104 protein-coding genes and 2 tRNA genes (2 of these 106 only partly in view) are annotated in these 114861 nt (G+C 63.2%); 43 read left to right on the forward strand and 63 right to left on the reverse strand.

The window, feature by feature from the left end:
* Positions 1–54, reverse strand: the 5' portion of a protein-coding gene (locus AC07P1_RS00835; RefSeq protein ID WP_494694065.1) for an MdtA/MuxA family multidrug efflux RND transporter periplasmic adaptor subunit. The gene continues 1314 nt to the left of window position 1, outside the view; the window shows 54 of its 1368 coding nt (coding positions 1–54); the start codon lies at positions 52–54; its stop codon lies beyond the left edge, outside the window.
* Between the two features lie 287 nt (positions 55–341).
* Here AC07P1_RS00835 and AC07P1_RS00840 point away from each other — a divergent pair, with 287 nt between their 5' ends.
* Together AC07P1_RS00840 and AC07P1_RS00845 are read left to right on the forward strand one after the other, a co-directional pair.
* Positions 342–1076: a response regulator gene (locus tag AC07P1_RS00840; RefSeq protein ID WP_494694066.1), complete on the forward strand. Its 735-nt coding sequence runs from the start codon at positions 342–344 to the stop codon at positions 1074–1076.
* On the forward strand, positions 1076–2356 hold the full coding sequence (locus AC07P1_RS00845; RefSeq protein ID WP_494694067.1) for an ATP-binding protein: 1281 nt from the start codon (positions 1076–1078) through the stop codon (positions 2354–2356). Before AC07P1_RS00840 ends, AC07P1_RS00845 begins: the two co-directional genes overlap by 1 nt.
* Here the strand turns inward: AC07P1_RS00845 and AC07P1_RS00850 are convergent.
* From AC07P1_RS00850 to AC07P1_RS00865, 4 genes are all read right to left on the reverse strand, one after another.
* Positions 2322–2861, reverse strand: coding sequence for a GNAT family N-acetyltransferase (locus tag AC07P1_RS00850; protein ID WP_494694068.1), 540 nt, complete (start codon positions 2859–2861; stop codon positions 2322–2324). The two genes, AC07P1_RS00845 and AC07P1_RS00850, sit on opposite strands and share 35 nt — an antisense overlap.
* A 228-nt stretch (positions 2862–3089) precedes the next feature.
* Positions 3090–4964 (reverse strand): signal peptide peptidase SppA, encoded by a 1875-nt coding sequence (sppA, locus tag AC07P1_RS00855; RefSeq protein WP_494694069.1) that lies wholly within the window; start codon positions 4962–4964, stop codon positions 3090–3092.
* 32 nt (positions 4965–4996) lie between these two features.
* Complete coding sequence (locus tag AC07P1_RS00860; protein ID WP_494694070.1) at positions 4997–6460, reverse strand: sodium:solute symporter; 1464 nt, start codon at positions 6458–6460, stop codon at positions 4997–4999.
* A 203-nt stretch (positions 6461–6663) separates the two neighbouring features.
* Positions 6664–7446 (reverse strand): DeoR/GlpR family DNA-binding transcription regulator, encoded by a 783-nt coding sequence (locus tag AC07P1_RS00865; RefSeq protein WP_494694071.1) that lies wholly within the window; start codon positions 7444–7446, stop codon positions 6664–6666.
* Positions 7447–7606: 160 nt separating this feature from the next.
* Here AC07P1_RS00865 and AC07P1_RS00870 point away from each other — a divergent pair, with 160 nt between their 5' ends.
* Complete coding sequence (locus AC07P1_RS00870) at positions 7607–8161, forward strand: sugar O-acetyltransferase (protein ID WP_494694072.1); 555 nt, start codon at positions 7607–7609, stop codon at positions 8159–8161.
* 13 nt (positions 8162–8174) lie between these two features.
* On the opposite strand, the gene AC07P1_RS00875 is transcribed toward AC07P1_RS00870, so the two are convergent.
* On the reverse strand, positions 8175–9809 hold the full coding sequence (locus AC07P1_RS00875) for an ATP-binding domain-containing protein (RefSeq protein ID WP_494694073.1): 1635 nt from the start codon (positions 9807–9809) through the stop codon (positions 8175–8177).
* A 183-nt stretch (positions 9810–9992) separates the two neighbouring features.
* On the opposite strand from AC07P1_RS00875, the gene AC07P1_RS00880 reads away from it, so the two are divergent.
* From AC07P1_RS00880 to AC07P1_RS00890, 3 genes are all read left to right on the forward strand, one after another.
* Positions 9993–10202 (forward strand): DUF3820 family protein, encoded by a 210-nt coding sequence (locus AC07P1_RS00880; protein WP_315214762.1) that lies wholly within the window; start codon positions 9993–9995, stop codon positions 10200–10202.
* Between the two features lie 88 nt (positions 10203–10290).
* On the forward strand, positions 10291–11319 hold the full coding sequence (locus tag AC07P1_RS00885; protein ID WP_494694074.1) for a M4 family metallopeptidase: 1029 nt from the start codon (positions 10291–10293) through the stop codon (positions 11317–11319).
* Between the two features lie 11 nt (positions 11320–11330).
* Positions 11331–11636, forward strand: coding sequence for a protealysin inhibitor emfourin (locus AC07P1_RS00890; RefSeq protein ID WP_494694075.1), 306 nt, complete (start codon positions 11331–11333; stop codon positions 11634–11636).
* On the opposite strand, the gene AC07P1_RS00895 is transcribed toward AC07P1_RS00890, so the two are convergent.
* The 6 genes from AC07P1_RS00895 to AC07P1_RS00920 all read right to left on the reverse strand — a co-directional run bounded on the left by AC07P1_RS00895 (position 11633) and on the right by AC07P1_RS00920 (position 17592).
* Positions 11633–12034, reverse strand: coding sequence for a PPC domain-containing DNA-binding protein (locus AC07P1_RS00895; RefSeq protein ID WP_494694076.1), 402 nt, complete (start codon positions 12032–12034; stop codon positions 11633–11635). The two genes, AC07P1_RS00890 and AC07P1_RS00895, sit on opposite strands and share 4 nt — an antisense overlap.
* A complete protein-coding gene (locus tag AC07P1_RS00900; RefSeq protein WP_494694077.1) occupies positions 12034–12399 on the reverse strand; it encodes a glutaredoxin in 366 nt (121 codons plus the stop codon). The genes AC07P1_RS00895 and AC07P1_RS00900 overlap by 1 nt, the downstream gene beginning before the upstream one ends.
* A gap of 282 nt (positions 12400–12681) precedes the next feature.
* Entirely contained in the window at positions 12682–13260 is a 579-nt protein-coding gene (locus AC07P1_RS00905) for a BPSL1445 family SYLF domain-containing lipoprotein (protein ID WP_494694078.1), read from the reverse strand.
* Positions 13261–13380: 120 nt separating this feature from the next.
* Positions 13381–15552 carry a putative bifunctional diguanylate cyclase/phosphodiesterase gene (locus AC07P1_RS00910; protein WP_494694079.1) on the reverse strand — a complete coding sequence of 724 codons (2172 nt, stop codon included), beginning with the start codon at positions 15550–15552 and terminating at the stop codon, positions 13381–13383.
* Entirely contained in the window at positions 15545–16546 is a 1002-nt protein-coding gene (locus AC07P1_RS00915; RefSeq protein ID WP_494694080.1) for an EAL and HDOD domain-containing protein, read from the reverse strand. The genes AC07P1_RS00910 and AC07P1_RS00915 overlap by 8 nt, the downstream gene beginning before the upstream one ends.
* Before the next feature lie 113 nt (positions 16547–16659).
* The gene (locus AC07P1_RS00920; RefSeq protein ID WP_494694081.1) at positions 16660–17592 is read right to left on the reverse strand and encodes a LysR family transcriptional regulator; all 933 of its coding nucleotides are present in this window, start codon (positions 17590–17592) and stop codon (positions 16660–16662) included.
* 161 nt (positions 17593–17753) lie between these two features.
* Here AC07P1_RS00920 and AC07P1_RS00925 point away from each other — a divergent pair, with 161 nt between their 5' ends.
* The 4 genes from AC07P1_RS00925 (at position 17754) to AC07P1_RS00940 (ending at position 21914) form a co-directional block, all read left to right on the forward strand.
* Positions 17754–18455 (forward strand): pirin family protein, encoded by a 702-nt coding sequence (locus tag AC07P1_RS00925; protein ID WP_494694082.1) that lies wholly within the window; start codon positions 17754–17756, stop codon positions 18453–18455.
* A 136-nt stretch (positions 18456–18591) separates the two neighbouring features.
* On the forward strand, positions 18592–19245 hold the full coding sequence (gene ribA / locus AC07P1_RS00930) for a GTP cyclohydrolase II (protein WP_315214733.1): 654 nt from the start codon (positions 18592–18594) through the stop codon (positions 19243–19245).
* Positions 19246–19275: 30 nt separating this feature from the next.
* Positions 19276–20919 carry a trypsin-like peptidase domain-containing protein gene (locus AC07P1_RS00935; RefSeq protein WP_494694083.1) on the forward strand — a complete coding sequence of 548 codons (1644 nt, stop codon included), beginning with the start codon at positions 19276–19278 and terminating at the stop codon, positions 20917–20919.
* Positions 20916–21914, forward strand: coding sequence for an FHA domain-containing protein (locus AC07P1_RS00940; RefSeq protein WP_494694084.1), 999 nt, complete (start codon positions 20916–20918; stop codon positions 21912–21914). Before AC07P1_RS00935 ends, AC07P1_RS00940 begins: the two co-directional genes overlap by 4 nt.
* A 161-nt stretch (positions 21915–22075) precedes the next feature.
* Here AC07P1_RS00940 and AC07P1_RS00945 read toward each other — a convergent pair whose 3' ends face one another.
* Entirely contained in the window at positions 22076–22684 is a 609-nt protein-coding gene (locus AC07P1_RS00945; RefSeq protein WP_494694085.1) for a TetR/AcrR family transcriptional regulator, read from the reverse strand.
* Positions 22685–22788: 104 nt separating this feature from the next.
* On the opposite strand from AC07P1_RS00945, the gene AC07P1_RS00950 reads away from it, so the two are divergent.
* Positions 22789–24036 (forward strand): MFS transporter, encoded by a 1248-nt coding sequence (locus tag AC07P1_RS00950; protein WP_494694086.1) that lies wholly within the window; start codon positions 22789–22791, stop codon positions 24034–24036.
* A 141-nt stretch (positions 24037–24177) separates the two neighbouring features.
* Here the strand turns inward: AC07P1_RS00950 and AC07P1_RS00955 are convergent, their stop codons facing one another.
* Entirely contained in the window at positions 24178–24480 is a 303-nt protein-coding gene (locus AC07P1_RS00955; RefSeq protein ID WP_494694087.1) for a hypothetical protein, read from the reverse strand.
* Positions 24481–24666: 186 nt separating this feature from the next.
* Here AC07P1_RS00955 and AC07P1_RS00960 point away from each other — a divergent pair, with 186 nt between their 5' ends.
* Genes AC07P1_RS00960 through AC07P1_RS00980 form a run of 5 tightly spaced genes read left to right on the forward strand, consistent with a single transcriptional unit; the run spans position 24667 to position 26350 of the window.
* A complete protein-coding gene (locus AC07P1_RS00960) occupies positions 24667–24846 on the forward strand; it encodes a BrnT family toxin (RefSeq protein WP_494694088.1) in 180 nt (59 codons plus the stop codon).
* 21 nt (positions 24847–24867) lie between these two features.
* Positions 24868–25368 carry a DUF433 domain-containing protein gene (locus AC07P1_RS00965; protein ID WP_494694089.1) on the forward strand — a complete coding sequence of 167 codons (501 nt, stop codon included), beginning with the start codon at positions 24868–24870 and terminating at the stop codon, positions 25366–25368.
* Between the two features lie 36 nt (positions 25369–25404).
* Positions 25405–25620 (forward strand): DUF433 domain-containing protein, encoded by a 216-nt coding sequence (locus AC07P1_RS00970; protein WP_494694090.1) that lies wholly within the window; start codon positions 25405–25407, stop codon positions 25618–25620.
* Between the two features lie 3 nt (positions 25621–25623).
* Positions 25624–25917, forward strand: coding sequence for a BrnT family toxin (locus tag AC07P1_RS00975; RefSeq protein WP_494694091.1), 294 nt, complete (start codon positions 25624–25626; stop codon positions 25915–25917).
* Positions 25850–26350, forward strand: coding sequence for a DUF433 domain-containing protein (locus AC07P1_RS00980; protein WP_494694092.1), 501 nt, complete (start codon positions 25850–25852; stop codon positions 26348–26350). Before AC07P1_RS00975 ends, AC07P1_RS00980 begins: the two co-directional genes overlap by 68 nt.
* Here the strand turns inward: AC07P1_RS00980 and ispF are convergent.
* From ispF to AC07P1_RS01135, 31 genes are all read right to left on the reverse strand, one after another.
* The gene (gene ispF / locus AC07P1_RS00985; protein WP_494694093.1) at positions 26290–26778 is read right to left on the reverse strand and encodes a 2-C-methyl-D-erythritol 2,4-cyclodiphosphate synthase; all 489 of its coding nucleotides are present in this window, start codon (positions 26776–26778) and stop codon (positions 26290–26292) included. The genes AC07P1_RS00980 and ispF overlap by 61 nt on opposite strands.
* Positions 26779–26791: 13 nt before the next feature.
* A complete protein-coding gene (gene ispD / locus AC07P1_RS00990; protein WP_494694094.1) occupies positions 26792–27496 on the reverse strand; it encodes a 2-C-methyl-D-erythritol 4-phosphate cytidylyltransferase in 705 nt (234 codons plus the stop codon).
* Positions 27497–27501: 5 nt separating this feature from the next.
* On the reverse strand, positions 27502–28203 hold the full coding sequence (locus AC07P1_RS00995) for a hypothetical protein (protein WP_494694095.1): 702 nt from the start codon (positions 28201–28203) through the stop codon (positions 27502–27504).
* A 4-nt stretch (positions 28204–28207) separates the two neighbouring features.
* On the reverse strand, positions 28208–28762 hold the full coding sequence (locus tag AC07P1_RS01000) for an NUDIX domain-containing protein (RefSeq protein ID WP_494694096.1): 555 nt from the start codon (positions 28760–28762) through the stop codon (positions 28208–28210).
* Positions 28763–28792: 30 nt separating this feature from the next.
* Positions 28793–29098, reverse strand: coding sequence for a DUF2818 family protein (locus AC07P1_RS01005; protein ID WP_494694097.1), 306 nt, complete (start codon positions 29096–29098; stop codon positions 28793–28795).
* Entirely contained in the window at positions 29098–30603 is a 1506-nt protein-coding gene (gene nuoN, locus AC07P1_RS01010; RefSeq protein ID WP_315214699.1) for an NADH-quinone oxidoreductase subunit NuoN, read from the reverse strand. The genes AC07P1_RS01005 and nuoN overlap by 1 nt, the downstream gene beginning before the upstream one ends.
* Positions 30604–30622: 19 nt before the next feature.
* Positions 30623–32122, reverse strand: a complete 1500-nt coding sequence (locus AC07P1_RS01015) for an NADH-quinone oxidoreductase subunit M (RefSeq protein ID WP_494694098.1) — start codon at positions 32120–32122, stop codon at positions 30623–30625.
* Between the two features lie 31 nt (positions 32123–32153).
* The gene (nuoL, locus tag AC07P1_RS01020) at positions 32154–34259 is read right to left on the reverse strand and encodes an NADH-quinone oxidoreductase subunit L (protein WP_494694099.1); all 2106 of its coding nucleotides are present in this window, start codon (positions 34257–34259) and stop codon (positions 32154–32156) included.
* Positions 34260–34307: 48 nt separating this feature from the next.
* Positions 34308–34616 carry an NADH-quinone oxidoreductase subunit NuoK gene (nuoK, locus tag AC07P1_RS01025; RefSeq protein ID WP_363504186.1) on the reverse strand — a complete coding sequence of 103 codons (309 nt, stop codon included), beginning with the start codon at positions 34614–34616 and terminating at the stop codon, positions 34308–34310.
* Positions 34613–35257, reverse strand: coding sequence for an NADH-quinone oxidoreductase subunit J (locus tag AC07P1_RS01030; protein WP_494694100.1), 645 nt, complete (start codon positions 35255–35257; stop codon positions 34613–34615). Before AC07P1_RS01030 ends, nuoK begins: the two co-directional genes overlap by 4 nt.
* An 82-nt stretch (positions 35258–35339) precedes the next feature.
* Complete coding sequence (gene nuoI / locus AC07P1_RS01035) at positions 35340–35828, reverse strand: NADH-quinone oxidoreductase subunit NuoI (RefSeq protein WP_090314443.1); 489 nt, start codon at positions 35826–35828, stop codon at positions 35340–35342.
* Between the two features lie 12 nt (positions 35829–35840).
* Positions 35841–36926 (reverse strand): NADH-quinone oxidoreductase subunit NuoH, encoded by a 1086-nt coding sequence (gene nuoH / locus AC07P1_RS01040; RefSeq protein ID WP_315214686.1) that lies wholly within the window; start codon positions 36924–36926, stop codon positions 35841–35843.
* On the reverse strand, positions 36926–39253 hold the full coding sequence (gene nuoG, locus AC07P1_RS01045; protein WP_494694101.1) for an NADH-quinone oxidoreductase subunit NuoG: 2328 nt from the start codon (positions 39251–39253) through the stop codon (positions 36926–36928). Before nuoG ends, nuoH begins: the two co-directional genes overlap by 1 nt.
* Positions 39254–39275: 22 nt before the next feature.
* Positions 39276–40571, reverse strand: coding sequence for an NADH-quinone oxidoreductase subunit NuoF (gene nuoF / locus AC07P1_RS01050; protein WP_008450345.1), 1296 nt, complete (start codon positions 40569–40571; stop codon positions 39276–39278).
* On the reverse strand, positions 40568–41059 hold the full coding sequence (nuoE, locus tag AC07P1_RS01055) for an NADH-quinone oxidoreductase subunit NuoE (protein WP_363504195.1): 492 nt from the start codon (positions 41057–41059) through the stop codon (positions 40568–40570). The genes nuoF and nuoE overlap by 4 nt, the downstream gene beginning before the upstream one ends.
* A gap of 11 nt (positions 41060–41070) precedes the next feature.
* Positions 41071–42324, reverse strand: a complete 1254-nt coding sequence (locus tag AC07P1_RS01060) for an NADH-quinone oxidoreductase subunit D (protein ID WP_315214675.1) — start codon at positions 42322–42324, stop codon at positions 41071–41073.
* Between the two features lie 3 nt (positions 42325–42327).
* A complete protein-coding gene (locus tag AC07P1_RS01065; RefSeq protein ID WP_090314447.1) occupies positions 42328–42918 on the reverse strand; it encodes an NADH-quinone oxidoreductase subunit C in 591 nt (196 codons plus the stop codon).
* Positions 42919–42936: 18 nt separating this feature from the next.
* A complete protein-coding gene (locus AC07P1_RS01070; RefSeq protein ID WP_008450353.1) occupies positions 42937–43413 on the reverse strand; it encodes a NuoB/complex I 20 kDa subunit family protein in 477 nt (158 codons plus the stop codon).
* A gap of 3 nt (positions 43414–43416) precedes the next feature.
* A complete protein-coding gene (locus tag AC07P1_RS01075) occupies positions 43417–43776 on the reverse strand; it encodes an NADH-quinone oxidoreductase subunit A (RefSeq protein WP_090314448.1) in 360 nt (119 codons plus the stop codon).
* Positions 43777–43951: 175 nt separating this feature from the next.
* Positions 43952–44036 (reverse strand) — tRNA-Leu (locus tag AC07P1_RS01080).
* 216 nt (positions 44037–44252) lie between these two features.
* Entirely contained in the window at positions 44253–44669 is a 417-nt protein-coding gene (secG, locus tag AC07P1_RS01085) for a preprotein translocase subunit SecG (protein ID WP_363504202.1), read from the reverse strand.
* A gap of 139 nt (positions 44670–44808) precedes the next feature.
* A complete protein-coding gene (gene tpiA, locus AC07P1_RS01090; protein WP_494694102.1) occupies positions 44809–45564 on the reverse strand; it encodes a triose-phosphate isomerase in 756 nt (251 codons plus the stop codon).
* A gap of 108 nt (positions 45565–45672) precedes the next feature.
* Positions 45673–46653 carry an NAD(P)H-quinone oxidoreductase gene (locus AC07P1_RS01095; RefSeq protein WP_494694103.1) on the reverse strand — a complete coding sequence of 327 codons (981 nt, stop codon included), beginning with the start codon at positions 46651–46653 and terminating at the stop codon, positions 45673–45675.
* A 71-nt stretch (positions 46654–46724) separates the two neighbouring features.
* Positions 46725–47333, reverse strand: coding sequence for a tetratricopeptide repeat protein (locus tag AC07P1_RS01100; RefSeq protein WP_494694104.1), 609 nt, complete (start codon positions 47331–47333; stop codon positions 46725–46727).
* A 31-nt stretch (positions 47334–47364) separates the two neighbouring features.
* On the reverse strand, positions 47365–48132 hold the full coding sequence (locus AC07P1_RS01105) for a GIN domain-containing protein (protein WP_494694105.1): 768 nt from the start codon (positions 48130–48132) through the stop codon (positions 47365–47367).
* A gap of 201 nt (positions 48133–48333) precedes the next feature.
* Positions 48334–49797, reverse strand: a complete 1464-nt coding sequence (locus tag AC07P1_RS01110; protein WP_494694106.1) for an ATP-binding protein — start codon at positions 49795–49797, stop codon at positions 48334–48336.
* Positions 49790–50500 (reverse strand): response regulator, encoded by a 711-nt coding sequence (locus AC07P1_RS01115; protein ID WP_494694785.1) that lies wholly within the window; start codon positions 50498–50500, stop codon positions 49790–49792. Before AC07P1_RS01115 ends, AC07P1_RS01110 begins: the two co-directional genes overlap by 8 nt.
* Entirely contained in the window at positions 50475–51854 is a 1380-nt protein-coding gene (locus AC07P1_RS01120) for an ABC transporter substrate-binding protein (protein WP_494694107.1), read from the reverse strand. The genes AC07P1_RS01115 and AC07P1_RS01120 overlap by 26 nt, the downstream gene beginning before the upstream one ends.
* An 89-nt stretch (positions 51855–51943) precedes the next feature.
* Positions 51944–54547: a family 20 glycosylhydrolase gene (locus AC07P1_RS01125; protein WP_494694108.1), complete on the reverse strand. Its 2604-nt coding sequence runs from the start codon at positions 54545–54547 to the stop codon at positions 51944–51946.
* A 27-nt stretch (positions 54548–54574) separates the two neighbouring features.
* Positions 54575–57211 carry a TonB-dependent receptor gene (locus AC07P1_RS01130; protein ID WP_494694109.1) on the reverse strand — a complete coding sequence of 879 codons (2637 nt, stop codon included), beginning with the start codon at positions 57209–57211 and terminating at the stop codon, positions 54575–54577.
* A gap of 37 nt (positions 57212–57248) precedes the next feature.
* Positions 57249–58586 (reverse strand): sugar MFS transporter, encoded by a 1338-nt coding sequence (locus AC07P1_RS01135; RefSeq protein ID WP_494694110.1) that lies wholly within the window; start codon positions 58584–58586, stop codon positions 57249–57251.
* Positions 58587–59051: 465 nt separating this feature from the next.
* Between AC07P1_RS01135 and AC07P1_RS01140 the strand changes: the two genes are divergently transcribed.
* A complete protein-coding gene (locus AC07P1_RS01140; protein WP_494694111.1) occupies positions 59052–61718 on the forward strand; it encodes a TonB-dependent receptor in 2667 nt (888 codons plus the stop codon).
* Between the two features lie 61 nt (positions 61719–61779).
* Here AC07P1_RS01140 and axe2C read toward each other — a convergent pair whose 3' ends face one another.
* Genes axe2C through AC07P1_RS01175 form a run of 7 tightly spaced genes read right to left on the reverse strand, consistent with a single transcriptional unit; the run spans position 61780 to position 73316 of the window.
* Complete coding sequence (axe2C, locus tag AC07P1_RS01145) at positions 61780–62844, reverse strand: bifunctional acetylxylan esterase/glucomannan deacetylase AxeC2 (protein ID WP_494694112.1); 1065 nt, start codon at positions 62842–62844, stop codon at positions 61780–61782.
* Positions 62844–63590 carry a GDSL-type esterase/lipase family protein gene (locus AC07P1_RS01150; protein ID WP_494694113.1) on the reverse strand — a complete coding sequence of 249 codons (747 nt, stop codon included), beginning with the start codon at positions 63588–63590 and terminating at the stop codon, positions 62844–62846. Before AC07P1_RS01150 ends, axe2C begins: the two co-directional genes overlap by 1 nt.
* 11 nt (positions 63591–63601) lie before the next feature.
* Positions 63602–67114 carry a glycosyl hydrolase 2 galactose-binding domain-containing protein gene (locus AC07P1_RS01155; RefSeq protein ID WP_494694114.1) on the reverse strand — a complete coding sequence of 1171 codons (3513 nt, stop codon included), beginning with the start codon at positions 67112–67114 and terminating at the stop codon, positions 63602–63604.
* Position 67115: 1 nt separating this feature from the next.
* Entirely contained in the window at positions 67116–68330 is a 1215-nt protein-coding gene (locus AC07P1_RS01160; RefSeq protein ID WP_494694115.1) for a glycoside hydrolase family 27 protein, read from the reverse strand.
* Positions 68331–68340: 10 nt separating this feature from the next.
* Positions 68341–69672 carry a glycoside hydrolase 5 family protein gene (locus AC07P1_RS01165; RefSeq protein WP_494694116.1) on the reverse strand — a complete coding sequence of 444 codons (1332 nt, stop codon included), beginning with the start codon at positions 69670–69672 and terminating at the stop codon, positions 68341–68343.
* A gap of 26 nt (positions 69673–69698) precedes the next feature.
* Complete coding sequence (locus AC07P1_RS01170) at positions 69699–71993, reverse strand: glycoside hydrolase family 3 C-terminal domain-containing protein (protein WP_494694117.1); 2295 nt, start codon at positions 71991–71993, stop codon at positions 69699–69701.
* A gap of 60 nt (positions 71994–72053) precedes the next feature.
* Complete coding sequence (locus AC07P1_RS01175; RefSeq protein ID WP_494694118.1) at positions 72054–73316, reverse strand: sugar MFS transporter; 1263 nt, start codon at positions 73314–73316, stop codon at positions 72054–72056.
* Positions 73317–73627: 311 nt separating this feature from the next.
* Here AC07P1_RS01175 and AC07P1_RS01180 point away from each other — a divergent pair, with 311 nt between their 5' ends.
* From AC07P1_RS01180 to AC07P1_RS01250, 15 genes are all read left to right on the forward strand, one after another.
* Complete coding sequence (locus AC07P1_RS01180; RefSeq protein WP_494694119.1) at positions 73628–74692, forward strand: LacI family DNA-binding transcriptional regulator; 1065 nt, start codon at positions 73628–73630, stop codon at positions 74690–74692.
* Between the two features lie 73 nt (positions 74693–74765).
* Positions 74766–75980 carry an AGE family epimerase/isomerase gene (locus AC07P1_RS01185; protein ID WP_494694120.1) on the forward strand — a complete coding sequence of 405 codons (1215 nt, stop codon included), beginning with the start codon at positions 74766–74768 and terminating at the stop codon, positions 75978–75980.
* Between the two features lies 1 nt (position 75981).
* Entirely contained in the window at positions 75982–76890 is a 909-nt protein-coding gene (locus AC07P1_RS01190; RefSeq protein ID WP_494694121.1) for a carbohydrate kinase family protein, read from the forward strand.
* 261 nt (positions 76891–77151) lie between these two features.
* Positions 77152–78438: a pectate lyase family protein gene (locus tag AC07P1_RS01195; RefSeq protein WP_494694122.1), complete on the forward strand. Its 1287-nt coding sequence runs from the start codon at positions 77152–77154 to the stop codon at positions 78436–78438.
* A gap of 112 nt (positions 78439–78550) precedes the next feature.
* Positions 78551–80659 (forward strand): TonB-dependent siderophore receptor, encoded by a 2109-nt coding sequence (locus tag AC07P1_RS01200; protein ID WP_494694123.1) that lies wholly within the window; start codon positions 78551–78553, stop codon positions 80657–80659.
* 2 nt (positions 80660–80661) lie between these two features.
* On the forward strand, positions 80662–82197 hold the full coding sequence (locus AC07P1_RS01205) for a histidine-type phosphatase (RefSeq protein WP_494694124.1): 1536 nt from the start codon (positions 80662–80664) through the stop codon (positions 82195–82197).
* Positions 82198–82350: 153 nt separating this feature from the next.
* Entirely contained in the window at positions 82351–85422 is a 3072-nt protein-coding gene (gene fdnG / locus AC07P1_RS01210) for a formate dehydrogenase-N subunit alpha (RefSeq protein ID WP_494694125.1), read from the forward strand.
* A 20-nt stretch (positions 85423–85442) separates the two neighbouring features.
* The gene (gene fdxH / locus AC07P1_RS01215; protein WP_494694126.1) at positions 85443–86366 is read left to right on the forward strand and encodes a formate dehydrogenase subunit beta; all 924 of its coding nucleotides are present in this window, start codon (positions 85443–85445) and stop codon (positions 86364–86366) included.
* Positions 86353–87027 carry a formate dehydrogenase subunit gamma gene (locus tag AC07P1_RS01220; RefSeq protein ID WP_494694127.1) on the forward strand — a complete coding sequence of 225 codons (675 nt, stop codon included), beginning with the start codon at positions 86353–86355 and terminating at the stop codon, positions 87025–87027. Before fdxH ends, AC07P1_RS01220 begins: the two co-directional genes overlap by 14 nt.
* A 78-nt stretch (positions 87028–87105) precedes the next feature.
* Positions 87106–88119, forward strand: a complete 1014-nt coding sequence (gene fdhE / locus AC07P1_RS01225) for a formate dehydrogenase accessory protein FdhE (protein WP_494694128.1) — start codon at positions 87106–87108, stop codon at positions 88117–88119.
* Positions 88116–89573, forward strand: a complete 1458-nt coding sequence (selA, locus tag AC07P1_RS01230) for an L-seryl-tRNA(Sec) selenium transferase (protein ID WP_494694129.1) — start codon at positions 88116–88118, stop codon at positions 89571–89573. The genes fdhE and selA overlap by 4 nt, the downstream gene beginning before the upstream one ends.
* Positions 89570–91489 (forward strand): selenocysteine-specific translation elongation factor, encoded by a 1920-nt coding sequence (gene selB / locus AC07P1_RS01235; protein ID WP_494694130.1) that lies wholly within the window; start codon positions 89570–89572, stop codon positions 91487–91489. The genes selA and selB overlap by 4 nt, the downstream gene beginning before the upstream one ends.
* A 17-nt stretch (positions 91490–91506) precedes the next feature.
* Positions 91507–91602, forward strand: a tRNA-Sec gene (locus AC07P1_RS01240).
* A 165-nt stretch (positions 91603–91767) separates the two neighbouring features.
* On the forward strand, positions 91768–93357 hold the full coding sequence (locus tag AC07P1_RS01245) for a methyl-accepting chemotaxis protein (protein WP_494694131.1): 1590 nt from the start codon (positions 91768–91770) through the stop codon (positions 93355–93357).
* 70 nt (positions 93358–93427) lie between these two features.
* Positions 93428–94852 carry a c-type cytochrome gene (locus AC07P1_RS01250; RefSeq protein ID WP_494694132.1) on the forward strand — a complete coding sequence of 475 codons (1425 nt, stop codon included), beginning with the start codon at positions 93428–93430 and terminating at the stop codon, positions 94850–94852.
* 1 nt (position 94853) lies between these two features.
* On the opposite strand, the gene AC07P1_RS01255 is transcribed toward AC07P1_RS01250, so the two are convergent.
* The 3 genes from AC07P1_RS01255 to rpsO form a co-directional block, all read right to left on the reverse strand.
* Complete coding sequence (locus AC07P1_RS01255) at positions 94854–95366, reverse strand: DUF29 domain-containing protein (RefSeq protein ID WP_494694133.1); 513 nt, start codon at positions 95364–95366, stop codon at positions 94854–94856.
* Positions 95367–95485: 119 nt separating this feature from the next.
* Entirely contained in the window at positions 95486–97612 is a 2127-nt protein-coding gene (gene pnp, locus AC07P1_RS01260; protein WP_494694134.1) for a polyribonucleotide nucleotidyltransferase, read from the reverse strand.
* Between the two features lie 308 nt (positions 97613–97920).
* The gene (rpsO, locus tag AC07P1_RS01265) at positions 97921–98190 is read right to left on the reverse strand and encodes a 30S ribosomal protein S15 (RefSeq protein WP_008450438.1); all 270 of its coding nucleotides are present in this window, start codon (positions 98188–98190) and stop codon (positions 97921–97923) included.
* Between the two features lie 167 nt (positions 98191–98357).
* Between rpsO and bamE the strand changes: the two genes are divergently transcribed.
* The gene (gene bamE, locus AC07P1_RS01270) at positions 98358–98846 is read left to right on the forward strand and encodes an outer membrane protein assembly factor BamE domain-containing protein (protein ID WP_494694135.1); all 489 of its coding nucleotides are present in this window, start codon (positions 98358–98360) and stop codon (positions 98844–98846) included.
* Between the two features lie 112 nt (positions 98847–98958).
* Positions 98959–99771 (forward strand): porin family protein, encoded by an 813-nt coding sequence (locus AC07P1_RS01275; protein WP_494694136.1) that lies wholly within the window; start codon positions 98959–98961, stop codon positions 99769–99771.
* Between the two features lie 191 nt (positions 99772–99962).
* On the opposite strand, the gene AC07P1_RS01280 is transcribed toward AC07P1_RS01275, so the two are convergent.
* The 5 genes from AC07P1_RS01280 to AC07P1_RS01300 form a co-directional block, all read right to left on the reverse strand.
* Positions 99963–100898, reverse strand: a complete 936-nt coding sequence (locus tag AC07P1_RS01280) for a sugar kinase (protein WP_494694137.1) — start codon at positions 100896–100898, stop codon at positions 99963–99965.
* 8 nt (positions 100899–100906) lie between these two features.
* On the reverse strand, positions 100907–102454 hold the full coding sequence (locus tag AC07P1_RS01285; protein WP_494694138.1) for a 2-isopropylmalate synthase: 1548 nt from the start codon (positions 102452–102454) through the stop codon (positions 100907–100909).
* A 72-nt stretch (positions 102455–102526) separates the two neighbouring features.
* Complete coding sequence (gene pssA / locus AC07P1_RS01290; RefSeq protein WP_494694139.1) at positions 102527–103399, reverse strand: CDP-diacylglycerol--serine O-phosphatidyltransferase; 873 nt, start codon at positions 103397–103399, stop codon at positions 102527–102529.
* Positions 103400–103503: 104 nt separating this feature from the next.
* Positions 103504–104274: an SIMPL domain-containing protein gene (locus AC07P1_RS01295; RefSeq protein WP_494694140.1), complete on the reverse strand. Its 771-nt coding sequence runs from the start codon at positions 104272–104274 to the stop codon at positions 103504–103506.
* Between the two features lie 67 nt (positions 104275–104341).
* Positions 104342–105103, reverse strand: a complete 762-nt coding sequence (locus AC07P1_RS01300) for an SIMPL domain-containing protein (protein ID WP_494694141.1) — start codon at positions 105101–105103, stop codon at positions 104342–104344.
* Positions 105104–105364: 261 nt separating this feature from the next.
* On the opposite strand from AC07P1_RS01300, the gene AC07P1_RS01305 reads away from it, so the two are divergent.
* From AC07P1_RS01305 to AC07P1_RS01320, 4 genes are read left to right on the forward strand one after another with little or no spacing between them, the layout of a single operon-like run.
* Positions 105365–105763 (forward strand): CPBP family glutamic-type intramembrane protease, encoded by a 399-nt coding sequence (locus tag AC07P1_RS01305; RefSeq protein WP_494694142.1) that lies wholly within the window; start codon positions 105365–105367, stop codon positions 105761–105763.
* Between the two features lie 40 nt (positions 105764–105803).
* A complete protein-coding gene (locus AC07P1_RS01310; protein ID WP_494694143.1) occupies positions 105804–106670 on the forward strand; it encodes a prolipoprotein diacylglyceryl transferase in 867 nt (288 codons plus the stop codon).
* Between the two features lie 16 nt (positions 106671–106686).
* Complete coding sequence (locus tag AC07P1_RS01315) at positions 106687–107202, forward strand: YcxB family protein (RefSeq protein WP_494694144.1); 516 nt, start codon at positions 106687–106689, stop codon at positions 107200–107202.
* Between the two features lie 2 nt (positions 107203–107204).
* A complete protein-coding gene (locus AC07P1_RS01320) occupies positions 107205–107462 on the forward strand; it encodes a hypothetical protein (protein ID WP_494694145.1) in 258 nt (85 codons plus the stop codon).
* Between the two features lie 56 nt (positions 107463–107518).
* On the opposite strand, the gene ilvC is transcribed toward AC07P1_RS01320, so the two are convergent.
* The 3 genes from ilvC to AC07P1_RS01335 all read right to left on the reverse strand — a co-directional run bounded on the left by ilvC (position 107519) and on the right by AC07P1_RS01335 (position 110841).
* Positions 107519–108535 (reverse strand): ketol-acid reductoisomerase, encoded by a 1017-nt coding sequence (gene ilvC, locus AC07P1_RS01325; protein WP_090314506.1) that lies wholly within the window; start codon positions 108533–108535, stop codon positions 107519–107521.
* A 61-nt stretch (positions 108536–108596) separates the two neighbouring features.
* Positions 108597–109088 carry an acetolactate synthase small subunit gene (ilvN, locus tag AC07P1_RS01330; RefSeq protein WP_090314507.1) on the reverse strand — a complete coding sequence of 164 codons (492 nt, stop codon included), beginning with the start codon at positions 109086–109088 and terminating at the stop codon, positions 108597–108599.
* Between the two features lies 1 nt (position 109089).
* Positions 109090–110841 (reverse strand): acetolactate synthase 3 catalytic subunit, encoded by a 1752-nt coding sequence (locus tag AC07P1_RS01335; protein ID WP_494694146.1) that lies wholly within the window; start codon positions 110839–110841, stop codon positions 109090–109092.
* 549 nt (positions 110842–111390) lie between these two features.
* On the opposite strand from AC07P1_RS01335, the gene AC07P1_RS01340 reads away from it, so the two are divergent.
* The 5 genes in view from AC07P1_RS01340 to AC07P1_RS01360 are tightly spaced (at most 49 nt apart) and all read left to right on the forward strand, a layout consistent with a single transcriptional unit that may run on beyond the window.
* Positions 111391–111960, forward strand: a complete 570-nt coding sequence (locus AC07P1_RS01340; protein WP_090314509.1) for an RNA polymerase sigma factor — start codon at positions 111391–111393, stop codon at positions 111958–111960.
* Complete coding sequence (locus AC07P1_RS01345; protein ID WP_494694147.1) at positions 111957–112364, forward strand: DUF3619 family protein; 408 nt, start codon at positions 111957–111959, stop codon at positions 112362–112364. The genes AC07P1_RS01340 and AC07P1_RS01345 overlap by 4 nt, the downstream gene beginning before the upstream one ends.
* Positions 112365–112366: 2 nt before the next feature.
* Positions 112367–113143, forward strand: a complete 777-nt coding sequence (locus tag AC07P1_RS01350) for a DUF3106 domain-containing protein (RefSeq protein ID WP_494694148.1) — start codon at positions 112367–112369, stop codon at positions 113141–113143.
* Complete coding sequence (locus AC07P1_RS01355) at positions 113133–113675, forward strand: RDD family protein (protein WP_494694149.1); 543 nt, start codon at positions 113133–113135, stop codon at positions 113673–113675. The genes AC07P1_RS01350 and AC07P1_RS01355 overlap by 11 nt, the downstream gene beginning before the upstream one ends.
* Before the next feature lie 49 nt (positions 113676–113724).
* Positions 113725–114861 carry the 5' portion of a prolyl oligopeptidase family serine peptidase gene (locus AC07P1_RS01360; RefSeq protein WP_494694150.1) on the forward strand. 1014 nt of this gene lie beyond the right edge of the window, so only the first 1137 of its 2151 coding nucleotides appear in the window; the start codon lies at positions 113725–113727; its stop codon lies beyond the right edge, outside the window.

Below are 114861 nucleotides of genomic sequence, written 5' to 3' on the forward strand. Positions count from 1 at the left end.
GCGGCTGCGCTTCGGTGGGTTGATGTTCGGTGTCGGCTTGGCTTGCGAATCCATTGTTATCCTTTTATAGGCTTGCGTGTCCATGGCAAAAACACCATGGCGTTTGATGCGAGGACTCTAGCATATGCACCCTGCCCTGTCAGTCGCCTGAAACCCCGGGTTACAAACTCGCTACAAAACACCGCGTTTCCCCACGGGGCATCAATCCGGCTTTACATTTCTTTACGGATTTGACATTCCGGCGACATGCGCCAACGTCAGACTGCCCCCTTTAAGCCCCGGAGCCGGGCGGCGGCCGCACGACCTTGTGAAGCCGCGCGCCTGTCCGTAGAATGAACCGCATGAATACGACAAACGACCGCATATTGCTGGTGGAGGACGATCCCCGCCTGGCCGAGATGCTCACCGAGTACCTGACCCAATCCGGCTTTCGCGTCACGCACGCGCCCAATGGCCGCACGGCCGTCGGCCACATCGCCGCCGGAGGGGTCGACGCCGTGGTGCTCGACCTGATGCTGCCCGACATGGACGGCCTGGAAGTCTGCCGCCAGGCGCGCGCCGTCTCGGACGTGCCGGTGCTGATGCTGACCGCGCGCGGCGACGCCATCGACCGCATCGTCGGCCTGGAAATGGGGGCCGACGACTACCTGCCCAAGCCTTTCGAACCACGCGAGCTGCTGGCGCGCCTGCGCGCCATCCTGCGCCGCCGCGTCGACCTGGGTCATCTCGACAGCGCCCGGCGGGGCGCGGGAGCGCTGGTGCGCGGCGAATTCCTGCGCTTCGGCCGGCTGGAGATCGATCCGGATTCGCATTCCGCCAGGATCGACGGCGTGCCCTGCGAACTGACCGCCTACCAGTTCGACCTGCTGCTGGTACTGGCGCGCCACGCCGGGCGCGTGCTCTCGCGCGACAGCCTGATGGAACTGCTCAAGGGAGAGCCGATCGAAGCGTTCGACCGCTCCATCGACGTCCACATGTCGCGCATCCGCGCCGCCGTCGAGGACGACCCCAAAAAGCCGCGCCGCATCATCACCGTGCGCGGCGCCGGCTACCTGTTCGCCAAGGTGCAGGATTGATGAAGCGCCCGAATTTCGGCACAGGTATTGGCCTGCCGCGCCTGTATTTCCGCTTTTACGCCGCGATACTGGTCATCCTGCTGCTGTTTTCGCTGGCCGTGATGCAGGTGTGGAGCCGCAGCGGCGGTCCGCTGGAACGCTCCAACGTGACGCTGTCGCGCGTGATGCAGAACGTGCTGGCGCCGCCGGACGCGCCGCGCGAGGAGCAACAGGCGGCGCTGGAGAACGTGGCCCGGGGCCTGAACGCGCACATGACGCTCTATACCCGCGACTGGAAAACGCTGGCGGTGGTCGGCGACCAGATCCCGTCGCGCCACTGGCGCCAGCGCGGCATCACCGGCCCGCCGCCGGAATCGTTCGTGCGCCTGCCCGACGGCCGCAAGCTGCTGTCGAGCGAGCCGCTGGGCTTCGCCCGGCCCAAGGCGATGTTGAACAACGCACTGATGCTGCTGGCGGTGGGATTGGGCATCGCCGCCTTTCCGCTGGTGCGCGGCTTGACCAAACGGCTCGAACGCCTGCAGCACGGCGTCGACTTGCTGGGCGCGGGCGACCTGAAGGCGCGCGTGCAGGTCGAAGGCAAGGACGAGGTGGCGCGGCTGGCGCTCAGCTTCAACCGCGCCGCCGACCAGATCGAGCAACTGGTCGGCGCGCACAAGACGCTGCTGGCCAACGCCTCGCACGAATTGCGCACGCCGCTGGCGCGCATCCGCCTGGCGCTGGAGTTGATCAAGGATGGCGTCGACGCCAAGCGCCGCGCCGGCCTGGAACAGGATATCGCCGAACTCAATGAGCTGCTGGACGAGATCCTGCTGGCGAGCCGGCTGGGGGCCGTGGTCGACGACACCACCCTGGAGGAAATCGACCTGCTGGCACTGGCGGCGGAGGAATGCGCGCGCTACGACGAAGCGGTGCTCGATGGCGAATCGGCCGTCATGCAGGGCGATCCGCGCCTGCTGCGGCGCTTATTGCGCAATCTGCTGGAGAACGCGCACCGGCACGGCAAGCCGCCGGCGAACGTGAGCATCGCCAATGACGGCGGCACGGCCAGATTGACGGTGTGGGATGACGGGCCGGGCGTCCCGGAAGCGGAATTCGAGCGCGTGTTTGAGCCGTTTTACCGCCGCCGCAATACGCGGGACAACAGTGGCGCGGGGTTGGGATTGGCGCTGGTAAGGCAGATCGCGCGTCGCCATGGCGGCGAGGCGCGGTGCGTGTTGATGGCCGATGGGCGCAGCGGCTTCGAGATTACGCTGCCGCTGGCAACTCCAACGCCAAAATAATATCGTCGTAATCGGTGTCGCCGACGCGGAAAGTACGTTGGCCGATCTGTAGGAAGCCGCAGCGCCGATAGAACGCCAGCGCATCGTGATTACCCGCGTACACGCCCAGCAGAACGCGTCCGGCGCCGCGAGCGCGCGCATCGTCAAGCGCTGCGGCCATCAGGCTCTTGCCGACTCCCAACCCGTGGAAGCGGTGCAGAAGATAGATGCGTTTGATTTCCAGATCGTCGGCGCGCGGTTCGGCAATCGGCAGCTTGGCCGGCGCCAGAACCAGATAACCGACCGGCGCCCCGCCGGGACTGACTTTCGCCAGCCATAGGCGCATCGCATCATCGGCCAGCCAGTCGCGATAGACGGCGGCGGCGTGCTGGCTTTCGCAATGGGCGATGATGTCGGCGCCGTCCAGAACCCCTGCGAACGCCTCGAGAAAGCTGGCCTTGCCGACCGCCGACAACGCCTGCTCGTCGCCGGCGGCGCCGGCGCGGATACTGATATCAAAGCCCATTGGCAAATCGCCTTTCGAGGATGTGTGTTGAAACACGGACGACGGATTGGCGCAGCGTAAACGCCCATGCGGAGGCTGTCGGCGGCTCACACATGGCGGATTACGGCGTTCCGCCTAATCCGCCCTACGTGTCTCCGAGGCGGATCAGCGGCTGTCGCATCACGAGGAAACACGTAGGGCGGATTAGCGCAGCGTAATCCGCCAGGAGCCGCCGACAGCGTCAATACATTACGGCGACTCGCACAGGCAATGCGTGATCGCGGTGAACGGCTTGCGCGACGCCGTCAGCTCCGACAACCAACCCAGATCCTTGGCGATGCCGTTCGCCGCGCTTGGCGGCAAGCCGGTGCTGGCCGTCACGCCCAGATTCACCTGCTGGCTGATGGCCTTGGCCACCGCCCGCGCGGCCGAACCGCCCAGCATATCGATCACGCGATCGAACTTGCTGGTTTCACGCTCGATGTACACCACGCGGAAGTCCCCGCCCAGGCTGGCGCGCTTGGCCGCCGACTTCAACGCGTCGTTGTAGCTGCCCAGCGTATCGACCAGACCGCGCTCCCTGGCCTGGGCGCCGGTCCATACACGGCCCTGCGCCACCGCGTCGATTTTCTCCGGCGTCGTCTTGCGCGCCTTGGCCGCGCGGGTCGTGAACTCGGCGTAGATATGGTTGATGCTGCCCTGGATGACCTGCGCGAAGCGCGGATCGAGCGGACGCAATGGATTGCCGGCGTCGCCCAGCCAGGTGGTCGGCTGGCCGGCGGTGTGGATGCCCAGCTTGTCGATCACCTTGTCGGCGGTCGGCAGGATGGCGAACACGCCGATCGAACCGGTGATGGTGTTCGGGTCGGCGATCACCTCGTCGGACGCCATCGACATCCAGTAGCCGCCGGAAGCGGCCACGTTACCCATCGAGACCACCACCGGCTTGCCGGCGGCGCGCGTCAGTTCCAGCTCGCGGCGGATCAATTCCGAGGCGAAGGCGCTGCCGCCCGGCGAATCGACGCGCAGCACGATGGCCTTGATGCCATTGTCCTCGCGGGCGGCGCGTATCAGTTTGGAGGTCGAATCGCCGCCGATGGAGCCAGGACCGGCGGTGCCGTCGCTGATCTCGCCCTGCGCCACGATCACGCCGACGGCGTCGCCGGTCAGCTTGTGCGGCGCGCGCGCCAGGTATTCGTCGAAGCCGACCTGGCGGAAGCTTTTGCCTTCCAGGTCCAGCGCGCCGCGCTTGATCATCATCTGGCGGATTTCATCGCGGGTTTTCAGACCGTCGACCAGCTTGTCCGACAGCGACAGCTTGCCCATGTCGCCATTGAGCGCGGCCACCTGGGCCGGCAAGTCGTTGATGTTCTTCATGATCTGCCCCTGCGGCAGCTTGCGCGCCTTCTCGACGTCGTTGGTGTAGGACGTCCACAGCGCGTTGTTTAGATACGATTCCGCCTCGGTGGCCGCCTGCGACGGACCGTTGGCGACATACGGCTCGCCGAAGCTCTTGTAGGTGCCCACGCGCAGCAGGTTGACCGTCACGCCGACCTTGTCGAGGGCGTCGCGGTAGTAGTTGCGATAGCGGCCGAAGCCCTCCATCAGCACCATGCCCATCGGATGCATGTACACCTCGTTGGCGTGGGCGGCCAGCAGGTACTGGCGCTGGTCATAGCTGGAACCCCAGGCCACCACCTTCTTGCCGGACGCCTTGAAGCGGTCCAGGCCCGCCGCCACTTCGCGCAGCATGGCTTGGCCGCCGCCTTCCATTTCGTCGGTCAGCAGCACGGCGGCGCCGATCGACGGGTCCTTGGCGGCCGTGTCGAGCACCGTCAGCACGTCGCGCAGCTGTATCATCTTCAGCGTTTCGCCGCCGCGCGCGGTGGTGACCAGCGCCTCGCGTGCGCTGACGCTGGACTGCTCGACCAATTGTCCCTTCAGGTCCAGCACCAAGGTGGTCTTCGGCTGCAGCGGTTTGAAGCCGCCGCCGAAGATGGCATAGCCCAGCGCGATCAGCAACGCCAGGAACAGCAGGTTCAGGATGGTGCGGCGGCCGGCGTCGAGCGCCCGCCAGAAGAAAGCGAAGCCGCTGCGAATGTAGGAAAACGGTGATCGGGCCATTGATACTCCAAGTGATTGCGTAATTTACAAGATCATACTGTATGCGGCCTGCGCTGTCCCGGTACCGAAATAAGGAGCAAGCCTCCAAATACCAGCAAACCGTTCATGATAAGCAATTCCAAGCCCAAACGATAGTTACCAAATAGTAATTTTTGATTGACGTCAACGACATAACAAAGCGCGGGGCCGGCCAGCGCCACCAGCGGCACCCAGCGGTCGCGCACGGCGCGCCGGGTCAGTATGCCGAACGCGAATAGCCCGAGCAACGGGCCATAGGTATAGCCGGTCAGCTTCAGCACAAGCCCCACCATGCTGGCATTGTCTATCCATTTGAACATCAGCACCAGCAGCAGGAACAGCGCGCAGAAGGCAAGGTGGACGCGATGACGCAATCGTACCTTGGCCGCTTCGGTCATATCGGTGCGACGCTGCACGCCGAGGATGTCGATGCAGAAGGTCGACGTCAGCGCGGTCATCGCCCCGTCCGCGCTGGGGAACAGCGCCGAAACCAGGCCGATGAAGAAGATCAGTTGCAGCGCCGCCGGCATGTGGCCCATCACCACCGCCGGGAAGATCTTGTCGCCGCTGGCAGTCAGGCCCACCGTCGGCGCGTACAGGTACAGCAGGCCGCCGAGGAACATGAACAGCACCAGCACGGCGGACAGGATCACCGTCAGCATCAGCATGTTCTTTTGCGAGTCGCGCAAGGTCTTGACGGAGATATTCTTCTGCATGATCTCCTGGTCCATGCCCGTCATCGCCAGCACGATGAAGAAGCCCGCCAGCACCTGCTTCCAGAAATAGGCGGGACTGTCGACCGAGGTGGTGACCACGTTCGTCAGGCCCTGGGCCTGCATGCGGGCCAGGCTTTCGGGCAGGCTCAGGTTCATGTCGTGCAGCAGCCAGCCGACGCAGATCACCAGTCCCAGCACCATGCCGGTGGTTTGCAGGGTGTCGGTCCAAACGATGGTCTTGACGCCGCCCTCGTAGGTGTAGAGCAGGATCATGGCCAGGATCACCAGGGTGGTCAGCCAGAACGGCACGCCCATGTTGTCGAGGATGGTGATCTGCAGGATGTTGACGACCAGGTAGAGCCGCGCCGACGCGCTCAAGGTGCGCGACAGGATGAAAAACGCGGCGCCGCTCTGATACGAGCGCTGGCCGAGCCGGACATCGAGGTAGTGGTAGATCGAGGTCAGCTTGAGGCGGTAGTACAGCGGCAGCAGGATATAGGCGACGGCGATGTAGCCGAGCACGTAGCCGAGGATCACCTGCAAATAGCCGAAGCCGTCGCGCCCGACGGCGCCCGGCACGCTGACGAAGGTGACGCCGCTCAGGGTGGTGCCGACCATGCCGAACGCCACCAGCATCCAGTTGCTGCTTTTGTTACCGATGAAGAAGCTGTCGTTGGTGGCATTGCGGGAGGTGCGCCAGGCGACCACCAGCAGCAAGGCGAAATAGGCGAAAACCAGGCAAAACAGCGTAACGGCAGACATAAGGGTTATCCAACGGCAAGTATTGAAATCGCCGCCAATATACACCCCCGTCCTCTTCCGCGTGCGACAAGCCCTGCAAGCCGACATGCGCCGGTGCGACATGTATCCCGCGGAACCACGTAGGGCGGATTAGCGCAGCGTAATCGGCCATGGTTGCGCCGCCGGCGGCGCACGCTCCGCCTGATCCGCGCTACGTGTTTGACTCACACCGCTTCCCACGGCCCCGCCTTGGACACCACGGCGCCCGCCTCCAGCAGCGGCTGGAGCGCGGCGTCGGCCACGTCGTGCTCCAGGATGAAGCCGCTGATGCCATTGATGTGCGCCACGCGGAACGGCGCGCTGGTGCCCAACTTTTCGTTGGTGGCCAGCACCATGATACGGGCGCTGGCGGCGACCAGCGCCCGCTTGAACTGCGCGTCGGCCGGATCGAAGGCGCTGACGCCGGTGGACGCGGCGACCGCACACGCGCCGAGGAACAACCGGTCGATATTCATGCCCGACACCGTGGCAATGGCGGCGGCGTCGACGCTGCCGCCCAGCGCCGGCGCGACCACGCCGCCGACCAGGATCAGCCGCAGATCGGTGCGCTTGAGTACGGCGGCGGCGATGTCGATGGAATTGGTGGCCACCGTCAAGTCCAGCCCTTCTTTCAGAAACTCGGGGATGAGCAGGTTGGTGCTGCCGCAATCGAGAAAAATCAGCTGTCCGGACTCGACCGTCGTTGCGGCCGCGCGCGCCAATGCTGCTTTCTGACGCTGCGCGGTTTGTTTTCTGACGGCGATCGGTTGCGCCGCCGCCGAGGTAGGCATGGCGCCGCCGTAGATGCGCTGGCATAAGCCTTCCGCCGCCAGGGCCCTCAGGTCGCGCCGCACGGCGTCCTCGGAGACGGCGAATTCGGCCGCCAGCAAGGCGGCGGACACCGTTTGGCCGTCGGCCAGCCGCTGGGCGATGGCGGCGCGGCGTTCAAGGGGAAGGATAGCGTTCATACGCCATGATAACACGCATAAACGTGCACAAACAATCGACATTCGTCGCCGTCCAAGGCCATGACGCGCGCAAACCCGTTGCATTAAGGATGAGACCGGCGTATTGTCGCTATCCACGTTAGTGCACGTTCATGCACGTTTATGCATAAAGGATATCAAATTGGAACAGACGCAAAAACAGAAAATGCTGGCAGGCCAGTTCTACAACGCTGCCGACGCCGAGATTCAGGCCGATCAAGCGGCCGCGCGCGACTGGATGGAACGCTACAACCGCAGCATCGGCTTGACACAAGACCAGCACCGTCAACTGCTGGTCGAGCGCCTCGGCGGCGTCGGCGAAGGCGTGGTCATCCGCCCGCCCTTCCATTTCGACTACGGCTACAACATCAAGGTCGGCAATGGCGTGTTTTTAAACTTTAACTGCGTGATCCTGGACGTGGTGCAGGTCGAGATCGGCGACATGACGCAGATCGGTCCGGGCGTGCAAATCCTCACCGCCGACCACCCGCGCGATCCGGCACTGCGGGCGCAAGGGCTGGAGTACGGGCGTCCGATCCGCATCGGCCGCAATGTGTGGATAGGCGCCGGCGCGCTCATCATGCCCGGAGTGACCATCGGCGACGACGCGCTGATCGGCGCCGGCAGCGTGGTCACGCGCGACGTGGCGCCGGGCGTGACGGTGATGGGCAATCCGGCGCGGCCGCGCGCCGCTTAAGCGCGGACGGTGCTCACATCCGGTCGAGCAACTGCTGTTCGGCGCGCTCGCTGAGGACCAGCACCAACTTCAGCCGGGCACGCGTCATGCCCACGAACAGCTTGCGCAGCACGCGGTCATCGATCTCGGCGAAATCGATCTCGGTGAAAATCACCGCCGGCGCCGACTGACCCTTGAAGCGGTACACCGACTCGGCCAGCAAGCCGCCCTCCCGGTACTCCGGGTTGCCGAACAGGTCGTACTGGCCGGTGAACGACTTCAAGGTGTGGGCGTCGCTGAGCTTGTCCAGGTTGAGGATGGCCGATTTTTCACGCCCGCGAAACGAGGCGATGGCGATGTCCTGGCGCGCGAAGCCCGCGCCCAGGCACAAGGTGATGGCCTTGCGGGTTTGCGCCAGCATCGCCTCGGTATCGCCTTCCGGATACATCAACTCCTCGATGTCGGCGCCCTTGAACGGACTGCCCGCCTCCACCGGCGAGGTGGTCGCGCCGATCGAGGCCAGCATATCGACGATCTGGCGCGGGCTGCGGTAGTTGGTGTCCGAATGCAGCGTCACCCAACCGGGCAACGGCACCATCTCGCGGCCGTACAGGTTCTGGTTCGGGTCCTCGAGCCAGATCGCGCGGCCATCGTCCTTGAGCATGCGCAGCAGGATGTCGCGCCAGGCGGGCGAAAAATCCTGGCCCTCGTCGACGATCACCACATCGTAGCGCCACTCGGCGGGCAGCGGCGAGGCGGTCATCTTCGCCTCGATCTCTTCCCACACGCCGGGCGCGCCGTACTCGGGCACCTGGTCCTGCGCGCGCATGAAGGCGTCGCTGAGCATGTGGAAACTGGCGACCTTGCCGCCGGGCGGCACCAGGCGCTCGATATGGTCGGCCAGCGGCCGGTTGTAGCACACGTACAGCGGCGACAGTCCGGCATCGATGGCGGCGGCGTATTCGGCCAGCGCCAGCTGGGTCTTGCCGCTGCCGGCGGTGCCCACCACGTGCAGACGGAACGGTGTAAATTCCAGCCGCCGCGCCCAGGTCGCCAGGCCGCCCGATAGCCGCGCGACCATCTGCGCGGCGTTGCCGATCATCGAGCTGGGATCGGGGCGCAGGCTCAACATGTTGCCGAGGAAGCGCGTGACCTTGTCGAATTGTTCGCCGGGTTTGGGATCGGTGATGGGCAGGATTTCGCGCACCACTTGCGCCAGGCGGTCCTTGCTGGTGGCGTCGATGATGTGGCGCGGATCGATGCCCGCCAGATTCGCGTTGCGTACGGTGTAGTCGGGGCAGTACAGCAGGTAATCGATGGACAGCTCGCTGCCGAAGCGTTCGCTCAAGCCCTTGATCGAGCGCATGATGTGGTTGGCCACCTTGCGCGGCTTGCCCTCGTAGTTGCGAACCAAACCCTCCTCCGTCTCGTTGAGGAAGCCGGACTTCTGCTCGATCAGCAACATCCGGCCGCTTGGGGCGACGACAATGAAATCAATCTCGCCGTACGCGGAGAAACCGTTCTCGACGTTGGTCCAGTGGACGCCGTGATAGATGCGATACGGGGCGCTGGCGAGGGTGGCCTCGAGATAGGTCAGCGTCTCGATCTCGCGGGCGGCGGTGCCGGTGACGGCCATCTCTTGCCAGCCGGTAGGATGAAGATGAGCCATGAAGTGTGGGCGGGTCTGCCATTAATGTAAAAAAACATTGTAAGGCAGATCCGGGGTCAGGTCCGCCAATTCTACACGGCCTCAACGTTAACGGCCTCTACGGCAGCGCCCGTGTAGAATTGGTGGACCTGACCCCGGAGTGATTTATCATTGCGGGCTGCCGTCTTCCTCATTCGCTCTGCCATGAATTCAGAAAAGCTCGCGCTGTTGCTGACGCGTGAAATGCCTTACGGTAAATATAAGGGGCGCAAGATCGCCGATCTTCCCGGCCATTATCTCGGCTGGTTCGCGCGCGAGGGCTTTCCGTCCGGCGAACTGGGGGCATTGATCGCGTTGATGTACGAGCTCGACCACAACGATTTGCGCGCCCTGCTCGATCCGCTGCGGCGGTGAAATGGGCACTTCTCCGTTGCAATACGTGACATCGGACAATTTGGATTCCGTGTATAAAGTCACTTATCGCTAACAGAGGAGATCGCCCATGGCGCACCACCCGTATCGCTGCACTTGCTTCATCATCTCATCGAAAATGCTGCGCCTGCTAGCCGACGAGACGACCGATGAGCACGAACGCTGTCTGCTCCTGGACCAGGCCGAGCTGTCGGCACATTTGCGCGGCCAGCGGTCGGTCTCGCCGCCGACGACGGCCTTCGGCATCACCGCCACCGGCGAGAAACGCCGCACCGTCTACGATGCCAAAAACAAGACCACCCTGCCCGGCAAGCTGGTGCGCGGCGAAGGCGCCCAGGCCGGCAACGACGCGACCGTCAACCAGGCCTACGACGGCGCCGGCGTCACCTACGATTTTTTGTTCGAGGTGTTGAAGCGCAATTCGATCGACGACAAGGGCGTGCGGCTCGACTCGACCGTCCACTATCAGAAGAATTTCAACAACGCCTTTTGGAACGGCCAGCAAATGGTCTACGGCGACGGCGACGGCAAACTGTTCATGGGTTTCACCACCGCCATCGACGTCATCGCCCACGAGCTGACCCACGGCCTGACGCAGAACGCCGTGCCCGGCGGCCTGGTCTACGAGGACCAGAGCGGCGCCCTCAACGAATCCATCTCCGACGTGTTCGGCAGCATGGTCAAGCAGTGGAAACTCAAGCAAAGCAGCGCCCAGGCCGACTGGCTGATCGGCGCCGGCATCATGGGGCCGACCGTCGGCAAGGCCTTGCGTTCGATGGCCGATCCGGGCAACAAGGAACTTACGTGGTCCGGCGATGACCAACCCAAGACGATGGCTGGTTATATCGAGGATGGCGACGTCCATACCAACTCGGGCATTCCCAACCACGCCTTCTACGCGACCTGCATCGCGCTCAAGGGCAATTCCTGGGACAAGGCCGGGCCGATCTGGTACAAGTCGCTGGCCTTGCTGACATCGAACGCGACGTTCGCCGACATGGCCAGGGCGACGACACAGTCGGCCGAGCTGTTGTACGGGGCCGATTCGAAGGAACAACACGCGGTGCGGGCCGCGTGGAAGCTGGTCGGCGTGATTTGAAAGGAAGCACGATGCGTATGATATTGCGATGCACAGGCGGCTTCGCCGGACCGGCCGGGGCGCAGACGCGCACCATCGATCTGGCGCAGCTGCCGCATGAACAGGCCGAGCAGATGCAGCGGCTGGTGCAGGCCTGCGACTTTTTCGCGTTGCCGGAAAAGCTGGTCAAGAGCGAACCGAAGTCCTGGGACTTCCAGTACGACCTGGAGGTCGACGAGGGCCAGCAGGCCCACACCGTGCGCTACCATCTGGACGCGGTGCCGGAGCAGTTGCGGGCGTTGACCGAGAAGATCAACGACGAGGTCGATCCGGACTAGTCGGGGATTGAGTCGATGCGCAGTTCCGGGTAGCCGGTGAGCGGGTCGTGTTCGCGCGTGAAGCGCCGGTCCGGCAACAAGGCCAGCAGCAGCTCGGCGGTGGTGCGCACCACGCAACCGGGCGCGACATGGCCGCCAAGTACCTGCCCGCGCACGTCGGACACCGACATGTGCAGGTGGGCGCCGTCCGGCGCGATCGAGCCGGCCAGGGTCAGAATTTCCAGATCGCCGCGCAGCGCCGTCGCATGCGGCTGTCCGGCATAACGCAATTGCGCGACGCTCAGGCTGCCGATACCTTGCAGCACGAAGCCGGCCTGGTGGCCGCTGGCCAGCAAGGCGGCGACCACCGCGCCGCGCACGTCGTCGCCGGGCTGCAAGCGTAGCGGCAAGGTCAGCATCAAGCCACCATGGTCGCGAACTCGCCGCTCTTGATGAGACGTTGCAGGTCGGTGGCGCCGCCGATCAGCACGCCCTTGACGAAGATCATCGGGAAGGTCGGCCAGCCGGTCCACATCTTCAACGCCGTGCGCGGGCGCCATGCGGAGAAGTAGTTGCCGTAGCTGAGGTATTTGTAGGGCGTGCCGTTGGCGTCGAGGATCTGGCGGGCTTTGCGCGGGAAGGGGTTGAGCCCCATGCCGACCACGACGACGCTGTTGGCGGCGATGGCGGCCTGGACTTCGGCGACCAGGTCGCGGCGGTAGTCGCTGATGCGTGCGCGGATGGCGGGATGGATGTGGGCTTCGTCCAGGATGTTACGGCTCATCGTGTTCCTCGTGGTCATGAAAACCGCAAGCGTAGCCGTAACGGGCGCGGAGAGCCAGTCTTTTTAGCGCGTGGACCTGTAACGCAAATCAAGCGGCGGCCTGTGACGTCAACAACTTCTAAAACACGTAGGGCGGATTAGCGAAGCGTAATCCGCCATGCATGCGTCATCGGCGGCGCATACATGGCCGATTACGGCGTTCCGCCTAATCCGCCCTACGTGGTTTCGCGGTTTTGTGATTCCGTGGTGCATGCCACAGTTCGACCCCATCCGTGAATCGCTTTACAACGCCAGCTTGCTGATCTTGGTGCCTTCCAGGTTCAGGTTGGCCATCAACCCCGCGTTGGTCAGCACCAGCGCCTGCACCGGACCGGTCGCGGTGGTGGTGTCGATCTCGCCGTTGGCGCCAACCTTGAGCAGCGCCACCGAACCATCCACGCCCGCCGTCCAGCCTTTGCTATTGCGGAATTTATCCAGCGCTTCCCGGGTCATGAACAGCAGCACCACCGCCTTCGACTGCGCGCCGGCCTGGAAACCCACCGACACCGACGTCATGCTGTAATAGTCGGCCGTCTGCCCACCGGTGCGCAGTACGCCGCGGCCATATTCGCCACCCACCACCAGCCCCGCCGCCAGCACGCGCGGAAACACCAGCACGCCGTTCGCTTTGCGCACCAGCTCGCGCGAACCCTTGACCTCCTTGTACAGCCGCTCCAAAGTGTCATAGGAGCCGCGCTCGATCTCCGTCTTGACGGCGGCCGGATCGGACTTGGCATCGGTGGTGGTGGTGCATCCACCCAGGGCCAGGCCGGCGAAAGCGACGGCGGCGGTGGCGCGCATCAGAAATGTACGTTTTTGCATAGAAGTCTCCTGAAGAATATCGAGTGAGCCAGCTTGCCAAAATAGCAGTCCATTCTGGCACCTTTATTAAAAACGTGCCAACTCGCCTTGTCTCAGGTGCGCGACAGCGGGCCAACCCGGCTAAACCCGCGTGCCGAACGCCAAACGCTTACCTTCGCGCAACATCGCGGCGAATTCCACCGCCGGCACCGGCTGGCTGAACAGGTAGCCCTGCAACTGGTCGCAACCCAGCTCGCGCAGGAAACTCATCTGCTCGACGGTCTCCACGCCCTCGGCGACGATTTCCTGGCGCAATTGCTGCGCCATCGTCACGATCGCGCGCGCGATGGCGCAATCGTTTTCCTCATACGGCAGGCCGACCACGAACGAGCGGTCGATCTTCAGGGTGCTGATCGGGAATTTCTTCAGATAGGCCAGGCTCGAATAGCCGGTGCCGAAGTCGTCCAGCGCCAGCGACATGCCCATCGCCACCAGCTCGTTCATGATGGCGATGACGTTGTCGGTGCCGCGCACCAGCAGGCTTTCGGTGATTTCCAGGTTGATCTGGTCCGGCTGCACGCCGTAGCGCTCCAGCACCGCCGCGATGCGCTGCGGCAGCTGGCTGTCGAACTGCCGCGCCGACAGGTTGACCGCCACCGGCGGCATGATCAGGTTGTCTTCGCGCCAGTCGCGGATCTGGCGGCAGGCCTGCTCCAGCACCCAGGTGCCGAGGTCGAGTATCAGCCCGGTCTCCTCGGCCACCGGAATGAACACGCCCGGCGAGACCAGTCCGCGCACCGGATGGCGCCAGCGCAACAGCGCCTCGGCGCCGACGATGCGGCCGCTGCGCAGGCTCACCTTCGGCTGGTAGTACAGCAGCAGCTCGTCGTTGATGAGCGCCTGGCGCAGCTCGCTCTCGAGCCGCAAATGTTCCTTGGCGCGCTGGTTCATCTCCTCGCTGTAGAACAGGAAGTCGGCCTCGATGTTCTGCGCCGCCTTGTTCATGGCGACGTCGGCGTAGCGGATCAAGGTCGGCACATCGGTGGCGTCCTCGGTGTAGACGGTGATGCCGATGTGGGCGCCCACCTGCAGGCTGTGGGCGGCGATCTGGATCGGCGCGGCCAGCGCGGACAGCAGCTTTTGCGCAACGATGGCGGCGTGTTCGCGTTTTTCGATGTGCAGCAGCGCGACGGCGAACTTGTGGCCGTCGAGCCGGGCCAGCACGTCGGCCTCGCGCAGCACGGACCGGAACATGCGGCCGATCTCGCACAGCAGCTCGTTGCCGATGTCGCTGCCGAGCGTGTCGCTGATGGCGCCGACGCGGGTGATCTCGACCACCAGCATCGCGCCGTGCTCTTGCGAGCGACGGTTCTCGGTCAGCGCCTGGCCGACCAGTTGCGTGAGCAGGCAAAGATTGGGCAGGCCGGTCAGCGGATCGTAGTTGGCCATGCGCTGCATGCGCGCCTGCGCGTCCTTGTGCTCGCTGATGTCGGAGAACAGCGAGAACGTGTGGCTGATCTTGCCGCGCCCGTCGCGCACCACGCTGATCGTCACCGATTGCGGGAACAGCTCGCCGTTCTTGCGTTTGCCGATGATCTCGCCGCGCCACGGCCCCGCGCCCTGCATCGCCGCGCGCACCTTGGCGCGGAACTCGGCGTCGTGCACGCCCGAGCGCAGCAGGTCGGGCGTCTTGCCGATCGATTCCTCCGGCGTATAACCGGTGATGCGGGTGAACGAGGAATTGATCGAGACGATGCGTTCGTGGCCGTCGGTGATCAACACGCCCTGGTCGCTGTCCTCGATGATGCGCGCGTGCAGGTTGATCTTGTCGGCCGCCGACAGCGTCTCGCCCACCCGCGCCAGCCTGACCAGCATGCCGACCGGCTCGCCGCTATCGTCGTGGCGCAGGAAGATGTGCATCTTGACCCAGATGATCTCGCCGTCTTTCTTGCGGCGCCGCACTTCGGCGGTGGCGCCAGCCTCGCCGCCGGGTTCGCCGCCGCTCTCGAAACCCAGTTCGGCGATGTTGCCGTCGTCATCGTCCTCGGCGTACAGGAACAGCACGTGCTGGCCCAGCGCCTCGTCGGCGGTGTAGCCGAACATCTGCGCCGCGCCCGGACTCCAGGCCGTCAGGTAACCGGTCAGGTCCAGTTCCAGCACCGCGTGGTCGTCGGCGTCGACCGACGGCGCCATCGCCGCGCGCGCCTCGGCCAGCGCGGCGTCGAGGCTGGCCAGCGTGAGCGCCAGCGCCTCGCCCTGCTCGCCGCGGGCCCGCTGACTCAGCGCCAGACAACGCTCGATCGCGTCAAGCATGGGTTTTACCCGCCTTGCCGGACGCCACCGTCTGCATCCACAGATACGCTTCGGCGGCGACCTGGTTGAAATTGTCGGTGTCGATCTGCAGCGCCTGCAGACGCGCGGCCAGCGCGGCGTGATCGTCGCGCTCGGCCGCCTCGACCACGCCGAGCAGCTCGCCCAGCTCGCCCTCGTGCGCCAGCAGCGCCTGCTGCACGGCCTCGCTCATCGTCAACGGCTTGAGCACCTCGGGCAGCGACAGGCCGAACAGCACGCCCAGCAGCGAGAACATGCCCACCATGAACGCTTGCTCCTGCTGCGCCTTGCCCAGGCCGGCGTCGCGCGACAGCAATTCCATCGCCCGCGCCCGCACCGCCACCCGCGCCAGCAGCATCGGCGAGCGCTGGTCGCCCTCGCGCGACGAGAACAGCATCAGGTTGAGCCAGCGCCGCAGCTGCGCGCGGCCCAGGATCAGGATCGCCTGCGAAAAACTGGTGACGCGGCGGCCGGCGCCCATGCCCAGCGAGTTGACCAGCCGCAGCAGGTGATACGACAAGGTCGGGTCCTGGCGCAGCAGCGCTTCGATCTCGTGGGTGTCGGCGTCGGCCGACACCAGTTGCACCAGTTGCAACGCCAGCGCGCGCGAGGCGACCTGGCTGCCCACCGGCTTGGACGGCGGCGCCAGGAACCATTCGCCCTCGACCCAGGCCACGGTGGACGGCAAGGTGCTAACGAGCTCGGCATCAGCGCGGTGGAGCTTCTCGGCGGGCATTTTTTTCCAGCCCGCCTGGTCCAGCAACTTGCCGAGGGCGTCGGTCAGGCCGGCGCGGTAGTAGCAGCCCATGCCGCCGCCCGCCACATCGCGCAAGACCGAGACGACAGCCTCCGGCAGCGCCAGCGGCTGATCGGGCTGGTCCAGCATACCGGCGTCGAACAGCAGCGCGCCGGGGTGACCGTTGCGGTCGGCCAGCGGATGCAGGAAAACGGGCGGGATGGCAATCAGGGCGGTCATAAATGATCCAGCAAAAACAGTCAGTTATGCTGCTATGGTACTCCGAAACAGTTGGCCTTGGTCAACATTGTCAAGCCGGGTGAAGCTTTCGCCCGCGGGTTTCCTGTGCTGCGTCAAACAGATTGCGTATGGTGGGGCAAATGGCGCAACAAGCGCTCGAACAGCCCCGGCTGGCGCATGCGGTCGATCCACCAGTTCAGCGCGGCGCCGTGCTCGCCGCTGCGCCAGGCCAGGTAGAAGGTTTCGGCCGGTTTCGGCTCCTCGACCTGCTTTTCCACCAGCAGCCCGGCGTCGATGGCGGCGCGCGCGCACGGCTCCGGCAGGAAGCCGAAACCGCTGCCGGCCAGCTGGAACCGCAGCTTGGTCTTCATGTCCGGCACGGTCAAGGTGTCCTGCCCCAGCAGCAGGCCGACGGTGCGCGGCGCCAGCTGGCGCGCCGAGTCGGCGACGCTGACGGCCCGGTATTGCTGCAAATGCACGCGGTCGAGCCGGCCTTCGACGGCGGCCAGCGGGTGCGATGGCGCCACCGCGAAGACGAACTCCACCTTGCCGATCGGCTCGGAGACATAGCCGCCGCCCGCCGGACCGTCGCCGGCCACGCCCACCAGCAGGTCGGCGCGGCGGTCCAGCAACGCTTCCCAGGCGCCGGAAAGCGTCTCCTTCACCACGCGCAGCCGGGTTTGCTGGGCGACCTGGTAGAAGGCGTTGATATCTTCCAGGAACATACACGGCGAGAACATCGAATCCATGCCCACCGCCAGTTCGGTCTCCCAGCCGGACGCCACGCGCCGCACCCGGTGCTCCAGGTCCTGCGCCGCCTTGAGCAGATAGCGTCCCTCCTTCAACAGCTCGACGCCGGCCGCCGTCAGGACCACGCGCGGGCCGTTGCGCTCGAACACCTGGACGCCCAGGTCGTCCTCCAGTTTGCCGACGGTATAGGAGATGGTCGACGGTACGCGGTGCAATTCCTTGCCGGCCGCCGAGAACGATCCGCGACGGTCGATGGCGTCGACAATTTGCAGTGCTTCGAGGCTTAATCTGAGCATTCGATTTTTTCGATAGTAGAGGGGTAAATTTTCCGTTTTTTAATCCGGAATCCGGGGTCTATACTGTGATTCATGGATGCGGCGATAACAAAATCCCTTTCAAAATTATCGCACATCGGCTGAAAACAACCTTGAAAACAATCGAAGAAACGGAGCTCATCATGTTGCAAATTCGTAAAAGTGAAGAACGCGGTCTGGCAAATCACGGCTGGTTGAATTCCCGCCACAGCTTCTCGTTCGGCAGCTACCACGATCCGAAACACGTCGGTTTCGGCCCGCTGCTGGTGATCAACGAAGACCAGGTCGAAGCCGGCCAGGGCTTCGGCACCCACGGCCACCGCGACATGGAGATCATCTCCTATGTGCTGAGCGGCGCGCTGGAGCATAAAGACAGCATGGGTACCGGTTCGGTGCTGCACTACGGCGACGTTCAACGCATGAGCGCCGGCACCGGCGTGCGTCACAGCGAGTTCAACGGTTCGCAGAAGGACCAAGTGCACTTCCTGCAGATCTGGATCCAGCCCGGCCAGGCCGGCATTCCTCCAAGTTACGAGGAAAAGCACTTCACGCCGGAGAGCAAACAAGGCCAACTGCGCCTGATCGCTTCCAACGACGGCCGCGAAGGCTCGGTGCTGGTGCATCAGGATGCGGCGATCTATGCGACGATCATGGCTTCCGGCGACAACCTGAAGCACGAGCTGGGCAAAGGCCGCATCGCCTACGTCCACGTGATCCGGGGCGCCGTGACCGTCAACGGCACCGCGCTCAAAGGCGGCGACGCGGCGAAGATCACCGAGGAAAACCTGGTCACCCTGGAACAGGCGACCGATGCCGAGGTGCTGGTGTTTGACCTGCCCAACTAACCCTTCCCCATGGGAAAGGCTGGCCTAAAATAATTTTCCGCCAGTTTTGGTATGATGAAGGGCGCGCCGGGTCTGTTCGAACAGCCCGGCGCGCTTTTTTACTTTATTACATCATCAATATTTGAAGAGCATAGCTATGTTGCAGAGCGCGGAAACACCGGCAAAAGACGAATTGGACTACATGACTTCGTGCGCCCTGCCGACGCCCTGGGCACAGTTCACCTTGCACGCCTTTGTCGAAAAAGCCACCGGCAAGGAACATCTGGCCATGGTGCTGGGCGATATCGGCGACGGCGAGCCGGTGCTGGCGCGCGTGCACTCCGAGTGCCTGACCGGCGACGTGCTGTTCTCACAACGTTGCGATTGCGGCGCCCAGTTGGAAGGCGCGCTCAAGAAGATCGCCGCCGAAGGCCGTGGCGTGCTGCTGTACCTGCGCCAGGAAGGCCGCGGTATCGGCCTGATCAACAAGATCCGCGCGTATCGCCTGCAAGAGGCCGGCGCCGACACGGTCCAGGCCAACGAGCAGCTGGGCTTTAAACCGGACCAGCGCACCTACGGGCTGGTCAAGCCGATGCTGGCCCAGTTCGACGTTAAAAGCCTGCGCCTGATGACCAATAATCCGCGTAAGATTGATGCCATGACCAAACTTGGCATCGAGGTGGCCGAGCGCGTGCCGCTGCTCGTCAACCGCAATGCGTTCAACCAGCATTATCTGAACACCAAAGCTGCCAAGCTGGGCCATATGATGACGCCTTTGACGCCCGCCGCCGTGGAAGATGGCGCGCTCTGAGGTTGACGATAGAATAAGTCTAAGGACTGCATGAAATTCACCGCGCTTGCCACAACCATCGCCTTGACCGGGGCCTGCGCTGGCGCGCTGGCCGCCTCCACCACCGCAAACCCCGCCGCGCCGACGCTGGCAGCCGCCGCCAACGCGGCCACCGCAGCGGCGACCACGACGGCCACCACCACCACGACCGCCATCGCGTCCGCCAAAGACAAGCAGCCGCAGGCCGCGCAGCCGGTCCCGCCCACCTCGCCCGCATCGCCCGAGTCTGCCGACCCGTCCGCCCCCGGGGCGGCAGCCGCAGACACCGCGCCGCTGCCGCCGCCGTCGAGCGCCGCCCAGCATTTATATGCATCGGCCAAGAACGACATCCTGCAAGTGCGCTCGCTGCTGAAAAGCGGCCGCACGCAGTCGTCGGTCGGCTCGGGCTTTTTGATCGGCACCAGCAACCTGGTCGTCACCAACTACCACGTGGTGTCGCAGTTCGCGCTCGATCCGGACACCTACGTCGGCGAATGGGTCGACACCAGCGGCCAGCGCGGCAATGTGGAACTGCTGGCGGTCGACGTGCTGCACGATTTGGCGGTGCTGCGCGTCAACCGCAACGGCACCGGCTTCTTCAAGATGCCGGACCAGCTGGCGCGCCTGACGCAGGGCCAGTACTTGTACTCGATGGGCAATCCGCTCGATCTGGGCTTCGCCATTTCCGAGGGCGCCTACAACGGCGTCATCGCGCGCAGCTTCTACGACCAGCTGATGTTTACCGGCCCGATCAATTCCGGCATGAGCGGCGGTCCCAGCGTGACGGTCGACGGCTCGGTGGCCGGCGTCAACGTCTCCAAGCGCCTCGATGGTGAGCTGGTCAGCTTCCTGGTGCCGGCCCGCTTCGCCCAGGACCTGCTGCGCAAGGTCGAACAACAAGGCAAGGCGCCGGCCGATTTCACGTCGGTGGTGGCCGGCCAGCTGCTGAGCCATCAGCGCGCGATGGTCGACCAATTGCTGTCGAGTCCGCTTAGCTTGAAGCCGATGGGACCGTATCAGGTGCCGGTGCGCGAGTCCGAGCAGATGCGCTGCTGGGGGCGCTCCAACGTCAAGGCCGACAAGCCGTTCACGGTCGACGACGCCAGTTGCGCGATGGAGTCGGCGATCTTCGTCAGCGGTTCGCTGCAAACGGGACAGCTCAGCATCCGCCACCAGTTCATTCGCGGCACCGGCCTCGACAAGCTGCGCTTCGCGCAACTGGCCAGCGCCTCGTTCAAGAACGAGCACTTCGGCAGCAACAAGGACACGCGCCTGACCGGCCCCAACTGCACCGAAGACTTCGTGAAAAATAAAAACCTGCCGCTGCGCGCCGTGCTGTGCGTGCGCGCCTACCGCAAGTTCGCCGGCCTGTACGACTTCGCGCTGCTGACGGCCACCACGGATCAGGGGCTGATGAGCCTGCAAAGCCGGCTCGATGCGCGCGGCGTCTCCTATGACAACGGCATGCGCCTGTCGCGCGTCTTCCTCGAATCGCTATCGCTGGCGCCGGCCGGGGCGACAGTGCCCACGCGCGCTCCGGTCAATAAATCGGCAGGCAAGCCATCGACCACGCCGACGCCTGCAAGCGGAGCCCGTGACAAGGCGCCGATGCCCGCCCCGCCCCCGGCCAAGCCGGCCACGGGAGGCGCGCAATGATGGCCCCCTACTTCGTGGAAATCCTCGCCCGTAACGGCGACGTGCTGCACCGGCATAAGGCCGAGACCTTGCCGATCCGTTTGGGACGCAGCTACGACAACGACATCATCCTCGACGACGCGCATAGCGCCGCCGCGCACGCCATCGTCGACCTCGACGAGCAGGAAAAATTGGTGTTGCGCGACCTCGGCAGCAAAAACGGCACCTACGCGCGCGGCAAGCGCCAGACCGAAGTCGTGCTGGGCGGCGACACGGTCGTGCGCCTGGGCCACACCCGCTTGCGCATCCGCGCCGCCGACTTCCCGGTGCCGGCAGAAATCGCCGACACCACCATGCACGGCTGGGAAGGCGCGACGCCGGCCACCATCGGCCTGGTGCTGATCGCCGTCTTCAGTTGTCTGGAAACGTGGCTGTCCGATGTCGAGCCGTTCGCGCTGATCCGTTATCTGCTGGTGCTCGCGTCCAGCCTGGCGGCGGGCTTGCTGTGGAGCGGCGTGTGGGCGCTGGCCAACCGCCTGTTCGGCAGCCATGCGCGCATGGGCCGGCACCTGTTCATCCTGGGCAGTGGGCTGGCTGTGGTCGGCATCTGGCGCGCCGCCAGCAGCACCATGGCGTATGCGTGGTCGGCCGAAGGGTTCACGCGATACGGCAACCTGGTCAGCCTTGCGATCGTCTGCGGCATGCTGTTCTTCCACCTGAAGACCATCAAGCCGCATCTGACGCGGCAATTCGCCACCACCGCCACGATCATGATGCTGGTCGGCGCCGGATTGATGCTGATGGCCAACCTGCAAGGCACTGGACGCTTGTCGGACGAGCTCTATATGTCGGTATTGTTGCCGCCGGAAGTCAAGCGCAGCGACGACCGCAGCGTCGACCAATTCATGAGCAACGCCGCAGGACTCAAAGCCGATACCGATGCGGCGCGGGCGCGCGGCGTCAAGGACGGCGTGGACGAACCGGACGATGACGACGATGACACCAACGCCGAGTGACCACGACGCTTGAATACCTCGGAGACACGTAGGGCGGATTAGGCGGAACGCCGTAATCGGCCATGTAAAAGCCGTCGGCGGCGCATGCATGGCCGATTACGCTGCGCTAATCCGCCCTACGTGTATCCGTGGTAACGCGTGGCCCCGTGTAAAAGCCGGCATCACGGCCAACCACGCAGCACCTGATCCACCACGCCCTGCAACTGCTCGCGCGTCGCGCCGGCGGCGGCCTGCACCGCCATGCCGTTCGATACCGTCATCACAAAGCGCGCCATCTGCCCAGAGCAGCTGTCCGGCGGCAGATCGCCGTCCACCTTGGCCCGCTCGAAACGCTCGCGCAGTTTTTCCTCGCTCGCCGCCCGGCGCTCGATCAGTGAATTACGGATCGGCAGCGCATCGTCGCTGCACGCCAGAGCGCCATTGATCACCAAACAGCCATGCGGCTTGTCGGTCTCGGTCTGCGCATCGGCGTTACCACGCAAAAAATGCTCGACCACGGCACGCGCGGTCGGCTCCTTCAGCGCCGCGTTAAACAGCGGATCGTGGGTCGCGCCATACCGGTCGAGCGCCAGGCGGAACAAGTTCTCCTTGTTACCGAACACGGCGTACAAACTGGGCCGGTTCATGCCCATCGCCTCGGTCAGTTCCGGCAGCGAGCTACCCTCGTAACCCTTCTCCCAAAACACCTTCATCGCTTTGTCCAGCGCGGTTTCAGCATCGAAAGTGCGTGGACGGCCCGTCTTGCGGACTGTGGAAGTATTCTCTTTCATACCAATCGGTTAAAAATTATATTGACAACGTGATCTCCAGCCGTCATTATGAACCGATCAGTAAAAAACTCAAGCGTTTTTACGACTACCCAGGACTATTTCCCATGCAATCAACATCCAACGCGCAGGCTGTGCCGCCTGTAAGTAAACCGTCGGCGCTCACCACGCCGCCCCCCACCCGCGCCGCCTGGCTGGCCGTGCTCTCCGTCGCCGTCGGCTCGTTCGCGCTCGTCACGACGGAATTCCTGCCGGTCGGCCTGCTGCCGTCCATCGCCGCAGAACTGAAGGTGACCGAAGGCATGGCCGGCATGATGGTGACCATCCCCGGCATTGTGGCCGCCTTTGCCGCCATCCTGGTCACCATCGGCGTCGGCAAGACCGACCGCCGCTATGTGATCTGGGCGCTGACCGGCACCCTGATCGTCTCCAACCTGATGGTGGCGCTGTCCGATTCCTTCGTCGTGATCCTGCTCGGGCGCGCCCTGCTGGGCATAGGCGTCGGCGGCTTCTGGGCCATTGGCGGCGCGCTGGGCAACCGGCTGGTGCCGCCCGAATATGCGACGCGGGCGACCTCGATCATCTTCGCCGGCATCTCGCTCGGCACCGTGGCCGGCGTGCCGGCCGGCGCGCTGATCGGCGAGCTGGTCGGCTGGCGCGTGGCCTTCCACGCGGCCGGCGCGGTCGCCGTGCTGGTGCTGCTGACGCAAATGTGGCTGCTGCCACGCTTGCCGACGACGCAGTCGCTGACCTTCGCGCAATTGCCGGCGCTGCTGCGGGTGAAAAAGGCGAGGCTCGGCATGCTGGCCACCTTGCTGATCTTCATCGGCCAGTTCGCCGCCTATACCTATGTCACACCGTTCCTGAGCCAGGTCGGCGGCTTGAACGCCACGACCATCAGCGCCCTGCTGCTGACCTATGGCGCGGCCGGCTTCGTCGGCAACCTGATCGGCGGCTGGACCGTGGCGCGCAGCGTGCGCATGTCGATGATCGCCACCGGCCTGGTGATGGGCTTGTCGGCGGCGGCGTTGCCGTTGATTGGTACCTCGCTGCTGGGCGCCACGGCGATGATTGTGATCTGGGGCCTGGCCTTCGGCATGATGCCGATCTCGGTACAGACGTGGATGTTCCGGGCCGCGCCGGACGCGATGGAAAGCGGCGGCGCCGTGTTCGTCGCCACCGCGCAAATCTCGCTGGCCAGCGGCGCGCTGGTCGGCGGCGTGGCGGTCGACCATCTGGGCGTATCGAGCGCGATGGTGGTCGGCGGCGTGTTCGCCGTGGCGATGGCGGCGGTCATCGCCAAATGGGGCGAGGACGACGGCAAGCCGTCAACCAAACTGCACGCCGTACACTGAGCACCGACCGCTACGAGTCCGAGGCGCATATAAATTACACGCAACGGACTGGTCGGCGCCAACATGCGGAAACACGTAGGGCGGATTAGCCGGAACGGCGTAATCCGCCATGCATGAGTCGCCAGCAACGCCCGCGCCCACCTAGATTCTACCGCGCCTGAATTCGGCCAGGAAAGCCTTGGTCTCCCTGGCCGACAACACCTTGATCTCATCACCATGCCACGCGTACAGGTACGGCGTGCCACCCTGGCGGTCGGTCAGTTTAGCGTCCAGCAAAAAGCAGGTCCCCACCGGATACAACGCCGTATCGCTCATGCGCCGCGAGCACTGCACCGCCAGCTCCGGCGAAAACGCCTGCCCCGGCACCGGATGGATCTCGACCATACCGCCGCGCAGCACAGAGTGCACCGCCACCTGCCGGTAAGCATAAATATCGCGCGCCATGATCTTCCTTGCTGAAAAACCGCCATGGTAGCAGATCGGTTTCCACCGGCATGACATAACCACGCACCATTGATCTGGCCGAACGACCGATGAGAAAGCCGGGCGCAGGATGTCGCGAGACGTCCTGGCAGCCTGGCTTTTTATTCAGTGCCGCTTGAAGGATATCCTCAAGCCACTACACTGAACATGACCACCTACACTTGGGACGAGGCCAAACGCAACAGCAACCTGCGCAAGCATGGGCTGGACTTTGCCGACGCCGCTGCCGTAATCGAGGGCAAGTCCTATACCGAAGAAGACTTGCGCTATCTCTATGCCGAGCGGCGCCACATCACAATCGCCACTTTGAAGGCAAGGCGGTCGTAGTTGTATTTACCGAGGACGACGATGAAATACGAATCATCTCTTTTAGACGAGCAACCAGACGCGAACGACGTGGACTATTGGGACAGGAGTGACAGCTGGGGCAATGTCATGCCTATTCCCAGCGACGAGATCGAATATGACGAAGACTCGCCACCACTGGAATCCGGATTTTATGCCAACGGCGTCCACCGGATACACGGCCGGGTGCTACCTCCACGCACATCTCCGCTCGATCCCATAGACCCGGAAGTACTGGCCTTTATGCAAACCCAAGTTCCTGAAATACAGATGGAACCGCACATCATGGGGGGCATGCCGGTCTTCAGAGGAACGCTGGTGCCCATCAAGCGCATGTTTGATTACCTTTTAGCGGGCAGAACAATAGGGGAATTCCTTGCCGACTTTCCGACGGTATCCCAATCCGCTGCGGACTCGGTTTTAGAGACCGAGGCAACAATGTTCTACGAGGACATCAGTAAGGCTATAGACGCCGAGACTGAGCTCCCCTCCTTATCGAAATGAGCGCGTGACCCGCATGACCCGGAGCTATTGGCGTTCATGAAATCGATCACGCCTCTGGTGCAGATGGAACCCGACATCCTCGGCGGTATGCCCGTGTTTAAAAATACGCTCGTACCGATCAAACGCATGTTCGACTATCTGCTTGCCGGGATAACCATGGATGATTTTCTGCACGATCAGACGAGCAACAGAACCGGCCCCAGGATATCCAGACATATCCTGGCGGCCGCTTTTTTATCCAGTGCCGCTTGAAGGATGTCCTCAAGCTACTACACTGAACATGACAACCTACACTTGGGACGAGGCAAAACGCAAAAGCAACTGCGCAAGCACGGGCTGGGTTTCGCTAATGCGCCTGCAGTGGTGGAGCAGCCAACGTATGTCAACCAGGATACTCGCTTCCACTACAGCGAACGTCGCTACATATCAATCGGATTTTTTAATGGCCAAGAGGTTGCGGTCGTTTACACGGAGCTCAACAATGAAGTACGAATCATCTCATTTAGAAAAGCAACTCGTCAGGAACGAAAAACCCTCTATCGATGCTGATCGAAATTGGGAAGACGTGATGCCGATAACAGAGGACGACATTGAATACGACGACGATTCCCCGCCGCTGGAATCTGGCTTTTACGGCAACGGCGTCTTCCGCATCAACGGCAGGATCATCCCTCCGCGCGCATCTCCTACCGACCCGCATGACCCGGAGCTATTGGCGTTCATGAAATCGATCACGCCTCTGGTACAGATGGAACCCGACATCCTCGGCGGTATGCCCGTGTTTAAAAATACGCTCGTACCGATCAAACGCATGTTCGACTACCTACTTGCCGGAAAAACGATGGATGACTTCCTGACCGACTTCCCTACCGTCCCGCGAAGGACCGCGACCACGGTACTGGAAAGCGATTCCACGCTGTTTTACGAAAGTATCAGCAAGGCGATCGATTCGGCGGCGATACCCTCTTCCCTGCCCAAATAACCCAGCTTTTCGTTGGTCTTGGCCTTGACGTTGACTTGGCCGATGTCCAGCCCCAGGTCCTCGGCGATATTGGCGCGCATGGACTGGATGTGCGGCGCCATCTTCGGACGCTGGGCGATGATGGTGCAATCGACGTTGCCGATGCTGTAGCCGGTGGCGACCACGCGGCGCGCGGCCTCCTTCAGCAGGGTACGCGAATCGGCGCCCTTGAACTGCGCGTCCGTATCCGGAAAATGCTTGCCGATGTCGCCCAGGGCCGCCGCGCCCAGGATCGAATCGGTGATCGCGTGCAGCAGCACGTCGGCGTCCGAATGCCCCAGCAGACCAACGTGGTGCGGGATGTCGACGCCGCCGATGATCAGCTTGCGGCCCTCCACCAAAGCGTGGCAGTCGTAGCCCTGGCCGATGCGGAACGGGAGTTTGTTCATGTGGTTTCCTTGGTTATTCGCCGGCGGCCAGATACATCTCGGCGATGCGGATGTCGGCCGGCAGCGTGACTTTCAAATTTCGTGGGTGGCCTTCGATCAGGCGCGGCGACATGCCCAGCATCTCGACGGCGCTGGCGTCGTCGGTGATGGCGTTGGCGTCCGGTGCCCCGCCCAGCGCCCGCAGCAGCAACGCGTAGCTGAACATCTGCGGCGTCTGCGCCAGCCACAGGCCGTCGCGCGGCACGGTGGCGACGTCGCCGCCCGCCTTGCGCTTGACCGTGTCGACCACCGGCAGCGCCAGCAGGCCGCCGGCGGCGTAGTCGCCAACGCCCTCTATCAGCTTGGCGATCAGGGCCAGCGTCAGGCCGGGACGCGCGGCGTCGTGCACCATGACCAGGTCCGTGTCCGTGACGATGCCATCCAGCGCGCGCAAGGCATTGAGCACCGTGTCCATGCGGGTGGCGCCGCCGCAGCGCAGCACCGTGACCCCATCGAGGTCCGGAGGCAGCACGGCGTCGATCTGGCCGTCTGCCGCGCTGACGACGACGTAGGTGTGCGCCACCAGATCGCTGGCGCGGAAAGCGTCGACGGCATGGCGCAACATCGGCTTGCCGCCGACCGTCAGGTATTGTTTGGGGCCATCCGCCGCCATGCGAGCGCCGACGCCGGCGGCGGGCAGCAGCGCAAAGTAGCGCGGTGTATCGGTATGTGCTGTCATCTTCTTTATCTTCTGCGCCTGCGCTGAACGATTTCCCGGATCTCGCCGTTACAGGTGTTGGCCAGGCGCGCGTATTCGGCGGGGGTATCGATTTTAGCCTGCTCCACCTTACCTTTGTCGAATTCAGACTGAATAAAAGGGAACCACTGGCTGTTGATCTCATGCTGAAGCGCCGATTGCGCGGTGCCGGACGGCGCATATAAAGGCTTGCCTTCGAAGCGGCGGTTCAGCGCATCGCGCACCACCTTTTCGACCCGCGCCAGGTTATCCATATAGGCTTTGAGGTGGCGCTGCTCGTGCTCCAGAATCGTGTTGTAGCCGCAGCTGCCGGGGACGAACTCGTTGCCGACATAAATCAGCACCGGCGAGTAGTTCATCTTTATCTCAACGCGCGGCGCCACGCATTCATAGCCACTGACCTTGTCCTGCAAGATGGGTCCTCCCAGCGTGGCGGAAAACTGCGCGCGCGTGACCGTCAGGCCCAGGGTCTCGCTGCGGCCGTCGATGCTGCCGGTCTTCAAGGTCAGCGCCCGGTAAGGCAACTGGTTGTTGATCGTGAAGCCATTGCTCTTCGTCGACAGCACGGAGATGGTTTTGCTGATCGTATCCTCGCACCGAATCTGGAACGGCGTGCGTTCAGCCGCCTGGGCCACGCCAGCGCCGGCGCCGGCGCCGCAGTACAACAGGATCAGCGCCGCCGGCTTCATGACCTTAGTCCAGCTTCCAGTCGCCCGCGCGCAGCTTGTCGAGCCAGAACGCGCCGATGATGGTTTTGACGTCGGTGACTTTACCTTCGCGCACCCACTGCAGCAGTTCGTCGATGGTGGCGGTGAACAGTTCGAGGAACTCGCCGTCGTCCAGCTTTTGCTCGCCCAACTTCAAACCTCGCGCCAGGTACAGGTCCAGATGTTCGTCCGAATAGGCGATGGCGTTGTGGATCTTGCTGACGAACTGCCAGTCGGTGGCGGTGTAACCGGTTTCCTCTTCCAGCTCGCGTTTCGCGCTGGCGAGCGGATCTTCGCCCGGATCGATTTTCCCGGCCGGGAATTCAATGAACACGTCGTGCAGCGGATAGCGGTATTGGCGTTCAAGCAGCACCTTGCCGTCGTCGAGCAGCGGCAGGATCACGACCGCGCCGGGATGCAGGATGTATTCGCGGCCGGTGCGTTTGCCGTCGGGGAGTTCTATGGTGTCGCGTTGGACTTTGAGGAAGTGGCCGTCGTAGACCAATGCACCGTCGATGCGGGTTTCTGTCAGTTTCGACATGTCGGCTCCTTGATTGAAGCCGCTAGTGTATCAGTCGCGGTGCTTGCGCAGGTAGCGCGCGATGAATCCGGGGAACCCGAAAACGAGGAACAGACAGCCGGAGATCGCGTAGAACTCCCAGGTCTGGGGGAAGCGGTTGCCGATTCGGCCTTCCAGGGCGAAGCCGATGAAACCAACGACAAAGTACAGCGCCATCATCTCGGCCAGCCGCGCGATCAGCGGCTTGCGCCGCCATGTCGCGGGGACCAGGGCGAATACCTTGTCGTTGAAAAAAGGCAGGTTGGCGGCCGCGATGGCTATCGCGATCACCAACCAGCTTGCGACGGAAACATCCATCAGGTGGCGAGGGTCGCTTGCATGGCCTTCAGGCACATCGCCAGCAGCGGACCTGGCAGAACGCCCAGTACCACGATGGCCAGGCCGTTCACGCTCAGGACAAACTTCATGTCGCCGTGGGCGACGATAGGCGCCGTGTCGGTCGGCTCGTCGAACCACATCAGTTTAACGATGCGCAGGTAGTAGAACGCGCCGATCAGCGAGAACATCACCGCGACCACGGTCAGCCAGATCTGGCCCGTACCAAGTACGGCGCTCAGCACCGAAAACTTGGCGGCAAAGCCCATCATCGGCGGCACGCCGGCCAGCGAGAACATCAGGATCGTCATGACAACCGCGAACCAGCCGCTGCGCTTGCTCAGGCCTTTGAAGTCGTTCAGCGTTTCGGCTTCGAAACCGGAACGCGACAACAGCATCAACAGGCCGAAGCTGCCGACGGTGGTCAGCACGTAGGTCAGGATGTAGTACATCGACGAGCTGTAAGCGGCGGCGATGCCGGTGCGGTCGGTGGTGCCAACCACGCCAGCCAGCAGGCCAAGCAGCACGAAGCCGATTTGCGCGATGGTCGAATAAGCCAGCATGCGCTTCAGGTTCGTCTGGGCGATAGCGGTCAGGTTACCGATGGCCAGCGACAGCACGGCCAGGACCATCAGCATCTGCTGCCAGTCGAACGCCATCGGCAGCAGACCTTCCACCAGCAGGCGGATGCAGATCGCGAAGGTGGCGATCTTCGGCGCGCCGCCCAGCAGCAGGGTCACCGCGGTCGGCGAACCTTCGTAGACGTCCGGTACCCACATGTGGAACGGCACGGCGCCCAGTTTGAACGCCAAGCCGGCGACCAGGAACACGATACCGAACACCAGGATGGTCGGCTTGATGGTGCCCGCCGCGACGGCGGCGGCCACTTTGCTGATTTCCAGCGTGCCGGTGGCGCCGTACAGCATCGAAATACCGTACAACAGGAAACCGGATGCCAGCGCGCCGAGGATGAAGTACTTCATCGCCGCTTCGGTGGCCTTGTGGTTATCGCGGCGCAGCGCGACCAGCGCGTACAGCGACAGCGACATCAGTTCGACGCCCAGGTAGATCGTCAGGAAGTTCGAACCCGAGATCATGACCATCTGGCCCAGCATCGCGAACAGCGCCAGGACGTAGAACTCGCCGCCCAGGTTACCGCTCATCATGCCCCGCTGCGTGACGTACTGGCGCGAATACACCAGGGTCAGCGCCACGGCCACGTAGGTGGCCAGCTTGAGCAGGTTCGCCATCGGATCGTTGACGTACATGCCGTGGAAGGTGTACGCGGTGGTGCCGGCGCTGAAGTCGGCGAAGGTGATGCCGGCCAAAACGGCCAGTATCGCCAGCGACAGCACGTAGGTGATCGACCGCTTGGACTCGGACAGGAACATGTCCACCAGCAGGAGTAGCGAGGCGCCAATGATCAACGTCACCTCGGCATACGCCGGTGCGAGATTGAACGCCTCTTGTGGAATAGGTGTAGTCATTTATGCGTTTCCGTTTTTCTTAAGGCAGCTTGCTTTTTGCGACATGCGTCAGCAGGTCGGCGACCGAGGTTTGCATCGTGTCGGTGAACGGCGCAGGGTACAGACCCATGACCAGCACCGCGATCGCCAGGACACCCAGCATGAAGAACTCGCGGCCATTGACATCGACCAGCGCGGCCACATGGTGGTTGGTCACTTTACCGAAGATGACGCGCTTGGCCATCCACAGCGAGTAGGCCGCACCGAAGATCAGCGCGGTCGCGGCCAGCAAACCGATCCAGAAGTTGTACTGCACGGCGCCCAGGATCACCATGAACTCGCCGACGAAGCCGGAAGTCGCAGGCAGACCGCAGTTAGCCATCGAGAAGAAGATGAACAGCGCGGCGAATTTAGGCATCTTGTTGACGACACCACCGTAGTCGGCGATTTGACGCGAGTGGGCCTGGTCATACAGCACACCGATACACAGGAACATCGCGCCGGAGATGAAGCCGTGCGAGATCATTTGCACGATCGCGCCCTGTACGCCGATGGCGTTGAAGATGAAGAAGCCCAGCGTGACGAAGCCCATGTGCGCGATCGACGAATAGGCGACCAGCTTTTTCATGTCCTTCTGTACCAGTGCCACCAGGCCGACGTAGATCACGGCGATCAGCGACAGGGTAATCACGAAACCCGACAGGTAGTGCGACGCGTCCGGGGTGATCGGCAGCGAGAAACGCAGGAAACCGTATGCGCCCAGTTTCAGCATGATCGCGGCCAGCACGGCGGAGCCGCCGGTTGGCGCTTCGACGTGGACGTCCGGCAGCCAGGTGTGGACCGGGAACATCGGAACCTTGACGGCGAAGGCCATGAAGAAGGCGATGAAGATAAAGATCTGCTCTCGCATCGTCAATGGCGTCAGGTGCCAGGTCAGGATGTCGAAGGTGCCCGTCACGCGGTACAGGTAGATGATCGCGACCAAGGTCAGCAAGGAGCCGAAGAAGGTGTAGAGGAAGAACTTGAACGACGCGTACACGCGATTCTCGCCACCCCACACGCCGATGATGATGTACATCGGGATCAGGGTCGCTTCGAAGAAGAAGTAGAACAGCAGGCCGTCCATGGCGCAGAACACGCCGATCATCAGGCCGGACAGGATCAGGAAAGCGCCCATGTATTGCGCGACGCGCTTCTGGATCACTTGCCACGCCGAGATCACGACGATCACGGTGATGAATGCCGTCAGCGGCACGAACCACAGCGACAGGCCGTCGATGCCCAGCGAGTAGTAGATGTTGAACGTCTCGATCCAGGGCGATTTCTCGACGAACTGCATGCCGTGGGCGGCGTTGTCGAAATTGGTGATCAGCGGGATGGTCGCGGCGAAGCTGACGATCGCGCCGATCAGCGAACCGACGCGGACCAGCGCCGCGTTGGTGTCACGGCCGACGGCCAGAACGATCAGGCCGAAGACAATCGGAAGCCAGATCGCCAGGCTCAGGTACGGAGGTAAGGTAGATATAGTTGACTGCATCATGGTTATCGTTATCTCTTTGCGTATCAGCTAATTAAGCGTGCCAAAACGGCAGGAAGTAGACCAGGAACCCCAGAATGCCCAGGATCATGACGAAAGCGTAGTGGTAGATGTAACCCGTCTGCCCCAAACGCGTCAGCTTCGAGATCCAGTTCACGACCTTGGCGCTGCCGTTGACCAGCAGGCCGTCGATCAGGGTCTTGTCGCCGACGTTCCACAGGCCGTTACCCAGCAGGCGCGCGCCACCGGCGAACACCACCTCGTTGAACTTGTCCATGTAGTACTTGTTGTCCAACAGGGTGTGGATCGCCTTGAACTTGGCGAAGAACCATGCCGGGACGCGTGGATTGATCATGTAGCAGTAGTACGCCGTCGCCACGCCGGCAATCGCCAGCCACAGTGGCAGGGTTGTCAGCGAGTGGATCGCCATGGCCATTGGACCGTGGAACTCTTCGCCCAGGATCTTCATCGCTTCATGGTTTTCACCGATGAAGATGACACCCTTGAAGAAGTCACCATGCAGCATAGGCTGGATCGTCAGGTAACCGATCAGCACCGAAGGGATGGCCAGCATCACCAGCGGGAACCAGACCACGAATGGCGATTCGTGCGGCTTCTGACCCGGCTCCAGGCCGTGGTGCGCGTGGTCGTCTTCCTCTTCGTGGCCGTGGTCGTCGTGACCATGATCGTCGTGGGCGCCATGTGCCGCTTTAGGGGCGTGCGCATCGTGTGCATGATGGTCGTGGGCGTGCGGCTGGCCGAAACGCTCCTTGCCGTGGAATACCAGGAAGTACATGCGGAACGAGTAGAACGCGGTCACGAACACGCCGGCCAGCACGGCGAAGTTGGCGAAGCCCGAACCCCAGATGTGGGTCTCGTGCACCGCTTCGATGATCGAATCCTTCGAGTAGAAGCCGGAGAAGAACGGGGTGCCGATCAGCGCCAGGGAACCGAGCAAGGACGTGATCCAGGTGATCGGCATGTATTTGCGCAGACCACCCATGTTGCGGATGTCCTGGTCGTGGTGCATACCGATGATGACCGAACCGGCGCCAAGGAACAGCAGCGCCTTGAAGAACGCGTGGGTCATCAGGTGGAACACAGCCACCGAGTATGCCGACGAACCCAGTGCCACGGTCATGTAGCCCAGCTGCGACAGCGTCGAGTAAGCGACCACGCGCTTGATGTCGTTCTGGATGATGCCCAGGAAGCCCATGAACAGCGCGGTGATCGAGCCGATGACCAGGATGAACGACAGCGCGGTGTCCGACAGTTCGAACAGCGGCGACATGCGCGACACCATGAAGATACCGGCGGTAACCATCGTCGCGGCGTGGATCAGTGCCGAGATCGGGGTCGGACCTTCCATCGAATCCGGCAGCCAGACGTGCAGCGGGAACTGGGCCGACTTACCCATCGCGCCGATGAACAGGCAGATACAGGCGACGGTCAGCAGCATCCAGTCGGTGCCCGGCAGGGTCATCGCAGCCAACGCCTGCTTCTGTTCAAACACTTCTTTATAGTTCATGGTGCCGGCGTAGGCCAGCAGCAGGCCGATGCCGAGGATGAAGCCGAAGTCGCCGACGCGGTTGACCAGGAACGCCTTCATGTTGGCCACGATCGCCGTTGGGCGGGTGTACCAGAAGCCGATCAGCAGGTACGAGACCAGGCCCACCGCTTCCCAGCCGAAGAACAGCTGCAGGAAGTTGTTGGCCATGACCAGCATCAGCATCGAGAACGTGAACAGCGAGATGTAGGCGAAGAAGCGGTTATAGCCCTCGTCTTCCGCCATGTAGCCGATGGTGTAGATGTGCACCATCAGCGACACGAAGGTCACCACGCACATCATCATCGCCGACAGCGAATCGATCTGGAAGCCGACTTCGAACTTCACTCCCGCCACCGTCATCCAGTGGTAGATGGTGCCGTTGAACGTGGCGCCGTTGAGCACATCGTTCAGCGTCATCACCGACAGGATCAGCGCGACGAGCACGCCCAGGATGGTCGCGGTGTGCGAAGTCTTGCGACCGACAACGTTGCCAAAGAATTTGGTTCCTAACAAACCCGCAACCGCAGCGCCGGCCAGCGGCGCCAGAGGTACGGCTAGTAGGAGGTTAGGGTTAAGAAGAGTACCCGCCATGATGAACCTTAATCGTTATTTTTCGAGATTAGAACTAAAGCCGCGGGATTAACCCTTAAGGCTATCCAGGTCTTCCACATTGATGGTGTCCAGATTACGGAACATCACCACCAGAATCGCGAGGCCGATCGCCGATTCGGCGGCCGCCACGGTCAGGATGAAGAAAACGAAGACTTGCCCGGCCGCGTCGCCCAGATAGTGGGAGAACGCGATGAAGTTCATGTTCACCGCCAGCAGCATCAATTCGATGGCCATCAGCAGAATAATGATGTTCTTGCGATTCAAGAAAATACCCACGATCGAGATCGCGAACAGGATCGCGCCAAGAACGAGGTAGTGAGCTAGCGATAAAGTCATGGGGTCTCCTTTGCTTCGGCCGAACCGGCGGCGGCTGCATCGGCGCCACGCGAGGACACGGCGTCGATCTTGACGATCTTCAGACGGTCGTTGCGCTTGACGCGAACCGCATCGGCCGGGTCGAAATGTTTGGTGTCCTTACGCTTGCGCAGGGTCAGCGCCACTGCCGCGACGATCGCGACCAGCAGGATCGCCGCTGCGATTTCAAAGCCGTAGACATATTTGGTGAAGATCAGGATGCCCAGTTCCTTGGTGCCGCCGATGTTGCCGGCGCTGACGGCCTGCTGGTCGAACGACAGGAAGGAGCGCCACAGCACGGCGGCCATTTCCAGCACGATGATGACGCCGACGAACGACGCGATCGGCAGGTAGCCCCAGAAGTTTTCCCGCATCTTGTCGGTGTCGATGTCGAGCATCATGACCACGAACAGGAACAGCACCATGACGGCGCCGACGTAGACCAGCACCAGCACGATGGCCAGGAACTCGGCTTCGAGCAGCATCCAGATGCCGGCGGCCGAGAAGAACGCCAGCACCAGGAACAGCGCTGCGTGCACCGGATTGCGGGCCGTGATAACGCGCGTCGCAGCCAATACCATGATGGCTGAGAAGGCGTAGAACAAAGCAGTTTTAAATTCCATAACTAACCCAAGAGACGTACAGTTTTATTATCGGCACCACTGTTGCGGCGGACCGGCAAACTTCACCATGGCCCGCCTGTCGTCAGCGGTAAGGAGCGTCGGCTGCGCGGGCTTCGGCGATCTGGTTTTCATAGCGATCGCCAACGGCCAGCAGCATCTCTTTGGTGTAGTACAAATCACCGCGCTTCTCGCCGTGGTACTCCAGCACGTGCGTCTCGACGATCGAATCGACCGGGCAGGACTCTTCGCAGAAACCGCAGAAGATGCACTTGGTCAGATCGATGTCGTAACGCGTGGTGCGGCGCGAACCGTCGTCACGCTGTTCCGATTCGATGGTGATGGCCATCGCCGGGCACACCGCTTCGCACAGTTTGCAGGCGATGCAGCGTTCTTCGCCGTTCGGATAGCGGCGCAGCGCGTGCAGGCCGCGGAAGCGCGGCGACATCGGCGTCTTCTCTTCCGGGTACTGCACGGTGATTTTGCGCGAGAACATGTACTTGCCCGTCAGCGCCATCCCTTTGATCAATTCGGCCAGCATGAAGCTGCCGAAAAAGTCTTTTAATCGTTCCATTTTCTCTTGTCCTTACTTCCAGATATTCCAGGATGTCTGCATCCAGCCGGCCACGAACACCAGGTACACCAGCGTCAGAGGAATGAACACTTTCCAGCCCAGACGCATGATCTGGTCGTAGCGGTAGCGTGGGAAGGTACCGCGCACCCAGATGAAGACCGACACCAGGAAGAACGCCTTGGCGAACAGCCAGAAGAAGCCGCCGAAACCGCCCCAGAATTCGAGGAAGGCGAACGGTGCGGACCAGCCGCCCAGGAACATGATCGAACCGATGGTCGCGATCAGGATCATGTTGGCGTATTCGGCCAGCATGAACATGGCGTAGGCCATGCCCGAGTACTCGACCATGTGGCCGGCGACGATCTCGGACTCGCCCTCGACCACGTCGAACGGATGGCGGTTCGCTTCGGCCAGGCCGGAGGTCAGGTAGACGACGAACAGCGGCAGCAATGGCAGCCAGTTCCACGACAGGATGTTCAGACCCTGGTCGGCCATCATGCCGCGCTGCTGCATGGCGACGATGTCGCCGAAGTTCAGCGAGCCCGAAACCATCAGGATCACGACGAACACGAAGCCCATCGGGATTTCGTAGGAAATCATCTGCGCCGAGGCGCGCATCGCGCCCATGAACGAGTACTTCGAGTTCGAAGCCCAGCCGGCGATGATGATGCCGTAGACTTCCATCGAGGTGATCGCCATCAGCAGCAGCAAGGCGGCGTTGACGTTGGCCAGCACCGCTTCCGGACCGAATGGCACCACCGACCATGCGGCCAGCGCCGGCATGATGGTCATGATCGGACCGATGACGAACAGGCCCGGGTTGGCCTTGGCCGGCATGATGATCTCTTTGAACAGCAGCTTGAGCGCATCGGCGATCGGCTGCAGCAGGCCCATCGGACCGACGCGGTTCGGACCGACGCGGATCTGGATCCAGCCGATGAACTTACGTTCCCACAGCGTCAGGTAGGCGACAAGGCCCATCAACGGCAGCAGGACGACGACGATCTTGATCATCGTCCAGACGATAGGCCACACCGGCGCGATCGGGCTGGTGGCGCCCAGGTCATACAATGTAGTGACGAATTCAGGCAGAGCCATTATTTACCCTCCCCTGCTTTTTCAACGGTGATAGGACCGAACATGCCGCCCAGTGCGGCGGTCGACGGATGGGCCGCTGCGACGCGCACGGCGTTCGCTGGCAGGCTTGCATCGACGACGGCGACCAGGATGGCGCTGCCCGAACCTTGCGTTACCTTGACGGTGTCGCCGGCGGCGACGCCCAGTTGCTGCGCCAGCGCGGCCGACAGATGCGCTTTAGGCGCGGCCGAATCGGCCATCTTCTGCAGCGACTCGGCGCGGCGCACAACGGCGTCGGCGAAGTAGATCGGCACGTCGGCGATACGTTCGGTACCGGTGGTCTCGATCGAACCGGCGAAGTTGGACGCCACGGCAGTCTGCTTGCTCGTGTTGTTCAGCTTCGAGGAGAAGTCACCCGAACCCACGACTTCGTCGCGGATCGCTTCCGAGGTGTCGTAGTCGAAACCGGCCAGGCCGAGGATGTTACCCAGCACGCGCAGCACTTTCCACGCGGGGCGGGTTTCCAGCAGCGGCTTGACGGTGCCGTTGAAACTTTGCGCACGGCCTTCGCAGTTGACGAAGGTGCCCGAGGTTTCGCTGAATGGCGACACCGGCAGCAGCACGTCGGCGTAGTCCATGCCGTGCTTGTAGGCGGACATGACGACGACCATCTCGGCTTTCTTCAGCGCGGCGACGGCGGCTTGCGGGTTGTAGGCGTCCAGTTCCGGTTCGACGTTCAGCAGCAGGTACGCTTGCTTAGGTTCGGTGAAGGCCGGAGCCTTGGCGCCGTTGGCGTTGACCAGATAGGCGCCGACGGTGTTGGCGGCTTCGGTCAGGTAGCCCAGCTTGGCGCCGGTTTGTTCGGCGATCCATTGCGCGGCGGCGTGCAGCGCGGCGGCTTGCGGGTGCTGCGTTGCCGCGTTACCCAGGAAGACGCCCTTGTTTTCACCGGAGACCAGCGACGCGGCGATCGCGGTCGCGGCGTCCGACGCCTCGATGCCTTCGAAGCCGGCTGGCGCCGAGACTTCCTTGGCCTTGGCGACGGCCACCACCACTTGGGACAGCGCGGACAACCACTCCGACGGCGCGGCGATCATCTTGTTCGCCACTTTCATCAGCAGGTCGTCGTCGGTCGCGTTCAGGATCGACAGCTTGGCGCCGCCCTTGACGGCGGTGCGCAGGCGCGTCGCCAGCAGCGGGTGATCCTTGCGCAGGAAGGAGCCGATCACGAAGGCGCGGTTCAACGCGCCGAATTCGGTGATGCTCATGCCCAGCCAAGGGGTCACGTCGCCCAGCGAGAAATCGCTGTGGCGCAGACGCGTGTCGACGCTGTCCGAGCCCATGGCGCGGGTCAGCTTTTGCAGCAGGTGCAGTTCTTCCAGCGTCGAATGCGGGGTCGCCAGCGAAGCCAGCGCCTTGTCACCGTGTTCGTGCTTGATGTTCTTCAGGCCGTGCGCCACGTATTCCAGCGCGGTCTGCCAGCTCACTTCTTTCCACTCGCCGCCCTGCTTCAGCATCGGCTGGGTCAGGCGGTCGTTGGCGTTCAAGCCTTCGTAGGCGAAGCGGTCCTTGTCCGAGATCCAGCACTCGTTGACGGCGTCGTTTTCCAGCGGCAGCACGCGCATGACCTTGCCGCCCTTGACCTGGACGATCAGGTTCGAACCCAGGCCGTCGTGCATCGACACCGATTTGCGGCGCGACAGTTCCCACGTACGGGCGCTGTAGCGGAACGGCTTCGACGTCAGCGCGCCGACCGGGCACAGGTCGATCATGTTGCCCGACATTTCCGAGTTGACGGTCTGGCCGACGAAGGCGGTGATTTCCGAGTGCTCGCCACGGCCGATCATGCCCAGCTCCATCACGCCGGCCACTTCCTGGCCGAAACGTACGCAGCGGGTGCACTGGATGCAGCGCGCCATCTCTTGCATCGACACCAGCGGACCGGCGTCCTTCGGCACGACGACGCGCTTGTCTTCCTCGTAGCGCGAATCGCCCTTGCCGTAGCCGACAGCCAAATCCTGCAACTGGCATTCGCCGCCCTGATCGCAGATCGGGCAGTCGAGCGGGTGGTTAATCAGCAGGAATTCCATCACGGACTTCTGTGCCTGCACGGCCTTGTCCGACGCGGAGCGCACGATCATGCCGGCCGAGACCGGCGTGGCGCATGCTGGCAAAGGCTTGGGGGCCTTCTCCACTTCGACGAGACACATGCGGCAGTTCGCGGCGATCGACAATTTCTTGTGATAGCAGAAGTGCGGAATGTAGGTTCCCAATTTGTTGGCGGCGTCCATCACCATGCTACCAGCAGGGACTTCGACTTTTTTGCCGTCTATTTCGATTTCAACCATGGTGATCGTTACCTGACGCAGCTTAGATGTAAGCGGGCACTAAGCAATGCTTGTGCTCGACGTGATATTCAAATTCTTCGCGGAATTGCTTGATGAACGCGCGCATCGGCATGGCCGCCGCGTCGCCCAGCGCGCAAATGGTGCGGCCCTGGATGTTGTCGCAGATCGAGTTCAGCACGTCCAGGTCCGACGGACGGCCCTGGCCGTTTTCGATGCGGTGGATCATGCGGTACATCCAGCCGGTGCCTTCGCGGCAAGGGGTGCACTGGCCGCACGACTCTTCAAAGTAGAAGTACGCCAGGCGTTCCATCGCCTTGACCATGCAACGCGTCTCGTCCATGACGATGACGGCGCCCGAACCGAGCATCGAACCGGCCTTGGCGATCGAGTCGTAGTCCAGGTCGGTGTTCATCATCAGTTCGCCACGGATCACCGGTGCGGACGAGCCGCCGGGGATGACGGCCTTGATCTTTTTGCCGCCGCGCATGCCGCCTGCCAGTTCCAGCAGTTTGGCGAATGGCGTGCCCAGCGGGACTTCGTAGTTGCCCGGCAGTTCAACGTCGCCCGAGATCGAGAAGATCTTCGAACCGCCGTTGTTCGGACGACCCATGCCGAGGTACTTTTCCGGGCCCATGTTCAGAATGAACGGGACGGCGGCGAAGGTCTCGGTGTTGTTGATGGTGGTCGGCTTGCCGTACAGGCCGAACGAGGCCGGGAACGGCGGCTTGAAGCGCGGCTGGCCCTTCTTGCCTTCCAGCGACTCCAGCAGCGCGGTTTCCTCGCCGCAGATGTAGGCGCCATAGCCGTGGTGCGCGTGCAGCTGGAAGCTGAACTCACTGCCCATGATCTTGTCACCCAGGAAGCCGGCGGCGCGCGCCTCTTCCAGCGCGTCCTCGAACTGCGTGTAGACCTCGAAAATCTCGCCGTGGATGTAGTTGTAGCCGACCGTGATGCCCATGGCGTAGGCGCCGATGGCCATGCCCTCGATCAATGCATGCGGGTTGTAACGCATGATGTCGCGGTCCTTGAAAGTGCCCGGCTCGCCCTCATCTGAATTACATACCAGATACTTCTGGCCCGGGAACTGGCGCGGCATGAAGCTCCACTTCAGGCCGGTAGGGAAACCCGCGCCGCCACGGCCGCGCAACGACGACGCTTTGAGGTCGGCGATGATTTGTTCCGGGGTGATTTTCTCTTCGAGGATCTTGCGCAGGGCGCTGTAGCCACCGCGCTTGACGTAATCTTCCAGGTGCCAGTTTTTGCCGTCCAGGCCGGCCAGAATGACAGGGTCGATGTGACGATTGTGGAGTGACGTCATTTCGTATTGTTCCCGCTTAGTTCCTCGACGAGACCGTCGATTTTGTCGTTCGACATGAAGCTACACATGCGGTGGTTATTCACCAGCATGACCGGCGCGTCGCCGCAGGCGCCCATGCACTCGCCTTCCATCAACGTGAACTTGCCGTCGGCGGTGGTGTCGCGGTAGTCGATGCCCAGCTTTTGCTTCAGGTGGTGCGCGGCGCGCTCCCCGCCCGACAGCGCGCACGGCAGGTTGGTGCACACGGTGATCTTGTGCGTGCCGACCGGCTTCAGGTTGTACATATTGTAGAAAGTGGCCACTTCCTGCACGGCGATCGCCGGCATCTGGATGTAGTCGGCCAGTTCCTGCATGGTTTCCGGCGAGATCCAGCCCAGTTCAACCTGGGCGTGGGCCAGCGAGGCCATCACGGCCGACTGGCGCTGGTCGGCCGGATACTTGGCCAACTCGCGATCGATTTTTTTTAAGCACTGCTCTGATAACAACATACTTTTACCTTTTAGCGGTCAATACTGCCGAACACGATGTCTTGCGTACCGATGATGGTCACGGCGTCGGCAATCATGTGTCCACGCGCCATTTCGTCCAGCGCCTGCAGGTGGGCGTAATCGGGTGCGCGCAGCTTCATACGGTATGGCTTGTTGGCGCCGTCCGACAGCAGATAGATGCCGAACTCGCCCTTCGGATGCTCCACCGCGCTGTACGCTTCGCCCGGCGGCACGTGGAAGCCCTCGGTGAACAGCTTGAAGTGGTGAATCAGCGATTCCATGTTGGTCTTCATGTCGACGCGGCCCGGAGGCGCGACTTTATGGTTGCTGGTGATGACCGGACCTGGATTGTTGCGCAGCCATTCTACGCATTGTTTGATGATCTTGTTGGACTGGCGCAATTCCTCGACGCGGACCAGGTAGCGGTCGTAGCAGTCGCCGTTGGTGCCGATAGGAATATCGAAGTCCATCAGGTCGTACACTTCGTACGGCTGGTGCTTGCGCAGATCCCACTGGATGCCCGAACCGCGCAGCATGGCGCCGGTGAAGCCCATCGCCAGCGCGTCTTCCGGCGCGACGACGCCGATGCCGACGGTACGCTGTTTCCAGATACGGTTGTCGGTCAGCAGCGTTTCGTATTCGTCGACGTAGGTCGGGAAACGGCGGGTGAAATCTTCGATGAAGTCCAGCAGCGAGCCCTGGCGGTTCTCGTTCAGGTTGGCGATGGCCTTGTCCGAACGGATGATCGACGGCTTATGCTGCGGCATCGAGTCCGGCAGGTCGCGGTAGACGCCGCCCGGACGGTAGTAGGCCGCGTGCATGCGCGCGCCCGACACCGCCTCGTAGCAGTCGAACAGGTCTTCGCGGTCGCGGAAGGCGTACAGGAACGGGCCCATCGCGCCGACGTCGAGCGCGTGCGCGCCCAGCCACATCAGGTGATTCAGGATGCGGGTGATCTCGTCGAACATAACGCGGATGTATTGCGCACGCAGCGGCACTTCCAGGCCCAGCAGCTTCTCGATGGCCATCACGTAGGCGTGCTCGTTGCACATCATCGAGACGTAGTCCAGACGGTCCATATACGGCACCGACTGCAGGTAGGTCTTCTGCTCCGCCAGCTTCTCGGTACCACGGTGCAGCAGGCCGATGTGCGGGTCGGCGCGCTGGATCACTTCGCCGTCCAGCTCCAGCACCAGGCGCAGAACGCCGTGCGCGGCCGGGTGCTGCGGACCGAAGTTCAGGGTGTAGTTCTTAATTTCAGCCATTTTTTACTTCCCGTAATTTTCTTCGCGGATCACGCGCGGCACGTTTTCACGCGGCTCGATGGTGACCGGCTGATAGATCACGCGCTTCTGCTCGGGGTCGTAGCGCATTTCGACATAGCCCGACACCGGGAAGTCCTTGCGGAACGGATGGCCGATGAAGCCGTAGTCGGTGAGGATGCGGCGCAAGTCGTTGTGGCCTTCGAACAGGATGCCGAACATGTCGAACGCTTCGCGCTCGTACCAGTTGACGGCGCGCCACAGCGGCACCAGCGACGGCAGCAGCGGCATTTCGTCGTCGGCGCAGAACGCGCGCACGCGCACGCGCCAGTTGTGCTGGATCGACAGCAGGTGCACGACGACCGCGAAACGCAGGCCGTCCCAGGCGCCGTCGCCGTAGCTGAGGTAATCCACGCCGGCCAGGTCGATCAATTGTTCGAAGCCGAGCGACTTGTCGTCGCGCAGCGTTTGCATCACGCCGTAGTAGTCGGCGGCCTTGACGGTGATGGTCACCTCGCCCAGCGCGACGGCGATACTAACGCGATCGCCCAGGGCGGTGCCGAGGGCGGTTTGCAGTTGTTCTAATTGTGTAGTCATCTTCTGAAGCGGCCTCGTTTAGCGTGCGATCGTGTTGGTGCGCTTGATCTTGTTTTGCAGCTGCATGATGCCGTACAGCAGGGCCTCGGCCGTTGGCGGACAGCCCGGCACGTAGACGTCCACCGGCACGATGCGGTCGCAACCGCGCACCACGGAGTACGAGTAGTGGTAGTAGCCGCCGCCGTTGGCGCACGAGCCCATCGAGATGACCCAGCGCGGCTCCGGCATCTGGTCGTAGACCTTGCGCAGCGCCGGCGCCATCTTGTTGCACAGCGTGCCGGCCACGATCATCACGTCGGACTGACGTGGCGATGGACGGAACACCACGCCGAAGCGGTCCATGTCGTAACGGGCAGCGCCCACGTGCATCATTTCGACCGCGCAGCAAGCCAGACCGAACGTCATCGGGAACATCGAACCCGTGCGCGCCCAGTTGATCAGCTTGTCGGCCGAGGTGGTGATGAAACCTTCGTTTAATACGCCTTCAATAGCCATGGCTTATTCCCAATCAAGGGCACCTTTCTTCCAGATATACCAAAAACCGACGACGAATTCAGCGATGAAGCTCATCATCACGAGGAACCCGTTCCAGCCCAGTTCGCGCACGGAGACGCCCCATGGGAAGAAGAATGCCGTTTCCAGATCGAACAAAATAAAGAGGATAGCGACGAGGTAGTAACGCACGTCGAATTTCATGCGCGCGTCTTCGAACGCTTCGAAGCCGCATTCATACGGGGAGAGTTTTGCCGCGTCAGGCTTGTTCGGACCGAGTACATGGCCCAACACCTGGGGAAGGATCCCTACGCCGAGACCGACGAGGATAAACAACAGAACGGGGAGATAATTTTCGAGGTTCACGATTGATGAGCTTAAATTGAACGATCGGTTAGGGACTGCGAGGACTTGCGGTGTTCTGCGGTGCTCTCTTAACGTTCGCCCCAATCGTACAACTTAGACCAGGATCGAACGACACATCCTCGTAAAAAAGCCAGCTCAGGTACACACTACTCCCTTGCTGGCCTCTATATATTTCTGGTGCCGACGACGAGACTCGAACTCGTACAGCTTTCGCCACTACCCCCTCAAGATAGCGTGTCTACCAATTTCACCACGTCGGCATAAGGCCGCTATTCTACTTTGTTTTCACGCTGTTGTTAATGCGTATTGCGCCAAAACAAGGAGAAAAACGATAAATCTTTACTTCTTTGGTCACCCGATTGATTTTCCGGACGGGGCGGCCGGAGGCACTTCTAAAACTACCGTAACTTCTGCCAAAACAACTGGCAAATGTCGGGCGGCCGATGGTGCGCCGCGCCATACAGACTGTAATTATATTACTTTGGGATCGATCCTGCAGGACCCGCCGGCGCCGGTGCGGCTGGAGCGGGTGCGGCCGGAGCCGCCGGCGCGGTGGCTGGAGCGGTCGGGATCGCCGCCGCGCCGGTGGCCGGTGCCGGGGCTGGCGCCGCTGGCAGCGCCTTGTCCATCACGCCGCCGCTGACCGTGCTGTGGCCTTGGGCAGAGATGTAGGCCAGCGCCAAGGTGGCGCTGAAGAAGATCGCGGCGGCAACGCCGGTCGACTTCGACATGAAGTTCGACGAACCGGTCGCGCCGAACAGGCTGCCCGAAGCGCCCGAGCCGAAAGCCGCGCCCATGTCGGCGCCTTTGCCGTGCTGCAGCAAGACCAGGCCGATAATGGCGATGGCCGAAACGACTTGCACGATGACTACCAGGTTGAAGAAGCTGCTCATGTTATTCCATTCAAAGATTAAATAGTTTTGTATCGTTTTGTTTCACACCTGTTTATATGCTGCCAACAGGCTTTTTTACCATCGCGTGATTACCGCTTGATTACCAATGCGGCAGTTACACAACACTTGGACTGCGCGCTCAGACTGCGTGGATGATTCCAAGGAAATCCACCGCCTTCAATGCGGCGCCGCCAATCAGGCCGCCGTCGATATCGGGCTGCGCCATCAATTCTTTCGCGTTTTCCGGCTTCATGCTGCCGCCGTACAGGATTTGCACCTTGGCCGCCGCCTCGGCGTTTTTTTGTTCCAGGCGCGCGCGCAGGAAGCGGTGGGCGTCTTGCGCGATCTGCGGCGTGGCCGTCTTGCCGGTGCCGATCGCCCAGACCGGCTCGTAGGCCAGCACGACCTTGGTCAGCTCGGCTGCCGGGATCACATCCAGCGCCGCCTGCAGCTGGCCGCAGATTACCGACTCGGTGGTGCCCGCTTCGCGCTGCTCCAGCGTCTCGCCGAAGCAAATAACCGGGGTCAGGCCGGCGGCCAGCGCGGCCAGGGCCTTTTGCGCCACCAGCTCGCTACTTTCGTTGTGGTAGGCGCGGCGCTCGGAATGGCCGCACAGCACGTAGGTGGAAGCGAAATCGACCAGCATGCCGGCCGCCACTTCACCAGTATAGGCGCCGCTGGCGTGAACCGACAGGTCTTGTCCGCCCCAGGCGACCGGGCCGCCTTGCAGCTCGGCCTGGCACTGGGCCAGGTAAGGGGCAGGCACGCAGACCGCGCAATCGGCGCGCGGGACGCCATCGTCCTTGAGGCCGGCGACGACGCCGGACAACAATGCCGTGTTGGCGGCGCGGTTGCCGTTCATTTTCCAATTGCCGATGACGAGTTTGCGTCGCATAGTAGCCTAAAATTCAATAACCCGCTATTTTAACGCGGGGCCGGGGGCGGGTCAAACCAGCCGGCGGCGCGGCGCCGGCGAAAATTGCAGAAATACCACGTCAGGCTGTTAAATTACTTGCAACATGATCTTGCCGACATGGCTGCTGCTCTCCATCAGAGCATGGGCGGCGGCGGCCTGCTCCAGCGGGAACACCGTATGGATCACCGGCTTGATTTTTCCCGCCGCCATGATCGGCCACACCTTTTTCAGCAGATTTTTGGCGATCGCGCCCTTGAACTCGACCGAGCGCGGACGCAGGGTCGAGCCGGTGATCGTCAGGCGCCGGCGCAGCACCTGGCCCAGGTCGACCGTCGCCTTGCCGCCGCCCAGGGTGGCGATCAGCGCGATGCGGCCATCGTCGGCCAGCGCGGCGATCTCGCGCGGCACGTAATCGCCGCCGACCATATCCAGGATCACATCGACGCCACGGTCGTTGGTCAGCGATTTGACGACCTCGACGAAATCCTCGGTCTTGTAATTGATGCCGCGTTCGGCGCCCAGCTTGACGCAGGCGGCGGTCTTGTCGTCGCTGCCGGCGGTGGCGAACACGCGGTGGCCCATGGCAGACGCCAGCTGGATCGCCGCCACGCCGATGCCGGAGGTGCCGCCCTGCACCAGCAAGGTCTCGCCGGCGCTCAGGTGGGCGCGGTCGAACACGTTGCTCCACACGGTGAAATAGTTCTCCGGGATCGACGCGGCCTCCAGCATGCTCCAGCCCTTGGGGATGGGCAGGCACTGGGCCACGGGCGCCACGACGTATTCCGCATAGCCGCCGCCCTGCACCAGCGCGCAGACCTGGTCGCCGATGTCGAGGGTGGTGTAATCGAGGTCGCCGTCGACGATCTCGCCGGCCACTTCCAGGCCCGGCAGGTCGGAGGCGCCCGGCGGCGGCGCGTAATTGCCCATGCGCTGGAACACGTCCGGACGGTTGACGCCGGCGGCATGCACCTTGATCAGCACCTCGCCGGCCTTCACGACGGGCATCGGACGTTCGCACAGTTTCAGCACATCGGCCGGGCCGGGCTGGGTGATTTCAATCGCGCGCATGAAGCATCTCCGGACAAAACGGCGATTGTACGCGAGAAGATAATCCGTTGTTTTCCCCGGTGTTTTGACAACTATCCGCCGCCGGTGCGCGATTTGGTCGGCAGCGGCGTGTTCGGCTTCCACGCGGCCGACAACGCTTGCCCTTCCTCGAGCTGCTCCTGCGTCATGTGCTTGACCACGGCCGACCGCTGCTCGGCGGCGTTGACCGAGCCCTTGGCCGCCGCCAGGTTCCATAACATGTAGGCGATGACGTTGTCCTGCGGCATGCCGGCCATCTGGTAACGGTACATCAACCCCATGACCTGTTGCGCGTCCGGATGCCCCTGCTCGGCGGCCTTGCGGAACCAGCCGACCGCCTGCTTGTGATCCTGGATCACCGCGTTGCCCGTGTAGTACATGGCGCCGACCACGTATTGCGCGTCGGCCTTGCCCTGCAACGCCGCCTTGCGGTGCCAGCTGAGCGCCTGCTTGTAGTCCTGCTTGACGCCACGGCCCATGTAATACATCAGACCCAACAGGTGCTGGGCGTCCGCGTTGCCGGCCTTGGCCAGGGGGGTGATCTCTTTTAAAGCCACCGCGTAGTTTTTGTTGTTGTAGGCGGTGGCGCCTTCGGCGAATCCAGCCATCGCACTCTGTTGCAGAGCAAGTGCGAGACCTATCGCTAGTATGAATTTTTTCATGTCGCGTATAAGTGGGTACGTTTATTTGGTTTTATTTCCAACTTACCTTGCCCAAGCCGTCAACGGTGACGTTGCGGTTCAGGGGCTTGCCATAGACAATGACCGATCCGAGGCCGCTCAGGTTCAATGTCGCATTGGACTTGGCGTGGACGGTGGCGTTGCCCAGGCCGCTGAGGTCGACGTTGACCGATTCCGCCTGGAATTGCTGCGCGTTGAGCCCGCCCAACCCTCCGAGTGTGGCCTTGAGCAACTTACTTCGCCCGCCGAGAGTGATGTAGCCGGCGCCACGCAAGTCGAGCTCGACACTCTCGTTTTCACCGACCAGCAAGTGCATCTTGCCGACGCCACCCAGATTGGCCTTGAGAACCTTGTAGTCGATCACCGCCTTCATGTTGCCGGCGCCGTCCATAGTCAACTCCAGCTCGTCTCCGCTGAAGCCGCTGATGTCGGTCGTGCCGACGCCCTCGCAGATCACCTGGCGCAGATTCGGCAGCGTCAGCTCGGCGCGCGCGCTGGATCGCCCTACTTTGACGCCACGGCCGTTGTCGGTATCGAGGTACAAGGTGTCGCCGGTTTGCGCCGCGTTCAGCTTATCCATGTCGCGCTTGTCTCCGATGATGCGCAGCGACGGCGTATCGCCCTGCCGCATTTTGACGTCGATCACTCCGTCGAGCTTGACGCGCACGACGCGCGCGTCGATCGTCACCACGCGCGTTTCGCTTTCCTCGGCGGCGCTGGCGCGGGCGAACAGCGTACACAACGCGGCAAACAGGAGGCCAAACTGGAAAAGCTTCGTCATCATCTCAATCCTCTGATATTTTCTTAACAAGCTGATAGTGGCCAATATAGCAACAATGGCGACGGCCGCCAACCACCCATGATAGATGTGGTCACTATATCAATCGTCGGCGTAACGGCGGCGCGGATTGCGATGAACTGCACAAAACGGCGACCGGACGTCGAAAAACGCGGATAGGCGACGGTGGGAACCTGGAGTTGTTCAGGCCGGCAAGCGGATGGTCGCGTTCAGGCCGCCTTCCGGATGGTTTTCCAGTATCAGCTCGCCGCCATGCGCTTCGATGATGCTGCGCGCGATGCCCAGGCCCAGGCCCATGCCGCCGTCGTTCTGCTCGCGGCCGTGTTCCAGCCGCACATAGGGCTCGAACAGGCTGGCGAAGGCTTCCTCCGGCACGCCCGGGCCGTGGTCGCGCACGGTGATCGCGACCGCGCCCGGCTCGGCGCGCACGTCGATTTCGGCGCGGTCGCCGTAGAACAGCGCGTTGTCGAGCAGGTTGCCGATGGCCCGCTTGAGCGCCAGCGGCTTGGCCCGCACCGACAGGCCGCTGTCGCGATAGCCCACTTCGTGCCCGGCCAGCCGCGCGCTGCGCACCAGGCGCCCCAGCAAGGCGTCCAGTTTGACCTCGGCCGGATTTTCGTGGATATCGCTGTCCTTCACGCATTGCAGCGCGCCCTTGACCATCATGTCCAGTTCATCGAGGTCCTCTTCGAACTCGTTGCGCAAGGCTTCGTCGTCGAGCAGCTCGGAGCGCAGCTTGAGGCGCGTGATCGGCGTGCGCAGGTCGTGCGAGATGGAGATGAACAGCCGGTCGCGGTCCTCGATGTAGCGCTGGATGCGCTCGCGCATGGCGCTGAAGGCGCGCGCGGTGTTGATGAATTCCCGGCTGCCCGTCTCCGGCAGCGGCGGCGCGCGGTCGTCCTGGCCGTTGCCGAAAGCGGCGGCGGCTTCCGACAGCGCCGCCAGCGGACGGGTGATCCAGCGCACCACCAAAAGGCACAGCAGCAGCACCGCCGCCAGCGACAGCCCTTGCAGCGCGAGCCGGTCCCACGCCAGCGGATCGTTACTGCTCAAGAAGTACGGGTTGGGCATCAGCGCCGCCATGTACAGCCAGTTGCCAGGTTCGATCTCCGTTTGTATCACCAGGATGGGCGCGGGGTCGGGCTGCAGCAGCAGGATGTGCTGCACCCAGGCGTCCGGCAGGTCGCTGAGGTGGACGTCGTTGTCCGACACCACCAGTTGATCCGGCCACGCGAACGCCAGGTGGAAGCCGGGGGAATGCGGCAGATCGCTTTTGAGCGTCGCGCCGACGGTGTCGATGACGCTGCGCGCCAACGGATGCTCGGCGATCTGCGTAACCGGCACGTAGGCCCGATTGAGGTTGACGAAAAAGCGGGTGCCCCCCATCTCGCGCAGTTGCTGGATCAGCAGCAGGCGGTAGTTGGCCGGCAGGCTGCGGAAAAACCGGATCGCGCCGGACGCGCTGTGCGCCACGTACTGCGACGCCGATTGCGCCTCCACCTGGGACTTGGCGCGCAGCTGGGTGGCCCATATGATGCTGGCGGTGAGCTGGGTCACCAGCAGCCCCGCCACCATCACCAGGGTCAGCCGCCCCAGCAGCGATTGCGGCAAAAACCCGTGCAGCAAAACTGGCAGGCGCCTACGCATGCGAAACGCTGACGTCGGCCGAGAACACGTAGCCGGCCCCGCGCACCGTCTTGATCAGGGCCGGTTGCTTGCCGTCGTCGTTGAGCCGCAGCCGCAGGCGGCTGATCTGGACGTCGAGCGAGCGGTCCAGCGGGCCGGCGTCGCGCCCGCGCGTCTCCTCGCACAACACGCCTCGGTCGAGGATCACGCCCGGATGCTCGGCGAAGTATTTGAGCAGCTGGAAATCGAGACCGGTCAACACCACCGGATTGCCATCACGATCGACCACCTTGCGCTCCTTCAGGTCCAAAGTGAAGCCGACAAAGCGATAGTAGCGCGCCGACGGCGGCTCGGCCGCGCTGCGCCGCAGGATGGCCTTGATGCGCGCCAGCAGCTCGCGCGGACTGTATGGCTTGGCGATGTAGTCGTCGGCGCCCAGCTCCAGGCCGACGATGCGGTCCGTTTCGTCGGAGCTGGCGGTCAGCATGATGATGGCGACGTTGGAGCGCTGGCGCACCTGCTTGCACAACGCGAAGCCGTCGGTGTCCGGCAGCATGACGTCGAGGATCACCAGCGACAGCGCGTCGGCGTGCGCGTGCAGCTCGGCCAGGAAGCTCTCGCCGTTGTGCGACAAAATCACCTCGTACTGGTTCTTCTCCAGGTAGGTCTTGAGCAGCTCGCGGGTTTTTTGGTCATCGTCAACGATCAGTATCTTGCGCACCAGGTGCTCCTTGGCTTTTGATGTTGAATAATCGGAACAGCGCCCCGAGACGGCGCTGCGCCTCCGCCGGCGTGGCCCTGTCATCGAGAAAATAGCGGTGAACCTCGGCGATGATGGCGTCGCGGCTGGCCTCGTCGGAGGCCATGCGGTGCACCAGGCTAGGAGCCTGCACCGCCGCGCCCTGGGCGAAGATGGTCCACGAGGCGCGCGCGCAGCTGTCCATGCGTGCCGGGTCGGCGTCGCGCCGCACCGGCACGGCGCCCTTGAGCGCATTGAAATCGGCCTGCACCGACGGCGACACAAGCACCCGCGCCATCTTCTCCTGCGCCGGTCTGTGGCGGTTGGCGCCGGCGAACATCGTCAGCGTATCGACGCTGTACAGGTGATAGCGGGCCGTTCCCGGCGCGGCGGCGCAGCCGTAGTCCTCGTCCAGCGCCATGCCGCGTTCGGCCAGCTCCGGCTTGGCCCAGTCGCCCATGATCATCATGCCCGCCTCGCCGCGCGCGAACTGGCGCACCACCTCGGGCCAGGTCCGCTCCTCCATCTCGCGACCGATCCAGCCCTTGACGATGCGCAGCCGCTCCAGCGCCTCGGCGGTGCGGCGGTCGGCGGCGGCGGCGGGGCTGCGCTTGACCAGCAACTCGCGGTAGAACTCCGGCCCGCTCTCGGCCAGCACCAGGTTCTCGAACAGCGCGGCCACCTGCCACGACTCGCTGCTCTGCGCCAGCGGCGCCACGCCGGCTGCCCTGAGCTTGCGGGCGGTCGCCTCGAATTCCGCCCAGGTGCGTGGCGGCGTGAGTTTGAGCCGGGCGAACAGCGCGCGGTTGTAGTACAACGTGTTGACGCGGTGGATGCCGACCGGCGCCGCCACCACGTGGCCGCGGTGCTGGATCAGCTTTTGGACGGTCGGGAACAAGAAGCCGTTCCAGTCGCCGGCGCTGGCGACGCTGTCGATGTCGAGCAGCAGTCCCAGCTCGGCCCATTCGGCGACCGAGGCGCCGATGATCTGCGTGACCTGCGGCGCGTCGCCGGCCAGCACGCGTCCCTTGAGCACCTTGCCGGCGCCGATGCCGGCACCGCCGGGAATGGCGGCGTCCTTCCACGCCAGTCCTTCGTCCGCCATGCGCGCGGCCAGCAAGTCCGCCGCCTTGCGCTCGCTGGAGGAGGTCCACCAGTGCAGCACTTGCAAGGTGTTGGCCGGGGCTTGCGCCGATGGCGGCGGCGCCGGTGCGCCGCTGCTGCTGGCGCCGGCAGCGGTTACAAACAGGACGAACGTGAGTGCGCGGATGGCGGGTGCCCGGCGCGCGCTCGAACGAAATCGTAACCGGCCTAACCGGGGCGGGAGTACTTTTTCCATCGACGCTATCACTCATCATCCCTGAGAAAACAGTGGGATGATTATAGCGGAGATGACCGCCGCCAGGCACCACTCGTCATCCCGATGGCTTAGCGGTTCTCCACGCGCGCCACCAGACCCGCCCTGCCGTTGCGGTCGAAGGCGGCGACCTGGATGACGCCCTTCTCCGCTATCGGTCCCGCCACCGGTTTGCTGTTGGCATCGGGCGTCGTGCCGTCGGTGGTGTAGCGCATCGCGATGCCCGGCAAGACGTGATTGACCAGCACCCGTCCTCCCTCGATCAGCAGGCCCGGAGGTGCGATGCGGTAGTTCACGCCGGTTTTCTCCAGGTCGAGGCGCGGCAGCACGCGCTGGCTCAGCGTGTTGACAAAACCGGACCATGCGGCGCGGTGCAGCACGGCGGCTTTGTCCCGATCGTTCTCGGTGGCCCAGGCGGGGTCCGGCGCCCACGAGCGCTCGGCCATCGCCAGCAATCGCGGCATGACCAGATAGTCGATGCGGTCAGGGGTTAGCACCGTCTCGGTGAATAAGGTCGCTTCCAGCCCGCGAATGCGGCGCTTGCCGTAATCGGTCAACGCGTCCTTGCCGGGCAGCGGCTTGACGGCGTTCTTCAGATAATCCAGCGGAATGAAGTCGTACACCGTATCCAGCTCGACGTAGTCGCCCCAATTGACGCCCGGCTCCTCCGGATTGGCGTTGTAGGCCATGTCCATATACATCTTGGTCACCGGCGCCAGCACGATGTCGTAGCCGGCGTTGGCCAGCCGGTAGGCGAAGTCCTCGGCGCCCTCGGTGTTGTTCCAGACGTAGGCGCTGAAGCCACGCTGCGTGAAGCGGGGATTCGGGATCAGCTTGTGCTGCCCGCGCAGCATGGTGGAGCGCGCGGCCATCTCCTCCCAGCCGGAGGCGAACAGGCCGTGTTTGCGCAGGATGACGTCGACGCGGTCGTAGAAATAGTCCCACAGGTCGGCGACCGCCTCCAGCTTTTTCTGTTGCATGACCGCCTGGCTGGCAGGTGACTTTTCCCAGGCGCCGTGCGGCAGTTCGTCGCCGCCGACATGGATGGTGCGCAGCTTGACGCCGGCCTCGCGGTGCAGCGCGGCGACCTGCCCTACCACGTGCTCGATGAACGTGAAGCTCGATTCCAGGCCGGGATTGATCACGTGGTCGTTGTAGTGCTGCGGCGAGCTGTAGACGGAAAGGTCGTCGAAATCGTTGAGCAGGTATTTCGCCGCGTCGCGTTTGCCGGCGGCCTTGAGGCGGTGGTAGCGCGCCTCCATGGCCTGCACGGCAGCGCGGGCATGGCCCGGCATTTCGATCTCCGGGATGACGTCGATGTGGCGCGCGGCGGCGTAGCGCAGGATCTCGATGTAGTCGGCGCGGGTGTAGTAGCCGGTGCCGGTGGCGTTGTCGGGATTGCCGCCGGAGCCGTAGGCCGGTTGCAGGCGCACGCCCGGTTTGGCGCTGTGGCCGCGCACCGAACCGATGCCGGTGAGCTCCGGCAGGCCGGCGATCTCCAGCCGCCAGCCTTCGTCGTCGGTCAGATGGAAGTGGAAGGTATTGAGCTTGTAGCGCGCCATCAGGTCCAGCAGCTTGAACACGGTTTGTTTTGTGTGGAAGTTGCGGCTCACGTCCAGTTGGAAACCACGATACGGAAACCGTGGCGCGTCGACGACGGTCAACTCGGGCAGGTCGATGCCGCCGGCGCCCGGCAACGGCATCAGATCGCGCAAGGATTGCAAGCCGTAGGCCACGCCGGCGGCGCTGTTGCCGACGATGGCGATGCCGCTGTCGGCCTTGATGGTCAGGCTATAGGCTTCCGGCGAAGTTTGACCGGCGACCTCGCCAACACTCAGGCGCAGTTCCGGTGCGCCGGCGCCGTTGGCCGGCAAGGCCGCCGGGAACAGCGAACGCGCGAAGGCGGCCTCCGTCTTCAACGCGGCGGGCGCGACGAGCTTGGGCCGCGACGTCACACTGAGCTTGCCGAGTCCCTGCTGCAATCGCAGAGGCGTCGGAAACAACGGCGGCAGCGCCTCCGCCGGCAGCAGGTTGGCGTTGGCGTTGCGGCGATAGGTGTCCTGCGGCGTGACCATGGCCTTGGCGCGGCTGCCACCCTTGTCGAGTTGTTCGGGGCGGTCGACCGGCAGCAGTTCGTAGTCCGCGATGTTCTGCCCCACATCGGGCGCGCTGTCGTAGACAAGATACGGGCCGGCGGGCGCCTTCGCCAGCTTGATCACCAGATTGGGATGAATGTACGGCACATTCAACGTCTGGCCCGGCGCCACGCCGTCAAAGCCAGGGGCGGGACGGATGCGGAACAAGCCGCCCGCGACCTTCTCCACCGTCAGATTGCCGGCCAGCGGGCCGGTCGCGACACCGTCCATGCAGTTGAAATAAAGCGACCAGCCCTGGGACGGCAGCGGATATTTATCCAGATTCGTCAGGATGAAACGCGCATGCGTGATGCCGCCCGGCGCGCCGGCGCTGAACTCATTGCGCTCCAGCTCCCAGCGCAGGCGCAGTCCGGCGCCGGCGGCGAAAGCGGCGGCCCGCGCCGACTCCTTCGCCACGGCCGTCTTGCCCGATGGCGCGGCTTCCGCCGCCCGCGCCATCGTGGCCGGCGCCACCGCCATCAACAACGACATCGACAGCGACGCAAGTCCGATACCGCCGGCCGTTTTCCGATTCAGCATTCCACTCCCCTGGGTGACGATTAACGATTAAAACTTGGCTTTGACACCGACACTATACCGGGCGCCGTTCTCATACACGCCAACCGGCAGGCCGTCGGTGGTATTGGTGCGTATCAGTTCATTCCCGATGTTCACCGCCGTCAGGTACAAGCTGATTTTCGGCGTGACGTCCCAACTGGCCGACGCGTCCCACTGGCCGTAGGCGCTGGTGACATCCTGGCCGCCCTCATTCAGGCCGCCGTAGGATTTGGAGCGGTAGTTGTACGACAGCCGCGCGCTGTAGCCGTCCTTCTCGAAGAAGCCGCTGACATTGGCCTGGTTGCGCGAGTTGCCCACAACGTTGAGCTTCTGGCCGTTGGCGTTGGCGCCGGTCTTGGCGTCGGTGAAGGTGTAGTTGACGACGGCGCCGAATCCGCTGCCGAACACCTGCTGCCATTGGAGTTCCAGGCCGTTGACGGTTTGCCCGCTGCTGGCGTTATACGGCCGCGTGACCGAGCGGGTGACGCCACCGACATTTTCCAGTGCGCTTTGCGTGTAGACGAAGGTATCGAGCTTCTTGGCGAACAGCGTCGCCGACAGCAGCGAAGCGTCGGCGTAGTACCACTCGGCGCCGATCTCTGCTTGGTTGGCGTGGTACGGTTTCAGCAAGGGATTGCCGGCGGTGGCGGCGTTGGTGGTGCCGCTGACCTCCGTGCTGGCGCTCAAATCGCTGTAGGTGTTACGCGCCATCACGCGGGCGACGGCGCCGCGCACCAGCAAATCCTTGTTCACCGAATAGACCGCGTTCAGACTTGGCAGCACATCGTTGTAAGTGCGCGAGACGCTCCCCAACACGTAATTGCCGTTGCCGTTCAGGTCTTGGTAGGCTTCCGAGGTCTGGTCGGTCTTGACCAGGCGCGCGCCGAAGTCGCCGCGCCACTGCCCCACCGCGAAGTCGGCGCGGACGTAGGTGGCGTAGATCTTCTCCTTGATGCGGTAGTACTCGCCCTTCGCCTCGGCGTAGACCATGCCCTTGTCGAACATCGCGAAGCCCCGCGACGACGCTAGCCCGTCATCGACCCACGCGTACTGCGTCAGCGAGCCGGCGCTGGCCGCCTCCTGCGAGATCAGCGGCGACGCCCCGGTCGACAGGTCCGCCAGCGTCAACGTCTCCCAGCCCGGATTGCCGGGACCATTGGTGCCGATGATGCGGCGGTTCTGCACCTTGGTGTCGCGCAGCTTGACGCCGACCTTGATCGATTTGAAGAAGGCGTTATCCAGGTCTATCGTCAGATCGCCCTGGGCGTAGTTTTCCTTGGTCTCCATGCGGCGTATCCAGTCGCGCGTGCTTTGCAAGGTCAGTTTGGTCGGATCGAGCGGATTCATATCCAGATACTTGATCTCGTAAGTATCGGGCGCCAGGTTGAAGGTGGCGCGGGTATTCCCGGTGAACCAGAAGTTGCGGTCATGATCGCTGCCGCCGGAGCCCTTGGTGGTGCCGGCCTGGCCGTGAAACTTCCAGTTGTCGGCGTCATAGGTGCCTTCCAGGTCCAGCACCTGCGATTTGACGTACGACTGGCGGAAGATCGGTTCGAACGATACGCCGTTGGTCGGACCGACGGTGCCGCCGACCAGCGCCTTGGTGCCGTCGGAGGTGGTGATGAAGCGCGGATCGGTGACCGCGATATTGCCTTGCGCGTCCACCAGGCCACCCGCTTGCCACAGGTAGTTCTGGTTGCTGTTGTCCATGCTCATATCGGAGTTCATGTAGTTCAGCGAGATGTCCGTGTTGGCGTTCGGGCGCGCCTGCAAGGTGATGTTGCCGGTGGTGCGCTCGCGATCCTGGCGGAAGATCGGCGTGCCGCCGCCCCACGACGCATAGGCGCCCGGCGTGACCGCGCCGTTCTGGTCGACGATGTTGTACTTGGTCGTGTCGGTGAAGTTTTCCAGGCCGTCGCGGCGCATCGTGCGCTTTTGCTGGCTCACCGCGACCAGCGCACCGAAGGTCTTCTGCTCGTTGGTCCAACTGAGCAGGCCGGAGAACTGCGGATCGGTTTTCTTCGGCAGTTCACTGTAGGTCGCTTCCGCCGACACCTGTGCCACGAAAGGCTTGAGCTGGAACGGCTTGCGGGTTTTGACGTTGACCAGGCCACCGATGCTGCCCTCGTCCAGGTCGGGCGACGGGCTTTTATAGACGTCGATGCTGCCCACCAGCTCCGACGCCAGGATGTCGTAGTTGAAGCCACGGCTTTGCGAGTCGTTTTTCCACCAGTAGCCCGAGGCCACGGCCTGGCCGTTCAACTGCGTCAGATTCAAATTCTTGTCGGTGCCGCGCACGAAGATGTCGCGGCCCTCGCCCCAGGTGCGGTCGACCGAAATGCCGGGCACGCGCTGCAGCGAGTCGGCCACGTTCTTGTCCGGGAACTTGCCCACCTCCTCCGCCGTCACGGTGTCGATCACATTGCCCGAGTCGCGCTTCTCGGCCAGGTTGCGCTTGAGGCGTTCACGGATGCCCTTCACCTCGACCACGGCCGGCTCTCCCGCCGGCGTGGCCTCGGCGGCCTGCGCCTGCGCCACCGGATCGGCGGCGTATAAATGCGGGGCGAAAGCGCCTCCCAGCGCCAGCGCGATCAGCTTTGGTAACAGTTTTTTCTTCAACAGCGGCTTGGTGGTGGTCGTCGTCATTTGATTCTCCTGTTTTATTCAAAAATGGAATCGCTCGTTATCGGGCGCCGTGCCAGCTGCGGATCTTGTGGCCGCTCGCGGCGTACCAGAGAATCAGCGCGTAGCAAGGCAACATCAGCCAGTAGCCGGCCTGCGGACCGGACGCATCGGACAAGCGGCCATACAGCAGCGGCAGCACGGCGCCACCGGAGATGGCCATCACCAGCACGGCCGAACCGGCGGCGGTGTAGCGTCCCAGACCTTGCAGCGCCAGTGGCCAGATGGCCGGCCACACCAGCGCGTTGGCCAGACCCAGCAGCGCCAGGCACATGACCGTGTCCGGCACCAGCGGCACGCCGGACCAGCCCAGCAGCACCTGCGCGATGCCGCTCGACTGGCTGGAGCCGGTGGCGACGCCGACGGTCAGCACCAGACCCAGCAGCGCCGACGCCATCAGCGCGCCCTTCTGCGACAGGTAGCGAGGGATCGCCACCACGCCGACCAGGTAGCCGAGCACCATGCACACCATCGTGTAGGAAGTGAGCACGCCGAAGTTGGCGACGTTCAATTCGTGGCCGTACAGGCCGATGGTGTCGCCGGCGATCACCTCGACGCCGACGTAGCCGAACAGGGCCAGCGCGCCCAGCACCAACTGCGGGAATTGCAGCACGCCGGTGCGCTCGATGTTGGCGGTGGCGTCGTCCGCTTCAGGCGGGATGTCGCGCAGATTGGAAAAATGGATGAACACCATGATGACGAACAGCACCGCGGCCATGCAGGCATAGGGGAACACCAGCCGCTCGGCCAAGGTGGCGCGCATGGCGTCGCGCGCGGCCGGCTCCAGGGTGGCCAGCGCGGTGTGCGAGAAACTATCGATATCGGCCAGCATCAGCGAGCTGAACACCAGTGGCACGACGACGCCGGCGCCCTTGTTAAACAGGCCCATGATGCTGATGCGCATGGCCGCGCTGTCGCGGTCGCCGATCTGGACGATGTAGGGATTGATGGCGGTCTGCATCAAGGTCATGCCGGTCGCCAGCGTGAACAGCGCCGCCAGGAACAACTCGTAATGCGTGCTGCGCGCCGCCGGAATGAACATCAAGGCGCCGGCGCCCATGATGCCCAGTCCCAGGGTCATGCCTTTTTTGTAGCCGATCCGCCCCAGCACGGCGGCGGCCGGCAACGCCATCACCGTGTAGGCGATATAAAACGCGAACGTGACCCACAGCGCCTGGAAGTTGTTCAAGCCGCAGACGATTTTGAGGAAGGGCACCAGCGAACCGTTCAGCCAGGTGACGAAGCCGAGAATGAAGAACAGCAGGCCCACGAACAGCATGCCGACCACTACCGTTCGAGAGGAATCGCGTGGCCGCTGTTCCGTTGTGTTCGCACTCATTTGCATGGGGCTCCCCAAGTTATCGATGGGTCATGCTACCAGTGCAATACCAGTCAGGCCAGCGCGTGTGCCATCGCACCTAAGTCATTGTTTTTATTGAGAACCGGTCTATTTCGACTGTGATACCGCTTACATTTCTTTACAAAGCCGCCGTTCGCCCCCTTTCCGGGCCTGGCTATTGCGCAATGCATGCTTGCAAATCTTTACAAAACAGTTCGAGAAATTACAGCCTGTGTCTTTATCGCCACGTTGAACACAAAACAGCGAAAATATTGCGTGTTTAGTAAAGTTTGTTAAACATCGGTTTCAAATTTAGTTTCATTTGACCCTCGAAATTTACGGATCGATACTCCGGGTTGCCAGGAAGTTAAGCCGTATCAGACAACCTGCGGCGCTGGCGCTTTCCATAATTCCAAAAACATCGAGGAGACAGACACAATGTTGCACCCCACCAGACGCACTCTCATGAGCCTGGCCGTCGCCAGCGCTTGTTCCTTCATGACGTACAGCGCCCAGGCCCAGGTTGAAACCGCCACCGCCGCCGAGGCGCAAGCGGCGCCGGCGGCCGCGGCGCCCACCGCCGCCAATCCGGACCAGATCCAGGAAGTGCGCGTCACCGCGACCCGCTATTCCACCTCGCTGCTGCGTACGCCGCTCGCCGTCGCCGCGCTCAGCCAGGACCAATTGACCCGCAAGGGCGCGACCAGCCTCTCCGATTTGAGCGGCGAGATGCCCAACGTCGTGATCGAAAACACCGGCGAGGATTCGGCCGTGCAGATCACCATCCGCGGCATCACCTCCACCAACTTCACGGAAACCGGCGATCCGGCGGTCGGCTTCCACGTCGACGGCATGTACTCGCCGCGGCCACAAGGCGCGCAGGCGCTGATGTTCGACCTGGAACAGGTCGAGGTGCTGCGTGGTCCGCAAGGCACGCTGTTCGGCCGTAACTCCACCGGCGGCAGCGTCAACGTGATTCCCGCCAAGCCGGATTGGACGGGCAACTACGGCAAGGCCGACATCGATATCGGCAACTACCGCAAGAAGCAGATCTCGGTGGTGCAGAACATCGTCGTCAACGACGCGCTGGCGTTGCGCGCGACGTTCATGAAGGTCAAGCGCGACGGCTACGCCAACCAGACGCGCGACCTGAGCGAAGCCAACGCGCCGGCATTAGGCTGGGTCCCGAACGGCAAACCGGATGTGGATCAGCGCTTCAACCGCGTGATCGGCCCGAGCGACTACTACACCAACCAGGACGAATGGGCCGGCCGCCTGACCGGCCTTTTGAAGATCAACAAGGACCTCACGGCCAAGGCGTCGTATGAGCAGTTCCAGGACTCCGGCGCCGGCGGCGCCACCTTCCGCGATTGCGCCGCCACCGCCGGCACCCGCTACGCCTGCGGCCCCGGTCAGGGCAAGTGGGACATCAACGTCAACGTCCCTGGACAGAACGACCTGAGTATCAAGACGCTACGCACGGGGATCAACTGGAACATCAACGACCACACCAACTTCGACTACACCTTCCAGGTCGCCGACCAGACACGCTCGCAAATCACCGACGATGACCTGGGCATGCAGCACGCGGCGCCGTTCCAGATCAACGGCGCGTATCCAAATTCGGCCGATGGCAACTGGGGCACCTGGCCGCTGACCGACTCATTCCACCGCACGCTCGATTCACGCTACCTGTCGACCGTGCACGAGGCGCAGTTGAAGCAGCAACTGGGCAATGTGCAGTACGTCGGCGGCTTGTTCTGGATGCACGAGCGTAACCGCATCGACTACGAGCAGACCAACACCATCCAGAAGCCGTACGGCGATGTCGGCAGCGTGCTGTATAACCAGCCTAACCGCCAGGTCGACGCCAAGGCGGTCTTCGCCCAAGCCGACTGGAAGTTCATGCCGACGTGGACCGGTACCCTTGGCGCGCGTTACAGCATCGACAGCAAAGAGGACAAGGGCGGCAAGGTGTATGGCGCCAACTGGATCGGCAACTCGGCCTACTACAACGGCCTTTATTCTCAAGGCACGCCCGGCACGCCCGGCTTCCGTGTCCATGACGGCACCGATCTGACACCGGGCATGGGTGGCAGCGTGGCGGCCTACAACCTGTATGGCGCGCCGACCTCGAACGACCACAAACAGGAATGGAAAAAAGTGACGTGGCGCGCCGGCTTGCAGAAGCAGCTCGACGCCAACAAGATGGTGTACGCCTCCGTGTCGACCGGCTACAAGGCGGGCGGCTTCGCCGACAAGACGGATAGCTGCAACTACCGCCTGTGCGCCGATGGCAAGCCTGGCGTCGAGACCTTCCTGCCGTACGAGCCGGAGACCGTCACCAACTATGAGCTGGGCTTCAAGGGCAAGTTCCTGGACAACCGTTTGAGCCTGTCGGCCACCGCGTTCTTCATGAAGTACAAGGACATGCAGGTCACCGGCACCTACTTCATCAACCAGATCATTCCATCGAACGGCCTGCCCTGCCCGGCCGACCAGCCGAAGTGCGACGTGTATGAAGGCTGGCGCACCATCAACGTCGGCAAGGTGAACATCCCGGGCCTGGAACTGGAATGGGACTACAAGCCATGGCGCGGCGGCCGTATCGGCGGCGGTTTCGCTTACATCAACTCCAGCATCCACGACTACAATTCGTACAGCGACGACTATCAATGCGACGTGCGCGTGGAACTGGGCCTGCCGGCCTGCCCGACCGCCTACAACGGTCCGGACAAGACCCTGCTGGGCCGCCGCCTGGCCAACATCGACGGCAACCATTTGCCGAACACGCCGAAGTACCAGTTCAACATCAACTTCTCGCAGGAGTTCGGGTTTGAAAACGGCTACAAGGTGATCCCGTACGTGAAGGTGAACTGGCGCGACAAGGCCTACTTCGACATGCTCAATTCGGAATTCGCGCACATCGGCCGCTATCAGAAGGCGTATGCGATGGGCGATGCGTCGGTGCGGCTGGAAGCGCCGGACGACAAATGGCACGCGGAGCTGTATGTTCGTAACATCTCGAACAGCCATGCGAAGTTGAGCGGAAATTCGGTGTTCGGTGGATTCATGGAGGCCAATTTCGTACAGCCTCGCATGTTCGGGTTCCGGGTTGGCGCGAACTACTAAGGCGTTTGGCGGATTACGGCGTTCCGCCTAATCCGCCAAGCTCCGTCGACGGCCCAAACACTCACCACTTCATAATGGCACGAACCTGGGGGAGCAAATCGTTGGCGATATCGACGGTTTGCTCCCGGGTCGGATGCCCGTCATCCGCATCGCCCGGATAGGGTTTCGACGCGATCGCGTGCACGCGCTTGTCCCCCACCCGTTTTACCGTCTCGGCGATATATTCGATCAACGCCACCCTCTTCTCGCCGGTCACCAAGCCGCCCTCGGTCAGCACGATCCGCGCCTGCGGATGATCCTTTAACAGCGTGCGCACGAACCGCACGTAAGTGTCCACATATTGCTCCCGGTCTGGAATTCCGAGATTGAAGTCATTAGTACCGATCGTACTGAGAATCACATCGGGCCGATAATCCCGCTGGTCCCAGCGTACCGGATTTTTTCGGTCCGCGATCGCCAACTGATAATAGTCCGGCAAATTCAATTCATTGGTCTTGTTATCCCATGTGCGTATCAAGCCCTGTCCACCGTAGCAAACCAGTTGCACCTGCGCGTGCAAGTCGCGCGCCATCAGCATGCCGTAGGATGAACGCGCGTTCCACCAGGACGTATCCTTCTTCGCCCCGGCCACGCGGTCGATCGCCTCGCCGCAGGTGACGGAATCGCCCAGCACCAGCATTTTGCGTTCCGGGAGGATGGGCGCGGCGTTCCATTTGCCGTCGGTGTCGAAGCGCAGCAGCGCCGCGGTGCCATGCCAGGTCTCGGAACGGTTGACGATTTCCACCGCGTGCCTGCCGGCGGAGGCGCCGTCGACCAGGATAACGGTCTGTCGACCGAACGCCAGCCGCACCTTGCGCGCGACGCCGTCGACGATCACGTCCAGGTAGCTGTTCCCGCCGCTGGCCTCCGCTTCGACGCTCAGACGCGTGCCCTCGAAATTGAGATAAAAACTAACGCCCGGATAGCCGAACCGCACCACGCCGTCGGCGTTGATATCGGTTCGCCCCATCCGGGCGACGTGTGGATCGGCGGCCGTCATCGACGCCGCCGCCACCAGCGGGGCCTGCCCCCATAGCGCGGCAATCAACGCCGCGCAGCCGGTGATACGGCGTTGGGCGCCGTTCATTACTTCATCAGCTTCTGTATGTCCGGCAGCATCGCATCGGACCAGATCTGATAGCCCTTGGGCGTCGGGTGCAGGAAGTCGGCCATCACCTCCGGCGACATGTCGCCGTTCGACAGCAGGAAACGCGCACCGTAATCCTTGAAGATAACGGTCTTGCCATCGCCCAGCGTCGCTATCTTGCGGTTCAGCTCAATGATCTGCTGCCGCTTCGGACTTTGTGCCGATTGCTCGTAAGGCAGCACGGCGTTGAGCAGTATCTTCGCATCCGGGTACAGCGCGCGCAGTTTCTTGAGCACCGCCTGCACGCCCGCGAATACATCGGCCGGGGCGGCATTACAGTGGAAGAAGTTGTTCACGCCGATCGTCAGCACGACCAGCTTCGGGTGCAGTTTTTCGGCGTGCCCGTTATCGAGGCGCCAAAGCACGTTGCCGGTGTGGTCGCCGCCGATGCCGAAATTGGCCGCCTTCCATGAACCGAAGGACTTGTCCCAGATCTGCTGGTTCCAGCCTTCGGTGATGGAGTCGCCGACGAATAGCAGATCGACATTGCCTGCGTCCGCAACAGCGACGTCCTCGTTGAACATCTGGTGCCAGCGCGCCACCGACATCCATGGATACTCGATTTTGCGCGGCGCCGGCGTGGTGCTGCACGCGGCGGGGCTCAGTGCCGCGTCGGCGTAGCTCGGGGCACTACTCAACGCCAGCAGGCCGGCTGCGACGATTGCGGAGATCAGCGACTTCTTCATCTTAAATCCTTTCATTGAGCACCCACCTGCAGCGATTGCGGCGCCACGTTCCAGCCACGCAGGTCCAGGCGCACCGCGCCCTGGCTCTTGAACGTGACGGTCACGGTGCGGCTCTCGCCCGGCATCAGCGCTACATAATTATCCGAAAAATACACCGGCAGTATCCTCTCGCCGTCCGCATTGAACAAGGTCAGTTTACCGCTCAGGGCAGGCACTTCGCCGCCGTTGCGCATTGTAACCTCCAACTGCCGCTCGCCCTGCACCGTCGCGCTGGTCCAGCGCGTGGCCAGTTCCAGCGGCACCGTCGCCAATTGGTTCAAACCCTGTTGGCCGGCCAGAGTGCTGCTTGGCCAGTAGGCGTTCTGCGACAGCACCTTGCCGTCGGCGTCCTTGAGCACCAGTTTGAGCACGATCAGCTTGTGCTGCGCCAGCAAGGCGGCGATGCCGGCGTCGATAGGCTCCGACGTGCTCACCGCCCCCACCGTCACCGGCTTGTCGCCATTCGCCAGCAGCTTGCCCCTGACGTCATAGGCGGCGTACGACAGCGTGGCGCCATTCAACGCGGCGGCCGGATTGTTGATCACCATCAGTTGATAATCGGGCAGGTTCATTTGCACGTGCACCGGCTCCGCCGCGCTCTTCACGCCGTAGAAGGCGCCGTGCGTGTCGTAGTCGTGACTGAGGATCTGCCACATGGTGCTCGGCCAGGCCGGCTGCGTCATCCACAGCATGCGTCCACTGTGCTGGCGCCACAGGCCCGCGTTCATACCCTCGAAGATGGCGCGGTGGCTTTCGTAGTTCAGCAACTGGGCCTTGCGTTCGAAGTCCGCCAGCGAGTCGGGCGCGCCGTAACCGGCTGCCATCGCCGCGTTAAAGGTCTTGACGCTGCCGTTGCCGTCCGGGTGCCAGTCGTGATAGGTGACCGTGTCGCTCAACGGCCACTGGTCGGTCGACGGCACCGCCGCCTTGATCGCCTCCATCGTCGGGAACGACGGCGTGCCCACTTCCACCGAAAAGCCCTTGGCGTGCTCGGTGAAGTAGCTGGCCGGCGCCTGGTAGTTATACGGGCCGCTGTTCTGCAGATTGACGCGGTTCGAGCTGCCGCTGTACCAGCGCGTGCCGTCGAGCTGATAGATCATCGCCTCCAACGCTTCGTTCAGCACCGGCTGCGGCACGCCCTCGTTACGGCCGAACCACATGATCACCGATGGATGGTTGCGATAGCGCTTAACGACATCGCGCGCGTTCTCCATGAACAGGTTGACGTCCTGCGGCTCCAGGTTGTAATCCTGGGTCGAGGCCCAGAAGTCGTTCATCACCATCAAACCATATTCGTCGGCCAGCTCGAAGAAGCTCTCCTCGGTGTTCTGCCCCACCCAGTTGCGGATGATGTTGACGTTGGCATCGCGGTGCAGGCGGAAATAAGGCTCCAGCCGTTCACGGTCGATGCGTTTGCGCCAGTCCTCCGTGCCCCAGTTACCGCCGCGCGCCGCGATGCGCACACCATTGACCTTGATGACCAGGAAAGGACTGAGCGTGGTTTCCTCCAGCGGGCGAATCGCCGCCGTCCATTCCGCCTCCGGCCGCAGGCCCGTGGCCCAGTTGTTATCCGACAGCTTGCGGATGGACTGGTGGCGGCCGTCGGTGATGCGCACACCGAGTTCACGGCCCTTGGTGAAGTCGGCTTCCACGCGGCGCAGATGACCGCTCTGGTCGACCAGCGACAATTCATACGTCACCGCGCGAACCCCGAAACGGGTGCTGGCCTGGTCCGACACCTGCGCGCCCTGCAACGCCTCGAGCTTGAGCTCATGCAGATCCGGCGCGCCGTAGCCGTTCGGCCACCACAGCTTGGGATTCTTCAGCTTGAGCGCGGCGAAATCGCCCGGTGTGAAACGCACGTTATGCTCGCCCGGCGCCAGACTGACGGTCTTGCCCACCTGGATAGGCTTCATGCCACCATCCCGGCGCGAGATCGTCGCGCGCACGGTCACCCGCTGTGCCGATTTGGACAGGTTCGTGACCGGCACCTCGATGCTGACGTCGGCCACGCTGTTGTCGGCCTTAGGCAACGCGGTGATCACCTGGGCGTCGCCCAGCTTGAAGTCGCGCGTGGCGTGCAGCTCCACGTCTTGCCACAAGCCGGTGTTGCGGTCGCGGACCGAGGGAATCCAGTCCCACCCCTCGGAGGCGATAAAGGTCGGGCCGTCCTGCGCCAGCGTGCCGCCGTTTTCGCCGGCGCCCGCCGCGATCGATTCCTCCTGCGGCAAGCCGGGATGCGGCGGCGGCGATACCTTGACCGCGATGACGTTTTCACCCTTGAGCTTCAGATAGGGGCTGATGTCGAAGGTGCCGCGCACGAAGGCCCCCTTCATGCCACCCAGCTTGCGGCCGTTGATCCACACTTCCGCCTCGTAGTTCACGCCCTTGAAGGTGACGAACAGACGCTGCCCCTGTTTGAAGGCGGCCGGCGGCTGGAACAAGGTGCGATACCAGTAGTCCTGTTTGTTCAGCGATTCCGGGATGGCCATGTTATTAAGGCCGTAGTCGGGATCGGGGTAGACACCGCGATCGACCAGCGTGGTCAACACCGTGCCGGGCGTGGTGGTTTGATACCAGCCGGCGGTGTCGAAGCCGACGGACGAAATCCGCTCCGGCTTGGCGTCAACCTCCGGCGCCGCCTGCAGCTTCCACGACTTGATGGTCCACAGATTGGCTTCTTTTTGCACCAGCGCCGGACCGCTGTAGGCCGGCTTGGCTTTCGGTTCCTGGAACGGCGAACCGGATTTGGGCAAGGTCCACGGGTCCTGCGGCGCGACCTGGCCGTACATCTGGCGAACCTGTATCGGCCACGACGGACTGCCGGATTCGAAATTGATCAACGCATCGTTCGGCTGCGTGGCCGCCATCGCGCGCACCGCGCCTTCGTCCAGCGCGGTACTGGTGACGGTGAAGCCGGCGATCCGTCCGGCATAGCCTGTCGCGGCCCTGCTACGCGGCCCCAGCGAAATCCGGGGGCCGAAATCGTCGACCGGCGCGGCCTGCGCGCCCTGCTTGACCTGGACCGGCTTGAATTCCTCGGCCGTCAGCACCGCGTCCTGGCGGGCGACAACACTGCCGTTGGCGTACAAGGTGACTTGTTTGCCGTCATAGCTGGCAGCCAGGTGCACCCAGGCGTTCGGCGCGAGCTTCAACGGCGCGACCACTTCCAGTCCGTAGCCGCAGAAGCCGAACGCGCCGTCCACGCTGCACACGAACCAGCCCGGCCCCGCCTGCGCGCCGGCAAAGCCGGCGATCAAGGTACGGCCGGGCGCCGGCTCCGATGGCTTGAACCAGCCGCTCAAACCGAACGGCTGTACCTTGCCCGCCACCGCCGACGCGAAGATGTCGGCCTGCTTGACCTTCTTCAGCAAACCATCGCTGGCGGCCGGGAACTCGGCGTTATAGGGTCCCCACTGGCCGCCGGCTTGGGCGCCGGACCACATCATCGCGGCCAACGCCGCCACAGTCATCGTGCGCTTCATCTCAGCTCCGGGCCTTCAGGCGCAGAACGATCACGCCGTGCGGAGCCAGTTTGCTCTCCAGTTTTTTACTGGTGTCGCCGGTCTTGCCGGTCCAGGCGTCGGTCCAGTTGAAGACCGTCTTGGTGGTATCCAGCACGCGCTTGTTCGCATCGTCGTTGATACGGGAGGCGGACCATTGGTAAGTCACCGGCTTGGCCTCGTCGCTGCGGTTCAGTATCATCACCGCCCACTCGTCGTTGGCCAGCGGCTTGGCCCAATACTCCAACTGGCCGGACTGCAGGAAGCGCCACGCCTGGATACCCAGCTTGTCCTGGTTGATCGCGATCACCGCCTTGTTGGTCAGGATGCGTTTCGTGGCCTCCGACATCTTGCGCACGTCGTTGCCCAGGATGAGCGGCGACGCCAGCATCGACCAGGCGGCGAAGTGCGTGCGGTCCTCGTCTTCGGTGAAGCCACGGCCCACTTCCAGCATGTCCATATCGTTCCAGTGACCCGGACCGGCGTGCACGCGCAGGCCCGCCTGCTTGTCGATGATCTGCAGCACGCCCCACCTCGAATACGACGCCTCGCTGAATTCGCAATCGAAGCACATGTGGATATCGCCGGTGGTACGCCACGAATGGCCGATATCCTTGGCCCATTCCCACGGTTTGGTATCGCCCCACTCACAGATGCTGAACAACATCGGCCGGCCGGCGGCGCGGATCGCGTCGCGCATGGTGGTGTAGGCGCCCACCGACGACAGACCCTTGCTGTCGCACCAGTCGTACTTGACGTAGTCGATGCCCCAGGAGGCATAGGTGCGCGCATCCTGGTATTCGTAGCCACGGCTGCCGGGACGACCGCCGCAAGTGGTGGCGCCGACGTCCGAATAGATGCCGATCTTGAGACCCTTGCTATGGACGTAGTCGGCCAGCGCCTTCATACCGGACGGGAAGCGCTCCTTGTCCGGATGGATCGCGCCCGTTTCGTCACGTTTACCGTGCCAGCAATCGTCGATGTTGACGTATTGGTAGCCGGCATCCTTCAAGCCGCTCTTGACCATCGCGTCGGCCGTGTCTTTGATCAGCTGCTCGTTGATGTCGCAAGCGAAGGTGTTCCAGCTGTTCCAGCCCATCTGCGGCGTGTCGGCCAGCCCGTCGAACTTCTGGGCGTGGGCGTTGAAACCGAAGGCGCAGACGGACGCGGCGACCATGCCTAACACGGTACGTTTCATGCGCGGCCCCTTAGCGTTTGATGGTATTGAGTTTGTCGGCGTATTCCTTGATCAGCTTGAGCGAACTGGTGTCCGAATCGAACACCGAGTACAGCCCCTGCTCTTCCTGCGGAGGATCGCCGACGAAGTCGTTACCCGGCTTCCACCAGTAATCCGCGTTGGCCGCGCGTCCGGCGCCGCCCCAGGCCCAGAAATTGAAGCCGGCGATAGGATCGCCCTTCTTGGCGCCGTCGTAGACGAAGTCGAACACTTCGCGGTAGAAGCGGTCGCGGATCTTGGTGGTGGCCTTGATGCTGAACGAGGCGCCGTCACGATCGAGGCCGAATTCCTCCAGCACGATAGGCTTGTCCAGCTTCTTGGCCAGGTCGATGTGCGAGGTCAGGTAATTGCGGCTCTTGGCGATGGCGCCATCCCACGAACCGGTTGGGTCCTTGGAGTCGAACCAGCCCCAGTTCTTCGGCCACAGGTGATAGGTCAGGTAGTCGATATGCTTGGTGCGGTGCGAGTCGAGGAACAGCTGCGCGTCCTGGGCGGAACCGGCCAGACCCTCGCTGCCGCTGCTGACCATGTGGTTCTTATCCAGGCTATGGATATAGGCGGCGGTTTCGTCGATCCACTTGATGTAGGCCTTCTTCTCTTCCGGCGTGGCGTTGCCGTTGCCCGGACGCGGCTCGTTGGCCAGCTGCCACGACATCAGGATCGGATCTTCCGAATAAGGCTTGCCGGTGATGGTGTTGACGCGCTTGACGATCTTCTGGATCACGTTGCGATACTCTTTTTGCGCCGCCGCGTTGACGTAGAAGCGCGCGTTCTTCTTCATGTAGTCGTCATAGTCCTTGGTCACGTTCGGATCCAGCGCGGGCGTGCCTTCAAACCAGTTCAGGTACTGCGTCATCCCGCCCGACCACTGCCAGAAGTTGTTCAGGTAGAGCACCACCGTCATGTCGCGCTTGGCCGCTTCGGCCATCAGGAAATCCAGGCCGATCAACAGGTTCTCGTCGTACTCGCCCGGCTTGGCGGTGGTCGCCGGGCTGACGGCGCTCTTCATGTCGGTCTTCTCGGAGACGGCCAGCACGCGCAGGTTGTTGATGCCGATCGCACGCATGCTATCGAGTTCCTTCAGCAGGCGGGCGCGCTCGCCCACGCCTTTTGGCGCGCCAAGGTAGCCGCCGTACCAGAAATTGGCGCCGACGATGTAATAGGCCTGGCCTTTGCGGGCGAAGTGGGTCTTCTTGGCGGTGACGAAATCGCCCTTGCCGACCGGCGCGCCATCGGCGGCGGAAACAATGCCGCAAGCACTGATCATCAACGCGGTCGCGCAGAATTTGTAGAGTTGTTTCATGTCTCGTTCTCTCTTTTTATGGATGGTTACTTGGTTGGCTTGCCTGCGACGTTCAAGGTCTGCTTGGGTAGCTGCACGGTGATGCTGGCGGCCTTGGTATCACCCGCGTCATGCGCCAGCAATACCTTGTAGCCGCCGCTGGCGACACGCCAGGTCTTCGATTTGCTGTCGTACATGGCCAGCAGGCGTGGATCGACCGTCACGCTGACGTCCTTGCTCTCGCCCGGCGCCAGTTCGACCTTGTCCCAGCCGGCCAGGCGTTTCGGCGCTTCCCACTTCACGCCTACCGGCGATACGTACACCTGCGGCACGTCCTTGCCCTTGACGGCGCCGGTATTGGTGACCTTGAAGCGCAGTTGCAGCTTGCCGTCCTTCTGGCTCGCGGCCAGGCCGGAGTACGAGAACTGCGTGTACGACAAGCCGTGGCCGAACGGGAACAGCGGCTTGAGGCCCTTGGCGTCGAACCACTTGTAGCCGACCGCCGCGCCTTCATGATAGTTGACGGTGAAGCGCTCGCGGTCCTTCTTCGGATCGCCATCCAGTTTCGGACGCGGGAGCTGGCTTTCGGAGACCGGGAAGGTGGTCGGCAGGTGGCCGGATGGATTGACTTCGCCATACAGCACGCGGGCGATCGCCTCGCCGCCGCCGCTGCCGGCATACCAGGCCTGCACCACGGCGGCGGTCTGGTCGACCCACGGCATCACCACCGGGCCCGAGGTCTCCAGCACCACCACGGTTTTCGGGTTGGCCTTGGCGACGGCGGCGATCAGCGCGTCCTGGTTGTTCGGCAGCGACAGCGACACGGCGTCGAGCGCCTCGCCCACCCACTGCTCGGCGAAGACGATGACGACATCGGCGTCGGCCGCTTCCTTGGCCGCCGCCGCGGCATCCTTGCCGTCGTTGTAGACCACCTTGGCGTCGCCGGCGCGGGCCTTGATCGCCTTCAGCGGCGACGACGGGTGGTACACCACGGGACCAGGCCAGATGGTCGGTTCGATGCCCGGCACCGGATTGCCGCCGATCGGATACACCAGCGACGAACCGCCGCCCGCCAGCACGCCGACGTCCGAATGCGCGCCGATGACGACGATTTTCCTGGCGCCGGCCTTGAGCGGCAGCACGCTGTTGGTGTTCTTCAGCAGGACGATGCCCTCTTCCGCGTCGGCCTGGCTCACCAGCTTGTGCGCTTCGAAGTCGATCGCGCCGCCCTCTTTGACCGGGTTGTCGACCACGCCTTTGTCGAACATCGCCCACAGGACCCGGTACGCCATGTTGTCGAGGCGCGCCTGCGGCACGTGGCCGTTTTCGACCGCCTCCTCCAGCGCGCCGCCGAAGTACGCCGACTTGTCGAACTCCCAGCCGGAATGCTGATCCAGGCCGCTGTTGGCCGATTCCACGGTGCTGTGGACGGCGCCCCAGTCGGACATCACATAGCCCTTGAAGCCCCAGTCCTTCTTCAGCACCTGGTTGAGCAGGTAGTCGTTCTCGCAGGCGTAGACGCCGTTCAGGCGGTTGTAGGAGCACATGACGGAACCGGGATCGGCCTGTTCCAAGAGGAATTGGAACGCCAGCAGGTCGGACATGCGGTTGCTGGCATCGTCCAGGCGGGCGTCCAGCACGAAGCGGCCGGTCTCCTGGTCGTTGACGGCGAAGTGCTTCATCGTCGCGATCAGGTTGTTGGACTGGATGCCCTTGACCTGCTGCGCCACCATGGTGCCGGCCAGCAGCGGATCTTCACCGGCGTATTCGAAGTTACGGCCGTTGCGCGGTTCGCGCAGCAGGTTCACGCCGCCGGCCAGCATCACGTTGAAGCCGGAGGCGCGCGCCTCGCGGCCGATCATGGCGCCGCCTTGGTAGGCCAGGTCGCGGTTCCAGGTGGCCGTGGTGGCCAGACCGGAAGGCAGCGAGGTGCGCTCGCGCGGATTCTTGCTCAACTGCGTGGCGACGCCCAGGCCGGCGTCGGTCTCGAACAGCGCCGGAAGGCCCAGACGCGGCACGCCGGGGATGTAGCCGGCCGAGAAAGGCAGCGCGGCCGGATGCTTCTTGGTCTTGTTGGGAACGAAGTCCGCGCCGAAGTAGCCCAGCACCCAGTTCAGTTTTTCCTGCTGCGTCATGGCTTCCAGCGCCAGCCTGGCGCGTTTTTCGGAGCTCAGCGACTTGTCCAGCCAAGGCTTGGAGGTTGGTTCGGCCGGCGCGCTGGCCGCTTGTCCGGCGGCGTAAGCCGGCAGCGAGGTCGCCACGGTGACGACGGTTGCGGCGGCAAGCGTCGCGGCCACCGCCAGCGCGATGGCCAGCGGACGCAGATTCAGTTCGGAATTCATTAGCTGTCTCACTTTATTATTGAAAGGCGAAATCAAAAATCAAAAATCAACGGTCGGGAATCAACGGCTGGAATACATGCCGGCATATTTGAGGCCGTAGTACAGGATAAAGGTATAGCAGGCCGCAGGCACGAAGAACGACAGTTGCAGGCCGATGGTGTCGGCCAGCAGGCCTTGTGCGAACGGCACCAGCGCACCGCCGACGATGGCCATGCACAGGATGCCCGAACCCTGGCTGGTCAGGGGGCCGAGTTTGTACAGCGCCATGCTGAAGATGGTCGGGAACATGATGGAGTTGAACAGGCCGACGGCGATGACGGCCCACATGGCGACCGCTCCGTGCGAGAAGATCGCCGTCAGCAGCAGCACGATGGACGCGGCCGAGTTGAAGGCCAGCGCCTTGCCCGGGCTGACGTAGCGCATCACGCCGAAGCCGATGAAGCGGCCGATCATGGCGCCTAGCCAGTAGAAGCTGACGTAATTGGCGGCGGCGCCGTGCGACATGCCGGCGATGTTGGACTCGCCCAGGAAGTTAATCAGGAAGCTGCCTATGCTGACCTCTCCGCCGACGTACAGGAAGATGCCGATCGCGCCCAGCACCAGATGGCGGTGCGACGTCACTTTTTTGTCCAGCGTGTAGGCGCCGGCTTCCTCGGCGTCGACGATCTTCGGCAGGCGCACCAGCGCGAACAGGATGGCGATGGCCAGCAAGGTCGCCGCCAGCACCAGGTACGGTCCCTGCACGGTGGCGGCTTCCTCGGCCTTGGTCTTGACGATGTTGGCGACGGCGGGAACGCCTTCGGACAGGATCAGGAAACCGCCCAGCGCCGGGGCGATCGCGGTGCCGAGCGAATTGAACGCCTGCGTCAGGGTCAGGCGGCTCGACGCGGTGGCCGGCGCGCCCAACGCCGCGACGTAGGGATTGGCGGACACTTGCAGGATGGTGATGCCGCCGGCGAGGACGAACAAGGCCAGGAGGAACAGCGCGTAGCCGCCCATCGAGGCGGGATAGAACATGGCGCAGCCGATGGCGGCGACCACCAGGCCAGCGACCGCGCCGCGCTGGTAGCCCAGGCGCTTGATCAACATGCCGGCGGGGAGCGAGACGATGAAGTAGGCGCCGAAGAAGCAGAACTGCACCAGCATCGCCTGCACATAGGTCAACGTATAAATCGATTTAAGGTGGGGAATGAGGACATCGTTCAGCGAGGTTATCAACCCCCACATGAAAAACAGCAGCGTAATGATCATCATCGGGAAGGTGTTGCTGCCCTGACGCGCATGGTCGTGGGTACTCAAAGTTGCCGGTGCAACGTGCTCCATCAGCTGTCTCCTCTTGGATGGTTTTTATAGTAATGAAAAGATTCTGCATCGGCGGCGCCCAAGGGTCAAACAGCAAGCGAATTTGGGGCGCAGTTTAGCCGCCTTCACTAAACACACGATGCAAGGCTATACGCCGTGTTGCATTGCAGCGAACGGCTAAAAACCGCGTGTTTAGTAAATTACGCTAAACTTTTCGGGAAAGTCGACGTGTCGTTTGACCGTGGCTGGACGATTATGCAAGACTGTATTCACACCAGAAACCCGCCGACTGCACCGCCGCGAGCCGGTTCATCGAGAGATTGGAGACCGAGATGGGCGATTCCACAACCAGCGCTGCGACCACGGGAGTGACGATACGGGATATCGCGCGGGTGGCCGGCGTGTCGGCGGGGACCATTTCACGGGCCCTGAAAAACGAACCGGGATTGACGGAGGCCACGCGCCAGATGGTGCTGGAGGCGGCGCGCGCACTCGGCTACGACTTTTGCAAACTGCGGCCGAAACGGCTGCGCCGCCTGACCTTCCTGCTGCACCGGCAGCACAACACCGCGTCGAGCAGTCCATTCTACTCGCCGGTGCTGCACGGCGCCGAGGAGGCCTGCCGCAAACAGGGCATCGTGCTGTCGTTCATGGCGGTCGGGCCGGCCGACGGATTGATCGACCAGATACGCATGCACGCACCGGACGGTATCGTCTGCGCCGGTTTCTTCGAGCCGGAGACGCTGAGCGCCCTGCGCTCGACCGGCAAGCAACTGGTGTTGATCGATATGAAGCTGCGCGGTTACAGTTCGGTCAATCCGGACAATATGATGGGCGGCTACCTGGCCACCAAACACCTGATCGACACCGGCCGCACGCGGGTCGGCTTCATTTCCGGTCCGCTGTCGCACTACAGTATTCGTGAACGGGCGCGCGGCTACCGCCAGGCGCTGTTCGAAGAAGGCATCCTGGCCGACCCGCGCCTGGAAGCGGGGCTGCCCGACGGCGTCGACCTGGAAACCGGCGCATGGGAGGCGATGGAGCAGTTGCTGGCCCTGCCCCACCCGCCCGACGCCGTGTTTTGCTACAACGACAGCGCCGCGCTGGTGGCGATGCGCTGCTGCCTGGCCAAGGGATTGAAGGTCCCGCACGACATCGCGATTGTCGGCTTCGACGACATCTCGACCGCCGTGCTGGGACATCGCCCTTTGACGACGCTGCGCATCGATAAGAAAGCGCTGGGCGCCCTGGGTGTGGAACTGCTGTTGAACGGCCCGCACAACGAACCGGTGGAGAAAATCGCGCCGGTGGAACTGGTGGTCAGGGCCAGCACCGTGTTCGACGGCTGGCGCCTGCAGAAGCCGCAGGGCAAAGGGGGCGGCGTGACGGCGGCCTAAACACAAAATAGAACCTCGTACTACCCCGGGACGCGATAAGAAAGCGCCCGCCTATCAACTAAAAACGGACCCAATGATGGTACCAGATTTTCAATCCCGCGCGACGCTGCTGAACCATATCCGCCATACCCGCAACTTCTACGACAACCGTTGCGTGGACGCCAGCGGCGGCTTCTATCACTTCTACAAGGATGATGGCACCGTCTACGACGCCCACACCCGCCATTTGGTCAGCAGCACGCGTTTCATCTTCACGCACGCGATGGCGTGGCGCCAGTTCGGCGAGGCGGCCGACCAGCAGCGCTTGCGCCACGGCCTGGCCTTCCTGCGCGGCGCCCACCGCAACCCGGAGACCGGCGGCTACGCCTGGCAACTGGACTGGAACAACGGAGAAGGCCGCGTCACCGACGGCACCAATCACTGTTACGGCCTGGCCTTCGTGCTGCTGGCCTACAGCCACGCGCTGATGGCCGGCGAAAAAGACGCCCGCGCATGGATAGACGAAACCTTCGAACTGATGGAGCGGCGCTTCTGGGATGCCAAATATGGCCTGTACGCCGACGAGGCCAGCGCCGACTGGTCGACGCTGGACGGCTATCGCGGCCAGAACGCCAACATGCACGCCTGCGAAGCGCTGATCGCAGCCTTCGAGGCGACCGGCGAGCGCGCCTTCCTGCTGCGCGCCGAAACGCTGGCGCGCAACATCACCCAGCGCCAGGCCGCGCTGGCGGACAATCTGATTTGGGAGCACTACCACGCCGACTGGTCGGTCGACACCGAATACAACCGCCACGACAAGAGCAATATCTTCCGCCCGTGGGGCTACCAGCCGGGCCACCTGACCGAATGGGCCAAGCTGCTACTGCTGCTGGAGCGCCACGGCGACCAGCTGGAAGGCGGCAAGGACTGGCTGCTGCCGCGCGCGGTGCAGTTGTTCAACGCGGCAATGGACAAGGCGTGGGACGAGAAACACGGCGGCATCTACTACGGCTTCGGCCCTGACGACAGCATCTGCGACGATCTCAAATACTTCTGGGTGCAGGCCGAAAGCCTGGCCACCGCGGCCCTGCTGGGCGCACGCACCGGCGAGGCAAGCTACTGGACCTGGTACGACAAAATCTGGACGTATAGCTGGGAGCATTTCGTCGATCACCAGTACGGCGCCTGGTACCGCATCCTCGGGACCGACAACAGCAAGCTGACCGACGAGAAAAGCCCGGCCGGCAAAGTGGATTACCACACCATGGGCGCCTGCTACGAAGTGCTGAATGTGCTGAAGAAGGACTGAGATGGCGACTTTTCCACTCTTTGTGGCGGCGGGCGAAGCGCTGACCGACATGATCGTTCAGGACCCGGCGCAACAGCATTGGCTTAGCCAGGTCGGCGGCTCGACATGGAACGTGGCGCGCACGATGGCCAGGCTGGAGGTGCCGACCGCGTTCGCCGGCGCCATCAGCGGCGACGTCTTCGGCGACGCGCTGCACAGCGCCAGCGAAGCGGCGAATCTGGACATGCGTTTCCTGCAGCGCTACGCCAAATCGCCGCTGCTGGCGATCGTGCACCGCACCGACCCGCCGGCCTATTTCTTCGTCGGCGACGACAGCGCCGACCTGCATTTCGACGCCTCGCTGCTGCCGGAGGGCTGGCGTGCGCACTGCAAGTGGGTGCACTTCGGCGGCATCAGCCTGGCGCGCCAGCCGCTGGCGGGCAAGCTGGTGGCGCTGGCCGAGCAACTCAAGCGGGACGGCGTGCGCATCAGCTTCGATCCGAACTACCGGCTGCTGATGGACGAGCGCTACGACGCCACCTTGCGCCGCATGACCGGGCTGGCCGACGTGGTCAAGGTGTCGGAGGAGGATCTGGCGGGCCTGTTCCGCACCGACGACATCGAGACCGCGTTCGCCACGCTGCGCGGCTGGAATCCGGCGGCGACCTATCTGTACACCAAGGGCGGCGACGGCGCCTCGCTGCACATCGGCGACGATGCCTGGTCGCTGCCGGCGCCGCGCATCACGGTGGTCGACTCGGTCGGCGCCGGCGATGCCAGCATCGCGGCCCTCGCCTACAGCATGATGCATCACGCCGATCGCGCGCCGCCGGAGCATCTGCGCTTCGCGGTGGCGGCCGGCGCGGCTGCCTGTCTGGCGCCGGGCGCCTCGCCGCCGTCGCTGGCGGCCATCCACGCCTTGCTGTCGTGATGCCCGAGTAAGCCAGCAACGGCCGCGCGCACCCGTCAACCCCAACCACCTTCTGCCTTAACGCTTGCGTGATCGCTTAAGGGACGTACCCCGCAGGGTACGTCCCCGTGTGGCAGTGCGGGTCAAAGCGAGCCGCCCACAGCTATCAAAGAAAATTAACAGGCGATCACGCTTTCCCCTACAACCACACCAGAATCCCCTGATAGTTTCCTCAAAATACGCCGACTATAATTGTCTTCCAATCAATAATTAGGATGGGCAATGTCAATTATCTCCCCGAAACAAATGGCGCGGACGACCGCTCGCCTGCTATATACGCTTGCCATGCTGGCCGGCACACACCACGCCAGCGCGTCGAACACGCCCTGGGCCAGATCACCCGAAGGCTTCGGCGCCGGGACCACCGGCGGCGGACCGACCGGGGAAATCGTCACGGTACACACAAGGGAACAGCTCGCTCACGAACTATGCCGTACACTCGGGCCCGCAGGTTGTTCCGACAACACCCCGCGCATCATCAAGCTCAGCGAGACGATAGACTTTACCGGCGCCGACGGCTCGGAGACCGACGCCGTCTGCTACCCGACCAAAATCTGCAACGCGCCCGACAACAGGAGCGAGGCGCAGATGCCGATGGACGCCAGCGACCACCGTTGCGTTGGCTTCAAGATGTGGTGGATCGCCGTCGACAAGGCCGGCAGAAAACCGTTGCTGGTCGGCTCAAACAAAACCCTGCTGGGTGTGGGGGCCAACGCGGGCCTGAAAGGCAAGGGGCTGCAACTCAATAACGTAAGCAACGTCATCATCCAAAATATCACGATCAGAGACATCAACGACGGCATTGTGTTCGGCGGCGACGCGCTCGACATTTCCAACTCCCATCATGTCTGGATCAACCATAACCGATTCCATAACATCGGGCGCCAAATGCTGGTCACCCACTTCGGCAACACCACCAACATCACGGTCTCATGGAACATTTTCGATGGCCACGACATATATTCGGCGAACTGCAATAATGAGCATTACTTTAACGTGCTGCTGGGGGTAGATTCGAAAAAGATCACCGTCTCCAACAACTGGTTCATGAATGTGGCCGGACGGGCGCCACATGTCGGGAGTGCGGCGGCGACTATCCACCTGGTCAATAACTATTTCTTCAACGATCAACCGACCCCCGAGGCCCGCGCCCACGCCTTGGATGCGACCACCGTCCCGGACCCAACGAAGCCGCCGTCCACTGGCGTCAACGTGCTGGTTGAGGGTAACTATTTCCATAACATCGGCAGACCGATCACCGGCTCAAGCGGCAAGATCTTCGGTTCGCTGGGCGCCCCCAATACCGCCACGCAAACCCAGTGCAAGAGCACATTGGAGCGTAATTGTTACGGCAATATCGCCAGGGAGCTGGACGAAAACCATTTCGTCCAGGATTCCAGCGTCATGAGGGTCTTCCAATCGGTCCCACAGGCCGAGATTGTGATTCCCTACTCCGCGAGCAACGTCCCGACCTATATCTCGGCCTTCGCGGGTCCCTATAAAAACTAAACGCTTGACATGGGCCACATTACAGATCGGTAAGGTAAGGCAACCGTCACATGGCGGTCATATGGGGGCTTCAAGATAGTCGGCTTTATCCAGCCACCTTCCTTAAGACCCCATGCCCTCCAAAACCGCTGTTACACCATCCCGTTTGCAACTGGCCCTGGCCGCCGCGGGCTTATGCGCGCTACATGTCGCCGCCACCGCCGCGGAGGCAACCGGCGGCGCGCTGTCGACGGTTGTCGTCACCGCCACCGTCGAGAAGAAAAAACTGGCCGACAGCGTCGGCGGCGGCGCCCTGGGACGCAAGTCCGAACTCGATACGCCCTTCTCCACCAAGGCCGTCAGCAGCGACGAGATCGAGGACCGCCTGGCCACCAGTATCTCCGAAGTGCTGAAGTACGACGCCTCCGTCACCGCCATCAGCCCGCCGATCAGCACCCACCCCGCCACCATCCAGATGCGCGGCCTGCGTCTCGACGACTTGAACGGCTACAAGGTCGACGGCCTGGCCAACATCAACCGCGGCACCGAAATGCCGCTGGAGATGTTCGAGAGCGTCGAGGCGCTCAAGGGCCTGACCGGCTTTATGTATGGCTTCGGCTCGCCCGGCGGCACCGTCAACTATGTCAGCAAACGCCCCACCACCAACCGGAGCTTCAGCGCGGCGATGGGCTACCAGGAAGGCGGCGCGGTCAAGGAACATATCGACATGGGCGGCCGCGCCGGCGAGGAAGGTGGTTTCGGCTATCGCGTCAACCTGCTGCACGAAGACGGCGACCTGCACGAGGAAGGCGGTTCGATCAACCGCAACGCCGCCGGCCTCAATCTGGAGTGGCGCATCGCCGACGACCTGGCGCTGACCTACGATGCGCTGTACCAGCGCCGCCGCAGCGTTGGCGGCACCGACGTCGTCATCTCGCCATCGGTCAAGGTGCCGGCGCCGATCGCCGGCGACAGCAAGCTGAGTAGCGTGGGCGCCGGCAGCGACGTCGAATACTCGCTGTTCACGCTCGGCCTGGAATACCGCCTCGCGCCGGACTGGACGGCCAACATTTCGTACCGCACCTCCGACTCGAGCCGCGTCTACAAGAAGGACCAGTACTACATCGGCAACGACAAGGGCGACTACCGCGACCGCGTCACCTCCGAGCTGCACGACTACGGCTTCGACCAGCTGCAAGCGACGCTGCAGGGCAAGTTCGATACCGCCGGCCTGCGGCACGAGGTGGTTGCCGGCGTCGTGACGCAAAAACTGGAATCGGAATCGTCGATTGTCACGCCCAAGACCTATCTGGGCACCGGCAACCTGTACGCGCCGAACATCCTGAACGTCGCCGGCGTCAATTACAGCGGCGGCACCTACCGCGACGAGGCCACGCGCCAGGAGGCGGTCTTCGCCAGCGACACCGTAAAACTGACCGACAACTGGTCGGTGCTGGCGGGCGCGCGCCACACCCGCTTCAAGGATACCGCCTACTCGACCAAGGGCGCCGTCAGCGCCGAGTACCCGGCCAACAAGACCACGCCGACCGCCGCGCTGATGTTCAAGCCGGCAGCCGACACCACCGTGTACGGCAGCTACGTCGAGGCGCTGGAGCAAGCCGCGGCCGCGCCAACGTCCACCGTCAACGCCAACCAGGTCTTCGCCCCGATCAAGAGCAAGCAGACCGAGATCGGCGTCAAAACGGAACACAGCCTCTGGAACGCCAGCGCGGCGCTGTTCCACATCGAGCGCGGCGCGCAGTACGCCAACGCCGCCAACGTCTACGTGGCCGACGGCCAGACCAAGTACCAGGGCCTTGAGTTCAACAGCGTGGTGCAGGTGGCGAAAAACCTGTCGATCGAAGGCGGCATCATGCTGCTCGACGCCAAACTGGAAGACGCCGCGCCGGGCTACAGCGGCAAGCGCGCGGTGGGCGCGCCGCGCCGCCAGGCCTCGCTGCAGGCGACCTGGCGCGAAGTGCTGCCAGGACTGGCGCTGCATGCCGGCACCAAGTACCTGGGCGATTTGACGACGGACGCGGCCAATGTCAACCAGCTGCCGTCTGTGGCGCTGTTCGACGCGGGCTTCAACTATCGCCACCACTTCTTCGGCAAGATGGTCAGCCTGCGCGCCAACATCTCCAATCTCGCCAACCGCAAATACTGGACCTACTACCAGGAGAATTACCTGAACGTGGGCGCGCCGCGCACCGCCAGCGTGAACGCGCGGGTGGACTTCTAGGCATGAAAGCACTCCCCCTGGCGGCGGGCGCCGCGCTGTCCCTGATGTTGTCAGACGCTTCCGGCCAACAGTATTACCAGACCAAGACGCCCTATCAAGCTCCCGGGGACGGCACCGTCTACGAGGCGCCGCCGCCGGGGTATCGGGCCGTCTCGACGCAACTGCTGGCGCGCCACGGCTCGCGTGGGCTGAACGGCTTCAAGACCGATCTGGCGCTGTACCGGCTGTGGCAACAGGCGGAAAAGGAAGGCGCGTTGACGCCCCTGGGCGCGCAACTGGGACCGGACATCCTGACGCTGATGAAGGCTAACTTCCTGCTCGGTTACGGCGTGGCCGGCATCGGCAAACCGGGTTACGGCAACGAGACATCGCAGGGCGTGGCCGAACACGCGCAGTTGGCGCAGCGCATGCACCGGCGCCTGCCGGAGCTGTTTCGCGACGCCGCCGCCAAACGGCGCGCCATCGTCGTGGTCACCTCCGGCAAAGACCGCGCCGTCGATAGCGGCTACTTCTTCACCCGGTCGCTGGTGGCGCGGCAGGCCGGCCTGGAACAGTTGCTGACCTATCCCGCCTCAATGGCCCCGCGCGGCGAAGCCGACCACGCCAGCCGCCCGGCGGGCACCGACCGCTACCTGCTCTACTTCCACAAGCTAAGCGCAAAACAGGACAAGCCGACCGTTCCCGCCGATCCGCTGCACGCGACTTACCAGGCCAGCCAGGCCTACCAATGCTGGCTGCAAAGCGACGAGCTGCGTGAACGCAAGGCGGCAATCATGGCGCAACCACGTTTGGCGGAGGCTGCGCGCGCCACGCTCGAACGCCTGTTCCAGCCGGCGTTTGTCGCCGCGCTGGATCACGGCAGCCACCATGTCGCCAACACGGGCGGCTTCAGCTTCAGCAGCGCCGACGGCAAGTTCACCAACACGCTGGCCGGCGACGGCGACACCGAAATCGCCTCCGCGACCGACGCCGCGCTGGCGCTGTACGAACTGTATGCGGCGGCGGCCGACATGCGCAACGAGGTGCCGGCCGACTTCACGCGTTACGTGCAGCCCGCGCAAGCGGGCGTGTTCGCGTCGATCGAGGATGCGTTGGCCTTTTACGAAAAAGGCCCGGGCGTCGCCGAAAACGGCGACCTGACGTGGCGCATGGCGCGCACCCTGCTCGACGATTTCTTCGGCGAGGTGGACGCCGTCGCCAGGGGCGACATGCGGCACGCGGCCAAGCTGCGCTTCTCGCACGCCGAAATCGTCATCCCGATGGCCGCCCTCCTCGGCCTGCCCGGCATGTCCGGGCAGCTGCCGCGCGCCGCCATGTACAGCTACGAGAACAGCGGCTGGCGCGGCGAAGCGGTGGCGCCGATGGCCGCCAACCTCCAGTGGGATGTCTATCGTAACGCCAAGGGCCGCACGCTGGTGCGCCTGCTCTACAACGAAAAGGAGAGCGACTTCAAACCCGCTTGCGACGCCGCCAAGGTCGCCGCCAGCAGCCGCTACTACGATTATCAAAAACTTAAAAGATGCTATAAAGACAAATAACCATCCGACCTATGGTATCGAACATTGTCTATTGATCTATATCAGAAGTATTGCACTGGCGTTAACCCAACGTTTGATACGTGTCAGCGCAAACATCAATGTTTTTCTGGTGCTACACTCGAAATGTCTTTGTCCTCATTGAAAGGCACTTCCATGAACCAGATGTCCAGGCGACAGTTCCTTAGGGTGACTGGCGCGACCATCGCGGGTTCGAGCATCGCGCTCCTCGGCTTTGCGCCGGCAACGGCCCTGGCCGAAGTCCGGCAGTACAAGCTGGCGCGCAGCACCGAAACCCGCAACACCTGCCCCTACTGCTCCGTAGGCTGCGGAATCCTGATGTACGGCCTGGGCGACGGCGCGAAAAACGCCACCGCCAAAATCATCCACATCGAAGGCGACGCCGACCACCCGGTCAACCGCGGCACGCTTTGCCCCAAGGGCGCAAGCCTGATCGACTTTATCCACTCCCCGAATCGCTTGATGGTGCCGGAATACCGCGCCCCGGGAGCCGCCGAATGGAGTCCGATCGCCTGGGACGACGCGCTGACGCGCATCGCCAAGTTGATGAAGGCCGACCGCGACGCCAACTTCATCGAGAAAAGCGCCGACGGCAAAACCGTCAACCGATGGACCACGACCGGCATGCTGTGCGCGTCGGCCGGCTCCAACGAAGTAGGCTACTTAACCCATAAAACCATGCGCAGTCTGGGCATGCTGGCATTCGACAATCAAGCACGCGTATGACACGGTCCGACGGTGGCAGGTCTTGCCTCGACATTTGGACGTGGTGCGATGACGAATCACTGGGTGGACATCAAGAACGCCGATGTCATCCTGGTCATGGGCGGAAACGCCGCTGAAGCACACCCTTGCGGATTCAAGTGGGTCACGGAAGCGAAGGCGCATCGTGGCGCCAAGCTGGTCGTGGTCGATCCGCGCTTTACCCGAACCGCTTCGGTAGCCGACTATTACGTCCCTACCCGCACGGGCTCGGACATCGTATTCCTGGGCGCGATCATCAACTATCTGCTCACGAACGACAAGATCCAGCACGAATACGTCCGCAACTACACGGACATGCCGTTCATCGTCCGCGAGGACTTCGCCTTCAACGACGGCCTGTATTCGGGCTACGACGAGGCGGCCGGCAAGTACACGGACAAGAGCAGCTGGAACTACGAAATGGGCGACGACGGCTACGCCAAGATCGATCCCACGCTCGAACATCCGCGCTGCGTGTACCAGCTGATGAAGAAGCACTACTCGCGCTATACCCCGGAGATGGTGGAGAAGGCCTGCGGCGTGCCGCCGGAGAAATTCCACAAGGTCGCCGAGATGCTGGCGTCGACCGCCGTTCCCGGACGCGCCGCGACCATCCTGTACGCCCTGGGCTGGACCCAGCACTCGACCGGCGCGCAAACCCTGCGCACCGGCGCGATGGTGCAGCTCCTGCTGGGGAACATCGGCATCGCCGGCGGCGGCATGAACGCTTTGCGCGGCCACTCCAACATCCAGGGTCTGACCGACCTGGGTCTGTTGACCAATATGCTGCCCGGCTACCTGACCCTGCCCGGCGAGGCGGAACAGGACTGGGAAGCCTATGCTGCCAAGCGCGCGCTCAAGCCTTTGCGTCCGAACCAGCTTAGCTACTACAGCAACGCCAAGAAGTTCCTGGTCTCCTTCATGAAGGCCTGGTGGGGCGACGCCGCCACCGAGGAGAACAACTACGCGTTCGACTACCTGCCCAAGCTCGACAAACCCTACGACATGATGCAGGCTTTCGAGCTTATGCATCAGGGGAAGATGAACGGCTATATTTGCCAGGGCTTCAACATCCTGGCGTCGGCGCCGGACAAGCAGAAGATCACCGAGGCGCTGTCGAAGCTGAAATTCCTGGTGGTGATGGATCCGCTGGCCGTGGAAACGGCGGAGTTCTGGCGTCCGTTCGGCGAGTTCCACCAGGTCGATCCAACCAAGATCATGACCGAGGTGTTCCGCCTGCCGACCACCTGCTTTGCCGAGGAGCGTGGTTCGCTGGTCAGCTCCTCGCGCGTGCTGCAATGGCACTGGCAAGGCGCCGAAGGCCCCGGCCAGACCAAGAGCGATCTGGAGATCATGTCCGGCATCTTCATGCGCATCAAGAAGATGTACCAGACCGACGGCGGCAAATTCCCCGACCCGATCCTCAACCTGACGTGGAACTACGCCCAGCCTCTGAGCCCGCAGCCGGAGGAGATCGCGATGGAGTTCAACGGCAAGGCGCTCAAGGAACTCACCGATCCGAAAGACCCGACGAAAGTCATCCTGAAGAAGAACGAGCAGCTGGCCGGCTTCGCGCAGCTGCGCGACGACGGCAGCACGGCCTGCGGATGCTGGATCTTCGCCGGTTCGTGGACGGCCGCCGGCAACCAGATGGGCCGCCGCGACAACAGCGACCCGACCGGCATCGGCAACACGCTGAACTGGGCCTGGGCCTGGCCGGCCAACCGCCGCGTGCTGTACAACCGCGCCTCGTGCGACACCAAGGGCAAGCCGTTCGACCCGACCCGCAAGCTGGTGGCCTGGAACGGCACCAACTGGGCCGGCGCGGACGTACCGGACTTCAAGGCGGACGAACCGCCTGAAAACGGCATGGGTCCCTTCATCATGCTGGCCGAGGGTGTGGCGCGCTTCTACTCGCGCGACGCCATGGCCGAAGGTCCGTTCCCCGAGCACTACGAGCCCTTCGAGACGCCGATCGGCCACAACCCGCTGCATCCGGCGAACCCGCGCGCCACCAGCAATCCGGCCGGCCGCATGTTCCCGGGCGACAGGGCGAAGCTGGGCAAGGCGAACGAGTATCCGCACGTGGCGACCAGCTACCGTCTGACGGAGCACTTCCACTACTGGACCAAGCACGCGCTCCTGAACGCGATCATCCAGCCGGAGCAATTCGTCGAAATCGGCGAAGACCTCGGCAAGGAGCTCGGCGTCTCCCATGGCGACCGTGTCAAGATCAGTTCCAAGCGCGGACACATCGTGGCGAAAGCCGTGGTGACCAAGCGTATCAAGGCATTGACCATCGACGGCAAGAAGACCCACCAGGTCGGACTGCCGATTCACTTCGGGTTCAAGGGAGTCACCAAACCGGGCTACCTGATCAACACCCTGACGCCGACGGTTGGAGACGGCAATTCACAGACACCGGAATTCAAGTCGTTCCTGGTGAAAGTGGAAAAAGCATGACGGCCCGAGGAGAATAAAACATGGCTTTACAATCACTTGATATCAAACGAATGTCGGCCACCACGGTGCAGGCACCGGTGGCGCGCACGCCGGCCACCGGCACCGTGGCCAAGCTGATCGACGTGTCGAAGTGCATCGGCTGCAAGGCATGCCAGACCGCCTGCATGGAGTGGAACGACCTGCGCGACGACGTCGGCGAAACCACCGGGGTGTACGACAACCCGCTCGACCTGACGCCGCAATCGTGGACCGTAATGCGGTTCTCGGAGCACGAGACCAGCGACGGCAACCTCGAATGGCTGATCCGCAAGGACGGCTGCATGCACTGCGAGGACCCGGGCTGCCTGAAGGCCTGTCCGGCCCCGGGCGCCATCGTCCAGTACACCAACGGCATCGTGGATTTCCATCAGGAGAACTGCATCGGCTGCGGTTACTGCGTCGCCGGCTGTCCGTTCGACGTGCCGCGCATCTCCAAGAAGGACGACCGCGCCTACAAGTGCACCTTGTGCTCGGACCGGGTGGCCGTCGGCCAGGAACCGGCCTGCGTCAAGACCTGCCCGACCGGCGCGATCGTCTTCGGCACCAAGGAGGACATGAAGGTGCATGCCGCCGATCGCATCGAGGACCTGAAGTCGCGCGGCTACGCCAACGCCGGCCTGTATGATCCGGCCGGAGTCGGCGGCACGCACGTGATGTACGTGCTGCACCACGCCGACAAGGCGCCGCTGTACCATGGGCTGAAGCAGAATCCGAGCATCAGCCCGATGGTCGGTTTGTGGAAGGGCTTGACCAAGCCGCTCGCGCTGGCCGGCATCGCCGCGACGGCGCTGGCTGGCTGGTTCCACTATTCGCGCGTCGGTCCGAATGAGGTCAGCAAGGACGAGGAAGCCGAGGCGCTGCATGAGGCCAACCGGATCAGGGAGAGCAAAAATGAGCACACCTGAAAACAAACCCCTGCGCGACAAGGACGGCAACCCGCTGATCGAGCGCTACACGCCCAATGAACGCAGCAACCACTGGGTCACCGCCATCTGCTTTATCGTGCTGACGGTGTCCGGCCTCGCCATGTTCCATCCGGCGACGGCGTGGATGGCGGTATTCCTCGGCGGCGGGCAATGGACGCGCATCCTGCATCCCTTCTTCGGCATACTGATGTTCGCCTCGTTCGCGCTGCTGGTGGTGCGGTTCTGGCACCACAACCGCTTCGAGAAGGGCGACACGCAGTGGCTCAAGCAGGTCGGCGACGTGGTCAACAACCGCGAGGAAAAGCTTCCCAGGGTCGGCCGCTACAACGCCGGCCAGAAGGTGCTGTTCTATGTACTGATCCTGTGCATGCTGGGGCTTCTGTTCTCGGGCATCGTGATCTGGCGCGCGTACTTCGCGTTCTACTTCCCGATCGAAGTGGTACGCTTCGCCGCGCTGCTACATGCCTTCTGCGCGTTTGTGATCATTTGCTCTATCGTGGTGCATATCTACGCGGGCATCTGGGTCAAGGGGTCGATAGGCGCGATGGTGCGTGGCACGGTCACCTACGGGTGGGCGCGCAAGCACCATCCCCGCTGGTTCGAGGAAGTCGCGCGGAGCACCAACAAACCGCGCGATTGATTTATTAATTTGGGATTAGAATAGTTCCCAAGCCGGCGGCCAGGATCGGAAGCGCCGCCGGCAAAATGGGAGACATCTTTGGTACAACGTCTGCTTGAACCGGGCGAAATCGAATCGCTCGATCACAATGCCATACCGCGCCTGCTGCTGCCGCAAGCACGCAGCCTGTTCACCGCGCGCGCCGCGCGCCTGCGCCAGTTGGCGAACAACGACATCACCGGAATTCCCGTCGGCGAATCGATGCAGGGCTATCTCCAACTGATGGCGGCCCTGGTCGATGCGCAGGCCGCCGTCGCCGCGTCGTTGCCGGCCGAGACGTTCATGCTGCCGGATGCGGCGGACATCGCGCTGTCGCTGGAGCACAATATGCCGCCGCTGCCGGTCAGCGGCGCCCGTCCGGCGTCCTGGCGAACCGTGTTCGCCGCCATCCTGGATCAACTCGATCCGCTGGTCAAGGAGCAGCCGCACATGGCCGGCGTGCTGGCGCAGCTGCGCGAACTCGACGCCGCCCAGCTGGAAGGCTGCGCCGACGCCGTGCTGGCGGAAGTGACCGAGGGCGTCGATCCGCTGCACGCGCCGTTCGTCGCCGCCGCGCTGCAGGTGGTGTGGGCGATGCGCGCCAGCCAGCTCGATTCCCCGGCGGTGCAACCGCTGGTAACCAACACCTTGTGCCCCGTGTGCGGCTCGCACCCGGTGGCCAGCGTAATCCGCATCGGCGGGCAGTCGCAGGGCTACCGCTACCTGCATTGCAGCGCCTGCGCCAGCGAATGGCACATGGTGCGGGTCAAATGCTCGTGCTGCGAGCACACGTCCAGGATCGCCTATCAAAGCCTGGAAACGAACGAGGACAAGGCCGAAGTGGCCGCAGCCGACCCCGCGCCGATCAACAAGGCCAACGACCCAAGCAAGGTGGCGCGCGCCGAGACTTGCGACGATTGCAAAACCTACCGCAAGATCTTCAACCAGGAGCACGACTTCAACGTCGAACCGCTGGCCGACGATCTGGCCAGCCTCACCCTGGACCTGCTGGTCGGCGAGGCGGGCTATGCCCGAGCCAGCGGCAATCCGCTTTTGTGGTTCAACGCCGCATGAGCGGCCCCGCCAATTCGGTGAAGCCGGCCGGTGCGATCCACCTCCCGGCCGTGCATCTGATACTGTCGGATGCCGGCTGCGAGGCGCTGATCACGGAATACGGCCGTTTGCAGACGACTGAGGCGGCGCGCGCGATGCTGGCCGAGTTGCGCGGCCAGCTGGTGGCGGCGCGCGACGGCTCGGGCCACGGCCCGGTCGCCACCGACACCTCCATCCCCACCCTGCTGACGATGCTGGCCGCCCGGCTGCGCGAGTCCAACCGCTCGCCGCTGCGCCCCGTCTTCAACCTGACCGGCACCGTCCTGCACACCAATCTGGGACGCGCCCTGCTGCCCGACAGCGCGGTGCAGGCCGTGGCCGAGGCGCTGCGCTGGCCGATGAACCTGGAGTGGGACATCGACACCGGCAAGCGCGGAGACCGCGACAACCTGGTCGAGGAACTGCTGCTGGAACTGACCGGCGCCGAAGCGGCGACCATCGTCAACAACAACGCCGCCGCCGTGCTGCTGATGCTGAACACCCTGGCGCAGGGCCGCGAAGTGATCGTCTCGCGCGGCGAGCTGGTGGAAATCGGCGGCGCCTTCCGCATCCCCGACATTATGACGCGCGCCGGCGCCGTGCTGCGCGAAGTGGGCAGCACCAACCGCACGCACCTGAAGGACTACGCCGAAGCGGCCGGCCCGCAGACCGCGCTGATGATGAAGGTCCATTGCAGTAACTACGCGATCACCGGTTTCACCAAAAGCGTCGAGCTGCCGGAACTGGCGCCGCTGGCGCGCAAGCACGGCATCCCGACGGCCGTGGACCTGGGCAGCGGCACCCTGGTCGACCTCGAACAATACGGCCTGCCACACGAGACCACGGTGCGCGAAACCATCGCCGGCGGCGCCGATCTGGTGACCTTCAGCGGCGACAAGCTGCTGGGCGGCCCGCAGTGCGGCATCATCGTCGGCCGCGCCGACCTGATCGCGCAAATCAAAAAGAATCCGCTCAAGCGCGCGCTGCGTGTCGGCAAACTGACCCTGGCCGCGCTGGAGCCGGTGCTGGCCTTGTACCGGGCGCCGGACCTGCTGCCGGAGCGTCTGACCACCCTGAAGCTGTTGACGCGCCCCGCCGCCGCCATGCGCGAGCAGGCGCAGGCCATCCTGCCGCAACTGCAGGCGGTGCTGGGCGAAGGCTACGTGGTGGGCGCGGAACCGATGATGAGCCAGATCGGCAGCGGCGCCCTGCCCGTCGATCAGTTGCACAGCCACGGGCTGGTGATACGCGCAGCCGCGACGGTCCGTACCGGCAACGCGCTGGGCGTGCTGGAACAGCGCCTGCGTGGGCTGCCGTTGCCGGTGATCGGCCGCGTATCGCAGGACGCGCTGTGGCTCGATCTGCGCTGCCTGGACGACCACCAGCAGCAGCGCTTCACCGAACAACTGCCCCTGCTGGCGCATACACCCGCATGATCGTCGGCACGGCAGGTCATATCGACCATGGGAAAACCACGCTCACGCGCGCGCTGACGGGTGTCGACACCGATCGCCTGAAGGAAGAAAAGGCGCGGGGCATTTCCATCGAACTGGGATACGCCTACGCGCCGCTGGCCAACGGCGACACCCTTGGCGTGATCGACGTTCCCGGCCACGAAAAATTCATCCGCACGATGGCGGCCGGCGTCACCGGCATCGACGCCGCGCTGCTGGTGATCGCCGCCGACGACGGCATCATGCCGCAGACGCTGGAGCACCTGGCCATTCTGCGGCTGCTCGGCGTGCGGCGCGGCGCGGTGGCGCTGACCAAGATCAACCGCGCCGACGCGCAGCAACTGGAACGCGTGGAAGCCGACATCGTGGCGCTGCTGGCGCGCACCGATTTCGCCGGCGCGCGGATCTTCCGCACCAACGCCACCAGTGAAGGCGACGCCGGCGTGAAGGCCCTGCTGGCGCATCTGACGGACATGGCGGCCGCGTTGCCGGCCGCCGATGAGCGCCGCCTGTTCCGCCTCGGCGTCGACCGCGTGTTCACCTTGTCCGGCCAGGGCACCATCGTCACCGGCACCGCGCTGGCGGGCAGCGTGCGCGTGGGCGACACGCTGCAACTGGCGCCGGGCGCGCAGCAGATGCGGGTGCGCAGCATCCACGCGCAGAATCGCGCCGCCGACATCGGCCGGGCCGGCCAGCGCCTGGCGCTCAACCTGAGCGGGGTATCGAAGGACGACATAGCGCGCGGCAGCTGGATCGTCGCGCCGGCCCTCGCCGCCTGCTCCGAACGCATCGACGTCGAACTGACGTTGACGCCGGATTGCGGCGTCACCCTCAAGCCATGGTCGCCGCTGCACGTGCACTTGGGCGCGGCGCACCATGTGGCCAACATCGTACCGCTCGACGGCGAGACCTTGGCGCCGGGCGGCAGCGGGCGCGCGCAGCTGGTGCTCGACGCCCCGGTGCACGCGGTGCCGGGAGACCGCTTTGTGATCCGCAACGCCCAGGCCACCGCCACCATCGGCGGCGGCGTGGTGCTCGATCCCTTCGGCCCGGCGCGCAAGCGGCGTGGCGCGGCGCGACTGGACTGGCTACGGGCGCTGGCCGATTTCATCGATGGCGACAAGGACGGCGACGCGGGCGGCATCGGCGCGCTGCTGGCGCGCAGCCCCCTGGGCTTGCGCGTGTCGACGCTGGTGCGGCTGTCGCAGCTACCGGCAGGCGAGATCCTGGCGCCGCCGGGCACCGTCGAAGTGTCGCTGCCCGGCGGCGACGCGCTGCTGATCGCGGCGGCCGAAGTGGCCGCGCTCGAGGCGCGCATCCTCGCCGGCCTGTCCGAATTCCACGACCGGGCGCAGGACGAGGCGGGACCGGAGCTGTGGCGCCTCAAACGCATCGTCGCACCGGAGATGGAGGACCGGCTGTGGAGCCGCCTGGTCGAGACGCTGACCGCCGCCGGGCAAGTCAAGCGGCGCGGCCGCAGCCTGCATCTGCCCAGCCACAGCGTGGAGTTGACCGAAGCCGAACAGGCGCTGGTCCAACCGCTACTGGTGTCCTTGCACGCGGGCCGCTTCGATCCGCCGTGGGTGCGCGATCTGGTGCGCCAGCACGGGTTGCCGGAGGAGGAAGTGCGGCGCCTGCTGCTCAAACTGTCGAAGACCGGCGAGATCAGCCAGTTGGTGCCGGATCTGTTCTACCATCCGGCGCCGCTGGCCGAGCTGGCGGAGTTGGTGGCGACTTTGCCCGAAGTGCAAGCGTCGTCGTTCCGCGACGCCACCGGCCTGGGACGCAAGCGCGCCATTCAAATCTTGGAGTTCTTCAATCGCGTCGGCTATACTCGGCGCGTCGGCAACGTCCACCTGATCCGGCCCAACGCGGTCTGGTCATTCAGCGCGGACTAGCGCCGATATCGCACCACGGAAGGCAATCTCATCCGGTGATGGGGCCGGGCTTCAAACCCGGTGGGGGGCGTCAGACGCTCTCCTGTAAGTTCGACTCCTACTGCCTTCCGCCATTTCTCTCCGCCTCCCGCGCTCCGACCCAGGCGGGGAAACTACGTAGATACGTCCTGAACAAATTGCGTGTAAAATTACATTAAAGAAACAGATATTGTCAATAATAAAATATTTAATCTGTTGTGAACTGGTCGCATAGACCTGCTTTAATGTAAGGAAGCACAATGATTTTTTCCAAGATGAAGGTCGGCAAGCGGCTGGCTGTCGGCTTCGGCGCCGCCCTGTTGCTGTTGCTGACCATCTCCGTCGCCAGTGAACTGACCATCCGCAGCATCGCCGCCGACACCTCCAACCTGCTCGAACAGCAATTGCAGACCGAACGCCTGGTCACCGAGTGGAAAGGCATCATCGAGGCGAACGTGCAACGCGCCCAGGCCGCCGCCAAGACCAGCGATCCCGAGGCGCAGAAATTCTTCGAGGACGGCATCGCCCGCGCGTCCAAGCGGGTGGCCGGAGCGCAGGAGCAAATCGGCAAGCTGCTGATCGACCCGCGCGCCAAGGAGTTGTTCGCCAAAGCGCTGGAAAACCGCGCGATCTACCAAGGCCACCGCAAGGCGGCGTTCGACGCCAAGGCGCAGGGCGACATCGAGAAGACCAACGCCATCATCGCGCAACAATTCGTGCCTGCCGGCGATGTCTACGTCGGCAGCATCGAGGCGCTCGCCGATCGCCAGAAAGCCTCCATCGACGAAATCGGCAACGGCATCCAGCGGCGCAGCGAAGCGGCCGTCATCACCATCCTGATCCTGTCGGTTGCCTCGATCGCCGTGGCGCTGCTACTGGGCTGGTTGATCACGCGTTCGCTGCTGACCCAGCTCGGTGGCGAACCCGATTACGCGGCCGGCATCACCGACCGCATCGCCGCCGGCGACCTGACGGTGGACGTCGTGCTGCGCGCCAATGACCGCTCCAGCCTGCTGTTCAGCATCGCCACGATGCGCGACCGGCTGGCCGCCATCGTCGGCGAAGTGCGCAGCACCACCGACGCCGTCGCCACCGCGTCGAACGAGATCGCCAGCGGCAATATGGACCTGTCGACGCGCACCGAACAGCAGGCGGGCTCGCTGGAGGAGACCGCCTCGTCGATGGAGGAGCTGACCTCGACCGTCAAGCAAAACACCGACCACGCCCGCCAGGCCAACCAGCTGGCGGCCAGCGCCGCCTCGGTGGCGGTGCGCGGCGGCGGCGTGGTGGCCGAGGTGGTGACGACGATGGATTCGATCAGCGCCTCGTCGCGCCGCATCGTCGACATCATCGGCGTCATCGACGGCATCGCTTTCCAGACCAATATTCTGGCGCTGAACGCGGCGGTGGAAGCGGCCCGCGCCGGCGAGCAAGGCCGTGGCTTCGCCGTGGTGGCGTCGGAAGTGCGCAACCTGGCGCAACGCTCGGCCAGCGCGGCCAAGGACATCAAGCAACTGATCGGCGACTCGGTCGGCAAGATCGACGACGGCGCCAGGCTGGTCGGCCAGGCCGGCGACACGATGACGGAGATCGTCGCCAGCGTGCAGCGCGTCAGCGACATCATGGGACAGATCGCCACCGCCAGCGGCGAGCAGGAGGCCGGCATCGAGCAGATCAACCAGGCCATCGTCGAGATGGACGGCGTGACGCAGCAAAACGCGGCGCTGGTGGAACAGGCGGCGGCCGCCGCCGATGCCTTGCAAGGCCAGTCCGGCCATCTGGCGCAACTGGTCAGCATGTTCAAGCTGGACGCTGGGCCCGCGCGTGGGCAAGCGCTGGCCTTGCGCTGATTCCCACTTTCAAGATGTCTCCAGCGCAAGAAAACTGGCACAATACGCCATCATTTACCTGGGGACATACATGAAACACATCGCTCCGCGCGCCTTCGCCATCGCCATGGCGTTCGCGTCGTATGCCGCGCACGCCGCCGCACCTTCCGTGGCAGCAGAAAAACTTTATCAGGCCAACTGCGCCTCCTGCCACGGCGTCAAAATGGAAGGCGGTATCGGTCCGACCCTGGGCAAGCACGCTTGGCTGCACGGCGAGCCGACCAAGGCCAACCTGATCAAGGTGATCAGCAAGGGCGTGCCGGAAAAGAACATGCCGGCCTGGTCGCCAGCGCTGAGCGCGCCGCAGATCGCACTGCTGGCCGACTACATCGCCGCCGGCGCCAACAAGCCGATCCTTGCCACTGCCGCGACCACTGTGGCCGCCGCCGCGCCGGCAGCCGCCGCCAAGGCCGCCCCGGACGGTATCGACCTGAGCGGTTTCAAATTGCCCAAAGGCTTTCGCATCAGCGTCTATGCCAGCCAGGTCGACGCCGCGCGCAGCATGGCCGTGTCCGACAGCGGCATCGTCTATGTCGGCTCGCGCAAGGCCGGCAAGGTGTACGCGCTGGTGCCGCGCGGCGACAAGCAGACGGCCGAAGTGGTCACCATCGCTTCCGGCCTGGAAAATCCGATCGGCGTTACCTTGCTCAACGGCGCGCTGTATGTCGGCGAGATCAGCCGCGTGATCCGCTTCGACAATATCGACAAGCGCTACGCGCAAAAACCCTCTTACGAAGTGGTCAAGGTCGACCTGCCGGACGACAAATGGCACGGCGAAAAGGTCATCAAGGCCGGCCCGGACGGCAAGCTGTACATTCCGGTGGGCGCCCCCTGCAACATCTGCGACACCGACGACACCAAGCACGCCAAAATCTACCGCATGAACGCCGACGGCAGCGGGCTGGAGGAGTATGCACGCGGCATCCGCAATACCGTCGGCTTCGCCTTCCATCCGACCACCAAGGCCTTGTGGTTCACCGATAACGGCGCCGATCAACTGGGCGACAACAGCCCCTCGTGCGAACTGAACATCGCGCCCAAGGCCGGGCTGCATTTCGGCTTCCCGTACTGCCACGGCGGCGTGGTGCCGGACGCGACCTTCAAGGGCCGCGCCTGCGAGGAGTTCGTCGAGCCGGTCGCCAAGCTGGGGCCGCACGTCGCGCCGCTGGGCTTGACGTTCTACACCGGCAAGCAGTTCCCCGAGGCGTACCGCAACAACGTCTACGTCGCCGAGCACGGCTCGTGGAACCGCACCACCAAGAGCGGCTACAGCGTGCGCCTGATCACGCTGTACGGCAGCAAGGTCGTCAGCGATACCGCGTTCATCGACGGCTTCCTGCGCGGCGAGGAAGTGGTGGCGCGGCCGGTCGACGTGGTCACCCTGGCCGACGGCTCGATGCTGGTGTCGGACGATCATGGCGGGCGCGTGTTCCGCGTGACGTACGACAGCAAGTGATTCATGAACGCGCTCCAAGGTTCCGGGAGCGCGTTCCGCCAACAGGTGGCGCGGTTCTCTCTTCTCCCGAATAATCCGCTCCCGTCTCAGGCATAAAATCCGTAGAAAGAATCTGTTCCACCGTCCAAGGCAATTCATCCGGCAGGATGAGGTCATGCGTATCTTCGTACGCTTTGACTTTTGCATAGCGGTAGGTTTGCCGCACCCATGCGGTGTCCGTCAGCAAGGGTTTTAGCCCCGGACCTTTAATAAGATCCTGCTGGATCGCGGCGCGCTGCTCACGAATCGTATAGACCCAGCTGTGGCCTCGCATATCCTGCTGATATGCCCATTTCAGCAGGTGTGCGATCAACAACGCGAGCCGGTTTTGCAATTCCCTCTTTTCACTTTTGCCCACATCCTCGATCTCCTCGGCAATGTTGTCGATGTCCAGCTCCGACCACCTGCCCGTGCGCAGCAACGCCGCCTGCTGCTCGGCCCAGGCGACAACATCCTCGTCGTAAAGCGTGCCCATAACTTCTCCTCCAACCGCGTGCACCAGGTTGGACAGGCACCATGATCAAAAGTTCAAGACGAAAAAAAACCGCGCCATGTGCAAGCACGCGGCGCGGTTTTTAGCGAACTAGTCCGAGATTAGTTCGCCGCGGCGGCCGCTTCTTCAGCGGCTGCTTTCATCGACAGCTTCAGGCGGCCGCGGTCGTCGGTTTCCAGAACCTTGACGCGCACTGCCTGGCCTTCTTTCAGGTAGTCGGCGACGGCGTTGACGCGCTCGTTGGCGATTTGCGAGATGTGCAGCAGACCATCCTTGCCTGGCATGACCTGGACGATCGCGCCGAAGTCCAGCAGCTTCAACACCACGCCGTCGTAGGTCTTGCCCACTTCGACCGAGGCGGTCAGCTCTTCGATGCGACGCTTGGCTTCCTGGCCGGCGGCGGCGTCGACGGAGGCGATGGTGACCACGCCTTCGTCGCTGATGTCGATCTGCGTGCCGGTCTCTTCGGTCAGCGCGCGGATGACGGCGCCGCCCTTGCCGATGACGTCGCGGATCTTCTCAGGATTGATCTTGATGGTGATCAGGCGCGGCGCGAAATCGGACAGTTCCGTTTTCACGTGCGGCATGGCTTTTTGCATTTCGCCCAGGATGTGCTCGCGGCCTTCCTTGGCTTGCGCCAGCGCCACTTGCATGATTTCCTTGGTGATGCCCATGATCTTAATGTCCATCTGCAGCGCGGTGATACCGTTGCGGGTACCGGCGACCTTGAAGTCCATGTCGCCCAGGTGATCTTCATCGCCCAGGATGTCCGACAGCACGGCGAACTTGCCGCCTTCTTTAATCAGGCCCATCGCGATACCGGCGACGTGCTCTTTCATCGGCACGCCGGCGTCCATCAGCGCCAGGCAGCCGCCGCAGACCGAAGCCATCGACGACGAACCGTTCGATTCGGTGATTTCCGACACCAGGCGTACGGAGTAGCTGAACTCTTCCGGTGCCGGCAGCGCGGCGATCAGCGCGCGCTTGGCCAGACGGCCGTGACCGATTTCGCGGCGCTTAGGCGTGCCGACGCGGCCGGTTTCACCGGTGGCGAACGGTGGCATGTTGTAGTGCAGCATGAAGGAGTCGGTGAACTCGCCCATCAGCGCGTCGATCTTCTGGCTGTCGCGGGCGGTGCCCAAGGTGGCGACGACCAGCGCCTGCGTTTCACCGCGGGTGAACAGGGCCGAGCCGTGGGTGCGTGGCAGCACCGAGGTGCGGATCGAGATCGGACGCACGGTGCGGGTGTCGCGGCCGTCGATGCGTGGCTCGCCGTCCAGGATCTGGGTGCGGACGATTTTCGCTTCGATGTCGAACAGGATGTTGTTCACTTCGGCCGAATCGATCGGCGCGGCGCCGGCGGCGGCGGCGGCGGCCTCAGCCGACAGGTCGGCCAGCACTTCGCTGGTGGCGGCCTTGAGCTTGGCGGTGCGCTCCTGCTTGTCTTTGGTCTGGTACGCTTCGTTGATCTTGCTGGCGGCGAAATGCGCCACGCGGCCGATCAGCGCTTCGTTTTTCGCTGGTGGAACCCATTCGACTTCCGGCTTGCCGCCGTCGCGCACCAGTTCGTGGATCGCGTCGATGACAGCTTTCATTTCGGTGTGGCCGAAGACCACGGCGCCGAGCATGATTTCTTCGGACAGCTGCTGGGCTTCCGATTCAACCATCAGCACGGCCGTTTCGGTACCGGCGACAACCAGATCCATCTGCGAGGTCTTCAGTTGTTCGACGGTCGGGTTCAGGATGTACTGGCCGTTGGCGTAGCCGACGCGCGCGGCGCCGACCGGGCCGTTGAATGGCACGCCCGACACGCACAGGGCGGCCGATGCGCCGATCATGGCGGCGATGTCCGGATCGATCTCAGGGTTGACCGACAGCACGTGAATGATGACCTGCACTTCGTTCAGGTAGCCTTCAGGGAACAGCGGACGGATAGGACGGTCGATCAGACGGGACGTCAGCGTTTCTTTTTCCGAAGGACGGCCTTCGCGCTTGAAGAAACCGCCCGGGATTTTACCGGCAGCGTAGGTTTTTTCGACGTAATCGACGGTCAGCGGGAAGAAATCCTGACCTGGCTTGGCATCCTTGCGTGCCACAACCGTTGCCAGCACGACGGTGTCTTCGATCGACACCATCACCGCGCCGGATGCCTGGCGAGCGATTTCGCCGGTTTCCAGCGTGACGGTGTGTTGGCCGTACTGGAAGGTTTTCGTAACTTTGTTAAACATGGGTAATCCCTTTCTATTTGCCGACAGATTTTCAGGGGCTGTCGTTCACCTCACCACAGACGGCATACCCGCCGTCTTTGCTACACCTACACTTGCTAAAACATAGGACCACGTGGGGCGGATTAGGCGGAACGCCTTAATCGGCCATGCTTCTGCCGCTGGCGGCTCGCCCTACGTGTATCCGGGGATTCCATGCCGCGTTGCCAAGATGGGGTTCCATCTGGCAAGTTTTTACCCGCGAAAATGACAAAATGCCCGCGACAGACAAACTGGCGCAGGCATTTCGATTAAGCCGGATGACGCAAATATTACTTACGCAGACCCAGTTTGGCGATCAGATCGCGATAACGGGTTGCATCTTTGCCCTTCAGGTACGACAGCAGGCTCTTACGACGGTTAACCATCATAATCAGACCACGACGGGAGTGGTGATCCTTGCTGTGGGCCTTGAAGTGGCCGTTCAGTTCATTGATGCGTGCGGTCAGCAGTGCAACTTGCACTTCTGGCGAGCCGGTGTCTTTTTGACCACGGGCGTTGTCCGCGATGATCGCGGCTTTGTTGATGTTTTCTACGGTCATGATATTTACCTTTAACATGCGGTGCGCGGAGTCTGAACCCTGCACACCGTGAACTTCAAAAAAAACCGGTCCGAAGACCAGACCCGAAAGTATAGCGGAAAAAGCGCCGCGTGTATCCCGGCTTGGCTACAATTTGTCAACTTCCCTCCTCTTTTTGGAGCTGCGCGATGAAAAAACTGTTCTTTTTGGTAATGTTTTGCGGCGCATTGACCGGATGCGCCAATATGTTCGGCCCGCCGCCGGCGCCGGGCGACAGCGCCCAGGCGGTCCAATCCAAGCTGGGCCGGCCCACCGGCGTCTACAAAAACGGGCCCGACACGATGCTCGAATACGCGATGGGACCGCTCGGCCAGTACACATGGATGGCGCGCATCGGCCCGGACGATCGACTGGTCTCTTACGAGCAGGTGCTGACGAACGCCAAGTTCGGCACCATCAAGATCGGCCGGGACACCAAGGACAGCGTGCTGGGCATCCTGGGCCGGCCGTCCAAGCAGGTGCGCTATTACAGTGTCGATGGCGACGTCTGGCAATACCGCTACAAGGAAAGCGATGTGTGGAACTCGCTGATGGACGTGCAGTTCGACCGCAACGGCGTGGTGCAAGCCTTGGTCAACGGGCCCGACGAGGAACGCGAACCGCGCTGGCTGCGTTGACGCGTCCGGTAGGAGCAGTCCCACGCGCAGTTTGGCAGTGCGCCGACGTGAAATATTTTTCGTGGTTGCTATGATTTCCCTATATCAAAACGCAACCCACTTCGGAGAATTCATGTCTTTACGTACGCCTTCCGCACGCCACGCTATTTATGCAGCCTCGCTTATCGCGCTGACCACCGCGACCGCGATGGCCTGGGCGGAACCATCGCCGGCGCTGGACCGTGCCAGCCTGTCCGTCGGCGCTTTCTATACCGAACCGCGCATCAAGGTCGAGGGCGACACCAATTATGGTCGCATCGATACCGGCACCTATAAGTCCGACAATGTGACTTTGCCACGCGCCAAGGCCAGCGTGCTGATCGGCGACTCGCACGGTTTCGACTTCGATTACTACCGCTACGACAAAGAGTACAACCCGAGCCTGAGCGGCAGCACCAATATCGATGGTTTGCCGCTGACCGGCACCGGCAAGCTGAATGCGAAGCTGAAGCTGGATCTGGCCAATGTCGCCTACAAGTGGTGGCTGGGCAGCGGCGCGGATGTGTTTGGCGTGGGTGTGGGCGCGGCCTACTACCGCGCGCGCATCGACGGCACCGCGAACGGCGTGTTGAATGGCGTCAGCGGCAATGCGCGCTATTCGGAGAACGAGAGCGCCTATGCGCCGCTGGTGGAACTGGGCTGGCGCCATCAGTTCTCGCCGCAGTTGCGCATGTATGCGGATGCCAACGGCATTAAAAAGAATGGCGGCAGCATCAACGGCCATATCTACGGCGGCGCCGTTGGGCTGGAATGGTATGTGACGCCGATGGTGGGCGTGGTGGCCGAGTACAGCGCGTCGAAGATCAGCCTGCGTCGAGAGCGCGATGACCTGGCGGTGAATATCCGGTTGAACGGACCTGCGGCTTATCTCAAGGTGCGCTTTTAAGGTGCTGGATGCGTCGCGCGGATTTACGTAGGGCGGATTAGCGTAGCGTAATCGGCCATGCGTGCGCCGCCGGGACGCATGCATGGCCGATTACGGCGTTCCGCCTAATCCGCCCTACGTGGAACATGTGTCATTCAACATTTCGATTTACCGGACAGCCCGGCCAGGCGGCATCGCCGCTGGCCGGCATTTTACGCCAGCGCCGCGCGCACTTGCGCGGCGCTTGGTATCGGCGCGACGGCGCCATGGCCTTGCGTCGACAACGCGGCGCTGACGTTGGCGTACCTTACCGCATAGCCCAGCGCATCCCCCGCCGCCAGGCGCGCCAGCAGGCTGCCATCGAAACAATCCCCCGCGCCGGTGGCATCCACCGCTTGCACCGGATAGCCCGCGGCCAATCGCGGCGCTTCGCCCTCGCCCGCGTACCATGCGCCCTTGGGTCCCGTCTTCAGCACCACCGATCGCGCCCCTTGCGCGCGGCACCACGCGAACATCGTCTCCACATCGTCCGTTCCGGCCAGCGCCACCGCCTCGTCCAGACTAGGCATGAACAGATCGGTCATGCCGATGGTGGCGCACATGATGGCGCGCGCACGCGCCAGGGGCCACAGCGACAGGCGCAGGTTCGGATCGAAGCTGACCTTTACCCCGGCACGGCGCGCGATATCGATCGCGGCGAACACCGTGTCGCAGGCGCTGGCCGATATCGCCTGCGAGATCCCCGACACATGCAGCCAGCGCGCCGATTCGACCAGGCCCAGATCCATCGTGCGCGGCTGCATGCGGCTGGCCGCCGAGCCGGCGCGAAGATAGCTGAACGCGTGGCCATCGGGACCATGCGTGACGAAATACAGGCCGGTGGGCGCGTCGGCATCGCGCGCGACGGCGCTGACATCGACACCCTCGGCCCGCCACAAATCGAGCAGCATCCCGCCGAACGCGTCCTCACCGACGCGTGTCAGATACGCGGTACGCGCACCCTGCCGGCTGGCGGCGATCACCGCGTTCGAGGTGTCGCCGCCAAAGCCCTGGCGGTAGTTTGCTTCGCCAGGCGTGGCCTGGTTGAACTCCACCATGGCCTCGCCCAATGCCACGATATCAAAACTCTTATCAAAATCTTTTGCCACTCAAAACCTCATGGTTGCGGGTTGACGCGCTCGATCTTCGAGTGCAGTTTATTCAACGCCGACAAATAAGCCTTGGCCGAGGCGACGATGATGTCCGGATCGGCGCCGACGCCGTTGACGATGCGCCCCTCCTTCGACAGCCGCATCGTCACCTCGCCCTGCGACTGGGTGCCGGTGCTGATGGCGTTGACCGAGAACAGCACCAGTTCGGCGCCGCTGCCGACTTCCGATTCGATGGCGTTGACGGTGGCGTCCACCGGGCCGTCGCCCTTGCCTTCGGAGGTGCGCTCGTCGCCGTCGATGAAGAACACCACCTTGGCGCTCGGCGTCTCGCCGGTGTTCGATTGCTGCGACAGGGACACGAATCGATAAAACTCGCTTTCCTGCGACTGCTGCTCGTCCGAGACCAGCGCCAGGATATCCTCGTCGAAAATGTCGGACTTGCGGTCGGCCAGTTCCTTGAAGCGGATGAAGGCGGCGTTCACTTCCGCCTCCGATTCCAGGTCGATGCCCAGCTCCTGCAAGCGCTGCTTGAAGGCGTTGCGGCCGGACAGTTTGCCAAGCACGATCTTGGTGGCGGCCCAGCCGACATCCTCAGCGCGCATGATCTCGTAGGTCTCGCGTGACTTGAGCATGCCGTCCTGGTGGATGCCCGAGGCGTGCGCGAAGGCGTTGGCGCCCACCACGGCCTTGTTGGGCTGCACGGCGAAGCCGGTGATCTGCGACACCATCTTCGACGCCGCCACTATCTGCGTGGTATCGATGCCGACTTCCAGGTTGTAGTAACCGCCGCGCGTGCGCAGCGCCATCACCACCTCCTCCAGCGCTGTGTTGCCGGCGCGCTCACCGAGGCCGTTGATGGTGCACTCGATCTGACGCGCGCCGCCTATCATCACGCCGGCCAGCGAATTGGCCACCGCCAGCCCAAGGTCGTTGTGGCAGTGGACCGACCACACGGCCTTGTCGGAGTTGGGAATGCGCTCGCGCAGGCGGCGGATGGTTTCGCCGAAAATCTCCGGCACGGCGTAGCCGACGGTGTCCGGGAAGTTGATCGTGGTCGCGCCTTCGGCGATCACGCCTTCCAGCACGCGGCACAGGAAATCCTCGTCCGAGCGGCTGCCGTCCTCCGGGCTGAATTCGATGTCGTCGGTGTGCTGGCGCGCGAAGCGCACCGCGTTGCGGGCCTGCTCCAGCACCTGGTCGGGCAGCATGCGCAGCTTCATCTCCATGTGCAGATTGGAAGTGGCGATGAAGGTGTGGATGCGTTTGCGCTCGGCCGGCGCCAGCGCCTCGGCGGCGCGCGCGATATCGCGGTCGTTGGCGCGCGAGAGCGAGCAGATGGTCGATTCGCGCACCACCGAGGCGATCGCCTTGATGGATTCGAAGTCACCCTGCGAGGCGGCGGCGAAGCCGGCTTCGATGACATCCACCCGCAGGCGCTCGAGCTGCTTGGCGATGCGGACCTTCTCGTCCTTGGTCATCGACGCGCCGGGCGATTGCTCGCCGTCGCGCAGGGTGGTGTCGAAGATGATCAGGCGGTTGGATGAGTTGTTCATAATAGCTCCGTTGCTGTGGCTGCGTTGCTTGAAAATGCTCAGGGCCTGCCGCCCATGTGTTGAGGACCCGGGTTAGTGGCGCTCGCTCGGATCGTCGCTATCGATCTCGGTCTGGATCAGGCTCACCGGCTTGCCCTTCGCAAGCCGCCATACCAGCACCGCGTAGCCGGACAGGCCATAGGCGATAAAGATCGGGAACAGCACCTTGGGCGGATCGATCGACACCAGCGCGAACACCAGCGCGATCAGGAACACGGCGATAAACGGCACCGACTTGCGGAAGTTGACGTCCTTGAAGCTGTAGAACGGCACATTGGTCACCATCGACAGGCCGGCGAAGACGGCGATGCCCCACGAGATCCAGCGCAGTTCCAGGCCGGAGACCTCCTGGTCGACCATCAGCAGGATGAAGCCCGCCACCAGCGCGGCGGCAGACGGCGACGGCAATCCCTGGAAGAAGCGCTTGTCTACCACCTCGATATTGGTGTTGAAACGGGCCAGGCGCAGCGCGGCGCCGGCGCAGTAGACGAAGGCGGCGATCCAGCCCAGCTTACCGAGGCCGCGCAGCGACCACTCGTAGATCACCAACGCCGGCGCGGCGCCGAAGGAGACCATGTCCGACAGGCTGTCGTATTGAGCGCCGAATTCGCTTTGGGTGTTGGTCAGGCGAGCCACGCGGCCGTCAAGCCCGTCGAGCACCATGGCGATGAAGATCGCCCAGGCCGAGTGTTCGAACTTCTGGTTCATCGCCATGACGATGGCGTAGAAGCCGCAGAACAGCGCGGCGGTGGTGAAGGCGTTCGGCAGCAGGTAAATCCCCCGATGACGCGGCTTGTCGAGGCCCTCGCCCCTGGCGCGGCGCGCAAAACGGCTGAAACGCGACGTCTTGGGCAGTTTGGCTTGGGCGGCGACGTTTTTAGCGCGGCGGCGGGGAAAATTCGGCATAGGGTTCCATTCTCATTATGTGGTCTTGCTGCGCCATCATTATAGAGGAGCCGACAATAAAAAAGGGGGATGGCACCCCATCCCCCTATTCTGCACAAGTTTGCTTATTTGAAGCGCACTTTGCCGACGAGACGCATCTGCAAGGTGGTTTCGCCCGGCTCGAAACTGGGTTCGGCCACGGCCTGCTCGCTCCTGCGCAACATCATCGGCGCCGGAGCGCTCGCGTAGGCGGTCACATTGTTGCCACCATAATTGCCGGAGCCCTCGAAATCGACGGTGTCGAGCACGGCGTCGCCGACCTTGCGGCCCATCGCTGCGGCGATCGAATTGATCCGTTCGGTCAGGTTGGCGTAGGTGGCGGCGATGCGTTGCTCGTCGAGCTTGCGGGTGGTTTCCGGCGCCAGGCCGAAGCGCACACCGTTGAGCGCCAGCACGCTTTGCGCGGCGGCCACCGTTTTCGGCAAGGTCGCCAGCGTGGTGGTGGTCGCCTGCAGCGACTGGCCGACGCGCCAGGCCGTCGGCACGCGCGGTTTGGACGGCCGGACCGGCTGTCCGGCCGGCACCGGCGGCTCCTCCGGATAGACCGGATAGGTGTAGTAGCCGTGGGTTTTGAGCTTGGCCTGCGGGTCTTCCCGCTTGACGATATCGGTGCCCTGCTTCATCTTCTGGTTGACCTTGGAGGCCGCCACCGCCTTGTCCTTGTCGACCTCCTCGACGCTGAAGGTGACGATCGCCTGGTCGTTGACGTGCGTGACCTCGCCGGAGGCCGGCACCACCACCAGGGTACCGGCGGTGGGCAGGGATTCCGGCGCGGCGTGCGCGGCCAAAGCGAAGGTGGCGGCCACGGCGGCCGCGAGGTGTTTCAGGTGGGTCATCGATCGATCTCCGAAGTTAATGGAAAAGCAAGCTCGACTTTACCTGAAACGTTTCCCCGTCGCGGATTTACTTGAAGCGCACCTTGCCGACAAGTTGCATCTGCAAAGTAGTCTCGCCCGGCTCGAAACTCGGCTCGGCAACTTCGGCGCTGTCAGCCATCTTGGCGCGCATCATCATCGGCGCCGGCGCCTGGGCGCGTTCCTGCGCGTAATTGCCCGAGCCTTCGAAATCGACCGTGTCGAGCACGGCGTCGCCGACCTTGCGGCCCATGGCGTTGGCGATCGAGTTGATGCGCTCGTTCAGGTTTTTATAGGTCGCGGCGATGCGCTCGTCGTCCAGTTTTTTGGTGGTTTCCGGCGTCAGGCCGAACTGCAGGCCATTCAAGGTCAGCACCTTCTGCGCGGCGGCCACGGTTTTCGGCAGCTTGTCGAGGTTGGTGGTGGTCACTTCCAGATACTGGCCCACGCGCCAGGCGGTCGGCACGCGCTGCTTCGGCATTTGGCCGTTCGGCAGCGGACGGTCTTCCGGGTAGACGGGATAGGTGTAGTAGCCCTGGGTTTTGAGCTTGGCTTGCGGATCGGCCGCCTTGACGATGTCGAGGCCCTGCTTCATCTTCTGGTTGACGCGCGAGGCGGCGGCGGCCTTGTCCTTGTCCTGCTCTTCGATCGCCAGGGTGGCAACGACTTGATCGTTGGCGTGTTTGACTTCGCCGTAGGCCGGCACCACCACCAGCGTGCCGGTGGTAGGCAGCGTATCGGCCGGCGCGGCGTGGGCGGCGAGCGCGAAGGAGACGGCAGCGGCTGCGGCGAGATTTTTCATGACGGTCATTGCGGACTCCAAAGTTGAGATTACGACAAGGCGAACTTTACCCGAAATTACACGTTGTACTTGTAAGACATGGTGACTCTTTGTAACATTGCCACGCAACTAAGTGGGTGTGCTAGAGTTTGTTCCGGAAATGACAACATGGAGAGACGGATGCTGGCGGCAAGGAATTGGATCGCGGTAAGTGGCGCGTGCTTGCCGCGTCATCCGGTAGTAAGGGGATTGAGTCTTTCGCTTGTCAGCGTGCCCCTTGGATGCCTCGCGATGGGAATTCTTCACCTGACATTTTCTGAAGACGTATTAGGTGGTGCGGCCGGGCAGGCGTTGATCGGAAAACCGGGCTGGTACATTTTCCTCGCCGCCGTCATGTTGGCGCCTTTGTTCGAGACCATCTTCGGGCAGCTCTTGCCGATCGAATTGGGGCGTCGGATTGGCGTGAGCGGCCAGGTGTGCATCTTGATCAGCGCGGTGCTATTTAGCCTCGCGCACTTGTACAGCGGCGGCATCGCCAGTGCCGTTGCGACCTTCATCGGCGGCAGCATTCTCGCCTACGCCTATGTGTCGGTGCGCGAGCGTGGCGTCGGCGCGAGCTACATGGCTGCGTTCAGTGCCCATGCGGCCCACAACGCCCTGCTCTTTTATGTGATAGTTCCGTTGTTTTAATAACAGGACAAACATGTCATACCCGTATTTAAGTGACGTTGTGAGGGATGTCACCGGCTACAACCTGCCGCTGCCGCTGGCGACGTTCGGCTTGTTCGTGGCGCTCGGCGCGCTGGTCGCCGGCGGATGCTTCCGCGCGGAGTTGCAGCGCCTTTACCAGGCCGGCCGCATCGGACCGGCGCAACGGCGCGGTGTGGCCGTGCCGCCGCAGGAAGTGGTCAGCGACTTCATGGTGGTGGTGCTGATCGCCGGCGTGATCGGTGCGCGGCTGTTCCACATCCTTGAACACACCGGCCAGTTCATGGCCGATCCGATGAGCATGATCTTCACGCGCTCGGGGCTGAGTATTTTCGGCGGGCTGATCGCCGGCACCCTGGCCGGCATGGCCTGCGTGCGGCGCTGGCGGCTGCCGGTGCGCCCGCTGCTCGACGCGGCGGCGCCCGCCATGATGATCGGCTACGCTGTCGGACGTATCGGCTGCCAGGTGTCGGGCGACGGCGACTGGGGCACTGTGGCGAACATGGCGCTCAAGCCGGAATGGTTGCCGACGTGGTTTTGGGCGCAAACCTACGACAACAACATCTTCGGCGAAGTGCTCGCCGCGCCGGGGGTGTATCCGGCGCCGATTTATGAAACGGCGATGGCGACGGTGTGCTTCCTGATCTTGTGGGCGCTGCGGCGCCATCCGTTCCGCACCGGCTGGCTGTTTTCCGTGTACCTGATGCTGGCCGGCGTGGAGCGCTTGCTGATCGAGCAAATCCGCGTCAATCCGGTGTTCGACGTGCTCGGCGTGCGGGCCACGCAGGCCGAGGTGATCGCCGTCGTGCTGATCGTGCTGGGACTGGTAGGCGCGGTGCTGCTCGGTCAACGGCAAACCGATGACGGCAAGCTGCTCAATCCGAGCTGAGACAGAGGAAGCGCATATGTGGTTTAGCCACCCCAAACCCTTCATCACCAAAGCGGTCGCCATGCAAATGGCCGAGCAGAACAAGCTGCCGCCTCCGGAGACGACGACCATCACGGTCGATCATGAGGACGTGTCCATTCCCGAGTTGAGTCAGCGAGCAGACCCGGCGGCCGGCGATGCCGCGCCGATCCGCATCAACGTCACGCTGCGGCTGCGTGAATATCTTGATTTCCGCTGGGCGAGTAACCGGTCGCGCAAAAAAAGGATGCGCCTACCCGATACGGTGGCCGGCGCGCTGTGGTACTACCTGCGCGTGCGCCATGCGGCCGCGAGCGCCATTGACATCGATGAGCAACAGATCAAACGAACCGGCGCCGGCGGCACCTCGGTCTGGAGCTGGCGCGACGTGCGCGAGGTCCGCCCCTACCCCACCGGCTATTTGCTGCGCCTGGCGGACACGTCGATGCCCATCCCCTACCGCCTGTTGAGCGTCGATCAGCGCGCCCGCTTCAGGGCGATGATCCGGAGGTAACGATGGCGCTGGATTTCATCGGCGAAGTACTGGTACGGATAGGCATCGAAGTGTTTTGCTATGGCACCGGACGTGTCGTCATTCCGTTGCTGTCCCTGGGCACGGCGCGCGTCGAAAAGTGGAACGCGCGCCGATACATCACAACGTCCAAATTGTGGTGGCGCGAGGACGGGAAAGTGGTGATTGGCGACGAGGCCACCGCATTCGTCGGTGTCGTATTTTGGATCGCTGTCATCGTAGCGGTTTGCGTAATCATGTGAATCCCTTAAACGCAAAAAAGCCGGCTCGCGCCGGCTTTTTCGTGAAGAAGAAAAACTTAATTCTTCGACTGGTCGACCATCTTGTTCTTGGCGATCCAAGGCATCATCGCGCGCAGTTTCGCGCCGACTTCTTCGATCGGGTGCTCGGCGGTCAGACGGCGACGCGAGATCAGGGTCGGCGCGCCGGCCTTGTTTTCCAGGATGAAGGACTTGGCGTATTCGCCGGTCTGGATGTCCTTCAGGCACTGGCGCATCGCGTCCTTGGTGGCCGACGTCACAACCTTCGGACCGGTCACGTACTCGCCGTATTCGGCGTTGTTCGAGATCGAGTAGTTCATGTTGGCGATGCCGCCTTCATAGATCAGGTCGACGATCAGCTTCAGTTCGTGCAGGCACTCGAAGTACGCCATTTCCGGAGCGTAACCGGCTTCGGTCAGGGTTTCGAAACCGGCTTTGATCAGCTCGACGGCGCCGCCACACAGAACCGCTTGTTCGCCGAACAGGTCGGTCTCGGTTTCTTCGCGGAAGTTGGTTTCGATGATGCCGGCGCGGCCGCCGCCGTTGGCCGATGCGTACGACAGGGCGATGTCACGGGCGATGCCGGACTTGTCCTGGTACACGGCGACCAGGTGCGGCACGCCGCCACCCTGGGTGTAGGTGGCGCGCACGGTGTGGCCAGGGGCCTTCGGCGCGACCATGATCACGTCCAGGTCGGCGCGTGGCACGACTTGGCCGTAGTGCACGTTGAAGCCGTGGGCGAAGGCCAGCACGGCGCCCTGCTTGGCGTTAGGCGCGACGTTTTCGTTGTAAACCTGGGCGATGTTCTCGTCCGGCAGCAAGATCATGATGACGTCGGCGGCCTTGATGGCGTCGTTCACTTCAGCGACTTTCAGGCCGGCTTTTTCGACCTTGTTCCACGAGGCGCCGCCCTTGCGCAGGCCGACGGTCACGTTGACGCCGGAATCGCTCAGATTCTGTGCGTGCGCGTGGCCCTGCGAGCCGTAGCCGATGATGGCAACGTTTTTGCCCTTGATCAGGGAGATGTCGGCGTCTTTGTCGTAGAAAACTTTCATGATAATTCCTTAGTAATAATTTTTAATGTTGGGGTGTCGGCGGGCCTCGCGGCCATGCCAATTAAACTTTGAGGATGCGTTCGCCGCGTCCGATGCCGGAACCGCCGGTACGTACCGTCTCCAGGATGGAGGCGCGGTCGATCGAGTCGATGAACGCGTCGAGCTTGCTCTTGGCGCCGGTCAGTTCGATCGTGTAGGTCTTCTCGGTGACGTCGATGATGCGGCCGCGGAAGATGTCCGCCGTCCGTTTCATCTCTTCCCGTTCCTTGCCGACCGCGCGCACCTTGATGAGCATGAGCTCGCGTTCGATGTGCTGACCCTCGGTCAGGTCCACCACCTTCACCACCTCGATCAGGCGGTTCAGGTGCTTGGTGATCTGCTCGATGATGTCGTCCGAGCCGCTGGTGACGATGGTCATGCGCGACAGGGTCGGATCTTCGGTCGGGGCCACGGTCAACGTTTCGATGTTGTAGCCGCGCGCCGAGAACAGCCCGACGACGCGGGACAGCGCGCCGGCTTCGTTTTCCAGCAATACAGAGATAATGTGTCGCATGTTATAAGTCCTCCGAACCCAACAGCATTTCAGAGAGCCCCTTGCCCGCTTTCACCATCGGCCAGACGTTTTCCGATTGATCGGTAATGAAGTTCATGAACACCAGCTTGTCCTTCATGCCGAAGGCGTCGCGCAGCGCGCCGTCGACGTCGCCCGGTTTTTCGATGCGCATGCCGACGTGGCCGTAGGCCTCGGCCAGCTTCTCGAAGTTCGGCAGCGAATCCATATAGGACTCGGAGTAGCGCGAACCGTAGTCGATCTGCTGCCACTGGCGCACCATGCCCAGGAAGCGGTTGTTCAACATGATGATCTTCGGCGTCAGATGGTATTGCTTGCAGGTGGCGAGCTCCTGGATGCACATCTGGATCGAGCCTTCGCCGGTGATGCAGGCGACGGTGGCGTCCGGGTTGGCCATCTGCACGCCCATGGCGTACGGCAGACCCACGCCCATCGTGCCCAGGCCGCCCGAGTTGACCCAGCGCTTGGGCTTGTCGAACGGGTAGTATTGCGCGGCCCACATCTGGTGCTGGCCGACGTCGGAGGTGATGAAGGCGTCGCCTTTTGTCACTTCCCACAGCTTTTGCACCACCGCCTGCGGCTTGATGACCAGGTCCGACGAAGCGAACTTCAGGCAGTCTTTGCCGCGCCATTCGTTGATCTGCTTCCACCAGTCCTTGACGGCGGGCGCGTTCGGCTTGGCGTCGGTCGCGTCCAGCTGCGCCAGGAACTCGATCAGCACGTCCTTGACGTTGCCGACGATCGGAATATCAACTTTCACGCGCTTGGAGATCGACGATGGATCGATGTCCACGTGGATGATCTTGCGCGGATGCGAGGCGAAGTGTTTCGGGTTGCCGATCACGCGGTCGTCGAAGCGGGCGCCGATGGCGATCAGGACGTCGCAGTGCTGCATCGCCATGTTCGCTTCGTAGGTGCCGTGCATGCCGGGCATGCCGACGAAGTGCTCGCTCGACGCTTTATAGGCGCCCAGGCCCATCAGGGTGTTGGTGACCGGGAAGCCGAGCTTGTCGACCAGCTTGTTGAGTTCGGGCGAGGCGTTGGCCAGGATCACGCCGCCGCCGGTGTAGATCATCGGACGTTCGGCTTGCAACAGCAGTTGGACGGCCTTGCGGATCTGGCCCGCGTGGCCCTTGTCGACCGGTTTGTACGAACGCATCTCGACCTCTTTCGGGTACGAGAACGTCGTCTTGTGCATCGAGATATCCTTCGGGATGTCGACCAGCACGGGGCCGGGACGGCCGGTGCGGGCGATGAAGAAGGCTTTCTTGACGGTTTCCGCCAAATCCTTAACGTCTTTGACGAGGAAATTGTGCTTGACCACGGGACGGGTGATACCGACCGTGTCGCATTCCTGGAAGGCATCCTGGCCGATGGCGTGGCTAGGCACCTGGCCCGAGATCACGACCATGGGGATGGAATCCATGTAAGCGGTGGAAAGGCCGGTGACGGCATTGGTGACGCCCGGACCGGACGTGACCAGCGCGACGCCAACCTTGTTCGAACTGCGAGAGTACGCGTCGGCGGCGTGGACCGCGGCCTGCTCGTGACGCACCAGCACGTGTTGGAATTTGTCTTGCTTGAAGATGGCGTCGTAGATATACAGGACGGCTCCGCCGGGATAGCCGAAGACGTGTTCCACGCCCTCTTCCGCCAGGCAGCGCACGAGTATTTCCGCGCCGGTGAGTTGGCCGTTTTGGCCACCAGATTGTTGTGACGATGCTTCGGTGTTCATGAAACATTCCTTTCAAGGTCCATTGGAGATTGATCGGATGCTCTTCCCTCGCGAAGTATGCCTGCCCCTACAGCTTTGCCCAGCTTCCCTTTGTCATGCGGTCACACAAGCCTCTTCCGCCAACCGTAGTGGCGTGCAAAGCGGCGCTCAACGCAAATATCGTTCTGCCGGATCCTTCTGTAGCGGTTGTGCGTACCTCTCGCGCTTGTGGCACGGGTTAGAGCAAACTGCCTACATATGAAAGCGCGTCGTGTCGATGGCGGCGTTGTGTGCCTGCTGCGACAAGACCATAAAGCTTCGGGGTGTTCAAAGCGTCCCATACGGTACACCTAGCGCCCCCCTTTGAGCAAGGAATAAATGCCAAAACAGCGGTAAAAGGCTTGTTACCGGTGCAAAAATCCGGTGTTTTGACGTAAAACGGTGCAAGGAATGCCGAATTTTGCTAGCATGCGCTCAGTTCGCAAATCGCCGCCAGCTAGCAATATCAACAACAATCAGCAGCAATTATGCGCCTATCGCCGGTGATCCCGGCAGTACCTCACCCAACGCATGGCCACAGACAAAGAATTATCCGACTTTCTCGAAAACGTCGAGCGGCGCGCCTTTAAACAAGCCGTCTACGCGGTACGCAAGGACGAATCGGCCCTGGACATCGTGCAGGACGCGATGATCAAGCTCGCCGAGAAATACGGCGACAAGCCGGCCGCCGAGCTGCCGATGCTGTTCCAGCGCATCCTGCAGACCACCATCCTCGATTACTTCCGCCGCGAAAAGGTTCGCAACACCTGGGTCAGCCTGTTTTCGGGCATGGCGCCGTCGGGAGAAGGCGGCGACGACTTTGATATACTGGAATCATATGCCGCCGAGGAAGGCACCGAGGCCTCCGAATCGAGCGCCGACAAGGTCGAACGCCAACAAATGCTCGCCCTCATCGATGCGGAGGTACAAAAGCTTCCGGCACGTCAACGAGAAGCCTTCCTTATGCGTTATTGGCAGGATATGGACGTGGCTGAAACAGCCGAAGCAATGGGATGTTCCGAAGGGAGCGTGAAGACGCATTGCTCACGCGCAACACACACTCTCGCCGAGTCGCTCAAAGCCAAGGGAATTAAACTATGAATACCGATGAACTGAACTTCGCCTACAAGGTGCGTCACGCGCTCAACGAGCGGCTGGACGATTTGCCCGCGTCGACCACGGAACGCCTGGCGCAGGCGCGCAAGATGGCGCTGGCCCGTAAAAAGGCCCACGTCGAGGTGCCGCTGAGCGTGCGCGTCGCCAAGACCGAGATGGCCACCTCCGGCGGCTTCCTGTCCCAGGGCTTCGGCTGGCTGGGCCGCATGGGCGTGGCCGTGCCGATGCTGGTGCTGGTCGCCGGCCTGGCCGGCATCTACCAATACGAGCAACAGCAGCGCATCGCCGATCTGGCCGAGCTCGACGCTGCCGTCCTGTCCGATGAATTGCCGCTGTCCGCCTACCTGGACCATGGTTTTAACGCGTATCTGACCCAGAGCGAGCAATAAGCATGGCATTAAGCGGTCGGGCAAAATGGGTCGCCGCTGCTGCGGCGGTGGTAGCGGTAGCAGCGGCCGGCGCGGTATGGATGGGCAACCAGTCCGGGACGCCCGTGCTCGCCTCCGGCCCCACGACTGTGAGCAACGCCGACATCCCGCCTGAAAAAATCCTTTGGAAAGACCTGACGCCGGCGCAACAGCAGGCGCTCGAGCCGCTGGCCGGCGAGTGGGACACGATGGAACCCATCCGCAAGCAAAAGTGGCTGGGCATCGGCAAGCGCTACGCGTCGATGAAGCCCGACGAGCAGGTGCGCGTGCAGGAGCGCATGCGCGAGTGGGTCCGCATGACGCCGGAGGAGCGCCGCCAGGTGCGGCAGAATTTCGCGCGCGCGCAAAAACTCGACCCATCGCAGAAATCGACCCAGTGGGAATCCTACCAGCAGCTGTCCGACGAGGAAAAGAAGGCATTGGCCGCCAAGTCGCCGACCAAGAAGCAGCTGGCCAACCTGCCGACGCCGACCCAGAGCAAAATGAAGATGCCGGCGCCGATCAAGCCAAGCGCACCGACCACCGGCACGGCCGCCGGCACCGCCGCGCCGGCCGCGACGGCGCATCCGCCATGGATCGATCCCGCCACCGGTGGGCCGTTGCCGAACGCCTCGAATATCGCGCCGGTGATCTCTTCGCCCGCCCCCGCCCCAGCACCGGTGCCGGCGCCGGCGCCCGCCGCCGCGCCAAGCCCACCAGTAACCGCGCCGCCGGCGCCGGCCGGCGACAATGCCAAATAGCGTCTCGCCGCCCCTGCAGACCACCACCCGGCCCACCATCAAGCGCCGGCTGGTGTCGATGGTCTACGAATGCCTGCTGGGGTTCGCGGTGCTGTTCCTCCCCTTCCTGATTTTTGAAATGGTCACCGGCGCCAGCCACGCCCCGCTGGTCGAGCACATGCGCCAGGCGCTGGCCTTCCTGGTGCTGGGTGTTTATTTCGTCCACCAGTGGAGCCGCGACGGCCAGACCCTGGCGATGAAAACCTGGCGCCTCAAGCTGGTCCGTCCAGGCCATGCGCACGTGCCGCCGAAGAGCGCCGCCCTGCGCTACCTGCTGAGCTGGATGTGGGTGCTGCCGGCGCTGGTCGTCAGCCTGGCGCTGGACCTGCACCGCTGGCAGGCGCTGGGCGCGGTCGGCGTCGGCATTTTGCTGTGGTCGCTTACCGCCTTTTTCGACAAGGACCGCCAGTTCCTGCACGACAAACTGAGCGGCACCCGGCTGGTGCAACTACCAGCGCCGGAAAAGAAAAAGAAGACCGCGCCAGCAGTATAATTTTCACAATCTTCTGTGGCAGAATAAGCGTCCGCCACTAGGAGATAAGATGACCAAGTTAGTCCGCCTGATGTACGGGGCCGCCCTTGCCCTGACCGCTACCGCCGCCCTGGCGCAAAAGCCCGTTCCACCCGCGCCCGTCGCCAAGGTCGTGCCCGTTACCGACACCTACTTCGGCGAGGCCATCGTCGACCGCTACCGCTGGATGGAGAACGACAAGGACCCGGACTGGCTGCCCTTTCTCAAACAACAGAACGCGCACGCGCGCGGCGTGCTCGACGCGCTGCCCAAGCGCGACGTGCTGTTGAAGCGCATCGAGCAACTGTCGGGCGATGTGGCCGCGCCGGCGCGCGTGCAGAAGGCCGGCAGCCGCATCTTCTACCAGCAGCGTCCGGCCGGCGCCAACAACTTCAAGCTGTTCGTGCGCGACGGCATGAACGGCAAGGACCGCGTGCTGGTCGATCCGACCAAGCTCGACACCAAGTCCAGCCACTACTCGCTGGACTGGTGGCAACCGTCGCCCGACGGCAGCAAGCTGGTCTACGGTCTGTCGAAGGACGGCAGCGAGGATTCGGTGCTGCAGATCATGGACGTGCGCTCCGGCGCCATCCTGAAGGAGCGCATCGCCAACACCCAGGGCGCCAATCCCAACTGGCTCGCCGACAGCTCCGGCTTCTTCTACAACCAGCTGACCGGCAAGATCAACACGCCGGAACGCTACCTCGATTCGCAGGTGCGCTTCCACAAGCTGGGCGCCAAGCCGGAGCGCGACCCGGTCATCATGAAGCGCGATCTCGATCCGTCGGTGAAGTATGAAAAGATCCAGGCGCCTTATGTCGGCACGACACCGCACTCGTCCACCGCGCTGCTGATCCTGGCCGACGTGCGGCCGGAGCAGCGCGTGTTCAGCGCGCCGCTGGCCGACGTCATCAAGGGCAAGGCCAAGTGGCAGCCGGTGGCCGGTTTCGAGGATGAGATCACCGGCATCGACCTGCACGGCGACGACCTGTATCTGCTGTCGACCAAAGGCCATCCGCGCGGGCGCCTGCTGAAGACGTCGGCAAAGGCGCCGTCGCTGGAGAAGGCGGTCGAGGTGGTGCCAGAATCGGCGCTGGTGTTGCAGGGCACTGCGCGCGCCAAGGATGGCCTGTATATCCGCGCCATGGACGGCGGCATCAGCAAGCTG

Source organism: Duganella sp. GW821-FHT07F09 (assembly GCF_059418705.1).

Bases quoted from the DNA above. Each gene is read 5' to 3' on its own strand.
- rpsO (WP_008450438.1), bottom strand. From the start codon at position 98,190: ATGACCGTAGAAAACATCAACAAAGCCGCGATCATCGCGGACAACGCC.
- AC07P1_RS01205 (WP_494694124.1), top strand. From the start codon at position 80,662: ATGAAAGCACTCCCCCTGGCGGCGGGCGCCGCGCTGTCCCTGATGTTG.
- AC07P1_RS01345 (WP_494694147.1), top strand. From the start codon at position 111,957: ATGAATACCGATGAACTGAACTTCGCCTACAAGGTGCGTCACGCGCTC.
- AC07P1_RS00940 (WP_494694084.1), top strand. From the start codon at position 20,916: ATGATGGCCCCCTACTTCGTGGAAATCCTCGCCCGTAACGGCGACGTG.
- AC07P1_RS00965 (WP_494694089.1), top strand. From the start codon at position 24,868: ATGAAATACGAATCATCTCTTTTAGACGAGCAACCAGACGCGAACGAC.
- AC07P1_RS00890 (WP_494694075.1), top strand. From the start codon at position 11,331: ATGCGTATGATATTGCGATGCACAGGCGGCTTCGCCGGACCGGCCGGG.
- nuoG (WP_494694101.1), bottom strand. From the start codon at position 39,253: ATGGTTGAAATCGAAATAGACGGCAAAAAAGTCGAAGTCCCTGCTGGT.
- AC07P1_RS01355 (WP_494694149.1), top strand. From the start codon at position 113,133: ATGCCAAATAGCGTCTCGCCGCCCCTGCAGACCACCACCCGGCCCACC.
- nuoK (WP_363504186.1), bottom strand. From the start codon at position 34,616: ATGACTTTATCGCTAGCTCACTACCTCGTTCTTGGCGCGATCCTGTTC.
- selB (WP_494694130.1), top strand. From the start codon at position 89,570: ATGATCGTCGGCACGGCAGGTCATATCGACCATGGGAAAACCACGCTC.
- AC07P1_RS01195 (WP_494694122.1), top strand. From the start codon at position 77,152: ATGTCAATTATCTCCCCGAAACAAATGGCGCGGACGACCGCTCGCCTG.
- AC07P1_RS01140 (WP_494694111.1), top strand. From the start codon at position 59,052: ATGAGCCTGGCCGTCGCCAGCGCTTGTTCCTTCATGACGTACAGCGCC.
- AC07P1_RS01275 (WP_494694136.1), top strand. From the start codon at position 98,959: ATGTCTTTACGTACGCCTTCCGCACGCCACGCTATTTATGCAGCCTCG.
- AC07P1_RS01245 (WP_494694131.1), top strand. From the start codon at position 91,768: ATGATTTTTTCCAAGATGAAGGTCGGCAAGCGGCTGGCTGTCGGCTTC.
- AC07P1_RS01180 (WP_494694119.1), top strand. From the start codon at position 73,628: ATGGGCGATTCCACAACCAGCGCTGCGACCACGGGAGTGACGATACGG.
- AC07P1_RS00910 (WP_494694079.1), bottom strand. From the start codon at position 15,552: ATGCTTGACGCGATCGAGCGTTGTCTGGCGCTGAGTCAGCGGGCCCGC.
- AC07P1_RS01005 (WP_494694097.1), bottom strand. From the start codon at position 29,098: ATGGATGTTTCCGTCGCAAGCTGGTTGGTGATCGCGATAGCCATCGCG.
- AC07P1_RS01340 (WP_090314509.1), top strand. From the start codon at position 111,391: ATGGCCACAGACAAAGAATTATCCGACTTTCTCGAAAACGTCGAGCGG.
- AC07P1_RS01065 (WP_090314447.1), bottom strand. From the start codon at position 42,918: ATGACTACACAATTAGAACAACTGCAAACCGCCCTCGGCACCGCCCTG.
- AC07P1_RS01155 (WP_494694114.1), bottom strand. From the start codon at position 67,114: ATGAAGCGCACGATGACTGTGGCGGCGTTGGCCGCGATGATGTGGTCC.
- fdxH (WP_494694126.1), top strand. From the start codon at position 85,443: ATGGCTTTACAATCACTTGATATCAAACGAATGTCGGCCACCACGGTG.
- selA (WP_494694129.1), top strand. From the start codon at position 88,116: ATGAGCGGCCCCGCCAATTCGGTGAAGCCGGCCGGTGCGATCCACCTC.
- AC07P1_RS01100 (WP_494694104.1), bottom strand. From the start codon at position 47,333: ATGAAAAAATTCATACTAGCGATAGGTCTCGCACTTGCTCTGCAACAG.
- AC07P1_RS00995 (WP_494694095.1), bottom strand. From the start codon at position 28,203: ATGAAGCCGGCGGCGCTGATCCTGTTGTACTGCGGCGCCGGCGCCGGC.
- AC07P1_RS01200 (WP_494694123.1), top strand. From the start codon at position 78,551: ATGCCCTCCAAAACCGCTGTTACACCATCCCGTTTGCAACTGGCCCTG.
- ispD (WP_494694094.1), bottom strand. From the start codon at position 27,496: ATGACAGCACATACCGATACACCGCGCTACTTTGCGCTGCTGCCCGCC.
- tpiA (WP_494694102.1), bottom strand. From the start codon at position 45,564: ATGCGACGCAAACTCGTCATCGGCAATTGGAAAATGAACGGCAACCGC.
- AC07P1_RS00895 (WP_494694076.1), bottom strand. From the start codon at position 12,034: ATGCTGACCTTGCCGCTACGCTTGCAGCCCGGCGACGACGTGCGCGGC.
- AC07P1_RS01315 (WP_494694144.1), top strand. From the start codon at position 106,687: ATGTGGTTTAGCCACCCCAAACCCTTCATCACCAAAGCGGTCGCCATG.
- AC07P1_RS01190 (WP_494694121.1), top strand. From the start codon at position 75,982: ATGGCGACTTTTCCACTCTTTGTGGCGGCGGGCGAAGCGCTGACCGAC.
- AC07P1_RS01255 (WP_494694133.1), bottom strand. From the start codon at position 95,366: ATGGGCACGCTTTACGACGAGGATGTTGTCGCCTGGGCCGAGCAGCAG.
- AC07P1_RS00840 (WP_494694066.1), top strand. From the start codon at position 342: ATGAATACGACAAACGACCGCATATTGCTGGTGGAGGACGATCCCCGC.
- pnp (WP_494694134.1), bottom strand. From the start codon at position 97,612: ATGTTTAACAAAGTTACGAAAACCTTCCAGTACGGCCAACACACCGTC.
- AC07P1_RS01110 (WP_494694106.1), bottom strand. From the start codon at position 49,797: ATGCGTAGGCGCCTGCCAGTTTTGCTGCACGGGTTTTTGCCGCAATCG.
- AC07P1_RS01070 (WP_008450353.1), bottom strand. From the start codon at position 43,413: ATGGCTATTGAAGGCGTATTAAACGAAGGTTTCATCACCACCTCGGCC.
- AC07P1_RS01220 (WP_494694127.1), top strand. From the start codon at position 86,353: ATGAGCACACCTGAAAACAAACCCCTGCGCGACAAGGACGGCAACCCG.
- AC07P1_RS00875 (WP_494694073.1), bottom strand. From the start codon at position 9,809: ATGGCTCATCTTCATCCTACCGGCTGGCAAGAGATGGCCGTCACCGGC.
- ribA (WP_315214733.1), top strand. From the start codon at position 18,592: ATGTTGCAGAGCGCGGAAACACCGGCAAAAGACGAATTGGACTACATG.
- AC07P1_RS01175 (WP_494694118.1), bottom strand. From the start codon at position 73,316: ATGGAGCACGTTGCACCGGCAACTTTGAGTACCCACGACCATGCGCGT.
- nuoI (WP_090314443.1), bottom strand. From the start codon at position 35,828: ATGGAACGATTAAAAGACTTTTTCGGCAGCTTCATGCTGGCCGAATTG.
- AC07P1_RS01305 (WP_494694142.1), top strand. From the start codon at position 105,365: ATGGGAATTCTTCACCTGACATTTTCTGAAGACGTATTAGGTGGTGCG.
- AC07P1_RS01060 (WP_315214675.1), bottom strand. From the start codon at position 42,324: ATGGCTGAAATTAAGAACTACACCCTGAACTTCGGTCCGCAGCACCCG.
- AC07P1_RS00905 (WP_494694078.1), bottom strand. From the start codon at position 13,260: ATGCAAAAACGTACATTTCTGATGCGCGCCACCGCCGCCGTCGCTTTC.
- AC07P1_RS01165 (WP_494694116.1), bottom strand. From the start codon at position 69,672: ATGAAACAACTCTACAAATTCTGCGCGACCGCGTTGATGATCAGTGCT.
- AC07P1_RS00920 (WP_494694081.1), bottom strand. From the start codon at position 17,592: ATGCTCAGATTAAGCCTCGAAGCACTGCAAATTGTCGACGCCATCGAC.
- AC07P1_RS00945 (WP_494694085.1), bottom strand. From the start codon at position 22,684: ATGAAAGAGAATACTTCCACAGTCCGCAAGACGGGCCGTCCACGCACT.
- AC07P1_RS01000 (WP_494694096.1), bottom strand. From the start codon at position 28,762: ATGTCGAAACTGACAGAAACCCGCATCGACGGTGCATTGGTCTACGAC.
- AC07P1_RS00900 (WP_494694077.1), bottom strand. From the start codon at position 12,399: ATGAGCCGTAACATCCTGGACGAAGCCCACATCCATCCCGCCATCCGC.
- nuoN (WP_315214699.1), bottom strand. From the start codon at position 30,603: ATGACTACACCTATTCCACAAGAGGCGTTCAATCTCGCACCGGCGTAT.
- nuoF (WP_008450345.1), bottom strand. From the start codon at position 40,571: ATGACGTCACTCCACAATCGTCACATCGACCCTGTCATTCTGGCCGGC.
- AC07P1_RS01170 (WP_494694117.1), bottom strand. From the start codon at position 71,993: ATGAATTCCGAACTGAATCTGCGTCCGCTGGCCATCGCGCTGGCGGTG.
- AC07P1_RS01295 (WP_494694140.1), bottom strand. From the start codon at position 104,274: ATGACCCACCTGAAACACCTCGCGGCCGCCGTGGCCGCCACCTTCGCT.
- AC07P1_RS00860 (WP_494694070.1), bottom strand. From the start codon at position 6,460: ATGTCTGCCGTTACGCTGTTTTGCCTGGTTTTCGCCTATTTCGCCTTG.
- AC07P1_RS01125 (WP_494694108.1), bottom strand. From the start codon at position 54,547: ATGCTGAATCGGAAAACGGCCGGCGGTATCGGACTTGCGTCGCTGTCG.
- axe2C (WP_494694112.1), bottom strand. From the start codon at position 62,844: ATGAACGGCGCCCAACGCCGTATCACCGGCTGCGCGGCGTTGATTGCC.
- AC07P1_RS01320 (WP_494694145.1), top strand. From the start codon at position 107,205: ATGGCGCTGGATTTCATCGGCGAAGTACTGGTACGGATAGGCATCGAA.
- nuoL (WP_494694099.1), bottom strand. From the start codon at position 34,259: ATGGCGGGTACTCTTCTTAACCCTAACCTCCTACTAGCCGTACCTCTG.
- ispF (WP_494694093.1), bottom strand. From the start codon at position 26,778: ATGAACAAACTCCCGTTCCGCATCGGCCAGGGCTACGACTGCCACGCT.
- AC07P1_RS01135 (WP_494694110.1), bottom strand. From the start codon at position 58,586: ATGAGTGCGAACACAACGGAACAGCGGCCACGCGATTCCTCTCGAACG.
- AC07P1_RS01335 (WP_494694146.1), bottom strand. From the start codon at position 110,841: ATGAACACCGAAGCATCGTCACAACAATCTGGTGGCCAAAACGGCCAA.
- AC07P1_RS01300 (WP_494694141.1), bottom strand. From the start codon at position 105,103: ATGACCGTCATGAAAAATCTCGCCGCAGCCGCTGCCGTCTCCTTCGCG.
- AC07P1_RS01120 (WP_494694107.1), bottom strand. From the start codon at position 51,854: ATGGAAAAAGTACTCCCGCCCCGGTTAGGCCGGTTACGATTTCGTTCG.
- AC07P1_RS00845 (WP_494694067.1), top strand. From the start codon at position 1,076: ATGAAGCGCCCGAATTTCGGCACAGGTATTGGCCTGCCGCGCCTGTAT.
- secG (WP_363504202.1), bottom strand. From the start codon at position 44,669: ATGAGCAGCTTCTTCAACCTGGTAGTCATCGTGCAAGTCGTTTCGGCC.
- AC07P1_RS00935 (WP_494694083.1), top strand. From the start codon at position 19,276: ATGAAATTCACCGCGCTTGCCACAACCATCGCCTTGACCGGGGCCTGC.
- AC07P1_RS00885 (WP_494694074.1), top strand. From the start codon at position 10,291: ATGGCGCACCACCCGTATCGCTGCACTTGCTTCATCATCTCATCGAAA.
- AC07P1_RS00915 (WP_494694080.1), bottom strand. From the start codon at position 16,546: ATGACCGCCCTGATTGCCATCCCGCCCGTTTTCCTGCATCCGCTGGCC.
- ilvN (WP_090314507.1), bottom strand. From the start codon at position 109,088: ATGCGACACATTATCTCTGTATTGCTGGAAAACGAAGCCGGCGCGCTG.
- AC07P1_RS00925 (WP_494694082.1), top strand. From the start codon at position 17,754: ATGTTGCAAATTCGTAAAAGTGAAGAACGCGGTCTGGCAAATCACGGC.
- AC07P1_RS00975 (WP_494694091.1), top strand. From the start codon at position 25,624: ATGTCCTCAAGCTACTACACTGAACATGACAACCTACACTTGGGACGA.
- AC07P1_RS01285 (WP_494694138.1), bottom strand. From the start codon at position 102,454: ATGAACAACTCATCCAACCGCCTGATCATCTTCGACACCACCCTGCGC.
- AC07P1_RS01150 (WP_494694113.1), bottom strand. From the start codon at position 63,590: ATGAAGAAGTCGCTGATCTCCGCAATCGTCGCAGCCGGCCTGCTGGCG.
- AC07P1_RS01250 (WP_494694132.1), top strand. From the start codon at position 93,428: ATGAAACACATCGCTCCGCGCGCCTTCGCCATCGCCATGGCGTTCGCG.
- AC07P1_RS01130 (WP_494694109.1), bottom strand. From the start codon at position 57,211: ATGACGACGACCACCACCAAGCCGCTGTTGAAGAAAAAACTGTTACCA.
- AC07P1_RS00980 (WP_494694092.1), top strand. From the start codon at position 25,850: ATGAAGTACGAATCATCTCATTTAGAAAAGCAACTCGTCAGGAACGAA.
- nuoE (WP_363504195.1), bottom strand. From the start codon at position 41,059: ATGTTGTTATCAGAGCAGTGCTTAAAAAAAATCGATCGCGAGTTGGCC.
- AC07P1_RS00960 (WP_494694088.1), top strand. From the start codon at position 24,667: ATGACCACCTACACTTGGGACGAGGCCAAACGCAACAGCAACCTGCGC.
- AC07P1_RS01160 (WP_494694115.1), bottom strand. From the start codon at position 68,330: ATGAAACGTACCGTGTTAGGCATGGTCGCCGCGTCCGTCTGCGCCTTC.
- AC07P1_RS00950 (WP_494694086.1), top strand. From the start codon at position 22,789: ATGCAATCAACATCCAACGCGCAGGCTGTGCCGCCTGTAAGTAAACCG.
- AC07P1_RS00865 (WP_494694071.1), bottom strand. From the start codon at position 7,446: ATGAACGCTATCCTTCCCCTTGAACGCCGCGCCGCCATCGCCCAGCGG.
- AC07P1_RS01105 (WP_494694105.1), bottom strand. From the start codon at position 48,132: ATGACGAAGCTTTTCCAGTTTGGCCTCCTGTTTGCCGCGTTGTGTACG.
- pssA (WP_494694139.1), bottom strand. From the start codon at position 103,399: ATGCCGAATTTTCCCCGCCGCCGCGCTAAAAACGTCGCCGCCCAAGCC.
- AC07P1_RS00850 (WP_494694068.1), bottom strand. From the start codon at position 2,861: ATGGGCTTTGATATCAGTATCCGCGCCGGCGCCGCCGGCGACGAGCAG.
- nuoH (WP_315214686.1), bottom strand. From the start codon at position 36,926: ATGGCTCTGCCTGAATTCGTCACTACATTGTATGACCTGGGCGCCACC.
- sppA (WP_494694069.1), bottom strand. From the start codon at position 4,964: ATGGCCCGATCACCGTTTTCCTACATTCGCAGCGGCTTCGCTTTCTTC.
- AC07P1_RS00970 (WP_494694090.1), top strand. From the start codon at position 25,405: ATGAAATCGATCACGCCTCTGGTGCAGATGGAACCCGACATCCTCGGC.
- AC07P1_RS00880 (WP_315214762.1), top strand. From the start codon at position 9,993: ATGAATTCAGAAAAGCTCGCGCTGTTGCTGACGCGTGAAATGCCTTAC.
- AC07P1_RS01015 (WP_494694098.1), bottom strand. From the start codon at position 32,122: ATGATGCAGTCAACTATATCTACCTTACCTCCGTACCTGAGCCTGGCG.
- AC07P1_RS01350 (WP_494694148.1), top strand. From the start codon at position 112,367: ATGGCATTAAGCGGTCGGGCAAAATGGGTCGCCGCTGCTGCGGCGGTG.
- AC07P1_RS01185 (WP_494694120.1), top strand. From the start codon at position 74,766: ATGATGGTACCAGATTTTCAATCCCGCGCGACGCTGCTGAACCATATC.
- bamE (WP_494694135.1), top strand. From the start codon at position 98,358: ATGAAAAAACTGTTCTTTTTGGTAATGTTTTGCGGCGCATTGACCGGA.
- AC07P1_RS00955 (WP_494694087.1), bottom strand. From the start codon at position 24,480: ATGGCGCGCGATATTTATGCTTACCGGCAGGTGGCGGTGCACTCTGTG.
- AC07P1_RS01095 (WP_494694103.1), bottom strand. From the start codon at position 46,653: ATGCGCGCGATTGAAATCACCCAGCCCGGCCCGGCCGATGTGCTGAAA.
- AC07P1_RS01030 (WP_494694100.1), bottom strand. From the start codon at position 35,257: ATGGAATTTAAAACTGCTTTGTTCTACGCCTTCTCAGCCATCATGGTA.
- ilvC (WP_090314506.1), bottom strand. From the start codon at position 108,535: ATGAAAGTTTTCTACGACAAAGACGCCGACATCTCCCTGATCAAGGGC.